The sequence below is a fragment of the Paenibacillus sp. CF095 genome (assembly GCF_900101225.1).
Taxonomy (GTDB): Bacteria; Bacillota; Bacilli; order Paenibacillales; family Paenibacillaceae; genus Paenibacillus.
In genome coordinates this window covers 2537546-2652888 of record NZ_FMZN01000001.1, presented here as the reverse complement: position 1 = coordinate 2652888, position 115343 = coordinate 2537546, and the positions used below count along the sequence as shown (strand labels likewise).

Genomic DNA, 115343 nt, shown 5'->3' with positions numbered 1-115343 from the left:
GCATTCCTGAACAGTGTGAGACATGAGGCGATTGATAATGTGAAACGTCTGCGCAACCATCCAAGTATTGCACTCTGGTGTGGGAACAACGAGATTGATTCGGCTTGGGCTCACTATGTTGAGAATGGTGGCTGGGGTTGGAAAAAGGAATTTACTGCCGAGCAGCGTGAAAGCATCTGGGCCGATTACGAAGCCATCTTCCATGATCTGCTGCCAGAAGTCGTTGAAGCGTATGCTCCAGGTGTGGATTACTGGCCTTCCTCACCACTGGTATCACTGACAGGGGATGAGACGCAGCATGCGCACCCATCCACAGCTGAAGGGGATATCCACTACTGGGGCGTGTGGCACAATGTAGAACCATTCGAGAACTATAACGTGCATGTGGGTCGTTTCATGAGTGAATACGGATTCCAGTCTTTCCCGGAGTACAAGTCAGTACGCACTTACGCGGAAGAAGAGGATCTTGCTCTGGAATCGGAAGTCATGCTGGCTCATCAAAAGAATGGGGCAGGCAATCGTCTGATCAAACAGTACATGGATATGTACATGCATGAATCGAAGGACTTCCCATCGTTCCTGTATATGAGCCAGGTGCTTCAGGCGGAAGCGATGAAGACAGCCATTGAAGCGCACCGTCGCCGCAAACCATTCTGCATGGGCACACTTTACTGGCAAATGAATGATTGCTGGCCGGTAGCTTCATGGGCAGGTATGGACTACCTTGGTCGCTGGAAAGCATTGCAATATTATGCGAAACGCAGCTTCAGCGATGTGTTGGTATCGGTAGATGGAACAAAAGAAGATACAACAGATATATATATCATCTCGGATCAATTACAACCTGTGAAAGGGCAGTTACAGATTCGTTTGCTCGGGTTCGATGGAACGGTGCATCGTGATGAAACACATGACGTGACCCTGGCACCTAATACAGGTGAACGAGTGCTGTCATTACGTAACGCGGAGTGGCTTGAAGGTCATGATACAGCTAACACGCTGCTGCGCCTGGATCTGAAACAGGAAGGTGCGGCGAATATCGTACAGGAACACTATTTTGTACCGTCCAAAGACCTTGCTCTGCAGCCTGCAAACATCAATGTAAGCGGGGGAGCGGATGAGAACGGCGTTCATCTGGTACTGGAAAGTGACGTGCTTGCTAAACAGGTATGGCTATCTTCGGATGTGGAGGGTGTCTTCTCGGATAACTTCTTCGACTTGATTCCTGGCATTCCGGTGAAGGTGCAGTTCACTTCCAGAGAGGGATTGCAGTCTAATGATGTGATATCAAATCCGGGACCGATCGAGGTTCGATCCATGATTGATTTTATTCGTTTGACCTAGAAGACACGGTTGGAGTCTCTCGTAAGAGAGATTTCAACCGTTTTTTTATTGAGACCTGACCTCATTTATATATCGTAATGGTTTCGTAATACTTCGCTTAGAGAATCGTAAGCAATCTTGCTTATTGTAATCCATGTAAGTAATAAACGAATGGAGAGTGATAAGAATGATGAAAACAAATAAGAGCAAAAAAGCGATGGTAGCAGCGGTATTGATGATGTCTATGGCCTTTTCTGGATTGGCAAGTGCTGCAGATATGAAAACAATTAAAAAGGATGGCATGGAGCTTGTTCAATTGAGACAGGCAGCCAAAATGTATGATTACAGCATTATGTGGGACAGCAAGGACAGATCTGTAACTCTGATGTATATGGGCAAAATGGACGACAAGATGATGAAAGACGACAACATGATGGAAGATAGCATGAAGATGAAAGATGACAAAATGATGGAAGATGACATGATGATGAAAGACGATAAGATGATGAAAGACGACATGATGATGGAAGAAACGATGATGCCTGCGGGGAAAACGATTAAGTTGTGGATTGGATCGAAAAAAATCATGGTAGACGGTATGCAAGTTAACTTGAAATCGATGCCTGTCATCCATGAAGGGAATTCTTATGCGGCTGAATCTGTAATTAAACAGTACATGATGCCAGCCATGGGAATGAAGTAATTTAAGGGCTAAGCATCGCCATCACCATATGATATGATTGGCTCAAATGTATTTTCTGGAATATGGGGTGGGTTTGTTTGAATGAATGTGTACTGGTTGCTGATGATGATACAAATATTACCGACGTTTGTCGCAGGTATCTGGAACGGGAAGGTTATCTCGTCGTGACGGCGAAGGATGGTCTGGAGGCTATAGAGCTGTGGCACAGCCAAACGCCAAGCTTGATTGTGCTCGACCTGATGATGCCGCATAAGAATGGCTGGGAAGTTTGCAACGAGATTCGGCAAACTGAGGATGTGCCCATTGTAATGCTGACGGCCCGGGGTGAGGAACAGGATCGTCTGATGGGACTGACGATGGGGGCCGATGATTATCTGACCAAACCTTTTAGTCCGAGAGAACTTGTCTTACGTGTAAAGGCAATCCTGCGGAGAATGCGAACTGCGCAGGCATCACCTGTTACAACATCTGAATATACGATCAATTATGAAGGGCTTACCATTGATTTTACCAAGCGTGAAGTGCACATCAGCGGGCAGGCCATTGAATTGACAGTTACAGAGTTTGAGATGTTGTATTTGCTGGCAAGTCACCCGGGTCAGGTGTTCTCCCGTAACCAGATGTTAAGCAAGATTTGGGATTTTAGCTATGAGGGAGATACAACAACGGTGACTGTACATGTTCGGAGATTACGAGAGAAGATCGAACAGAATCCTTCTGATCCAAAATATATTAAAACAGTTTGGGGTATAGGCTACAAGTTTGCGGGTGGCAGTTCATGAAACTTCGCACATACTTGGTGTTGTCCAGTCTCACAGGCATTGGCGTATTATTAATTTGTTTGTTCATCAGTTATTCCAAAATGCTGCTTACGATCGAACAATTGTATTGGTTATCGGCTATAACGGCAGGGGTAGGCTTACTTTCGTTTATTCTTCAATATCTGCTGACTAAGCCATTAGAGAAATCAATTGCGCGAATTACACAGCAGACGATACGAATTTCCGAAGGGGATTTCCATACGGAAGTCCCTCTCATCGGTACGCAGGAATTTAAGCTCCTGGCACAGCAATTTAATGAAATGAGTTCCAAGCTGAAGGAAAGCTTTGATCATCTGCATCACTCAGAAACCGCAAGACGAGAGTTGATCGCTAATGTCTCCCATGATTTACGGACTCCCTTGGCATCCATTCAGTCATTCGTCGAAGCGTTGGAGGATGATGTCATTCAGGATAAAGAAACCTTTCAACGTTACCTGAACACGATACGACTTGAGACGAAGCGTTTGGGAGGGCTTATTCAAGATTTGTTCGAATTATCCAGCCTGGAAGCGCAAGGGGAGGTATTTGACCCTCAGCCTTGTCACGTCGATGAGTTGCTGCTCAGTACGTTGGAGAGTTTTTCGTTTCATCTCGCCGAGAAAACGCTGAACGTTGAAATCGATTTGCCCGATAAATTACCAGCCGCGGTCATGATGCCTGCACAAATGAAGCGGGTCCTTTCCAATTTGCTGCAAAATGCCATTCAATACTCTCCTGTTGATGGAAAAATCATTCTGGCTGCCGAAGAAAAGGGGCCGTTTATACAAATTTCAGTTACGGATGAAGGGGAAGGCATTGAAGCGGAGGAAACTTCGCGTATATTTGAACGTTTTTATCGAATTGACAAATCACGTAGCAAGAGCAATGGGGGGGCCGGGCTTGGCCTTGCCATCGCTCAATCGATTGTGGAACTCCATGGTGGCGAGATCGGGGTTCAGAGTACAAAAGGAGAAGGAAGCTGCTTCTGGTTCACGCTTCCGATCTACGTCAGTCGTTAACCTTGGTTAATCAAACGTAGTATTTATTCAGGTGGTGAATGACTTGACCAGTGATTTAGTATTCCTTTTCGGCGTTTTTGGTGCAGGATTGTTATCGTTTTTTGCGCCATGTATTCTGCCGCTGATCCCGGTATACATGTCTTATCTGTCCGGAAGCATGGTCAACGGTACGAATCAGCAGCAGTCCGACAACAATTCGGTTCAGTTGCGGTCTACACTTGTTTTGCGGACATTTTTATTTGTTCTTGGGCTGTCCCTGGTATTTGTATTACTCGGTTTTGGTTCCGGCATCGTTGGGAATATGATCTCAAGTCCTGTGTTTATTGCCATCTGCGGAGCCATCGTGGTGCTTTTCGGGATTTATCAAACCGGGTTGATTCGACTATCCTGGCTGGAACGGGAGAGAAAGTTGTCAAGCGATCATGCCAGACGGGGAGGGTATGTCGGAGCGTTCCTGCTGGGTCTGACGTTTAGTTTCGGCTGGACGCCTTGTATTGGGCCCGTGCTGGCGGCCATTCTTGGTATCGCCGCAGGTGAAGGCTCTCCACTGTATGGTGGGTTTCTCATGTTCCTGTATACCCTTGGGTTAGCGATTCCTTTCCTGATTCTGTCCATTTTTTCGGAATATGTTATGAAGCGGATACGTCGTTTATACAGGTACATGGGTGTTATCAAAATAACTTCCGGCTGTATTCTTATTGTCATGGGACTATTGTTAATGACAGACCGACTAAACAGCTTGGTGACCTGGTTTCAATAATCATTGGAGGAATTCGGTATGAAGATTGCACGGAGATGGGTGGTATCTGTAATCGTATTTGCTGGAGTCCTGTTGATCTTGAGCGGATGTGGATCACAGCAAACTGAATCAAAACAAACGGGGTCATCATCAGCCCCAGCATCAACATCCGATATGAGTTCGTCAACCATGATGAACAAGGGAGAGACGGCTCCTGAATTTTCATTGCTTGATCTGAAAGGAAACACGGTTGGACTTTCTGATGTTCAAGGCAAGAAAGTGTATGTGAAATACTGGGCTTCCTGGTGTTCCATTTGTCTTGCGGGTTTGGAAGACCTGAACAATCTGGCGGGTCAAAACAATGATTTTCAAGTCATTACGATTGTGACGCCAGACTACAAAGGAGAGAAATCCTCCCAAGCGTTTACCGAATGGTTTGACCAACAGCCATATGATAACATAACTGTTCTTTTGGATGAGAAAGGTGTATGGGCCAAGGAATTTGGTGTAAGAGCGTATCCTAGTTCTTTTTATATTGGCTCTGATGGTATTTTAACGAAATCGCAGCCAGGGCATGCATCCAATGAACAGATCATGGAATCATTACAAGAGATTTTGTGAGAAGGGAGGAAGTGTCATGAAAAGGACGCTGCTCGGCTTGTGCCTCCTTGTTATAGCGATAGTTGTGTCTGCTTGTGGAAACAGGGTTGAGAGCCATTCAGCTTCATCTTCGATATCCACTCAACCTGTCAAGGCATCGAGTGTCTCCGGGGAAAACCTGAGTAACCTGTACTTGGCAGGAGGCTGTTTCTGGGGTGTGGAGGCATATATGGCTCGTATTCCGGGGGTCCAGGATGTGACTTCCGGTTATGCCAACGGTGAAGGAGAGAATCCAACCTATGAGGAGGTTATTCGCGGGGACCAGGGGTTTGCGGAGACCGTTCATGTAAAATATGATCCGCAGCAAGTATCTTTGAAGAAATTGCTTGAATCTTATTTTCGAGTTATTGATCCTACCAGCTTGAATAAGCAGGGCAATGATCGTGGCATTCAGTATCGGACAGGAATATATTATACGTTGCCTGAAGATGCCAAAATCATTGAGCAAGCTGTAGAGGCAGAGCAAGAAAAATATGACCAACCCATCGTAACGGAAGTAATGCCTCTGCAGAATTATTATTTGGCGGAGGAGTACCATCAGGATTATTTGGAAAAAAATCCGAACGGATATTGTCACATTGATATGACTGTCCTGGATGACCTGGAGATTGGAATTGATCCCGCTCAATATCCACGTCCAACAGATGAACAATTAAAGGAACGATTAACAGACGAACAGTATGCGGTTGCGGTAAACAATGATACGGAGCATGCGTTCAGTAACGAATATTGGGATAATGAGGAGCCCGGTCTGTATGTGGATATTGCAACGGGAGAGCCGTTATTCACCAGCCGGGATAAGTATGATTCCGGTTGCGGGTGGCCGAGTTTTACAAAACCGATTGTACCTGAGGTTGTTACCTATACAACGGATACGAGCTTTGGTATGGATCGCACGGAGGTACGAAGCCGGGCAGGTGACATCCACCTCGGTCATGTGTTCGATGATGGTCCCGAAGATCGCGGCGGCAAACGTCACTGTATTAACAGTGCATCGATCCGGTTTATTCCGTTAGACAAGATGGAGGAAGAAAGATACGGGTATTTACTGTCATTTATCGAGTAGAGAAGGGCAGCTGACTTTATCAAAACATAGTAAGGCCATAATTTTAGAACGGTTGAGATCTCTCTATGAGGGATTTCGACCGTTTTTTATTCTGCGGCATCTAACAAAAACGAAGGTAGGCTTCAAAGATGGTTCCATCATTGTTATAATTGATAATCATTATCAATTATAGGTGGGTTTTTAGTCACAATGCCAGGGTATTGTGCATGTTTGAGCGCTTAGGAGAGGGAGTTTATATGGGAATTCAGAATGACATCAAGCTGTGGGATCAGGTACAGGTTCGCGTGCTTGATGTGCGTCTTATATCACTCGCAACACACGAGTTCATACGCAATTATGTGTTACCAACCAGTGCATTTGTGTATGTTCAAGGCAGGGGGCAGGTCTGGCTGGATGAAGAGGTATGGACTACAAACCAGTTCTTGCTGCTCCATGGGGGAAAAGGAAGACGTCTGACACTTGAAGCGACAGGGGCTATGGAGGTACATCTGATTTTGTACAAATCAACCTTGCCCTCCAACGTGCTTGTGGAGTACCGAATGATGTTGAACCAGCGTAATCCGTTTGAAGAGTCCTGGGCGACAGTGCCAGATCATACACTTGAGTTGCGTGAGCTTGTGCGGAATATACATGAATGCTGGTCAGGGCAGGAGCGAGTGGGCAAAATTCAGGTCAAAGTGTATTTCTTTCAACTGGTACAGCTTGTCTTGTTACAGCGGAGTCGCATGTTTAACGAAGTTCAACAGCCTTCGCTTACCGATCAGGTTTTGCGATATATCAAAGATCATTACCGGGAATCGATCTCACTTGATTCGCTTCCCCAGTCCCTGAGTTACAGTCCGCAATATTTATCACGCAAATTCAAGGAACAGACGGGATGTACACCGACAGAATATGTGATTCGGTTACGAATGGGTGAGGCAAGGAGTCTGCTTGCGTCCACAGAAGCTTCATTACAGGAGATTGCCGCGTATGTGGGTTATATGGACCCGTTTTATTTCAATCGTATATTCAAAAAAGAGACCGGTATCACACCGGGGCAATATCGGTTGAAGCAGCAGGAAAACTCGAAATCAGTTTCAAAAAGTACATTAAATGAAACAAATGAATCCATTGTAACAGGAGGGGATGAACGTTATCCTTTAATTGATGATGATAATCATTATCAATATACGGGAGATGAGGAAATCAACATGTTTAACCATTTTAAATCAGCGATCATGTCGCTTGCGCTTGTACTCACATTGAGTGCTTGTGGAACAGCCCAGCAGGGGGCTGAAACATCCGAAGTTGCGGCTGAACCCGAACAACCGGCAGTAGTGGAAACGCAAATGGTAAATACGACTTTTGGTGAGGTAGAAATTCCTGCACATCCGGAGCGAGTTGCTGCCATTGATTATCTGGGAACGGTGCTTGCTCTTGGTGTCAAACCGATTGGTGGAGGCCAATTTCTAATGAACAGTCCTTACCTGGAAGGTCACATGGATGGTCTTGAAACGATAGGGGATTCCGTTGAACAATTGATGGAGCTGGAACCTGATCTCATTATTACATTGAATCCGGACAAGGCGGCTTATGAGAAATACAGCAAGATTGCTCCAACCGTTTCGATCGCATCCATCACTTTTCCAACACTCAAGGACGAAGTAAATTATTTCGGTAAAGTCCTTGGCAAAGAAGCGGAAGCAGAGAAGTGGCTGGCTGATTTTGATGAGGAGATTGCCAAAATCAAGCAGGAGGTGCAGAGCGTTGTTCCAGCTGACTCTACATTCTCCGTTATGCAGGAATATGATCGCCAAGTCTTCATATTTGGCAATCAGTCGGGTCGGGGAGGGCGTAACATCTACGAATTGCTTGGTTTGCAAGCACCAAAGAACATTCCATCCGAGTTGATGCAGGGCGCCTATCATGAATTCTCCATAGAACTGCTCTCCAAATACGCTGGAGATTACATTGTGCTGACCAGCAAGTCTCAGTTGAAAGACCTTCAGGCAGATCCGATCTGGGGTTCATTACCTGCAATCAAAAATGGAAATGTGTACATTTGGACGGAAGAACAATCCTGGTTCCGTGACCCTATCGCCTTGTTGAAACAGACACAGGATCTGGCTGAATGGATTATTGGACTTAATACACCGTCTAAGTAAGATACTCCAAAAAAACCGTGCTACCCAGTTTGCTGAGCAGCACGGTTTTCATATTTCTATGTAGGACTGAACAGTAGAAGGGGATTAGCTGCCTGTAGGGAGATGAAGTAGCAGTGTGATTACCGTATAAGAGTTTATTCGCTCTTTTGTTCGTTCTGAATTTCTTGCAGATCCTCCAGTTGCAGTGTGAGGTCATTCTCGGGATTTGCACTCACAATGACTTCTGACGGTGATTGTTGCTGACCCGGCTGGTTCGACTTGGCGGCAGGTTTGATCACGTAGAGACTCTGAACGGAGTTGAGCAGGCTGGCAGGGGTGTCTTCATACGTTTCCAGGAAGAGTACATAGTCTTTGGTAGGAATCAGCTTGAGGTTGTCATCATTAATAATTTCGGTGTTGCCTAGTTGTCCGCCAAGTTGCTTCACTTCAAGTTTTTCCCCGGCAGTGTAACCGCCTTTATAGGATTCAGCGACCTGAATCGTATGGATCGTATAGATTTTGTCAAAAGAAGATGGCTCTCCGCCCGGATTGGACGCGGGGTTTAACTCGTTTTCATTAGCAGCATCAGTAACTTGTACGATATCGTTTAAAGCTTCCACACGAGTCTCAATAACACTGCCTTTCACAATTGTATTTGCTCTCTCGGACAGGTCGCCAATGCTGGCATAACTCGGGTAATCTTCAGAAGCAATAATGGTCATGGGTGCATCGGATGTGGACGCGGTAGGTGTAACAGAAGAACATCCAACAGCAGATAAAATGAAAATGGAAGAGAGAAGCAGCGTTAATACTCGATTTTTGTTCATGGATAGGGATCCTCCTTGGATTTTTGGGATAAGTTCGTAACGGATTAGTACTTGGATCTTACGTTATTGATATCAAAAGTTTGGGGTTGGGTCATGGAATTGCGGTTGCGGGAGTAAGACATAATGGAAGGACTGCTTGTTGTTGGGTTGTCACCGAGCCAGATGGAGTGACCGAGTTCGTGGACAAATACGCTTTGAATGAAGTTGGATAAGTTGGTTGCGTCAGGGGTGATTGTGGATGCATTGAGTTCGATGCGGAAGCTTACGACTTGACTGCCGGATACGGAGGCGTAGTTGACACCATATGCTGTATTATTGAAGTTTCCTGCGGTGATGGTGTTTGGGGAGTTACTTGTTTTGGTGAATTTAACTTTGGCACCTGCATTGTTCCAGTTGGTAAGGGAAGCGTCCATGGGAGTCTGCCATGAGGAGGCGTAATTATACGTACGAATGGGAATGGTGGTGCTGGGATAACCGTAGGTCAGAAAGGTTGCCGCATAGATGGTACTGCCAAACATCGCAATCGCTGAGAACAACATGATGCTCATCAAAAACTTCCTTTTCATACTTAAAACCTCCAATAAATGTATTTTATTCTCTATTATAGTAACAAGTAATATTTGAGTTGAAATGAGTCCGAGGTCGTTGTTTTTGTCGTGAAAAACATGAAATATATCTAGATCAGACCCTAATGGTGTCAAAATAAGTCATTTTCTGTTCGATATGCATGCATAATTTCCCTGAAATAACAAACAATACGTACAACTTCTCACAGGGAAAGGTAGTGCTTGAGCATGTGCAACCGTTTTTCATTGGCAGCCGATTTGGACGAAGTCAGAGATCATTTCAAAATTCAGCGAGTGATGTATTATTACAAAAACCGATACAATATCAGCCCAACCCAGCATACGCCGATTATTTTGCATCAGGATGGTGAGCGTGTATTGGATGAGTTCCGGTGGGGGTTCATTCCATTCTGGGGTCGTGATGCCGTTAACGCAAATCTTATGACGGTGCATGAGAATCCTTCCTATTACAAACTGGTAGAGACCAAGCGCTGCGTCATTCCCTGCAATGGATTATATTACTGGCGGCAAGAGGGCAAAAAAAGTTATGCAGTTCGTGTTGTCATGCCGGATCGTGGTCTCTTCGGTATTGCTGGGTTATACGAGGTGTGGAGAGATACACGGAAAGAGCCGCTTCGTACCTGCACGATGCTTATGACAGGAGCGAATATGGTTACACGCGAGTTTGGCAGTAAAATGCCAGCGATCCTCTCTGAGGAAGAGATCAACACCTGGCTTGATCCGGCTAATACACGGGTGACTCAGTTGCTACCGTTATTAAAATCGTATAACAGTACAGAGATGAATCTGTATCCAGTCACCCCAATGGTCGCCAACGATGAACACGATTGTTACGAATGCGTGGAAGAGATGGATCAGAAGCTGGCTTACGTTCGGAGTTTCTGAATATCCTTTGGATGATGTGAAGAAGATGAAGAGGGCTGAGAGTCTGGAGACACTCTGCTCTTTTTTTTCCTTTCAGAAAATGAAAAGTTGCAATTGCAGTGAAACGTAACTATAATCATTACAGTAAGTGAACGCACATATCCATATATCTATTAAAAGAGATATTTATAATCAGGAGGGAACCACGAATGAATCCAAAGTTTAACCAGATGTTTGAACAAGTTTCACTGCCGACTGGTATTACACTGAAAAACCGTATCGTGCTCGCTCCCATGACTCATATGTCCTCGAATGCTGATGGTACCATATCCGATGCTGAACTTGCTTATTATGCACGTCGCACTGGTGGTGCTGGCATGTCGCTTACGGCTGTAGGCCATGTAACAGAGCATGGCATTGGTTTCCCAGCTCAGTTTGGCGTATATGATGATCGCTTCATTCCTGGGCTGAAACGATTGGCTGACACCATGAAACAACAGGGATCCGTTGCCGTGTTGCAAATTTTCCATGCGGGCCGTCTGACACCTGAACAAGCTGTACCTGCGGGTCAAGTGGTTGCTCCTAGTGCGGTTGCGAGTGAGCGTCCAGGATCACCTGAACCAAGAGAGTTGACGGATGCCGAGATTACTTCCATTATCAAAGACTTTGGTGAAGCGACACGTCGTGCAATCGAAGCCGGATTTGATGGTGTTGAGATTCACGGTGCTAATGGTTATCTGATCCAGCAATTCTTCTCCCCGCATTCCAACCGACGTGAAGATCGTTGGGGCGGAAGTGTAGAGAAACGTCTGACATTCCCGCTTGCTGTAGTGGATGAGATTCAGAAAGTGGTTGCCGAACATACCAAACTGCCGTTCATCATTGGTTACCGTTTCTCCCCGGAAGAACCGGAAACACCGGGACTCACAATGGAAGACACGTATGCACTGGTGGATGCATTGAAAGATAAAAATCTGGATTACCTGCACGTTTCCCTGAACGAATTCTGGTCCAAGCCAAGACGTGGCGAAGCAGATACACGTTCTAGAATGGAATTCATCCTGGATCGTGTGAACGGCAAATTGCCTGTAATTGGCGTAGGTTCAATTCATACGGCTGATCAGGCTGCTGAGGCGCTTCAAACGGGAGTACCACTACTTGCCATTGGACGTGAGTTGATTATTGAACCGGATTGGGTTGAGAAAATCGAGAGCGGACGCGAAGAAGATATCGAGACAATTCTGACCAAATCCGATCAGGAACGTCTGGTTATCCCTGACGGATTGTGGAATGCAATTATCCACACACCGGGCTGGTTCCCTATGGCAGAAGATAAATAACATACACTTCAGAACTGGAATGGAGGGGGCGAAAGCTCCCTCTTTTTGCACATGGTCCAGATTCTTCTTGTCATCGCTCTGTGGTATGATGGATGAACAGGATCAACTGGATAATCAACGGTTTGGAGTGAAGGAATATGCTCGTAGCTGAACGGTATGAGAAAATAGTGGAATGGGTGGATACGCAAGGTAGCATGCGTGTGACCGAACTTAGTGAGCGCTGCGGGGTGACGGAAGAAACGATTCGTCGTGATCTGGACAAGCTCGAACAGGCGGGCAGGCTCAGACGGTCCCATGGCGGGGCGGTCAGCGTAAAATACAAGGATGAGTTACAGTCGGAGATTCCGTATCCGGAACGGGCTGTAGCCCACGCCGAAGAGAAGCGCAGAATTGCAAGCGAAGCGGTGAAAATGGTGGAATCCGGCGACCGGATCGCCTTGGATGCAAGTACAACGGCGTGGTATATGGCGGCAGGATTGCCGAACATTCCACTGACGGTATTAACCAACTCGATTAAGGTCGCCGCTGAGCTGAGTAACAAAGAGCAGATTCGTGTGATTGCCACAGGTGGGCAATTGGCTTCGAAGTCACTGTCTTTTGTAGGACCGCTGGCCGAACGTTCGCTGGATGCTTATCATGTGGACAAAGTGTTTCTGTCTTGCAAAGGAGTACATCTGACCAAAGGCATCAGTGAATCCAATGAATTACAGGCCTTGGTGAAGCAGAAAATGATCCATATTGCAGATGAGGTCATTCTACTTGCAGATTCCAGCAAATTTAACATACAGGCGTTTACCAGAGTTGCTGAGATGAGCAGTGTGGGCAAAGTGATTACAGATCAGGGCGTAGATGAAGAGCACGTTAGCGCATTGATTGAGCAGAATATTACGTGTATACGTGTGTAAACAAGAAGGGAATGAATGTCATGAAACATCCTTTTCATCTGAAAGCGGTATGGAATGGTGGGCGTAACAGTGAGGGGACAATCGAGGCAGGTGGGTTAAAAACGGTCATATCGATTCCGCAGGAGATGGGCGGACCCGGTACGGGAACTAACCCGGACGAGATGCTGCTGGGTGCAGCCTCCACTTGTTACCTGATCACGCTGGCAGCGATGCTGGAGCGTTCGGATATTACGCCGGATGAATTGACGCTTGAATCGGAAGCAACGGTAGATGTTACAAATAACGTATTTACGTACGAACGAATCGTACATAGACCCCGGATTGTACTCAGCCAAGATGCTTCAGAGGCGGACCTGACCAAGGCTGAGCGCCTGGCGCATAAGGCTGAATCCTCCTGTATGATCTCCCGAGCGGTGGCAGGTAATGTCCAGATGGAGACACAGCCGGTCATTGTTACTACAGGAGCTAACGCGGTGTGATATACTGAAGAATAGACAATTCAAGTTGTCATTTGTGTAAAATAAGGAGTAATTCGGTATGAACACACAGAAGCGCAAGACTAACCGCTGGGTACGTTTAACACGTGCTATGAAGCTGAATTTTCTCAAATTGTTACGTGCTCCCGGAGGTGCCCATAAAGTATCTACCGGATTTGCTATAGGGTTCGGACTGGAACTGATCGTGATCTCGACCGCTTCCCTGATATATCTCGTATTTTATCCGATTGTGCGACTGTCTGGGGGTTCGGTGCCAGCAGCGATTGTTGGTAATGTGATCGGGAAACTTACGTTTTTACCTATTATTCTGATGCCACTCGCCAAACAAATTGGCTCATGGATATTGCCTGCTCACAGCATGGGACAGGGACTGGTACATGAGAGTGCATTCATGGAGCTGTTTCGCGGAAACTGGTCGGCCGTGAGTGAATTGTTGCTTGGTGGATTGGATATTCTGGCAGGCATGTCCGTATTTGGTGTCATTCTGGGTGTGATTTCGTACTTTGTCGTAAAATTCTTCTACGTCAGAGCGCTCAACCGGCGTTATGAACGCCGGCTGGAGAAACGCCGACAAGCGGATAGCGCTTCGGTATCACCTCCGGTATTAATCAGGAAGCCATCACAATCATAATGGGCAGCATCAACATGGATGCAGCTGTGGTCCACAGAATGCAGCGGGATACAAACTGCGGAGAAGCATTGAACTGTTCAGCCAAAATAACGGCGTTCACTGCGGTCGGCATCGATGCGAGGATCAGCAGCACACTGAACAACGTACCTTCGACCTGAAGCGCGGTCAGTATCAGCCAGGACAGGATCGGCGCAGCTGCGAGACGGACTACAAGCCCGGTCCAGAAAGCTCGGCGTACATTGGGCAGCCAAGGTGCCGTTGTACCTTTTGGTCTGAGCATCTGTGCTCCCAGAATGGCGAGAACGACAGGAGAGTAGCCCGCAGCCAGCATGGAAATCCCTCCATCCAGCGCTTCAGGCAGGCTCAGATTGGACGCACGCAGCGCAATGGCGATGCCAGCAGCATAGATGGATGGCATGCGGAAAACGGACAGAATCGCATCTTTCACCGTGAATTCGGATCGTGCGGCAAAAAAGATACCTACCGTATTAACAATGATCATCTGTCCAATGACGTAGACGGAAGCCTTGTCCAGTCCAAGCTGACCAAAGGCAAGCAGTACAAGCGGGAGCCCGTAATTCACGCAGTTCGTAAACGTGGAGACGAGGGTTAGGCCCGCTTTTTCGCTTGCACCCAGACGGAAAACCCGGCTTAACAGCTCGGCGAGTGCCCACAGAGCAATCAGATTAATAATAGAGAACCAGAACGTGCTGGTGACGTCCGTCCAGGTAATCTCTGCATGCAGCAATGTATTGAAGATGAGTGCAGGGCTCAAAATATAAAGAGAAAAGGTCGAGAGCGACCGGGTATCCCAATTTTTGAAGCGTTTTAACAGAATACCTCCAATCACGGGAAGTGATATCGGCAGGAACACATGGTATAAGGTGAGTAAAAATGAGTGAAGCAATGCAATTCAGTCCCTTCTGGATGAAAAACCTATCTTATCATAGCAGAAGATGCACCTCATATGAATGGATTTCAGTATGATCATGTGTAGTAATCGCCTTGCTTAACTAAGGATTTCCCTGATGTGCAGCGACAGCGGATTGCTATTTTGATATGGCAGATTTATTATAGAAGAGGTGCAACAAGATTACATACACATAGAGGAGGAAACTGTAATGAGTGAATCAAAACGCTTGCTCGTACTTGCTGGCTCTTACGCCGAAGCGGAAAATGAGGGCATTTATGCATATGAATTGAATGAGGATACAGGCAGCTTGTCCAAGCTTGACGGCATCGCGGGCGTGAAAAACCCAACGTTTGTCAACGTGGATGCTGAAGGAAACAAACTGTATGCGATTGGTGAAACAGCGTCAGCTGAAGGCAACAAAATGTCTGAAGCTGTAGCTCTGAGCATTGATCCTTCTACAGGAAAATTAACGTTGCTGAACCGGAATGACTCCATTTCAGCACCACCATGTCATATCCAGCGTGATCCTTCCGGCAAATACTTGATTCTCTCCAGCTACCACGGTGGTCTGGTAGGTCTGCAAGCCTTGACGGATAACGGTGAAATTGGAGCGCTTCTGGACGAGAAAAAACATGAAGGACAAGGTGCGCATCCTGAGCGTCAGGACAAGCCACATGTTCACTCCGCATTCTTCAGCCCGGATGGTAAATACATGATGGTACAGGATCTGGGCGCAGATAACATCGCGATCTATTCCATTGATGCAGACAAAAATGAACTTGTGCTGCACAGTGAAACCAAAACGCATCCGGGAGCTGGCCCACGTCACTTGGCGTTCCACCCGAATGGTCAATTCGCATATGTCATCAATGAAGTGGATTCTTCCATTACTTCGTTCAAATATGATGCAGCAGCGGGCACGTTGACTGAATTGTCTACAGTATCTACACTGCCTGATGGATATGATGGCAAAGAGAATACAACAGCTGAAATCACTGTTTCCAATGATGGACGTTATGTATATGGTTCTAACCGTGGACATGACAGCATCGTTGTATTTGCAGTAGATGCAGACAAAGGTCACCTGACACTGGTTGAGCATGTATCTGCTGAAGGTGAGCACCCGCGTCACTTTGCTCTGACACCTAACGGCAAATTGCTGATCGCAGCTAACCGCGATACAAACAACCTCGTGACATTCACGGTAGATCAGGAGAGCGGACGTTTGAAATACACAGGTCACAGCACAGGTGTATCCAAGCCGGTATGCGTGAAACCAGTATATCTGTAAAATGATAAATTTCTAAACCAGCCCTGGCTGGATTGAAAATGATAACGATAACGACCCTGCCATGTGGCGGGGTCTTTTTATATTGAATATCTAATTGGATGATTAGGCTGCTGCTCGGCTGTAAGCGGGCGGATTGGAATAGAGGATTAATTCTATATTTGATTCACCTAACAACCAATAATTATCAGTAGTATCGCCCAAGTAACTACCCCACTTCAAAGTGCGTACTTCCTGAATGGATAGTCAGGGTCTACAATGAGTGAGTAGCCAAAACAAACACTGCATGCATCTGAACAGACAAATTGGTGCAGGCTAAATATCTGATTATTATTTTTACAGGAACGAATCATACTTGAACAACAAAGGAGAAATAAATGATGAAATTGCAATTGGCGCTTGACTTGGTAAATATCCCTGAAGGTATCGCACTGGTTAAAGAGGTTGAACAATATATTGATATCGTTGAGATTGGTACTCCAATCGTTATTAATGAAGGTTTGCACGCGGTAAAAGCGATGAAAGAAGCATTCCCTAATCTGCAAGTTCTTGCAGACCTTAAAATCATGGACGCTGGTGGTTATGAAATCATGAAAGCAGCTGAGGCTGGTGCGGATCTGATCACTGTGCTTGGGGCAACCAATGACAGTACGATCAAAGGTGCAGTAGCAGAAGCGAAGAAACAAAACAAACAAGTTCTTGTGGACATGATCAACGTGCCTAACCTTGAACAACGTGCACGTGAGATTGATGCGCTTGGCGTAGATTACATCTGTGTACACACAGGTTATGACCTGCAAGCTGAAGGACAAAGCCCGTTCGAAGATCTGCAAGCGATCAAAGCTGCTGTGAAAAATGCTAAAACTGCTGTTGCTGGTGGAATCAAGCTGGAAACATTGCCAGAAGTAATCAAAGCACAACCGGATCTGGTTATTGTAGGCGGCGGTATCACAGGACAAGCAGACAAAGCGGCAGTTGCAGCTGAAATGCAACGTCTCGTTAAACAAGGGTAAGCAGATGAGCAAAACGCAATACGCAGCTGACATCTTGAAGGAGCTGGAACGTACGTTAAGCCAGATCGACGATGCAGAGATGCAAGCGATGGCTGAACATATTCTGGCTGCGGAACAGATTTTTGTAGCAGGAGCAGGCCGGTCAGGACTTATGGGAAAGGCTTTTGCCATGAGACTGATGCAGATGGGGCTTCGTGTATATGTGGTGGGCGAGACCGTAACACCTGGGATCAGCTCGAAGGATTTCCTCTTGCTGTGCTCTGGCTCAGGAGAGACAGGCAGTCTGGTAGCCATGGCTCAAAAGGCTAGTCAAGCTGGTGCACCTGTAGGTCTCATTACGATTAAGCCAGAGTCCACGATTGGGAAATTGGCGACTACGGTAGTGCGTCTCCCGGCTTCAGCCAAAGAGGACACAGCAACTTCCGGAGCGGCAGTAACCATTCAGCCGATGGGCTCGTTGTTTGAACAAGGACTGTTAATCGGTATGGATGCTCTCATCCTTACGATGATGGAAATGAAGGGGATGACCGGAGCGGATATGTTTGGTCGCCACGCGAACCTGGAATAGTGAATAGATGAAAGACCGGAATCCTTTGATTATGAGGGTTCTGGTCTTTTCTGCGATATATAGTTATTCATCTGTATAGGTTTTATACGTGGTTTACAGTTAAACTTTGCATCCCGACCAGGCTGTAGTAGAATTAATAGATAGCTGTATCGAATGAATGTACTTATTACATCATGCATGGAGCGGAAAGCTTACCTCGTGTGAAGTGTCCCCGTGATATGTGTAATATACGCGATATAAGATTGAAGATGAGGGGGCTCGGAGCCATGGCAGCCGAAGTCAAGGAACGGATTAATCTGAAAGAAATCAACTGTGAGAAGGAATTGACCCTTGCGGTGATCGGTGGCAAATGGAAACTGATTATTTTGTGGCATTTGGGTCTGGAAGGTACCAAACGTTTCAGTGAGCTGAAACGCCTAATCCCTCATATTACCCAGAAGATGCTGACCAACCAGTTACGTGAGCTGGAGGAAGACAAGTTGATTGAGCGCAAGGTGTATGCAGAGGTACCTCCTCGGGTGGAGTATACGTTGACAGATCACGGTCAAAGCCTGATGCCTGTCCTGCACGCGATGTATAACTGGGGTAAAAATTACGGTGAAAATGTAATCTGGAAAGAAAGCTAAATAATTTATATTCAGAATGACCGCTAGGTAAATGGATTCTTCCATAAACCAGCGGTTTTTTAGTTGCTTTCAAACCATGGTCACATGAGCAAAAGTTTATACGAAACGGAGAGGACAGAAACAGCTTGAAGAAGCGAAGCGTTCGCATTTATCCCCGGATGTTCCCTTTGGAAAAGGGATCAAAAAAATCTGGGGATAACGGCGATCAGAAGGCTATTCTGTCATTGGAGTGATACGGATCAACTAATTTGTCATCTGGACCATAGGTCTCATTTTAGGAGATGTCATGTATATATGAGCGGAATATGATACGATGAGAGATATTGGAAATGCAAGGAGGATGACATATACAGATGGAAAAAATACGTACACGTGCTGAGGTAAACCCAGAAACCACTTGGGATCTGAGAGACTTGTTTGTAAACGATGTAGAGTGGGAGCAGGAGCTTCGATCACTTCCTCAGGCTGCTGCCCAGATCGCAACGTTCAAAGGACGTCTTGGCGAAGGCGCTGAACAATTGCTGGCTTGTCTGGATGCGCGCGAAGCTTTGCAGGAGCGGATCGGCAAGACGGCTTCTTATGCCCGCTTGAAGCAGTCAGAGGACAGCACCAATCCGGTGAATATTGAGAATTCAGCTAAAGCAGGAGATATCCTATCAAATCTGTCGTCGTCCTTGTCTTTTGTCAATTCGGAGATCGTTGATCTGCCGGAGGGAACCGTTGAACGGTACCTTGAAGAACTTCCGGGATTGGAGCCGTATGCGCGCAGTTTGGAGCGTTTGATTCGAGAAAAAGAACATCGGCTCACGCCAGAGACCGAGAAGGTACTTGCCTCACTTGGAGAGGTGCTGGATTCGCCATACCGTATCTATCTGCGCGGTAAACTGGCAGACATGACGTTTGACGATGCTCTTGATGGAGAGGACAATAATCGTCCACTGTCCTGGTCATTCTATGAAAATAATTATGAGATGTCATCTGATACCAAGCTGCGCCGTTCTGCTTATGCTGCATTCAGCTCGACATTAAATGATTACAAAAATACGTTCGCAGAAGGTTATGCAACTGAAGTGAAGAAACAGGTTGTATTATCCAGGCTGCGTGGTTACGACGATGTTACAGATATGCTTCTCAGCCCACAGCAAGTGAGCAAAGAGATGTACAATAATATTCTGGATATTATCCAGCAGGAACTCGCACCTCATATGCGCAGACTGGCGGCTCTCAAGAAACGTGAGCTGGGTCTGGACAAACTGATGTTTTGTGATCTGAAGGCGCCGCTTGATCCTGAATTTAGCCCTGCCATTACATATGATGAGGCGTGCACACTCATTCGAGAAGCACTTGATGTGCTTGGGCCGGAGTACGGCGAGATCGTAGAGCGCGCATTTCGTGATCGCTGGGTGGATTACGCAGATAATGCAGGCAAATCCACAGGGGCATTTTGCTCCTCTATATATGGTTCACACTCCTATATCTTAATTTCATGGGCAAACAATATGCGTGGAGCATTTACACTTGCCCATGAAGTGGGGCATGCAGGCCACTTCATGCTTGCGGGACGTTACCAACGGCTCACGAATACACGGCCATCTCTTTATTTCATTGAGGCACCATCGACCATGAATGAAATGCTGCTGGCAGATCATCTATTGAAACGTTCCGATAATCCGAGAATGCGTCGCTGGGTCATTTTGCAACTGTTGAATACGTATTACCATAACTTTGTTACACATCTGCTGGAAGGTGAATTACAGCGCAGGGTCTATGCACGCGCAACCAAAGATGAGCCCATTACGGCGAAGACGTTAAGTCAGCTCAAAGGAGACATCCTTTCCGAATTCTGGGGACCTGAGCTGGTAATTGATGAAGGGGCCAAACTCACATGGATGAGACAACCTCATTATTATATGGGACTATATCCATATACCTATGCGGCAGGCTTGACGGCTTCTACCGCGGCAGCACAGCAGATTCGGGAAGAAGGACAGCCTGCGGTAGATCGCTGGCTTGATGCACTCAAAGCTGGTGGAAGTCTCACACCACAGGAGTTAATGAAGCTTGCGGGTGTGGATATGTCCGGACCTGAGCCGATTCGCTCCGCGGTTGCTTATGTCGGCAGTCTGGTCGACGAACTTGAACGTCTGTATTCCTGATCTGGTTCATATAGTATACGGACAAGGCAGAACGGGTTGTCTGCATGCACCGCCTTCCTTGCGTGGGGGCGGTGCATCTTATTTTTGCAAGGGGAAAGGAACGATGATGAATGGCGTTAACGAGCGTGTCCTCATCGATGGGCCGATTAAGCGTAGACGGCTTTGGTGTGTTTGACGACATGAATGGAGTACCAGGTTTTGAAGGAAATCAGGGTGGTTTTTTTTCGGGATTCAATGAGTTTGCTACAATGAATGCATTTGCTTCGATTTTCATTGGCGGCATATTTCTCATCATTGCGGGAGTTATTGTTTTTGTAATTATTTCAGGGGTACGCACGTGGTCATCGAATAACGCAGCGGCCTTATTAACCCTGCACTCAAAGGTGGTGGCCAAACGAACCGAAGTCTCAGGTGGAGGCGGCGATAGCAGTGCGACTACCCGGTATTATGTTACATTTGAATTCGACAATGGGGAGCGCACTGAACTGATTGTTGGCGGAAACCATTATGGCATGATGGTGGAAAATGATCGAGGAATGCTGACGTATCAGGGGACACGCTTCAAGCATTTTGGGAGAGATGTACAGCCTCAGTCGGGGGTAAGCAAAGGTCAATTTTATACGTAAAAAAAGAAATGCGGCTCCTCCCAGGTGGGAGAGAGTCGTTTTTGGTATACCCAAAAGAAAGAAAAAGCGAAGGGTATTCAAACGCTTACAATGGTGATATACTCGTAAAATAAAGTAAAACAGTATTAAACAAAAACAAACAAACAATAAATACAGAATAAAGTACAGGGTTACGGACTGAATTCAAGAGATGCCGTTTGGAAAATAGGATGGGTTCGAAAGGTTGGTGAAGCGCGGTGAGTGTGCTGGCTTATGATTTGGGCGCTGGGAGCGGGAGAGCGTTACTGGGACATCTAAATGATCGTGGGATCGAAACAAGCGAAATTCATCGGTTCAAGAATGAACCGGTGAAGGTTGGCGAGCGGATGCACTGGGATATTCTGCGATTGCATCATGAATTGTTGCAAGGGCTTACACTTGTGAAACAGCAGGGAGAAAAGCCGGAGAGCTTGGGGATCGATTCCTGGGGCGTTGATTTTGGTTTGCTTGGCAGTAATGGTGAGTTGCTGGGTAACCCGTATCATTACCGTGATACACAGTTTAACGGCATGATGGATCAGGTACGCCAAGAGCTGAGCTCTCAGCGAATCTTCGAACGTACAGGGATTCAGTTTCTTAGCTTTAATACCTTGTATCAATTGGCAACGCTTCAACGCAGCGGTTCCCCGTTACTTCATGAAGCAGAGCGTTTTCTCATGATTCCGGATTTGCTACGTTATTTCCTGACAGGGGAAGCGGTGAATGAGTTCACCAATGCAACCACAACACAATTATACAATCCATCAGCGGGGCAGTGGGATAGTGAGTTGCTGGCGCATATTCGTATTTCGGAGAAACTGTTTGGTGAAGCCGTGCTGCCAGGCACCCGTGTTGGACAATTGCGAAGCAGTATCTGTAACGATCTGGGATTGTCTCCGATTCCCGTGATCGCTGTTGCGGAGCATGATACGGGTTCAGCCGTTGTGGCTGTTCCTGCAACGGAACGTTCTTTTGCTTATCTGAGCTGTGGAACCTGGTCCCTGATGGGTACGGAGATAGATCATCCTGCGATTAGTACCGAGAGTCTGGCCTTGAACTTCACGAATGAAGGCGGGGCGGGCGGAACATTCCGTCTGCTGAAGAACATTATGGGCTTATGGATTTTGCAGGAAAGTATGCGGGAGTGGGACCGCCAAGGGCAGGGAATTAGCTATGATGCGTTATTAGCAAAGGCGGAACAGGCACCTCCATTTGCCAGTTTGTTTGATCCGGATGATGAACTGTTCATGCCAGCAGGAGATATGACGACCCGAATACGTCAGTATTGCCGTGATACAGGGCAAGTGGTACCAGAGGATCAGGGGGCTATTGCCCGGGCAATTCTGGAGAGCCTGGCATTGAAGTATAGGAGAGTCCTGGAATGGACGGAACAATTATCGGGACAGACGTTCAACGGATTGCATATGGTCGGTGGAGGTATCCAGAACCGACTGTTATGTCAGTGGACTGCAAATTCCATTGGCAAGTCGGTATGGGCAGGTCCGGCAGAGGGAAGTGCCATCGGGAATATGGCTGTGCAATGGATGGCGAGCGGAGCTTTTAAAGATATCTGGGAGGCACGTAAGGCCATTCGTGATTCATTTTCGGTAACTGCATATGAGCCGCAGGACAGGTCAATCTGGGAAGATGCTTACGGCAGATTTCTGCGTGTGACGGCTTCATCTAATTCACAAGCGGGGAGTGAGGTGTAACATGCTGGCAGCCGAGCGGTATGACCGGATTGTGGAGATGGTGAACGTAAAGGGCAGTATGCGTGTATCCGAGCTTAGTGAGCGCTGCCGGGTGACGGAGGAAACCATCCGGCGGGATCTGGATCGGCTGGAACAGGCAGGACGACTGCGCCGATCTCACGGTGGTGCAGTGAGTGTGAAGGAAGATCAACCGGAGATCCCTTACCGGATCAGGGAGACAACCCATGCGGAAGAGAAAAAGCGCATTGCACAAGCGGCTCTGGCGATGATTCATCCGGGTGATCGCATTCTGTTGGATGCGAGCACAACGGCAGGTTATATGGCAGCGAATATGCCGGATTTCCCGCTGACGGTTTTAACCAACTCGATCCAAATCGCCACTGAACTCAGCAACCGTGACAAGGTTGAAGTCATCTCAACAGGGGGCCAGCTGGCATCTCGCTCGTTGTCTTTTGTTGGGCCGCTCGCGGAGCGTTCTCTGGAAACGTATCACGTGGATAAAATGTTCATGTCGTGCAAAGGTGTACATCTCGAAGGTGGCGGAATCAGTGAATCCAATGAACTCCAGGCAAGGCTGAAGCAGAAGATGGTTGGCATATCCGATCAAGTCATCTTACTTGCAGATGCCAGTAAATTTGGTGTCCGTGCTTTTGCCCGAGTATCCGGGTTAAATGCAGTCCATACGATCATTACCAATCAGCCATTGGAGGCTGAACAGACTGACCGTTTGAGTGGATACGACATAGGGATTATTACGGTTTAAGCTTTTAAATTTTATCTATATAAATTGAACTAAACATTTACACGAAACGGAGTGTTTAGTGCAAATATTCTTAGTCAATTCATCTACTAATCAGTTAATAGGAGCGTGTAATTATGAAGGTCTCCTTATTCATTACCTGCCTCAGCGATGCCATCTATCCCCGAGTGGGGGAAGCCATGGTCAGATTGCTCGCCGCTCATGGCGTTCGGCTGGATTTTCCGCCGATTCAGACCTGCTGCGGTCAGCCTTCCTACAATAGCGGGTACTGGGATGAGACTCGGGTAGCGGCCAAGACGATTCTTGAAGCGTTTGACGACAGTGATTTTGTAGTCTGTCCATCCGGATCGTGTACGTATATGATTCATCATTATCCGGAACTGTTCGCGGATGAACCGGTGTGGCTGGAAAAGGCAAAACGATTGGAAGCCAAAGCCTATGAGTTTACTCAATTCCTTGTTCAGGTACTCGGGATAACCGATCTGGGCGCACATTTTCCGCACAAAGTAACCTATCATCCATCCTGCCACGGCAGCCGTCTGCTTGGTGTAAAGGATGAGCCGATGGCGCTGCTCTCTCAAGTAAAAGGTCTGGAATTGGTTCCACTTCCATTCGCTGAGGATTGCTGCGGGTTCGGGGGTACGTTTGCCATCAAAATGTCCGATATTTCAGGAGCGATGGTGACGGAGAAAGTTGATCATGTCAAAGAGACACAAGCTGAAGTGCTGGTTGGTCTGGACATGGCCTGTCTGATGAATATCGCAGGTAATCTGCGTTATCGGAATGAACCGGTGCGTGTGATGCATCTGGCGGAACTACTGTATGAGGGGGTGCGAACAGGATGAGCCAACCGGGAGTTATGGATACTACGGTCAAAGAACGTGCCGGACTGGCCTTGAATGATGATTTTCTGCGTAAAGCGGTCAAATTCACGACAGAACGATTGCGTAACGGGAAGAAATCTGCCTCAGAAGAACATGGAAACTGGGATGAATGGCGGGAGCGTGGCCGTCAGATTCGTCTGCATACGATTGCGCATCTGGATTATTATCTGAATGAATTTGTGAATAACGCCCGTGCGAACGGGGTTCATATTCATTTTGCAGATACATCGGTGGAAGCAGCGGCGATTGCGCTGGATATTGCGGCGCACAAGCAGGCTTCTACGGTGGTGAAGTCCAAATCGATGGTGTCGGAGGAAGTACATCTAAATCATGTGTTGGAGTCGGCGGGGATTGAAGCCATCGAGACTGACCTGGGTGAATATATCATTCAGTTGGCAGGCGAAGCCCCTTCTCATATTGTCATTCCAGCCATCCATAAAAACCGCTATCAGATTGCAGAGTTGTTGTCGAAGGAAGCGGGTGAAATTCTGGAGCCGGATACGACGGTACTTGCCGGATTTGTTCGCAAAAAGCTGCGCGAGAAATTCCTGGAAGCGGATATTGGCATGACCGGCTGCAATTTTGCGATTGCAGAGACGGGTTCCATGGTTTTGTTCGAAAATGAAGGCAATGCCCGTATGGTATCCACTGTTCCAAAAACGCAGATTACACTGATGGGGATGGAGCGGATTATCCCGTCGTGGACGGATCTGGAGGTCATGGCAACCTTGTTGCCGCGCTCCGCAACAGGTCAGAAACTAACGATGTACATGTCAGGCATCACAGGTCCGCGTCGTACAGCGGATGCTGATGGGCCGGATGAAATGCATATTATTATCGTGGACAACGGTCGATCTTTACAGCTCGGTGATCCTGAATTCCAGGAGTTGCTGAATTGTATTCGCTGTGGTGCTTGTCTGAATGCTTGCCCGGTATATCGTCATATTGGAGGTCATGCCTACGGCGGAACATACAGTGGTCCGATTGGCGCGGTACTGACACCTGCACTCAATGGCAACATTGATGAATGGAACGATATTGCGGGTGCTTCAAGTCTGTGCGGAGCCTGTTATGAAGCATGTCCAGTTAAAATTCCATTGCATGATATGCTCGTTTATCTACGCAGGCGTAAAGTGGAAGACGGCCATGGTAACAAAATGGAAAGCATGGGCATGAAGGGATTTGCCGCTGTTGTATCCAATTCCAAACGTTTCAGTGCGGCCATACGCCTGGGACAGATCGGGCAGAAGGCAGTTGTACGCAACAACGGCATTTCTCTCAAGTTGGGTCCTCTCAAAGGTTGGAACAATTATCGGGTTGCCCCAAGTCTCGCCAAGAAATCCTTCCGGCAACAATGGAACAAGCTGGATCAGGAACTGAACCAGGAGCAACCCGCCATGGATTCTTCCGTTCGCAGCCGTATGGAGCAGATTATTCGTGAACGAGAAGAAGGGGAGGGTACTAAGCATGGTAACTGAACATCAGCAATGGCTCGCGCAATTGGAGAAGAAGTCCATGGAGAAACAGGAGCAGTTCATGAATGACATTGCTTCGAAATTGAGAAGACCAAGGCAACGACATGCGCCGACCCAACCCTTTCGGGGAGCACCCGACTTTTGGACTGGGCTGGAATGGGATGAAGAGAAGCGTATTCAAGCATTTACAGATAACTTTGTTAGTGTAGGCGCACACATTGCCCGGGTTCAAAACCTGGAAGAAGTGTCCCGATTTATTGCCACCAAATCTCATGAGCTGAGTGCCAAATATATCATTCGCCAGAATGAACAGGCGTTACAAGATCTCGGATTGGAAGAGCAGCTTCCGGATGTGCAGATCTCAGTGTGGAATAGTCAGGCGGATGAGAACTGGAAGGCTCGGGCAGCTGAGGCGGATATCGGTGTGGTCATGGCAGATTATGCGACAGCATACACAGGCTCGGTCACTGTACTTTCTTCACCGGAAAAAGGTCGTTCAGTGAGTCTGTTGCCTACGGTACTCATCATCATTATTCCAGTAGATCGACTGTACACCAGACTGGGTGAGACGCTGGATCGATTTGACGAAGCGGGAAGAGAAAACCTTCCAGCAGGCATCCACTTTATTTCAGGGCCAAGCCGATCTTCCGATATTGAAAATGATTTAACCATTGGGGTACACGGACCAGGCATTGTATATGGTTTAATTATGGGTTAACGGTGTGTTGAACGTGATGGCGCATCATGATTTTGATAACTGTCCTAGGTGCAGAATTCGTCTGCTGAGGGCAGTTTTTTATTTTGTCTACTATAGTCAGAAACTATTAATATTATATTAATTATATATTTAACCTATTAACAATAGAGGTGTATAATTCATCTCAAGAGAGAATTGACATGAGATACAAAAGAGAAAGAGGAGGAGAATTACAGATGAGTATATTTTCTTACCAAGTTCCGTTTATGGATGGACACGAGAGTAATTTTTCTGCTTTTAAAGGGAAAGTTCTGCTCATTGTGAATACAGCAAGTCGGTGTAGCTACTCCCGCCAGTTCAGTGAACTTCAGCAGATGTATGAGAAATATGGTGAACAGGGGCTGGAGATTCTGGCGTTTCCATGCAACCAGTTTAACGAGAAAGAACCTGGCAGTAGCGCTGAGGTAGCCGAGTATTGCAGGAGTCAGTTTCAGATATCTTTTCCGATCCTCGAGAAGGTTGAGGTCGTTGGGCAATCGATGCATCCTTTGTTCCGTTATCTGATTGAAGAAGCGCCGTTTAAAGGTTATGATCTGGACACGAAGGAAGGACAGTGGATGGACACTTTTGTGAAGGAGAAGCATCCAGAATTGTACCAAGGAGACGGGATCAAATGGAATTTCACCAAATTCCTGATTGACCGCAATGGGAACGTCCATGGCCGTTATGAAACGACAGTTGCTCCATCAGAGATGGAGTCGGCTATTCAAATTCTGTTAAAGAAATTATAAGTATACCTTAATCCCTGTCCTGAGGTCCTATGACTTTGGGACTGTTGAAGATTAGAACTGGAAATGTTAGGGTAAAAGAAGATAACGAAGTCCTCCATTTTTTTTAATCAAAAATGACCAATATACCATTTCGGTCAGTTAGTTCTTTGATGGTTTTATCGTTATCTGGATGAAATATGAAAAACTGCAAAAAATAACTTGAATCTGTTGATCTGAAGAGTAAGTGTAATCGCGTCTGTAAATCAAGTCATTATTTTTAGTTGTAGAACTCTTAACTTGGAAAGAAGGAGTGAGTGTCATGCCACCAATTTCAGTGCCTCAACCGAAAACATTTGGCCCACTGGGCAATTTGCCGCAATTGAACTTTGAAGAGCCCGTACAATCTTTGGTGAAACTTGCTGAGGAATATGGACCGATCTTTCGAATGGAGTACCCTGGGCGAAGTGAATTGTATATTTCCGGTCACGAACTGGTCGCCGAGGTAACGGATGAATCCAAATTCGACAAACGTGTGTGGGCACCCCTTGCGAAGGTTCGTGCTTTTGCAGGAGATGGACTGTTTACGAGTTGGACCGAAGAACCGAATTGGAAAAAAGCCCATAACGTACTGCTGCCAAGTTTCAGTCAACGTGCCATGCAGGGATATCACAACAAAATGATTGATCTGGCTGTGCAGTTGGTTCAGAAATGGTCACGATTGAACCCGGATGAGACGGTTAACGTTCCGGATGATATGACACGTCTTACGCTCGACACGATTGGCCTGTGTGGGTTCAACTATCGGTTTAACAGCTTCTACCGGGAAGAACCACATCCATTCATTACGAGCATGGTTCGGGCGTTGGATGAATCCATGAGTTCATTGCAGCGACTGCGTCTGCAAGACAAGCTGATGATCACCAAAAAGAAACAGTTTGAACAGGATATCCGTTCCATGTTCTCGTTGGTGGATCACATTATTGCCGAGCGCAAAGAGAAACCGCAGGAAGGGGCAGATGATCTGTTGTCCCACATGCTCAGCGGCAAGGACCCGGAAACGGGAGAAACACTGGATGATGAGAACATCCGTTATCAGATTATTACATTCCTGATTGCTGGACATGAGACCACAAGTGGGCTGTTATCCTTCGCCGTTTATTATCTGATGAAGAATCCGGATACGCTGGCTAAGGCCCAAGCAGAAGTGGATCAGATTCTGAAAGATCCGGTTCCCACGTACAACCAGGTTCGCAATCTGAAGTACGTTCGCATGGTTTTGAATGAAGCATTGCGGTTATGGCCAACGGCCCCGGCATTTTCTCTGTATGCAAAAGAGGACACGGTACTTGCGGGTCAATATCCTTTGCAAAAAGGAGACAGCGTCAGTGTGCTTATTCCCAAGCTGCATCGCGACCGCCAAGCGTGGGGAGATGACGTAGAGGAATTCCGCCCGGAACGGTTCGAAGATCCGAGCAAAGTGCCGCATGATGCCTATAAACCTTTTGGTAATGGTCAACGGGCCTGCATTGGTCAGCAGTTTGCACTTCAGGAAGCAACGCTGGTACTGGGCATGGTGTTGAAGCATTTTGACTTCATAGATCATTCGGATTATCAATTAAAGGTGAAAGAAACGCTGACGCTTAAACCGGATAACTTCACAATTCGTGTACGTGCGCGTGGGGGGCAGCCAGTCATGGCCGTTCCGGGTGTAGCGGTCGAAGAACCAAAGCCGGTTGCCAAAAGAACGGAGCCGGATGCAGCAAATGCACACCACACACCGATGCTTGTTCTGTACGGTTCCAATCTGGGTACAGCTGAAGGCATTGCACGTGAAATTGCGGATACCGCCAGATATCAGGGTTTCCGGAGTGAGGTCGCTGCGCTGGATGATCGTGTTGGCAAACTGCCAAAGGAGGGTGCCGTCATTATTGTCAGTGCATCCTATAACGGTCAGCCGCCAAGTAATGCCAAGATGTTTGTCGAGTGGATCGAACATGCGGATGCCAATGAATTCAAAGGTGTGCGTTTCGCTGTTCTTGGATGCGGTGACCACAACTGGGCCAGCACCTATCAGCGTATTCCGCGTTTAATAGATGAACAGTTATCTTCCAGAGGAGCAGAGCGGTTATCACCGCTGGGTGAGTCAGATGCTAGCGGAGATTTCGAGAAACAGGTGGGGGATTGGACAGAGCAATTATGGCCGGATCTCGCACGAACGATGGGACTGAAGCTAAACACAAGCTCCAATAGCGAACGCAGCTCACTATCTGTACAGTTTGTCAGTGGGCTCGCCGTAACACCGCTTGCGGATACGTATGATGCCCATGTGGCAAAAGTACTCGAGAACAGGGAGCTTCACGACGCGGGCAGTGAACGCAGCACACGTCACCTGGAGATCCAATTGCCTGAAGGCATAACCTACAAGGAAGGGGATCATCTGGGCATTCTGCCGCAGAACCCACCGGAACTGGTGGAACGTGTATTGCGTCGATATGGATTTACCGGAACGGAGCATCTCGTTCTGGATGCATCCGGTCGCAGTGCCGCGCATCTGCCGCTGCATCAACCGGTGAACCTGTATGATCTGCTCAGTCATAGCGTTGAGCTTCAGGAAGCGGCAACTCGTGCACAGTTGAGAGAAATGGCAGCATACACGGTATGTCCACCGCATAAGAAGGAACTTGAAGCGCTGCTTGATGAATCGGTGTATATGGATCAAGTTCGGAACAAACGGATCTCCATGCTGGATTATCTGGTGAAATATGAGGCATGTGAACTGCCGTTTGAGCGTTTCCTGGAATTACTGCCTTCATTAAAAGCCAGATATTATTCGATCTCCAGTTCACCGCGTGTTCAGCCTGACCAGGCAAGTATTACGGTGAGTGTGGTGCGTGCCCCGGCATGGAGTGGGCAGGGAGAATACAAAGGCATTGCGTCCAACTATCTGGCTAACCTGAAAGCGGGTGACGAGATCGTCATGTTCACGCGGACACCGGAATCGGGTTTCCAACTGCCGGAGGATCCACAGGTTCCCGTCATTATGGTAGGGCCGGGTACGGGTGTTGCTCCATTCCGAGGTTTCTTGCAGGCAAGGCATGTATTGAAGGAACAAGGTCAAGAGGTTGGCGAAGCCCACCTGTACTTTGGATGCCGGAAGCCCGAGCATGATTATCTGTACAAAAATGAACTGGAAGCAGCCCAGCAAGAAGGGCTTGTGAAGCTTCATACGGCCTTCTCCCGTGTAGACGGGGAGGAGAAATGTTATGTACAGCATCTGATGAGAGACGATGCCCGTCACCTGATTCCTTTGTTTGAAGAGGGTGCGCATCTGTATATCTGCGGTGATGGCAGCAAGATGGCACCTGATGTGGAAGCTACACTCCAGCAGGCATACGCTGATATTCATGGCAAGTCCGCGAAAGAAGCAGAAGAGTGGCTTAATCAGCTTCAGCAGGAAGGTCGTTATGCCAAGGATGTATGGACAGGCATCTGATATACACATGTGAAGGGTCAGCTTGATCCGTAACTGGCTGAGCGGTGAGATACAGAAGCAGTTCTGTTCTCACCGCTTTTTGACATAAAATGATTCTTCAGCAGATAAGTGGTTGCATGGGTTATAATTATATATTGGAAGGGAGCACCCGTATGCAGACATTCGGGAACCATTGTATGGCTTGCGAAAAGAACCAGCTTTACTTCCGCCTACAAGGCCGTTTCAGGTTTTTTCTTCCGATGGTTGGCCGATAGATCGACTCGACGCTGGAGAGAGGAAATAATATACGGGAAGGGACTCTGCCTTTTCCCTGGAGTTCAAGATAATCTAGTCCCACGCCCACAAGTCTGATATTGTTAAATGCATTCTTGGAAGGGAAAGTCGTGCGGATTCCCACTCTGACGCCTCGCCGTGTTCGAGGAATATCAAATACTCGAATGGAATTCAGACTGAGAGGAATGAATAACTGACGGTTTACTTTGATAAACTGCCTTGGATAGACACGACGAATACGTCCCGGTTCCAACCCGGAGAGTGGAGTATTCAGTTCTGCCAGGTGCCCCTGGAGTTCTGCCAGGCGCTGCTGAAGTGTTTTTCCAGTATGGAGATGCTGCCAGCTCATAAGTATTCCTCCGTTCGCCATTTATACCTAGTATATGAAGGAACGGGGTAGGAAGGTGTACGTTTGATAGCCCATGTTCGTTACGGCTAACGGGGTTTCTTTTATAATAGAGGAGTGATTCAAATGATCGTAGAAATGTATAAAGACCTCATTAAGGATGAGCGTGGCAATTATTATCTGGCAGTACAGATGGATGGCAATGAGCTTACGCTCGTTAATGCATTCGTTGAAGCGGCATTCACGCCTGAACTGATCTACAATGAAGAGTTCCGTGCCAAGCATAAGGAGATGGAAGGCGGGTTTGTAGGCAAAATTGCGATGGACCTGCTAAGGCACGATGTGGTCATGGGGATGAAGCAAATCGACCGCAAACTGTTGAACTTGTCGGATGTGGAACAGCAGTTCACGGTAAATTATATTGATACGATTGAATTTTATCGTCACCCGGCGTGGAACCGGAAGGTCTAAAAGGAAAGACAATTCCTCTGTAACCAGAGGGAGGGTTCTTCTCCAATCAAATTGGCCATGATCTTACTTATATCAGCAACAGAATATATTGAGATGTAAAAGCGCAAGTGCAGGGCAGTAAGCCTTCGCAACTTGCGCTTTTTGGCGTATATGGTAACGACGTGTGAGACTTAGAAACGAACCAGATTATTGACGTTGACAGGCAAGCCCGTCGCGATGGCGCGATTGGCAGCAATACCCGTCAGAATGGATCTGGCACCGTCCACGTGGTTAGCAGCGCGATGATACGGATCTTCAACAGGCTCTCCAAACAGATCATTCAGCAGAACCGGGTCACCTCCGCCATGTCCACCTGCTTTCTCTTCCACTTCAACCTCATATGGCGCATCAAACATTGGAAGAACCCGCAATGTTTTACCGATCAATGCACCTTCCTTACTTTTATCACCCAATGAATTGACATAGGATTGCTCCACAATGTTCATCTCAATCCGACCTTTGGTGCCATTAATGGCAATGCGGTAACCTTCCCATGGCTGGTAGGCGACGAGGGAGTACGTCAGAATCGCTTTGTTCCGATACTTCACAAGAACACCCATTGTATCCTCAATGTTGATGCCATCCCCAAATACGCTCTGATCCCGCTGATAACCATCTTCTGATTCGGCATCCAGATACATGGACTTCATATGAGCATCCGAATCCAAATGCAGTGCAAAAGGGTCATCCTTTGCGATCGGATTGCCGGTTGCCCGATTGTAGAACTGCGTTACACCGCGTTCTTCTGCATTTTCTCTGCCGTAATACATCAGATCACCAAATGCAAACACGGTATCTGGCTGTGAGCCAATCCAGAAATTCACCAAGTCGAAGTGATGGGTGGATTTGTGCACAAGCAGTCCGCCGCTATTACGCTTGTCCCGATGCCAGCGGCGGAAATAATCTGCCCCATGGCGGGTATTCAGCAGCCATTCGAAGTGAACGGAAGTAACTTTCCCGATGGTATCATTCAGAATAAGTTCCCGAATCTTAGTATGGTGCGGTGCATAACGGTAGTTAAAGGTTACTCTGACGTTCTGGCCAGTCCGCTTGACGGCATCCAAAATCTCCTGACATTTCTCCTCATCGATGGTCATCGGTTTTTCGGTGACAACGTCACAACCCAGTTCCATCGCACGAATGATGTACTTGTGATGGGTGCGGTCAACGCTGGTTACGATGACATAGTCAGGCTTCTCGTTTTCAATCATCTGATCAAATTGATCTGCAGTATAGGTGGGTACCTCGGGATAATTGTACTTTTCCTTTAACAGTTGATTAGCGTAGTTCATACGGACTTGATTTATATCGCAAAAGCCGACAAGCTCGGATGTATCCCTGTAATCCCGGGTCAAAGCACCATAAAAAAATTCAGCGCGGCCGCCGGTTCCGACTAATACATAACGTTTCTTGTTACTCATGTCTATCGCCTCCTTGAATATAGCTCTAGACTATAACAAGGGAGTACTTCTTTCGCCGCATTTTATGCGTAACCGCTTTCAAATGCCGCATATTTTGCTATAATTTATGGAAAGGAGAGAGGCCGACATGACAGAACCTTTCAGTGCAGATTTTCATGATCCCACGGATTTACTACATATCGAATATGATCGTCGCATTGGATACTTCTCGATGACGGATGACCACCTGCATGATCATTATGAGTTGTATTACCTGTTGTCTGGCGAGCGTATCTATTTTATTAAGGACCGGACCTACCGGGTAAAGGCTGGTGATCTGGTGTTTGTTGACCGAAATACGGTTCATAAAACATTGGAGAGTGGCATGCCTGACCATGAGCGGATGGTGCTGTATTTGAAGCCTGAGCTTTTTGCAGCCATAGCTATTTCCGCGGAGTTAGTTGAAGGCTTGAAGGAACCCTTCTGCTGGGAGATTCCTATTGTAAGGTTTCCTTCACAGGTCACGGAGGTTCTAAAACGGATGGTTAGCGAAATGGTGGATGAAATGCTTTGTCCTCAACCTGGAAGCAACCTGTTGCTCCGTCACCGGGCTATTGAATTATTGCTGCATGCCTATCGGAATCAACACTTGGGCAGGTTAAGCTCCGATGATCGTGAGCCGGTTCTTCATCCCAAGACACAGGCAGTTGTTCGTTACTTGAATGAGAACTATCAGAAGCCACTGACATTACCGGAGGTGGCGGGCATGTTTCGCATTAGTCCGCATTACCTGAGTCGATTGTTCAAACAAACGACGGGCTTTACCTTCAGTGATTATCTGAATCTGTTACGGGTGAAGGAAGCACAGCATTTACTGCGAGAAAGTGAAGAATCCATCACGGACATCGCCTGGCTTGCGGGGTTCAGTAACTTCTCTCATTTTGGCAAGATGTTCAAACGTACCGTTCAGGTATCACCAAGAGTCTACCGACAGGAATACAAGGAATCGGGTTCCGTGAGGACCATAAAAGAGGGAGAGAATATAAAATGATTGAAGCAAGATTAAATGAACTGGGGATCATTTTACCACAGGCCAGCGCGCCCGCAGCAAAATATGCCAATGCCGTTATTGTCAATGGAATCATGTATGTATCCGGGAAAGGACCGGATACCTCTGAACGCGGCAAACTGGGATCAGACTTCACAACAGAACAGGGATATGAATTTGCCCGAAACGCCGGACTGGAGGTGCTCGCTGTCGTTCGAGATGTGCTGGGTTCACTGGATCGGGTGAAGAGAGTGGTTAAAGTGCAGGGCTTTATCAATGCGTCCGCTTCATATCAGGAGCATCATAAGGTTCTGAATGGGTTCTCGGATCTGATGATGGAGGTATTCGGGGAACAGGGAATACACGCCCGTTCAGTATTCGGTGCAGTTTCTGTGAGGGACAACTTGCCGCTGATCATAGATTCCATATTTCAAGTGGAGGAGTAGGTATAACGATGGCAGAGTCGTCTTCATTTAATCCGATCATGTTAACGATACCCGAGAGCTTCCATACGGAACGCCTCACGATTCGAGCACCGCAGTGGGGGGATGGCGCAGCCGTTAATGAAGCGGTCCGTGAGAGTGCGGAGCAGCTGCGGTTGTGGTTACCTTTTGCCGAGAAAATCCCTTCATTGGAAGAGTCTGAAGTGACTGTTCGCAAAGCAAGGCTGAAATATCTGGAACGTACCGACATGATGTTACATTTGCGTGATAGACATACGGATGATTTCGTAGGTAGCAGCGGGCTACATCGTATTGACTGGAATGCACGCTGTTTTGAGATCGGTTACTGGATTCGATCATCGCGAACTGGTGAGGGTTTGATGACAGAAGCGGTAAAAGGCATTGAGCAATTTGCCATTACTCATCTGGAGGCGAACCGGCTGGAGATTCGCTGTGATGCCGGCAATGTGCGAAGTGCCAAAGTAGCCAAACGAGCGGGTTATACGCTGGAAGGTATATTGCGCAAGATGCGGCGTGACAGTACAGGTACGCTGGTCGATTGTATGGTTTTCTCCAAAGTCAGAGGCAGTGAGTTTGGGTAAAGGGAGGACAGGTATGGAGCGAATCGGTCAGGGAAGAACTGCGGAGATCTATACGTATTCGAACGAGTACATTATGAAGTTATATCGAATGGATTTTCCTCACGAAGCCGTCCAGAATGAATTCAGAATAAGTGAGTTGGCATACAAAAAAGGACTCCCCGTCCCACAGGCAGTATCCTTGATAGAACATACTACGTCGCGTGCTGGCATTGTTTTTGAGCGGATCCAGGGGATTACCCTGTTATCACTTATCATTCAGCAACCGGAGTTACTGGAGCAGCTGGCGTTTAAAATGGCTGACTGCCATTACAGACTTCATTGCGAGCGAGATGATGAAGGGACGCTCCCCTTACAGAAGCAGATTTTATCGGGAGCGATTCGCAATGTTCGATTATTGTCGGAGGACGATCAAGCGCGAGTCCTTTCTTACTTAACAACATTGCCTGATCAACAGCAGATCTGTCATGGCGATTTTCACCCTGATAATGTTATGCTCAGTGAGGCTGGCGATCAATACTGGGTCATCGATTGGATGACTGGTATGTCCGGTGATCCTGCGGGTGATGTGGCTCGAAGCTGGGTAATATTAATGAGCGGCACATTACCGGAAGATACAGATCCTGCTATACGAATGGGTTTTGAAACGGCTCGTGAATCGCTGGTCGAATATTACATCCATCATTATATGCAACTTTCCGGGATTACACGTGAAGTAATAGAGTCCTGGATGCTGCCAGTTGCTGCCGCGCGTCTTGACGAGGATTTGCCTGCTCAAGAGGTGGAACAGCTGCTCAAGTTTGTTCAGGAACGTATTCGTCGGTTAGACGAATCTAACTATATTATATAAAAAGGGTAGAGAAAGAGAGGGGACATATTCATGCTGCATTCATTAAAGGCCATACAATCATACAAGTCAGGTAACACGCCGGAAGCCCAGCAGCAATGGCTGCAACTGCTGGCAGCAGCGGAGAAGCCCCATATTAACCTCGAACGCATTCATTCCATTGCCGAACTTGAGGGAACAAATCCGGTACTGGATTACACCGAGCGTACACTTCACGTACTGGAGGAGCTTCAGGTTTCTTTTTGGGTGCGAGAAATTCTGGAGGACGTATTAATCTGGTCAGAGACGGCGAAGGCCGGATCTCGGGAGCAGCGGCGGGTATGGCAAAAACAGGGCGTTAACCTGTTTGTACATAATGTGGGGTCCGCTCAGTTATATGATCTATACGCAGGGGCAGAGCACCTGGATAATGACATCGGTAAGACCAAGGAGACGAGTATATATCAACCTGCTTCTCCGAGTGGTGCTCAAAGTAACAATGCGGATATAAGCGAGCATGATGCGCTGAATACACATACTCCAAGGCATGAGATTATACGTACTCTAGTTGCTACACATGGACTTATTGGTCAATACATACGCGGTGAGATTCCATTTGCCGAGAATGCTCCGCTTCACGCCTTGATCGTCAAAGGATGGCTTACTACAGATGAACTGCACACCATACTGATGGCATTAAATGAATGCATTATTGCAGGCGTTGATCCAGCGTTATGGGTTCAGGTTCAGGCTGAGGTACAGCGAATTGTAGGCTGGATTATCGCTGGACCGGATCATGAGGACTGGAGCGTGAAGGAACGGTTATCCCGCTTAAGAAGTTCATCCATTCGGCAGGGAGAAGCTATGGATACTGCTTACGCCAAGCTCCAAACGGAACTGGATCTAGAACAGACGCTGGCTCCACTGGCTCATCGCACATTATGGTATGTGGAGTCGGCCATGCAGGATTTTTCGTTGCAGGAGATGGTGAAGGTGTTCCTGTTGGCGCTTCGCAGCGAAAGTATGAATCCAACATTTATGGAGAGTCGATCTGAAATCGTTCGCCATATTAGCTTCGAACCATTGATGAATACGATGTATTACGACTACAAGGGTGTCAAGAAGCTCAATATTTACAAGAAACGAATGATTGAAAAATATTTGGAACAGTATACATGGGAACAGATTACGGCAGGGGAGCAGATCGTCTATCCCCATCTAACACATCGCATTGAGCGTCATGCGGATCTGCCCGATACACTGTTTGTGACCTTCGAATTTTCCCCAGCGGCTGAGAAGCTGATTGCATTCTGTATCGAAGCGGAAAAGTCACCATTATACGAGAAAGCTGTATTGCTGTTATTTGACCTGTTCGGATTACGCCGGGATGCCTATGACCGTTTCCACAACGAAGAGACGTATTTATCCGATATGAACAGCTCCGGTGATTACAAAAAAGTACTGCTTGACTATATCGTTGGTAAACGGGTACTGGATATTGGTCCAGGTGGAGGAATTCTGCTGGATCTGATTGAGCAGGAAAAACCTGAAGTGGAGCCGATAGGTATCGATATCTCAGCCAATGTCATTGAAGCGTTGGAACGCAAAAAACAGCGTGAGGGACATCGCTGGCAAGTGATGAAGGGCGATGCCCTGCAACTGGAGCAATATGTGCAGCCGGGCACTGTGGATACGGTTATTTTTTCATCCATTCTGCATGAACTATATTCATATATTGAACTGGACGGTAGAAGATTTAATTCTGATACGGTTGTGGCAGCGTTGAGAAGTTCATTCCGTGTGCTGTCACCTGGAGGAAGAATTCTGATTCGGGATGGCATCATGAGTGAACCGGAGGCACAGAAGCGCCGGATTCGTTTTCTGGAACCGGATGGGATGCGCTGGCTGGAGCGGTATGCAGAGGATTTTCAGGGACGTGCAATTCAATATGAGCGGGTCTCAGACAATGAGGTCGTATTGCCGATCAACGATGCGATGGAATTTCTCTATACCTATACGTGGGGGGAAGAGGCATACGTCCATGAAATTCAGGAGCAGTTCGGTATATTCACGCCAACAGCCTATGAGAACTGTATTCGAGAAGCGCTGGGTGAACAAGCCGACATTATTACGTTACGACATTTCCTTCAGGAGGGTTACACGGAGGCACTAGGTGAACGAATTATCTTTATGAGGGAAGATGGAGAACCTGCGCCTTTGCCAGACAGTACCTGCCTGATTGTCATTGAGAAGAAGAAAGGATTGGCGGATGGATGATGAGCGAGGCCAGCACGGTTTTGTATTTTGTTAGACATGCGGAGTCACGGTATGTTGAAGGACAGGAACGCGAGCGTGGACTAACAGAGCAAGGTCATCAAGATGCGGGAACGGTTGCCAGTTTGCTCCATGGGGAGCAGATTCAACTGTTCTATTCTAGCCCTTACAGGCGAGCGGTGGATACGATTCAGATTCTGGCAGATCGGTCAGGTGGAATTGTGGTGACAGAGGAAGATCTGCGTGAACGCCAGTTATCGAGTTCGGATGTGAGGCATGATAATTTTCGTGAAGCCAAGCAACGATTGTACCGTGATCCTACGTATGCGTATCCTGGAGGAGAGTCTGGTGAACAGGCTCGCTTAAGAGCAGTAACGGCGATCGAGAAAATTTTGGATAAACATGTGGGTCACAAGGTAGTCATCGGAACCCATGGAGATGTCATGACGCTTATTTTACAACACTATGATTCTTCCTACGGTTATGATTTCTGGGAAAGTACTACGATGCCGGATATCTATAAGTTGCGGTTTGATGGAACGCGCAAGTTGGTCCAGGTCACCCGATTGTGGGAGTGACAGAGTTATATATGAGAAATGTATTAACCAGAATGATAGTGGAGAGGAGTGAGTTGGACGGATGAAAATTACGCTTTTGCCTGATACATACTTTATTGAAAATCTAAGCGTATCTTCATTACAGGATAGAATGTACTGCATATTTGATCTCGAAGGGACAGGCATTAATCCTGTGGTGGAGAGTGTGACTCAATTTGGTGCGATGCATTACCAGAGAGGTCAACAATGTAATACAACATTTTCTTCACTTGCACGTGCGAACAAACCTATACCAGAACCTGTGGCCAAGTTAACAGGCATTTCGAATGAGGATATGTTGGAAGCTCCTTCGTTTGTAGAAGCATTTCAGACCTTTCAGGAATTCATAGGGGATAACGTCCTGGTGACACAAGCCGGATATGAGTATGACCTGCCCATCTTGAAGCGGCATTGTGATGAGTATGGCCTCCCGATGTTGACCAACCCGGTGCTAGATACAAAAGCGATGTTTACCTATATTCATCCTGAGATTACCGAGGTCGTCTCAACGGATTTTCTGATTGGGTATTATGATCTGAATACAGATGGAATTCACAGGCACAATGCTTTGGCAGATTGTAGTGTGATCGCTGATATCTTTGAATGTATTCTTAGCGAATATGAGAAACTTCAATTGAATCATTTTACTGCCGATCCCAAGCAGATGATGAAACGTTTCGTTATACCAGAGATGTATCTGACATGATAAGGAACTGGAGGAGAGATCAATGAGCAGAACGGATGTGGAGAAGCTACTGTTGGATCTTAACGAGGGACGGATTCTGACCCAGCAGACATTCGAAGGACTGGATGTGGAAGTTTACCTGGACGAAAGGGATGCCTCTGTATTTGCTGACGAGTGGATACAAGCTTTTGAACGATGGGCTCGAGTTACAGCGGTGGCTGAAGAAGAGGTGCTGCGCGCATGCAGGGAACAGGCGTTTAAACAGACCTTGGCTCTTACCGGCGAACCTGAGTTAGCGGGGGATGTGAGTGATGATATTGGTTTAATTGGTGCTGCATTGTTACAGGGTACGGTGAACGATTCCTTTGTGGATCAGCTGTTGGAAAGTTATGGTCAAGGCAGGTTGCCCCTGCGATAAGCGGGGGAGGACCAACAGGGCTGTTTTCGTTTGTATAAAAAAACAGCATCAAATGTACATTGTGGGTCGGCTGAGGCATAAGGTACAATTCACCTAAGCAATCGATGAGAATGATAATCATTATATGTGAAACATTCTCACGGTTACATCAACAGATCACATAGGGGTGAAGGGTAACATGGTAGGTTTAGTTAAAGGTTTCAAAGGGTGGACAATTACATTACTGCTCATGGGTCTGGTTATTTCAGGGTGTAGTACAAATACCGCTACGAATGCGGAACAGACTCCTGCAACTGAAACTGAAAGTGCAGCTTCTGGAGAAAATACTTCTGGAAACGAGACAGAGCCTGCGACACGAGTTGTACAGGATGAATTTGGAGATGTGACGATTCCGGTTCAGCCACAGCGGATTGCTGGAATATATGTGGAAGATTATCTGAAGGCGCTCGATATTACACCTGTAGTGCAGTGGTATAATCCGATGTGGGGCGTGCAGGATTATTTAGAACTGGATGTTCCGAAATTTGATACTACAGGGAGTATTGAGGCTTTATTGGAATATAATCCGGATCTTATTATTGTAGATGGTGGAGCGGATGCGGAGAAATATGAGATGTATTCCAAGGTGGCACCGACGTATCGTCTGCCTGAGAGCGTACTGCAGGATTCGAATCAAGTTTTGAAAACTATTGCCGATGTTGTAGGGAAACCGGAAAAGGGTGAAGAAGTTGCAGCGGCATTTGAGGCCAAGATTGCAGATGCTAAGGCGAAGTTGCAGGAAGCGGTTGGAGACGAGACTGTCGCAGTTGTCCGGCTGAATGTTAACGATGACACACTGGCGTTGTTCGGTGTGAAGAATCGATTTACCGGATTTATTTATTCCGAGCTTGGTCTAACACCACATCCTCTGGTTAGCAAGATGGAAGAATATCAGGAAATTCTGTCTGAGGAGGCCGTGCCGCAACTTGATGCAGATCATCTTATTATTTTCCCTTCCAATGGAGAATGGTCTTCTCCTGAGAACAAGGAAGCCTTGAAGGTACTTGACAGCAAATTGTGGAAATCTCTTCCGGCCGTTAAGAACAATCAGGTGTACATCATGGAAAGATCACATTGGCAATCAGGTGCGATTACAGCGAATTCCATGAAAATAGATGATATTTTGGAAAAAATGACTCCATAATAATAATCTCATAAGAAAGAAAGTTCTTCAGCCAGGGTTGAAGAGCTTTCTTTTTTCGTATACACTATTTTAAATGATAATAATTCTCAGTTAAGGACGATGAACATGTGCCACACCATAATACAACTGATCCCCAAGCCCTGGCTATGCTCACTTCAGCATATGGAATACGTAGATCACCATCAATCTCATATCGATAAACGTTTGTTATACAGAATGTCGACTTCACACTCCATATTTGTTGTAACGTCTGGGAAAGGTTCAATAGTTTGCTCAGATCGGGAATCTCATCTGGAAAAAGGAATGATTATGTTTGTTCCGGCTGGAACATCCGTTAAAATAGTAGGTTCGCCTTGGACAGAAAGTGAATTGCAGTACTATAAGCTTGATCTGATGGTGGCTGAGTTAAGCGAAGAGACTTCGAACGCTTTGTATAGAAGAAACACGGAGGAGCAGCAGGAAATTTCCCAAAGTCCAGATTCTCCGACATTATTACCGCTTATGCAACTCAGCTACAGTCCGTGGAGTTCCTGTCTGGAAGCCTTGGAACAAATACTGCGTCAACAGGTCACTGACGATTGGCTGGAGCAATGGGAGGTAGAACTTCGTTTCCAGGAGTGGTTCCGTGCCTTGCTTCGCCAGAGTGTCCCCGAAACAGAAGTACCCGATGACCGTGCCCGTCTTCAAAGTTCAATTCGTTATATTGGCGATCACTATGATCAGACCATAACCGTGGATGAGCTCGCAGCAGATATTGGTCTAACAAGAGCCAGCTACACTCGGCAATTCAAAAAAATGACGGGTAAGCTCCCGCTTGAATATGTAAATGCGGTTCGGCTTGAACGCTCGAAGCAACTATTGCAGCTGACGGATGATCGCATCCATGAAATTGCTCAAAATGTGGGATTTAGCAGCGAGTATTATTTTGGTCGCCGTTTCAAGCAATATGCTGGTATTTCACCTGGGTTATACCGCCGTCATCACCGTCAAGAGGTTCGTGTCTTTGCTCCGTATCTGGAGGACTTCGTTTTGGCTCTTGGCGTAAAACCTGTACTGCAATGCTCCCATCATTCTTGGGGTAGACAGCATTATTTGGGATTGGATGATGTACCCGAATTCGATGTGAGCCAGCAGGATGCCCAATTTAATGTGGGCAATATACCGGACTTTATCATGTTGAACAAGGGACATGATCGATGGAATCTGGACCGATTTGAGCAGGTAGCACCTACGTTTTACGTGGAACACCTGGGAGAAGATTGGCGCTCCATTTTGAGATCGACAGCCGATGTATTGGGAAAGGTGAATCGGGTTCAAGATGTAATTGGTGCTTATGAGGACAAGGCATCAGAGGCTAAGAGTCGGTTATCGCGTTATATGCGTGGAAAAACCGTAGCTTTTTTGCGTATATCCGCGTCGGATATTACTCTCTATGGGGATCAGTTGGGCTACGTTGGACCTGTAATTTATCAGGATCTTGGACTGACTCCGCACTCCCGTGTACAGCAATGGACAAGACACGAGCGGAGGATTTTCATTGGATTGGAGCAGTTAAGTCAACTTAATGCGGATCACTTGTTGATTACATTTGACACTGGAAATTCTGCCAAACCTGGAGATGAGCGCGAACTGCTCGACAGGGACGAATGGAAACGTCTGCCTGCGGTGAAGAGTGGCAATGTGTACGAAGTGGATTTCATGAGTTGGATGAACTATGGTGTGATCTCTCATGGGAAGAAAATTGAGGATGTATTGCGGTTCATGGCTTGAGGGATGGGAGCTAAAACTACAAACAAGCTGGTTCAATAATTAAATTAAACTCGAAGCAAAATCAAAAAAATGTTCCACTAATCTGATTTATTGTATGATATAGGAAAAATAGAGATTCAAGAAAGGAACTTCCTATGCGGAAAAAAATCTGGGCCTCAATTTTAGTAGTAGCTGTTATTGGGATGATTCCTGTTACAGCAATATCGACGACTGCGGTCGCCGAATCGCATGAAATTTTGGGTGAAGATCTTCCTGAAAGCTTAAGATATGATTCTAACCATCCAGATGTAATTTATGTGAAGGATTGTGGGATCTTCGAAAAAGTTGATTCGAGTTTAGTAGATTACGGCGAAGAAGAAGTTGTTTTCGATGATGTACAAAAGGTAACAGATAAAACGAATGTAATTGTTGCTTATGATGCAACTTACGTCAAAAAAGGTGAATGGGAATAGCAAATTCATCACTTTACAATTTAGGAGCGCAAGAAGATGTTTTTTCTTCTTGGGCTCTTTTTATATCCAACAAAAAAATAAAATTTCAAGAATTCGACCTAAGCATGAAAGAAGTAAATGATTTCATCGACTGGTATGAAGCCAAGCAAGCTGGAAGCGGAAAAGCTTCGTATGCGATCGATAAACACGACAATAACAAAGGACCTTTTAAGAGTCGGAAGGATTATATCCTGTTTGATCGGGTGCTGACGTTTGAGGTAAGTGAATATTAAAAAATGTGAAGTTCCTTCAGCTTAGGCTAAAGGGGCTTCTTTTTGCTTCACAGTGATGTGCAACTACCCGAAAGGCTTGTTTCATCTTATTTTAGTGTAGCGTTTACAAAAAAACTGGATAACGAGCACAAAATGCAAAAGCGGATGTCCTTGACTGAACGATTGTGACATACCATTAGAATGAAGGCTGATCTGTAACGCAGAGTTTGAAGTCTTCAAGCATAGCCATGAATGGCGGATGGGAGAGCTGTAATGACAAAACGGGTAATTCTGTTGGAAGAAGGTACGGCAGAGATGAAAGGGCTAATGGGCAGTAAAGGGGCTGATCTTGCAGAACTTATCCATGCAGGGTGGTCTGTCCCAGCCGGATTTGTGGTCACAACGGAATGCTGTCGCGAGTTCTGTACCCGTCTTGGACATCTTTCCGGTGAAGGAGAGGAAGAGATTATTAACGCGATCCGGCATCTGGAACAGCAAACCGGGAAGTTCTTCGGACATTCGGAGAACCCGCTACTACTCGCGGTATGTACGGACCAAGATCGAGCATCAGCAACTGCGACACGATCACTGCTCAATGTTGGTCTGAATGATGTTACTGTGGAAGGACTCGCACGTCAAACCGGTGATCGGTTGTATGCACTCCAATGTTATCTAGATTATTTAAAGGAATATGGACAATTGGTGTATGCAATTCCGTCTGAATTTTTCACAGAAATATCGAGTCATGTCAAGGGTCGGGATGAAACGGAACTTGAATTAACCATTACACAATTTAAATATTTAATCGAAGGGGAGGGGCGGAACCCTTTTCCTCAAGATGTTCAAATTCAATTCAAAGAAGCAGTACGTGCGGTATATCATTCACAGCGTAGTAAAGCATCCAGATCTCAGGACGAGATCATGCGTAAATCATATTACATCTCTTCGGAGCAAAGCGCTCCTGTTCTTATACAGACGATGATGCATGGAAAATGTGGAGAATCAAGCGGTACCGGAACAATGTATACGCGCAGTCCACTTACAGGAGAAAGGGGAATCAATGGACAATACGTCCCAACTGGGAACGCGAGCCAAACAGATCATGGTCTGGGGCGTTTACGGAATGACGAACCTGAGCTGTACACAAGTTTGCAGGAGATTGGAGACCAGTTGGAGACGCGTAATGGAGAAGTGCAGGAAATCACGTTTGTGATTGAAGCCGGCGCGATGTATGTTGTGCAGACCCAGCCCGCACGATTATCCTCCACAGCCACACTGAGGAGTACCGTGGATTTTGTCCATGAAGGATTCATCACCAAGGAGGATGCACTTCTTCGCATCCAACCTGCGCATATAACGGAAGTGCAGAAGCTTTACACAAATCCTAGTTCTATCAACGAAGCGAGCACTGGAAATTTTCCAGTAACTAATGATGAATGTCCAGCTTATAACAACTCAGATTCACTTTTATCAGCAGATCTGCAACTACTGCTCGATTGGGCTGATGAAGTGAAAGAGCTGAAGGTAATGGCCAATGCTGATCGACCACAAGATGCCATAACAGCACGGATACTGGGGGCTGAGGGAATAGGTCTGTGCAGGACGGAGAACATGCTGTTATCACCTGCGCGGTTACCATTTGTACAAAAAATGATCTTGGCAGACAGTGAATCCGAACGCAGGCGTGGTTTGGAGCGTCTGTTGCCGATGCAGCAGTCTGATTTTGAACAGATATTCGAAGCGATGGATGGATACCCGGTAACGATACGTTTGCTCGATTCGCCGTTGCATGAACTGTTACCGGATCTGGGAGTGTTGGAGAAACGACGTGAGTGGTTACAAGCAGAGGAGTGGCAGGAGCAAAAAGACCATCAGATTGAACTGGAGGAACTGGAGCGTGTAATTCGCAGAGTCAGTGAATTGCATGAACATCATCCGACATTGGGGCAACAGGCTTGTCGGCTGAGTACGGTGTTCCCGGAGATCGTTGATATGCAGCTTGAAGCGATTTTCCGCGCAGCGGTGAAAGGCATCCGGCAAGGCTGGTGGGTACGTCCCGAGATTATGATCCCGCAGATCGGTCATGTGCATGAACTTCAGGTGATGAGAGATCTGGTGGATCATGTGGCTGACCAAGTGCTTGGTGACGAGAAGCGGCATTGTCTCTATAGAGTGGGGGCGATGATCGAAGCTCCGAGAGCGGCGCTGACGGCGACTCACATTGCTCGCCAGGCTGACTTTTTCTCGTTTGGCACGGATGAGCTGACAGAGATGACATTTGGATATAGTCGCCATGAATCCGAGAAGCGATTCATTCAACTGGATACGGACTCTCGTACGGCAATGAATAATCCATTTCATGTGCTGGACATTGAGGGAGTCGGACAACTGATTGAGATGGCGGTAGTCCAAGGTCGAATTCGAAAACCTCATCTGAAGACAGGGATCTGCGGAGAAAATGTTGTGGATCTAGAGTCCATAACCTTCTGTCACCGCATTGGTATGGATTACGTAAGTTGTTTGCCTGAACAGATCGCATATGCACGAATTGCTGCTGCACAAGCAGCCATTAAGGCACAGAGAGAGGGAGCAGACACGCAGAAAACGGATATATCTACAATTGCGTAACGCTCACCCTGTCCTACACGGAACTTCCATGGAATAGCAACCGGAAAACTGTTATACTGAAATATGCGTTTTGTAAAATGAACGTAAAATTTCAGGGTAAGGGTTGAAAGCGACCATGTATAATTCCAAAAATGAACGAACTTCATCACGGACCTTATTCGCCGTGTTATTCATTCTTATGCTGCTGAAGCTGTCACTGCTGCGGTATTTCTTTTTCCAGGGTCTGTCCGGCATCGGTCTGTTAACTGACGCATTAGGCGCACTAACTGTGGTATGCCTGCTGGATCTGATCGTGCCCAAAGGCTGGAAGCGAGCAGTATACGGAGGATTCAATGTTCTGTTTTCTCTGGTGCTGTTCGCGGCTACGCTGTATAACGTTCATTTCAGTTCGGTACCCACCTATACCGCGCTAAGTGAGTTGGGGCAAGTTGCCCAAGTACGGGGAAGTATCGGACCACTGGTACGACCGGAGCACTTTCTGTTTTTTGCAGACATCGTACTGGCATTGCCAATATGGTTGATTATGCGTAGACGTGCTGGCGGGCGTAACCATAGCAGTTACCGCGATAGCGGTTTGACGTTTGGTAGAATTCGCAAACGTTACTGGGGCAAGCTCGGCGTTGCGCTTACCGCTGCGTTCTGCATCGTGCTGTCTGGCAGTTTTATTGTCAAAGGTGAAACGATTGATAACGAACTGGTTCGGGCGGAGAATCTCGGTTTCCTGAACTATCAGGTATCGTCTGCCATTCTGACGAGCAAAGAGAATGAGGCCATTGCGAATGGTAACATTAACGAAACAATTGCTAAGATCAATGAGCTGGTTAGCAAATATCCGTATCAGGATAAACCAAGTAACGGCTCAGCCGTGAAAGCCAAATATTTTGGTCAGGCCAAAGGCAGCAATCTGATTGTACTGCAACTGGAGTCCTTTCAGAATTTCCCGATTAATGCTTCATTAGACGGTCAGGAGTTAACACCGGTACTGAATGATCTGGCCAAAGAAAGCTATTATTTCTCTCATTTTTTCCAACAGATCGGACAGGGAAACACATCAGACGCGGAGTTCATGTCGAACACGTCTATCTATCCAACCGGAGTTGTTCCCATGTCAGCAGGGTATAGTGACCGCGAACTGCCGAGTCTTCCCAAGTTATTGGGGAAAGAAGGATATGAGTCCGAGACGTACCACGTCAATGACGTTACCTTCTGGAACCGGAACAAGATGTATCCGGCACTCGGATTCACTCGTTACTTCGACAAGCCCAGCTTCGAGAATGACAGATTCAATGACTTTGGACCATCGGATGAAGAGTTGTACCGTGTAGGTGTGGAAAAAATGACTGCGCATCAGGCTGCGAATCAGCCGTTCTATGCTCAGTTCATTACGGCATCGAGCCACTCGCCGTTTACGGTTCCCGCTGATCGTGCACGAATTACGATTCCTGCGACCATCACGAACAAATTGCTTCACGATTATCTGCAAGCAATCAACTATACGGACTATGCCATCGGTCAACTCATTAATGAGTTGAAGGCGAACGGATTATGGGATAATACTACTTTAGTGCTCTACGGAGACCACTTTGGTCTGCCTGCTGACGAAGAGATTACACAGCAGATTCAGGCCAATCTGGGCGTCCCGTATGACGGTAAAGTAAGTCGATTTAACATCCCGTTCATGATTCACACGCCGAAACAGACCAAAGGGCAATTGATTGAGCAGCCAGGCGGTCAGTTGGATATGTTGCCAACGATTATGAATCTGATGGGAGTTTCGCTCCAGGATGAGAAATTCACTGCCTTCGGACATGATCTGCTCAACATGGACCATAATGCCTTCGGTATCCGGTATTACTTGCCAACGGGTTCATTTGTCAACAATGACATCATGTTTATCCCGGGTGCGGGCTTTGACGATGGAACAGCCTATTCGCTGAAGACTTATGAACCGGTAACGGATTTGGAACCCTATCGTGCCGACTATGAACATGTGCTCAGCCTGATGAAACTGTCTGACGAGTATGTGAAATTGTTACCGAAACGTGCGCCATAAATCAATTTTTCTGCAATAGGTCAGATCAAAAACGTCACCAGTTCAAAAGCTGGTGGCGTTTTTTTGCATGTTTCTTGCACAAGTGTGGTAATAAAGAGAATAACTAAAGTTTGAAACTGTAATAATTAATGTTACAATGTAATGAGCAAGAATGAAGTGAGCAAGAGCGCGTAATATTCGCAGAACTCATATTCACAGTACTTAGTGAACCTAACAGACGAGAGGATTGAATATATATGAAACTGAGTGTACTCGAACATGGACATATCAATGAAGGACGAAGTGTACAGGATACGCTGCAGGAAACGGTGAAACTCGCACAACATGCGGATCAATTGGGGTACTCCCGTTTCTGGATGTCGGAGCATCACGGTAGTGGTGCGCTGTCTTTCTCCAGTCCTGAAGTTATGATTGCACATGTGGCTGCACATACGGATCGGATTCGCGTAGGTTCCGGTGGCGTTATGCTGCCTCATTATAGTGCCTATAAGGTTGCGGAGAATTTCCGTCTGCTGGAAGCTTTGCATCCGGGGCGGATTGACCTAGGGATTGGCAGAGCACCAGGCGGCATGCCGATTGCAAGCAGAGCTCTGAATGAAGGGAAATCATCGAATGTACAATTCTTTCCTCAACAGATCGCGGATCTGGGCGGATATTTCCACGAGCAGTTGCCCGAGGATCATCGGTTTGCATCTCTGGTAGCCGGACCATCGGTTCCAACGGTACCAGAAGTGTGGTTGCTGGGTTCCAGCTCTGAAGGTGCAAGAATTGCTGCGGCACAAGGGACATCGTATGCGTTTGCCCAATTCTTCGGAACACCAGGCGGCGAAGAAGCGATGAAACATTACCGCAGACATTTCAAGCCGTCCATCCTGAATGACAAACCACATTCAATGATTGCTGTCTCGGCATTCTGCGCGGAGACAGAGGAGGAAGCCACTGAACTGGCGCGCAGCAATGAACTTTTCTTCCTGCGCCTCGGACGAGGTCTTGAACAAAGTTCCTTCCCATCCCTGGAGACGGTGAACAACTATCCATTCACAGCGATGGAGATGGAACAGATCCGTCAACGTCGTTCTTTTTCCATCGTGGGAACACCAGATCAGGTGAAAGACAAAATTACCGCAATGGCAGAACGCCATGAAGCAGATGAAGTCATTATTGCATCAGCGGTTCATTCGTTTGAAGCACGTCTGCGCTCATTTGGCTTGATTGCAGAAGCCTTTGGACTCAAGCAGGACTAATGGTAAGCAAGCGGGAATAACTACTCTAAACAGACTGGAATCTTGCGCATGCAAGGTTCCGGTTATACTCTTGCGTGATCAGGGAGAGGAGAGATTCACATGCGCAGATGTGTCATTAGTGATATTCATGGCTGTTACGATGAATTTAATGCACTGCTTAAGCTTGCAGATTATAATCCGCAGCAGGATGAATTGATTTTACTTGGTGATTATGTGGATCGCGGTCCAAGTAGCAGACAGGTCATCGAACAGATTATGCAGCTTCAGCAACAGCACCATATTATTGTGATTAAAGGCAATCACGATGCCATGATGGTCAAGGCGTTAACTCAGGATGTTGAGCAATATGATCAACACTGGATTCGTAACGGCGGACTACAGACGATGGCAAGTTATCTGGATTTGGAGCTTACTTATGATGAGCAACAGATAGATTGGGAAGCTTATGCTGAGGCCAAAAAGTGGATACGTACACACTATGAACATCATCTTCGTTTCCTGGAACAGCTTCCGCTGGTGTACGAAATTCCGGGTTATATTTTTGTGCATGCCGGGATCAATCCGGATATCGAGGATTGGAGAAGCCAGTCCGAGCGGGACTTTATTTGGATTCGTGAATCATTCTATTCCAGACCAACGACGATTAGAGAGACGGTCGTATTTGGACACACCCCCGTGAAGCATTTGCATGATGAGACAGGCATTTGGTTTGACCCGAGCGGAGACAAAATTGGCATTGATGGTGGTTGTGCCTACGGAGCGCAATTGAACCTGCTGGAGATTAGCGAAGACGGCAGTCTACAGACCTTTTTTGTACGGCAAGGGCAGAGCGCGAAAGAGCCTGAGATTTAATGTTTTCGTTGCGTATCAGAGTTTCGTATGCTAATTTATAAGGTTGTACGATGGAATAAATACGATACATATCATATCGACTTGAGGGGAATGAACCAAGTTTGGCTATTTTCCAAAATGACTTACCTGAGAATGATTTGCAATCAATTCGCTGTAAAAGGATTGGAATTAAGCCTTATTAGCGCTATAATTAGTAGGGTATGATTAAAATATGACATGTATTATTCTAAATGAGAATTGACGGAGGGCTATAAATATGGAGAAAGCGTTAATCTTCGGTCACAAAAATCCCGACACGGATACGATCTGTTCGGCAATCGCCTATGCGGATCTGAAAACAAAGTTGGGTCAGGACGTTGAAGCTGTGCGTCTCGGCGAAGTCAATGGTGAAACCCAGTTCGCACTGGATCAATTCAAAATCGCAGCACCGCGTCTGATTAAAACAGCTGCAAATGAAGTAAATAAAGTCATTCTGGTTGACCACAACGAGCGTCAGCAAAGTGTAAGCGATATTGAGGAAGTGACTGTCGTTGAAGTTATTGACCATCACCGTATTGCTAACTTTGAGACAAGCGGACCTCTGTATTTCCGTGCAGAGCCTGTAGGTTGTACAGCAACTATTTTGAATAAAATGTACAAAGAAAATGATATCGAAGTGAGTGCGCCGATTGCTGGTCTGATGCTGTCTGCCATTATCTCCGATTCCCTGTTGTTCAAATCCCCGACTTGCACAGAGCAAGACGTAGCCGCTGCGCGTGAACTGGCTGTTATTGCTGGTGTAGATGCAGACAGCTATGGTCTGGACATGCTGAAAGCCGGCGCGGATCTGAGCCAAAAAACAATTGCTGAACTAATTTCCCTGGATGCAAAAGAATTTGTAATGGGTCAATCCAAAGTGGAAATTGCACAGGTTAATGCCGTTGACGTGAATGATGTTCTCGTGAAGCAACCTGAGCTTGAAGCCGCTATTGATGCAATCATTTCCAGCAAAGGTCTCGACCTGTTTGTATTTGTCGTAACAGACATTCTGAACAACGATTCTGTAGCTTTGGCATATGGTACATCCACTAAAGCCGTGGAGAAAGCCTACAATGTGACGCTGTCTGATAGCAGAGCTATCTTGAAAGGCGTAGTATCACGCAAATCACAAATTGTACCGGTTCTGACGGAAGCATTCAACACGCTGTAAATCAAACCGATTGGCATATTCATACGCTGATATGTATTACAAATAAGTAGCAACACCATCCTAGCCTGCTCTGATCCGTAAATGGTCAGGACAGGCTTTTGATGTAGAGGAGGAAGAATCATGATTAAAAATGAAAAGATCAAAGCGGCCGAAGTGCAGCTCACCGGCCTAAATGGTGAAGATCTGGGTGTGATGTCAACGCAGGAAGCACTTCTACTTGCGAAGCAACATAAAGTAGATCTGGTGTGCTTGTCCTTGATGACAAGTCCACCGCCATGCAAGCTGATTGGAGCTGGAGCGGCCAAAGCAGAAGCGCAGCAGGCGAAGAAAAAAGCGAGTAAATCCCCCGATAAACGTAAAGTAAAGGAAATTCGCTTGAACCTTGCGATGGAGGATCACGACCGGGATACGAAGCAATCTCAGGCGGAGCGCATTCTGAAGAAGGGTGATTCGGTAAAACTCGTCATCCAGGTGCATGGAGCCAAAGAAGGAGTTGCAGGCAAGGAGTGGGCTGAGCAACTGAGCAAATCGCTGGCTGAATTCGGTAGCAAAACGACAGGTGTTCAGGTAAGTGGTAAACAGGTTGTTGTGCAACTGGACCCTAATGCGTAAACTGCCTGGAGCGATCCTCGGTGTAGCACAAAGGTAACGAATGTCGATACAGTAATGATTTTTTGGATGTAAAGAAAGCCCAATGAGGTGGCAGGTTAACTGCTGCTGTATTGGGCTTGTTTGTCATCACTTGGATTGAGGTGTCGTCCAATTTAATGCAAAAGCCGTTTCTGTTCCAGTAGTTCAGCTGCGTAAATAACGGCTGCCACCAAGACGTACATATAACTGCCCAGGTAATACAGGCGTGGAACCAGCGGCCATATTATTCTGGCTGTTTTTGGCGAATCGGGATAAATAAAAGAAGTCCGGATAGATCACCATATCCATTAAGTAGGCGGAGACCCGGCTACCTGGAACGCGGAACTGGTTCAGGGTACGTATAATTTCTTCGCCGCGTGCAATACCAATGCCATGACCATAATACCAGTTCTCACGCAGCATGAACGTATTCTCTCCCTGCCACTCGGGGGTTTCCGGAGAAACATCCGGATTTTTGAAATACAGCACATCTCCTGGAAGGGCGGTTTCACTACCGTTTTTTTCGGTTAATCGCAGGTCACTGTCATAATGCCAGTCGAAGAGTAACAGATTTCGAAACAGGGAATTAAAGGCGTCTTCGCGAATGCTTCCCAGCACGCCACCATACAGCACAATAACGGTAGCTGTTGCACATTCAAAGGCATATAAGTGTCCATTCCTCCAGATATCTCGGATACCGTCGGCGGGTGTCACGTTTGATCTTAGCTCGAACCCACCTTCCGCATTACGATCCCAGTAGGCAGGATTACATCTGGATTTCTCAAAGGATGCAAAACTCACACCGCTTCGATCCAATTCTTCCGCTGCATCCACGAGAGAGCCCCTCAAGTCCCACTCAAAACGAAGATGATCCATGGATTGGTACACATACCTTGTAGGCCGATTCTGGAGTTGCTGTAACCAATGCCATTCAAAAGCAGACCATTCCGAGCGGTTCAGCTGGGCGGGTTGATTAGCAACAATGATCATGATCCATAACCTCCGTTCCTATTCGAATATTCAACATTGTATAATCGGGAGAGCACGGGTATTGTGTAGTATATGACGTGATGTGTTCGAATTGGTATGTACACAATGAAAGTTGTCAGCATTCAAAATTAAAAATGTCGCTTCATGCAGGGATTTTGTCCGATCTCGTTTATCAATCATGGCATTTGGGGTAGTACTCTATAGATGAAGTTATGTTCAGGTCGATCTATTCATACGGAATACATTCGAATTCTCATAAAGGAGGACATGTAATGTCGAAATCCATTACAGAGAGCCGATCTCTGTTCGAACAATTGTATACGCACGCACCAATCGGCATTGCTGTCGCATCGCATGTAAATGGACGGTGGTTGCAGCTTAATCCTGCATTTTGCGAGATGCTTGCATACAGTGAAGATGAACTGATCGATACTTCGGTCATACATATGATCTACGAAGAAGATCTGCATATGGAGGAATTCCGCAGCAAGTTTTGGGAAATGACCCATGAAACAAGTCCGATGTACGAGACGGAGGTTCGTCTGAAACGAAAGGACGGTTCGTTATTATGGTCAACCCTTAGAGCTTGCATTGTTAGGGATGAAACGAATGGTGAGCCCTTGTATTTGCTGGTACAAGCTGCTGATATTACGAAACAAAAAGATGCAGAGGAAATACTCATCGTGCAACGTAAGCAATTGGAAGAGAGCAGTCGTATCTCTCGCCTGCTGGCGGAGTCTTCATTAGATCTGATTGCAATACATGATGCCGATTCTAGTCGTACATTTAAATATGTATCGAATGCATGTAAGAGCATGTTGGGCTATGAGCCAGAAGAAATTATAGGTAAGCCGGGAACATTTGTTATCTATCCGGAGGATGTGCCTATGGTTGAAGCGTACGTGGAAGAGCAGAGAAAGGGTCTGGCTCCCAAACGGATCAATTATCGTCTTTTACATAAGGATGGATCTACGGTGTGGGCAGATACCATTACACATTATGTTTATGACAGTGCAGGTGAACTGATAGAGCTCGTCGCTGTAACCCGGGATATCACTGCCAGCCAGCAACAACAGTTAAGCATGCAGGAGTACAGATCGTTATTTGACTGTAATCCCCTAGGTGTGGCTTCTCTTGATCTGGAAGGCAATCTGCTGAAAGCCAATATGGGTCAGGAACAGTTGACAGGACACACCAAGGAGGAGCTGCTGAGTCGGCCTTTTGATCACCTCATTGATCCTGTGGATCTGGAGAAGACTCGATATCATTTTGAGGAAACGGTGAAGGGCAATGCACAGAGCTACGAGATAGGCTTAATTCACAAAAATGGGCAGCGAATTGAAACAAATGTGATTAATGTTCCTATTATACTTGAGGACAAAGTTGTCGGGGTCTACGGGATTACCAGTGACATTACAGAGTCCAAACGTTACGTCGAGGAAATCGAGAATCTTAGTTATGAACGGGCATTGATTTTGAATGGCATGTCTGAGGGTGTTATCGGACTGGACCTGGATGGGAATCTGAACTTTGCCAATCCAGCCGCTGCGGAGATCATGAACTTCTGTCCAAGTGAAATGAATGGCAAGCCCCTTGACCAGATGATGATCCAAATGCAGAGCGAAGGCATCCCCTACCCATCCAAGGATACACCAATTCTACAGGCTGTTCGTGAGGGACGAGGTCTGCCGCGTACCGAATCCGTATTCTGGAGACAGGATGGATCCAGTTTCCTGGCGGAGTTCCAATTGAAGCCGATTATGGATCAGGGTAGAACCCGCGGGGCAGTGTTGGTTTTCCGTGATATGACATCTGTTAAGGACATCATACGTGCCAAGGAAGCAGCAGAGCATGCAGACCGGGCAAAGTCTGAGTTTCTCGCCATCATGAGTCATGAGCTTCGTACGCCATTAAACGGCATCATGGGCATGGCCCATCTGTTAATGGAAACCGAGCTGGATGATGAACAGAAAGGTTTTGCGGAAATCATGATTGATAGCGGCGAATCCCTTTTGTACATTTTGAACGAAATTTTGGATTTCAGCAAAATCGAAGCAGGCAAAATGGATCTTGAGCGCGCACCTGTAGATATTAAGGCGATGTTGGGTGGGGTGATCGAGCTGTTTGCACTGAAGGCATCAGAGAAAAATATTGAACTCTATTATGAAGTGTCGGATCACATTCCTGAACGGATTAGAGGGGATGAGACACGAATCCGGCAGATTTTGATTAATCTAGTGGGTAATGCCGTTAAATTCACAGAGCAGGGCCGCATTATGGTAAGCGTAGGTGCTGATTTCTCAGATGAGCATGGTCAGGATAACCTGATGTTGACCTTTAAGGTGAGAGATACAGGGATCGGCATTCCAATAGAAAAGCAGCATCAATTGTTCCAATCCTTCTCACAGCTTGATCCGGCCATCAATCGTAAGTTTGGCGGGACAGGTCTAGGCCTTGCGATCAGCAAAAAACTGGTGGAGTTAATGGGCGGAGCGATTGGCGTACAGAGTGAGATCGGTGAGGGGGCAGAATTCCAGTTCACCCTCGTAGTGGAGCGGTGGTTAGAGGAAAGTAATGACCCGATCGATATCACCACGAATGATGAATTGCAATTGGATCGAGCTAGTCTTGCCCATGACATCAAAATTTTGATTGCTGAGGATCAAGCGGTCAACAGTCATCTGTTGGAGGAGATGCTGCGCAAGTTTGGCGGAGTGTGTGATATCGTTGAGAATGGGGCACAGGCCGTCGATTCATTGAACAAGGTTCAATATGACCTGGTGTTTATGGATATTCAAATGCCAGTTATGGATGGGATTGAAGCGACCTGCCACATCAGACAGAGCCACCCAGACATACCGGTTATTGCAGCGATTACAGCTTTTGCAGGCGCCGGTGACCGTGAGGAGTGTCTGAAATGCGGGATGCAGGACTTTATCAGCAAACCGTTTCATTCCACGGAGATTAGCCGCGTACTGAATACATGGGTTCCATATATTCGCTCTCAAAGGGTAATGTAACGAAAAAATAACCTGCGCCTTGAAATTCAAGGTACAGGTTATTCTGTCATTTACTCAAATTAGTTGGCACCGACAACAAAAATCAGGACCAGCCTCCGATTAAACCGGAGAGAGTCACACATTCGTCATCTTCCAAATCTGCAATCAGAGTGAGTTCTTCGTTGTCTTGTGGATCAACGGAGAATAATTCACGGCGTCCGTCCTCATGCACAATAATGACTAACTGATGGCCGCCCTTTGTATCAAACTGGTACTTAACTCCGATACCAGGTAGTGGGCATTCGCGGATATTCATGAAACCTGTCACCTCTTTAGCTTTGCTTAATAAAAAATTAACCGTTCACACAGTACGGATGTATTCTACTATCCATAACACCGTTTGGCAAGTCACAAATAAAATTGGTGTGAAGAATTAATTTTTTCAACGATGTGATCTTGCACTTTGGCGCTGTCTGGCCCGTCTGCGACGAACAAAAAACCAAATGAGCAGAGCAGCGATAAATAATAGACCAATGACTGCAATTATGATGATATTCCGGATATTGGGAACCTGTACAGTCAGATCCAGTTTATTCATCTGGAGGGGTGAAACGTGCCAAATGAGCGTTTTTCCGCCATCCTCCACCTGATCTGCATTGGAGTCGGCTGCCTTGATGGGTAAAGACAACTTAAAGTCAAAGTTAACATCTTTTAACAAGAGGTTTTTAAGAAAGCTAGGCACCTTGTTAATTTGATTTTTGATCTCACCATCGGGCATGGACTCCATGAGATCGGCTTCTGCTGTAATGTGCATCTTGGAAGTGAAGAAGCCGGGTGAAGTTGATTGTTCAACCTTGATCCCTTGTGGTAACTTGGACGTATCAAAGCTGGTTTTATTGCTTTTTTCATAATGGGTGGTCGCTGTGAGCTGCTTCTGATCTCCCTGTTCCGAAACCTCTGCCTGGAAGTTATTTCGATTCAATGCATCTGCGATCAGAGGCATAAGATTGTCTTGTCCAATTTTTCCAAGAGCGGAGTTCTTTACGTTGAGATTGAGATCCAGATCCGTTGATCCATCCATATTCACCGTAAGATGGGCTTCTCCATCAGCACAGGCGGATAAAATACATAACATAAGGGCTAATAAAACAGTAAGAAATAACTGACGTAAGGGGATGCGAGTTGACATGTCTTTCAACCTTTCTGCGTAAAAATCCAAATTCCATTTCATAGAAGTATAGTATACACCGTAAGCATGGCGGATGAAACTTTGAACCGTGCAATGAGGTACGTATGATTTAGTGTGATCGGGGAATAATCCATTTATTAAAATTAAAGATTTCGTATTTTTGTCAATGTTCGGTCAATTCAAACAGCGCTTCACCGTGTACACTAGTAGTAGTGTGATGAATATACGGAAGCAGGGAGGTTACATTCATGACATATATCATTATTATGGCCGTTATTATGGTCGTGGGCATGGTCGGAATGGGCTGGTTCTATCAGATTATGGATAAAGACCAAAGCTAGTAATCTTTAAATGTGAAAAGAAGAGAGACAACCTATAAGCTGGCTTCGCTAACGCGAGGCGGGCTTATTTGTGTGGGGAAAAATTTTGATGCACTGACCTTACATAAGTAAGTAATATTTGTAACCATTCATGTTGCACAATTTGACCGATGGACAAATATTTTTCGTAAAGCTGGGATTTTTTAGCTGCTCTTTTGTATAATAGGGGGTAGTTTAACTCGGGATCCTCCCGAAATTCTGCCAAACAGGAAAGGGTGTACATAAATGAAATTTAGTGAGTATACGTATACACGTCCGAATCTGGAACACATCAAGACATCTTTCCGTGAGCTGTTGAGCGGTTTTGAAGCTGCGGCAACGGTTGAAGAACAGAGTGGGTTCATGGATCAGATTAACGCGCTGCGCAGTGATTTTGAGACACAAGCCCAATTGGTCTACATCCGTCATTCCATTGATACCAATGATGAGTTTTACAAAGCGGAGAACGAATTTCTGGATGAGAATGCACCCATTGTGCAAGAATATATTACGGATTTTTACCGTGCACTGGTTAACTCGAAATTCCGCAATGAGTTGGAACAAAAATGGGGTTCACAGCTGTTCCAGCTGGCGGATCTTTCATTAAAAACATTCAGCCCGGAAATTATTGAAGAACTCCAGAAGGAGAACAAACTTTCCACAGAATACAATCAGTTGATCGCATCCGCCAAAATTCCGTTCGAAGGTGAAGAGCGCACATTGCCACAGCTTCATCCATTTGAACTGTCCACGGATCGCTCCATGCGGGAGCGTGCTTCGGAGGCCAGATACACTTTCATGGCTGAACATGAAGCTGAATTCGATCGCATTTATGATGAACTGGTTAAAGTACGTACACAGATTGCGAAGAAACTGGGTTATCCAAGCTATGTGGAACTCGGCTATGATCGCATGAACCGCACGGATTACAACGCAGAGATGGTTGCCAACTTCCGTGCACAAGTTCGTGATTATATCGTACCTGTGGCGACCAAGCTCAGAGAGCGTCAGCGTAATCGGATTGATGTGGATACGCTGTATTATTACGATCAGGGCTTCAGCTTCAAGACGGGTAACCCGACACCTAAAGGTGACGCGGACTGGATTATTGAACATGGTAAAAAAATGTACGCTGAATTATCACCAGAGACGGATGCCTTTTTCCAAATGATGACCGAAAATGAGCTAATGGATCTGGTAAGCAAAAAAGGTAAACAGGGCGGCGGATATTGTACGTTCCTGAACGATTACAAAGTGCCGTTTATCTTCTCCAACTTCAACGGTACATCCGGTGATATTGATGTATTGACGCATGAAGCAGGTCATGCTTTCCAAGTGTATGAGAGCCGTGATTTTGCAGTGCCTGAGTACAACTGGCCGACATATGAATCGGCTGAAATTCATTCCATGAGTATGGAGTTTTTCACATGGCCGTGGATGCAGTTGTTCTTCAAGGAAGATACGGACAAGTACAAGTTTGATCACCTGTCTTCCGGTCTGTTGTTTATTCCGTATGGTGTAGCCGTGGATGAATTCCAGCATTTTGTGTATGCGAACCCGGATGCAACACCAACGGAGCGTAAGCAGGCATGGCGCAACATTGAGAAGACCTATCTGCCACATATCAATTACAAAGATAATGCGTATCTGGAGCAGGGTGGTTTCTGGCATAAGCAAGGTCACATTTTCTCATCGCCGTTCTACTACATTGACTACACGTTGGCACAAATCTGTGCATTCCAGTTCTGGAAACGCAGCAATGAGGACATGAAGTCCGCATGGGCTGACTATCTGACGTTGTGCAAAGCGGGAGGAAGCCTGTCCTTCACCGGATTGGTCGAACTGGCTGGATTGAACTCTCCATTCGAGGATGGCTGTGTATCCTCCGTAATTGGCGATATTGAGGCATGGCTTGACGGCGTGAACGATAAGGCGCTGTAAGCCTTCGTAAGGATGCTTTTAGTGAAAGTACCTTCGGTAAGGTATAAGCAGTGGATAAAGCTTTAAGATAGATACGTAAGACGGCTTGGAGACCTTCGGGTGTCTGGGTCGTCTTTTTCATTATGGGTAAAAATCAACCTCAAGTGTAACATTTATCGGACTCATTGTGATTTATTTCACTATATCTGAAAACGGATTCAGTTACAATGGAGATAGTAAATCAGGGGTTACAGGAGGCTGGATCAAATGGCAACACATGCATATTATGTTCCGCCCGTGAACTTGATGGGTAGAGGATGTTTACAGGAAGCAGGCCAGATGATTGAACAGATGGGTATCCTCAAAGCGCTCGTTGTAAGTGATCGTCAGTTGATTACTTCAGGCGTTGCAGAGCAGGTACTGTCTATATTAAGAAAATCAGGGTTAGACTATGTCGTATATGATGAGGTTCAGCCTAATCCAACATGTCAGAATGTACATGATGGACTTCAAGTATTCCAGGATCATGGCTGTGACGCCATTATATCAATAGGTGGAGGTTCACCGCAGGATGCTGCCAAAGGCATTGGCATTGTAGCTACCAACGGTGGGCATATTCGTGAATATGAAGGATTGCATCAATCAAAACATAAGTCCGTGCCACTGGTGGCTTTTAACACAACGGCTGGCACATCGAGTGAGGTGACCATGAACTACGTGATTACAGATGAGGAACGTAAAGTGAAGATGGTGATGGTGGACCGCAACAGTCTGGTCTCCCTGTCGGTTAATGATCCGGAGCTGATGCTCAGCAAACCTGCAAGTCTCACAGCGGCCACAGGAATGGATGCGTTGACACATGCCGTAGAAGCGATGGTGACACCTGGAGGGTTCACGGTGACGAGTGCAACAGCGGCGGCTGCCGTGGAGCTGATCTTTGAATATTTGCCAAGAGCTGTGAGAGACAGCAGTGATATGGAAGCGCGGGAACATATGACATACGCGTGTTTCCTTGGTGGAATTGCTTTTAATAATGCAGGATTAGGTTATGTTCATGCCATGGCACATCAACTGGGTGGCGTATATGATCTGCCGCACGGTGTGTGCAACGCCATGTTACTCCCTTATGTGGAGGAGTTAAACGCCAAGCATGTACCCGGTAAATTCCGTCATATTGCCAAGGCCATTGGTATGAATGTGAAGGGTAGAAGTGATGAGGAATGTTCCGATTACGTCATTGAGGCCATCCGTCAGCTATCGAAGGAAGTAGGCATTCCTGAGAAACTGTCTGAACTAGGTGTAAAAGATCCCGATGTGGAACTGCTTGCCGATAACGCGATGAAAGATGCTTGTGCACCAGGCAATCCCTATCAACCGTCCAAGGATGAAGTGATGGAGCTGTTCCGCAAAATTATATAGACTGATTCAGAAACGGATACACCAAAGTACGATCCTGTTGAAGCTAGAGCATCATGGACCAAGCAGGGGCCAAAAAATAACAGACAAAATGAGCCGGGATCGAAAGTCGGCTTTTTTGTCATGTGAACTCATGATTTTTACTTATTTTTCCACTTAATGATTACACAAAAACTAAAGGATTTTGCTTCTCTATTATCGAATACAATATGAACAACAACGGCACGAGAAAGGGTAATCTGACCCACAACTTGATGTCGATGTTTTCCAGTAAGATTCCCCAGTCCGTTTCGTGTTTAATGTTAAATAGGAGTAGTCTATTTCATTGTTCACGAGCTACACCTTAAGTTCTGCATTTAACATTCACCTCTGTAAGACAGTCAAGCAATTCTACACCAGCATCATCTCTATTTCAGGCTTTACAATTCAGTAAGTTCAACTGCAATAAGATTCATCCAGTTACACATCTGTACAGCATGCTCCTAATCAAGACAACAGTGTCCACACAACAGAATATCGATTATGGGCTCTGAAATGAATCAGAACGAATGCACGTGGAGGAGGCTGTAATGATGGCGAAAAAAGAAGTTGTAGCGATGCTACTTGCCGGAGGGCAAGGTAAGAGGTTAAAAGGATTGACCAAATCACTGGCTAAGCCGGCTGTATATTTTGGCGGCACCTACCGAATCATTGATTTTCCGCTGAGTAACTGCTCTAATTCTGGTATTGATACAGTGGGTGTATTGACCCAATATGAACCACTTGTCTTACATTCCTATATTGGCATTGGCAGTGACTGGGATCTGGATCGGAAAAACGGCGGGGTATATGTACTTCCTCCACATGAACGTGAAGACGGAAGCAACTGGTACCGGGGTACAGCGGATGCGATCTTCCGCAACCTGAACTTTATTGAACAATTCGATCCCGAGCATGTGCTCATTCTGTCAGGGGATCATATCTATAAGATGGACTACGAAAAAATGCTCCAGTATCACAAAGAAAAAGATGCGGATTGCACCATATCGGTCATTGATGTCTCATTGGAAGAAGCCAGCCGGTTCGGGGTGCTGAACACCAACGATGACTATAGCATCTATGAATTTGAAGAAAAACCTCCTGAGCCCAAGAGCACACTGGCTTCCATGGGTATCTATCTCTTCAAGTGGGATGTACTGAAACGTTTCCTGATCCAGGATGAACAACAGGCATCCACCTCCTATGATTTTGGTAAAGACATTATTCCTTTGTTGCTTGAAAACGAAAAATCCTTATATGCATATCCATTCGAAGGTTATTGGAAAGACGTTGGTACCATTCGCAGTCTGTGGGAATCCAATATGGACCTGTTGGACGAAGACACACCATTTAATCTCAATGATCCGGACTGGCGTATTTTCACACGCAATCCGAACCAACCTGCACAATATATCTCACCTTCGGGCAAGGTACGGAATTGTATTATTAGTGAAGGCACTGTAGTGCATGGTGAGGTCAACCATTCTGTTCTGTTCTACGGAATTGAAGTTGGTGAGAACAGTGCTGTCATCGATTCGGTGATCATGCCAAAAGTGAAAATCGGGCAAAATGTGCGCATTTACCGAGCTATTATCGCAGAAGGATTGGTTATTCCTGATGGAACACAGATTTCGCCTGCACCGGGAGATGAGAGTGATATATTGCTCGTGGATCAGGAAGAATTGGAACGTCAGCTTCGCCAAGGAATAACCAGCAAGGCCTAATTGAAGTCAAAAGGACGGTGCATGCGATGAAACCATTGATCGGAGTTATTAACCTTGACCATGAACTTGAAGAATTGAAGGAATTGACGTATTTTCGCTGCGGAGCCGCGGTACCTTATGCCGGGCGTTACCGTCTGATCGATTTTGTTCTATCCAATATGATGAATGCAGGCATTGAGAGTATTGGTGTATTTGTACGGCGAAAATATCGCTCGTTGATGGACCATCTTGGTGATGGTAAGCCTTGGGATTTGGATCGCAAACATGGGGGTATGTTTATTTTGCCACCAGACTGGAATGATCCAACAGATACGTCACAAGGGGACTTGCAGCATTTCCATAACAATTTGGACTTTTTCCACAGAGGGGCAGGGCAATATGTTGTGCATGCGGGCAGTCGCCATGTGACCAAAGCAGACCTCCAGGATGTCTACAGGTATCACATCAGTAAAGGAGCGGACGTTACACTGGTCTGCAAAAAGGTAGATCAGCTGCTGCCTGAGCATGACGCCTGTGTCAAAGTTGACCATGACGGGGACGGTAACGTGGTGGACATTCACCAAAGCGCTAATCACCCGAATATATATACAGAAATTTTCATTATGGAAAAAGAATTGTTCTTGCGCCAGGTGCAACGCTGCATTGATCATGGCGAGAGTCATTTCTTCCGAGATGTGATTCAAAAAAATCCGGATGGATTGAATATCGCTGCGTATGCATATGATGGCTATCACGCAGTCATCAATTCCATTGACAGTTATTATCGCAACAGTATGGATCTGCTGAACACAGGGCAATATGAACAACTGTTCAAGGAAGATCCGATCCAGACCAAAATTAAATACGAAGCGCCTGCCAAATACCTGGATACCGCCGATGTTAAACATTCACTTCTCGCGAATGGCTGCATTGTTGGTGGAGAGGTGGAGGACAGCATTCTGTTCCGTGGTGTACAGGTGGCCAAGGGTGCCAAAATAAAAGGTTCCATCATCATGCAGAAATGTTACATTGGTGAGGGGACGGTCCTTGAGAATGTCATTCTCGATAAAGACGTGAGGCTGACCGGAGGACAGACACTGATCGGTGACCCGTCGAATCCATACATTTTAGCGAAAAGTACTATTATCTAATGCCCACACGTAACCGATATCTTCTATAAATATATATAAAATAAAAATCCTGTAGGATGGATTTAAGGTTCATACACATTCGATGCAAGAATTGCATCTTCGAAAGTTCTCACTAACATGCAAACGTAGTGGAGGGGACGAAATCGATTCTGAAGGAGCATAGACTGTCTCCAAATTTCAACCTTGTACTATATAAATTCAACTTAAACATTTACACAAAACGGAGAGGACAGAAAGAACCTGAAGAAGTGCAGCGTGCGCCTTTATCCCCGGATTTTCCCTATTGAAAAAGGAATCAAAAAATCTGGGGATAACAGCGATCGGAAGGTTATTCTGTCATCGGAGTGGCCAGTGTAAATACGGTTTAGTTCAATGTATATAGGTAATTGAGAAAATTTGGAGACAACAGCGATCAGAAGAACGATTCGTGACCGGAACGGCCACTTTGCAGAGTGCTGAGGAACTGAGTGTGTGAACCACCACCGTCCTGCAGGATTTCCCCGGGAGGAACCTACTTTTGTTTGACAACAAGGAAACGTTCAAGAGTATATTTACACGGAATCTGGTCAGCAAATTGGGCAAACCGATTGAAGAAGCAACACAGGAAGACGTGTACCACGTACTGGGAAGCATGATTCGTGAATATGCAGGCCAGGATTGGGCAGCGTCGAATCAGGGGTTCAAGCAGCGCCAGGATAAACAGGTCTATTACTTCTCGCTGGAATTCCTGATTGGACGTCTGCTCGGCAACAATCTGCTGAATGTAAATGAATTGGAATTGGTGCGTGACAGTCTGGCTGATCTGGGTTTCTCCTTGGAAGAGGTGGAAGAACAGGAGGCGGATGCAGGACTCGGTAACGGAGGTCTGGGACGACTCGCTGCCTGTTTCCTGGATTCACTGGCATCACTCCGATATGCAGGACATGGTTGCGGGATTCGTTATAAATACGGTTTGTTTGAGCAAAAAATCATCAATGGTAATCAGGTAGAGTTACCCGACAATTGGCTGGATAAGGGCAATGAATGGGAAGTCCGCCGTCCAGACAAAAAGGTGGAAGTACAGTTCTGGGGCCGGGTAGAAGCTCATGAGCAGGATGGAGAATATCAGTTTGTTACAAAAGATGCCGAATCGGTTGTCGCCATTCCCTATGACGTGCCTGTCATTGGTTATGGTCAAACCCATGTAAATACATTGCGACTCTGGAGTGCCGAGCCAAAGCGCGAGACTTCACTCGACACCCCTTCGAACTACTACGGTTATCTGGATTATAGTCGTTCGGTTGAATCAATCTCGGAATTCCTGTATCCGGATGATTCCCAGTACGAAGGAAAGCTGCTGCGATTGAAGCAGCAGTACTTCATGTGTTCAGCAGGTGTACAGAGCGCCTTGCGTACGTTCAACAAGCTGGAGCTACCGTATGATCGTTTGCCTGATAAAGTGGCTTTCCACATTAATGACACGCATCCAACCTTGGTTATTCCAGAACTGATGCGCATCCTGATTGATGTGAAGGGATATGGCTGGGATGAAGCATGGGATATCACAACGCGTACTGTATCGTACACCAATCATACAACGCTTAGTGAGGCGCTTGAGAAATGGCCTGTATCCATGATCAGCAGGCTGCTGCCACGGATCTACATGATCATTGAAGAGATCAACAAACGCTTTTGTGGCATGCTGCTGGATCGGTATCCGGGAGATCAGGATCGCATAGGGCATCTGGCGATTGTTGCGAACGATCAGGTACGGATGGCGCATCTGGCGATTGTGGGCAGTCACAGCGTGAATGGTGTTGCTGCATTGCATACCGAGATTTTGAAAGAGCGCGAGATGGCTCCGTTCTATGCGCTGTATCCAGAGCGTTTCAATAACAAAACGAATGGTATTACACATCGCCGCTGGTTGATGCATGCCAATCCGAAACTTTCGGATCTGATTACGGATACAATCGGTAACGAATGGATAACAGAGCCGGGCAAGCTGGACCAGTTGGCTGGTTTTGCGGATAATACATCATTCCAGGAGCAGTTCCGTTTAATTAAGCGGGATAACAAAGAGCGGCTTGCTGCGTATATTCTGGATCATACCGGGACAGCAGTGAATCCGGATTCCATCTTTGATGTACAGGTGAAGAGGCTGCACGGGTATAAACGTCAGCTGTTGAACATTCTGCATGTCATGCATCTGTATAACCGGCTTAAGAATGATGCTTCGTTTGATATGGTGCCACGTACCTTCATCTTTGGTGCCAAGGCAGCGCCGAGTTATTATTTTGCCAAGAAAATTATTAAGCTGATCAACACCGTGGCTGACACAGTGAATCGGGATGCGGCCGTAAATGACCGCTTGAAGGTATTTTTCCTCGAAAACTATTCCGTCTCTCTTGCAGAGAAGATCATTCCCGCTGCGGATGTTAGTGAACAGATCTCAACCGCAGGCAAGGAAGCTTCCGGTACGGGCAACATGAAATTTATGATGAACGGTGCTTTAACGATTGGCACGATGGATGGAGCCAACGTGGAGATGGCGGAGCAGGTCGGAGAAGAAAATATGTTCATTTATGGTCTGCGTGCAGACGAAGTGCTTGAGTACTATCGTTCGGGCAGCTATCGTCCGAATGAGATTGTGCAGCACGATGAACGCATTCGCGAGGTCGTGGAGCAATTAGTGCATCCAGGTGCATTCTGTTATCGTGACGGGGAGTTCTGGGATATTTATGACTCCTTGCTGGCCCATGGTGACGAATACTTTGTCTTGCGTGATTTTGCTGCTTATGCAGATGCGCATGCTGCGATTGACCAAGCGTATCGGGATATTCCGGGCTGGACTCGGAAAGCGATATTAAACACGGCACATTCCGGCATATTCTCCAGTGATCGTACCATTAGTGAGTATGCGACAGATATCTGGGGTATTCATCCCGTGTCCGGGAACTGGAAAGGTTAAGAATAGATTGTTAGACTAACAAGTCCCCTTGTTCACAAGAGACATCTCTGCTGGTAAATCAACCAGAGTAGAGAGTATCTCCTTGTAGAACAAGGGGATTTTGGCATACAGTGTATCATAGTGTCATTCAACTTGAAGATAAGCGAAACTCGCGTATTTTTCATCATACAAGTTCGCACAAAAAATCAAAAAAATGATCTGGATCTCAGTCATACTACATAAGAAATCGTTTGATATTTCGAATTAGATAGGGGACTCGGCGCTATGGATCATTACACACGAATTCAGCTTGCTATTGAGTATCTGGAACAGCATTTGCAAGATGAGTTTAATATCAGAGAGACGTCTGCTGCTGCGAGCTTTTCGGCGTTTCATTTTCAGCGTTTATTCCAGGCGATCACCGGATTAACGGTACTGGAATATGTGCGCAGACGCAGATTAACGGAAGCTGCAGGGATGCTGCGGGACACGTCGGAAGGCATATTGGACATTGCGATGAGCTTCGGCTATCAATCTCAGGAGGCATTTACCCGTGCATTTTCAGCCTACTTTGGAATGACACCCGCGAAGCTGCGCAAGCTGGAAGTGGATCAGTTGTCTCTTCTGAAGATGCAACAGAGCATTGATTTTAACGATTATCGAACTTCGCTTGGTGGAACATTTCACATGAACACACCCCGTCTGGTCACATTGGCACCAAACTGGATTGTCGGCTATGAATATAAGACCAACCTGAATGACAATCAACATTATGCTGAAATCCCCGGATTTTATCATGATTTTGGCATGGAACAGAGATTCATGGCGATCCCGGAGAGGACACGCCCTGATATGGCTTACGGTGTGGCCTGTCATTTTGAAGAGGATGGAGCATTTTCTTTTATTGTGGGTGAAGAAAGCAGTGGAGCATCACAGGCACTTGAACCCGGTTTTACTTCGATTGAAATTCCGGGCGGCTTGTATGCAGAGTTCACCGTGGAAGGCTCCGGGCAGGATATTCGGAAAATGATCTATGGCAGCTGGCTGCCGCAGTCCAACTATGAACGGAGGGAAGGGCCGGACTTTGAAGTGACGGATGTCTGGAAATCGACCCCTGAACAATTGGACATGAAGATCTATATCCCGTTAAAATAGACCTTACCGCTTCGCGGAAAACAAGGTCGGAGGATAGATGGAATGAACGAAAAGTCGTGGCTCCACTCCAAGTGGATGCTGACCATTGTTGCTTGCATGGCAGTGCTTTACCTACTGATTATGGGCATTTTACTGTTTGTCAGTGGACGAACACCTAGCATGTATTATCAATATAATCTCGTACCCTTCGAGACGATTCGTCCACTTCTGTTGGAGAGGGAGAGGTACAATACAGATACCTGGGTCAAAAACCTGTTTGGCAATATCGTATTGTTCATTCCGCTGGGCATCTGGATCCCATGGTTGTTTCGGAGGTGTCGTTCGTTCCTGACCTTTACATCTACAGTTGTTTTGCTTCTGCTGGGTGTTGAGGTCACACAATTGATTACACGTGTAGGTTCGTTTGATGTGGATGACATTATTCTGAACACGATCGGTGCCTGGATAGGTTACGCCGGATTTAAGTTAATCTTATGTTCACGAAGAAGGACTCGGAATTGACCCGCAGATCGTGGTCATGACCGGGTCTTTTTGCATAAGATACCTTTCAAATGTTTACAAGGGAATCATTTCGGATAAAACATATTAACGGCTTAATACAGTGAGCAGAGATTATATATATAAATTGAACTAAACATTTACACGAAACGGAGAGGACAGAAATAACCTGAGGAAGCGAAAGCGTTCGCCTAAAAGCTTTCTGAAAGAAAGCTGCATCGGAAGCATAAGCTATCCCCGGATTTTCCCCTTATAATGGGGATTCATAAAATCTGGGGATAACAGCGATCGGAAGGTTATTCTTTCATCGGAGTGTCCAGTGTAAATATTATTTAGTTCAATTTATATATTGGACAATGATGAGAGTGAGGTGGGCGATATCGTTTGGTGGAAAGAGAGTGTGGTATACCAGATTTATCCGAGCAGCTTTAAAGATTCGGACGGGGATGGATATGGCGACTTGCAGGGAATCTATGAGAAGCTCGATTATTTGGAGAATTTAGGCGTAGATGTGATCTGGCTCTGTCCCATTTACGATTCACCAGGACATGATAACGGATATGATATCCGGGATTACTACGGCATTTTACGTAAGTATGGGACGATGGAGGATTTTGATCGATTATTGGCAGAGGCACACAAGCGTGGTCTCAAGATCATGATGGACCTGGTACTGAATCATACGTCGGATGAACATGCGTGGTTTGCTGAATCGCGTTCATCAAAGATAAATCCGAAACGGGATTATTATATTTGGCGTTCAGGCAAAAATGGTCAGGTGCCGAATAACTGGGAGTCCTATTTTGGAGGTTCGGTGTGGAAGCATGATCCCGAGACAAATGAGTATTATCTGCATCTGTATTCGGAACAGCAACCGGATCTCAACTGGAACAATGCACAGATGGCAGAAGAGATGTATGAGATGGTGCATTGGTGGCTGGAAAAAGGGGTCGACGGATTCCGTTTCGATGCAGTAGCGCATATCGCCAAGGCAGAGGGTCTGCCAAGTGCCCACAATCCGGATAATCTGCCGGTGGTTCCAGCGTATCAGCTCTTTTCCAACCTGGAACAGGTACACTCGATTTTGAAGAAACTGAATAACGTGATCCTGAAACCTTACGGACCCATGACGGTTGGCGAGACTTCCGGACTTGGGCCTGAGCAGGCCTTGGCTTATGTGGGGACGGATCGTGATGAACTTAATATGGTATTCCAGTTTGAGCATATGTTTATCGATGCCAAATCCTCCGGAATTGGTAAATGGAACTATAAGGAATGGAAATTGACAGATCTCAAAGAAATCATGAGCCGGTGGCAAACAGTTTTACATGGTAGAGGCTGGAACGCCAATTATATGGGCAACCATGATCAGCCACGTCCGGTTTCCCGTTTTGGTGATGACGGTAAATATCGGGTGCGTTCTGCTCAAATGCTGGCGACATGGATGCTTACACTCGAAGGGACCCCCTACATCTATCAAGGAGAAGAGATCGGCATGACCAATGTCGCTTTTCAGGATATCGAACAATACCGGGACATTGAGACCAAAAATTATTACAATCATTACATTGGTCAAGGTAAGTCGAAGCACGAAGTCATGCAGGCGATCTGGCTGAAGAGCCGCGATAATGCCCGCACGCCGATGCAATGGAATGAGACGGAACACGCAGGGTTTACCCAGGGGCAGCCGTGGATTCAGGTGAATGATAATTATCCTGAGATTAATGTGGCTGATGCCGAAAGTGATCCGCAATCCATTTTGCATTATTACCGTAAGTTAATTGCGCTTCGCAAACAACATAAAGTGCTTATCTATGGCGCATATGAGCTGTTACTGCCGGATGATCCGGATATCTATGCCTATACCCGAACGCTGGAAGATGAGCAGATGCTGGTCATTCTGAATTTCCGTGGCCATGAACCTGAGATGCACTGGCCGGAAGGCTGGGATTCCGAGCATGCCAAACTGATCATTAGCAACGTAAGCAGACGTTATTCTACCGATGAAGGTGCCATTCAGCTTCAGCCGTATGAGGCAAGGGTATATCGTAAGCAGCGGTGACACGGAGGCTAGCGTAATTTTGCGTTGGTGAAGAGCTATGATTTATAATGAATAGTGGTTTCAAAATAATCAAAACATATGTCGGGAGGAATCCAAGTTGTTGAATATTACGTTCCACGGTCACTCCAGTGTACAGCTGGGCACAGAAGAGAAGTCTCTGATCATTGATCCCTTCCTGCGTGGCAACGAGCTTGCTGTCACGAAGCCTGAAGATATTAAGACCGATGTTGTGTTGCTGACACATGCACATATGGATCACATCCTCGATGCTGAACCTATTGCCAAAGCGAATAACGCCAAAGTTGTCGCTATTGTGGAATTGGCTACATATATGTCCTGGAAAGGTCTGGACACGCTCGGCATGAACATGGGCGGAACGGTGGATCTTGGCTTTGCTCAAGCTAAAATGATCCAGGCGTTCCATACTTCCGGGATTGTGCTGGAAGAAGAACAACGGATCATGTATGCAGGTTTGCCTGCTGGATATATCATTACTATTGGTGGCAAAACGATTTTGCATGCCGGAGACACAAGTCTCTTCGGGGATATGAAAATGATTGGTGATCGCCATAATATTGATGTAGCTTTCTTGCCGATCGGTGGACATTTCACTATGGGACCTGAGGATGCGCTACAGGCGGCGGAATGGTTCAATGCCAAACTGACGATTCCGGTCCATTATGATACATTCCCGGTGATTCGTCAGGATGCAGAACACTTCGTGCAACAACTGGCTGCAAAAGGGTTGGAAGGCCGTGTGCTGGCCCCGGGAGAATCTATTACCCTGTGATGCACATTTAACCCTTGTTCAATAATAAATGGATTGATGGATAAAGACGAATATCACGTCAAGATAACTGACGCGATATTCGTTTTTTTCGGTTTTAGGTTCAATTTTCACCAATAGAGTTGGTACAAATGACAAAAACATTGAAATTCCATTGTTGAACTCCCTTTTAGAATGATATAAAAAGTTACACGGAAACCAAACGGAAATCCGAATTGACCGCAAACAGGGGGAGCGTTCATGTCATTTATGAAATCATTATTTTTTCAAATTATTGTAGCGGTAATCATCGGGATTGGTGTAGGCATCCTGTGGCCGGATCTGGGTAGCTTGCTGCAACCGCTCGGAACAGGTTTCATCAAATTGATCAAGATGATCATCGCACCACTGATATTCATGGTGATTGTCACAGGCATTGCCAAGATCGGTGATCTGAAGTCGGTAGGTCGCATCGGGCTGAAAGCCATCGTGTGGTTCGAGATTGCAACTACAGTGGCGCTGGTACTTGGATTAGGGACAGCCAATCTGCTTCGCCCAGGTGCCGGAATGAATGTGGACCCTTCAACCATAGATGCAAGTGGCATTGAAGCAAAAACCAATGGTTCCGAGTTGCCACATACGGTAGATTTTATCATGAATATTATTCCGACGAGTGTTGTGGATGCTTTTGCACAGAATGCGCTACTGCAAGTACTGCTCGTAGCCTGTCTGTTCGGGGTTGCACTGGCAGCAACAGAGAGTAAAGCGAAAGAAAATGTACTGACGCTGATTGAGAACCTGCTCGGAATTGTGTTCCGCATCATCGGTTATATCATGAAACTCGCGCCAATTGGTGCATTTGGAGCCATGGCTTACACGGTAGGTGCCTATGGGGCTTCCACATTATCGTCCTTTGGCCTGCTAATTCTGGCCTGTTACGGCGCAGCGCTGCTGTTTCTTGTCATGCTGGCATTGGCTGCCTGGTGGATTACCGGGCTAAATTTCCTGCAATTTGTGAAATATACCCGTTCTGAAGTGATGCTGGCAATTGGAACCGGATCATCAGAAGTGGTGATGCCACGCATGATGGACAAACTAACCAAGGCGGGTTGTGATCGTGCGGTTGTGGGGCTTGTGGTACCGACGGGGTACTCGTTTAATCTGGATGGCGCTTCAATCTATTTATCGTTGGCCACGGTTTTTGTTGCTCAGGCCGTAGGCATTGAACTGACATTGATGCAGCAAATTACGATTTTGCTGGTGTTGATGTTAAGTTCCAAAGGCATGGCAGGAGTACCTGGCTCCGCATTCCTGGCCCTGTCCGCAACGGCAGTGGCTGTCAATGCTTTTCCGGTAGCAGCGGTTGCTCTGCTGCTTGGTGCAGATCGATTCATGGATACAATGCGTGTATTCACAAACCTGATGGGCAACTGTGTCGCAGCATTTGTGGTTGCAAAATGGGAAGGTCTGCTGGATCAGAAGCGAATGCGTGCCGTACTCTCTGGTGAGATCAGTGCTGCTGAACTGGAAAGGGAAGAACAGGCTGCACTATCTTTATTGAAGTTAAACATGCAGGAAAAACAAGGGAAAGCCGTAGTTTCACCGGAGATGTCGTAAGAGGCGTGTCTCCGCTGTGGTGATTAAGTGAAGTGACAGCAACTTAAAAATAACAATCCATTACAACAGTAAAAAGACAGTAAAATACATTTAAAATGTTCAACCAAGTTCAACCAAATTAGACCGTCTGTTGCCCACTCCGATCGTGGGAAGAACAGACGGTTTCTTGTTGTCCCAATACAGATATCATTGGGTTCACGAACGCAGGTTCCAAAATAAATGTTACAGAGGAAAGATTTATGGGGAATGTGTAGAAGAGGCGAAGAATATACATATTATAGTTTCAACTTGTATATACATGTTTACTTATGTAATATAGATATGAAGTTAACCGAGAACATCACATGAGAGCATTACAATTTATTGGAGGCGTTAACATGAGTTCTAAAAACACCACTCCGTCATCTTGGTGGAAGACATCAACGGTGTATCAGGTATATCCGAAGAGTTTTAATGATACAACGGGATCGGGTACTGGAGATATTCGTGGATTAACCGAGAAGCTTGATTATTTGCAGCATCTGGGTATCGATATTGTGTGGTTGCAGCCGGTATATGTATCCCCGCAGCATGATAATGGATATGACGTAGCGGACTATTACCGAATTAATCCGGATTATGGGACGATGGAGGATTTTGACGAACTGCTGAAAGGTCTGAAGGCTCGTGATATGAAACTGATGATTGATATCGTGGTGAATCACTCCTCGACCGATCATGAGTGGTTCCAGCAATCCCGTTCTTCCAAGGATAATCCGTATCGGGATTATTATATTTGGAAAGATCCTGCCCCGGATGGCGGTGTGCCAAACAACTGGCAATCGAAGTTCGGTGGACCCGCTTGGCAGTATGATGAACAAACGGGACAATATTTCCTGACTTTATTTGATAAAACGCAGGCAGATCTGAATTGGGAGAATGAAGAAGTACGCAAAGCTGTACGGGATATGATCAAGTTCTGGGCGGATAAGGGTGTGGACGGTTTCCGTATGGACGTGATTAACCTGATCTCCAAAGACCAGCGGTTCCCTGATGATGATGGAAGCGTGTCACCGGGTGATGGACGCAAATACTACACGGATGGACCACGTGTGCATGAGTACATCACCGAGATGTACGATGAAGTATTTGGGCCTTACAACATGGTGACGGTAGGCGAGATGTCCTCGACAACACTGGAACATTGTATCCAATATTCGAACCCGGCTTCCCGGGAGTTTTCGATGACGTTTAACTTCCATCACCTGAAAGTGGATTATCCGAATGGTCAGAAGTGGGAACTGATGCCGTATGATTTTGAAGCGATGAAGCAGCTCTTCAGTGAGTGGCAGACAGGCATGCAGGCCGGTGGAGGTTGGAACGCGCTGTTCCTTAATAACCATGATCAGCCGCGGGCGCTATCCCGATTCGCCGATGATGGTGATTATCGTGCCGAGAGTGCGAAGATGCTTGCAACAACGATACACGGAATGCAAGGTACACCTTATGTCTACCAGGGTGAAGAGATCGGAATGCCCAATCCAGTCTGGAATGACGTTAGTGAGTTCCGCGATATTGAATCAACGAACATGTACCGCCTGCTTCAGGAAGAACGAGGTAAATCCGCTGAAGAAGCTTTCAACATTGTAAAAGAGCGTTCCCGGGACAACTCCCGAACACCGATGCAGTGGAATGGAAGTAAGAACGCCGGATTTACTACCGGAACACCTTGGCTGAAGGTGGATGAGCGGTATCCTTCCATTCACGTGGAACAGCAGCTGGCTGATCCAGATTCGATCTACTACCACTACCGCAAATTGATTGCCCTGCGTAAACAGGTTAACGTGCTGATCAACGGTCTGTATGAACGATTGGACGATGCACACCCGGATGTATTCGCGTACGCACGGACCAATGGAAATGAAACCCTGATTGTTGTATCCAACTTCAGTAAACGAGACGTCACGTTCTCGCTTCCGGAAGCGGTCTGGAATGATCACATTGCAGGCAAATCAGCAGAGTTACTCATAGGAAATACGGAGGCAGCCCCTGCGCTGACGCAGGAAATCTCTCTCAGTCCTTATGCATCCTATATGTGGCTTGTGCCACAACAGGACTAATCACATTTTATAAATAGGAAGTGACACTATGGCAATCGATAAAAAACAGGTTGAGGAGATCGTCCGGGCAGTCGGTGGCAAAGAGAATATTGAAGCTGCAACACACTGTGTTACACGACTCCGGTTTGCCTTGTACGATGAGAGTAAAGTGGATACTGAAAGTCTGGATCAGAATGATCTGGTCAAAGGACAGTTCTCTTCCCAAGGACAATTCCAGGTCGTTATTGGGCCTGGTCTGGTGGATAAAGTCTATGATGAGATGATTCAGATTACCGGGGGAGATCGTTCTTCCAAAGATGATGTGAAGGCGGTTGCTGGTAAAAAGCAAAATCCAATTCAGCGAGCGATCAAAACACTCTCGGATATTTTCATTCCGATCTTGCCTGCAATCATTACGGCAGGTCTTTTGCTCGGAATTAACAATATTCTGACAGGTCCAGGCATTTTCTTTGATGGAAAATCACTGGTAGATGTCTATCCAGCCTGGAAGGATCTTGCGTCCATTATTAATACGATCGCAAGTACAGCCTTCACGTTCCTGCCGGCTCTAATTGGTTGGGCAGCTGTAAAAAGGTTCGGCGGCAGTCCGCTGCTCGGGATCGTGCTGGGTCTCATTCTGGTACATCCCGATCTGCTGAGTGCATATGGTTACGCTGATGCTGTGAATAATGGCACGGTGCCAACATGGAATCTGTTCGGTTGGGAGATTGAGAAGATCGGTTATCAAGGGCAGGTTCTGCCAGTACTGGTATCGGCCTATCTGCTTGCGAAGATGGAAATTTTCCTGAATAAAAGGGTACATGATTCGATCAAACTGCTGGTCGTTGCACCAGTTACGTTGCTGATTACCGGATTCCTGGCATTTACGATTATTGGACCGGTTACATTTGCTATTGCAAATGCAATTACATCCGGCTTGATCTATGTATACGATTCATACGCGGCGCTGGGTGGTTTGATCTACGGTGGTCTGTACGCTTTGCTCGTTATCACCGGTATGCATCACACGTTCCTCGCGGTGGATGTTCAGCTCATTGGTAGTCAGGGCGGTACGTTCCTGTGGCCGATGCTGGCATTGTCCAATATCGCACAGGGTTCGGCTGCACTTGCGATGATGCTTGTCCTGCGTGAGAAGAAAATGAGAGGACTTGCGGCAACGTCCTCGGTATCGGCCTTCCTCGGGGTAACTGAGCCGGCGATCTTCGGAGTGAATATCCGTTACCGTTATCCGTTTATCTTTGGTATGGTCGGTTCCGCAATTGGTGGTGTGCTGCTGACGATGAATAATGTTCAGGCAACCTCCATCGGTGTAGGTGGCGTACCGGGATTCCTGTCGATTTTCCCTAACAAATGGGGCGTCTTCTTCATCGGCATGGCGATTGTCCTTGTTGTACCATTTGTACTGACCGTCCTTTTTGGCAGAGCCAAACTGAGAAAAGAAGATCGTAGTGCAAGCAATGAAACCATTAATGAGCCTAAAGCGGCTACATCGCAGTCTGCTTCGGGCGTTACCTCTTCAACTGCTCCAAACCAGCGCACACGTAGTGCAGCTCAAGTAGGGCACGAAGCAGTGAATACACTTGAAATCATGGCGCCATTAACAGGTCAGGCTGTGTCACTGGAGCAAGTACCTGATCCGGCTTTTGCCGAGAAACAGATGGGTGAAGGTGTAGCGATTGAACCTTCCGGCAACCTGGTTGTTGCCCCGTTTGATGCTCAGGTAGCTCATGTGATCAAAAGTAAACATGCGGTGATTCTTGAACACGCAAGTGGATTACAAGTTCTGATCCATGTCGGTATTAATACGGTATCCCTCAAAGGTGAAGGCTTCAACATGTATGTGGAAGCTGGCGAGCATGTAAAGGCTGGACAAAAACTGTTGGAGTTTGATCGTAAGGTAATTGAAGATGCGGGATACCCGCTGATTACACCGATTATCATTCCAGATGGTCAGGATATGGTTGAACGGGTGGAAGTCACCACAGGTGATGTTACATCTAATCAAAATGGTGTGTTGAAGGTTCATCTGAAAGGTTAATTGAATACAACAACAAGAAGGGGCTGCATGATGCGCAGCTCCTTTTTGTTGTATGATCGTTATTTTCATGATGATCATGGTAAACTGTATATAAATTGGAAGAATCACATTTTTAAAATAATGGTGGTTGGAAAGGTTCTTCTGACAAAGCAAGCTTCAGGCATGTTCGAGTCGTGGCGTTCATATGGTGGAGAAAGAGATCCTAGTCAATCGATGAGGAGGAGAGCCATGACACGTATTGCGGTGATGGTCATTCATGGGCTGGGTATGCGGAAGGATGGGTACGCGGACAGGCTGATTGCTTGTTTGCATAAGGAATTGGACAAGGTGATGGTCTTGCCTGGAGCCTCCAAACAGATGCTGGATATCGAACCTGTATATTGGGCGGATGTATTTGAGGAGCGGGAAGAGGCGCTCTTTCAACAGCTCGTCAGCTCTCCGGGATTGAACTTTCAGGGGTTGCGCCGATTTGTCATCCATTACCTGGCTGATGCGGTTGCTTATCAACCGGTGGAAAATCAAGGCCATAACTATGATGCCGTACATCGAACGTTGAATCAGGCGATGCATACCCTTGCACAGCGTAATGGATTGGAAGCTCCACTCTGTGTGGTTGCTCATAGTTTGGGTGCCGTAATCGCCAGTAACTTCTTCTACGATCTGCAATATCCGTCCAGTCGTGTTCCTGAAGTTGTGGATGTGAACTCGGCTTTGGAGCGGGGTGACACCCTGACCAATTTTTACTCGTTTGGTACAACCCTGCCCTTATGGAGTTTGCGTTATCATGACTTTAGTTGCCCAATTCAGGTGCCCTCTTCCCATGTGAATCAGTATTATGCCGGGCTGGAAGGGGAGTGGGTGAACTTCTACGATCGGGATGATATTCTGGGTTATCCGTTACGCCCCATTGATCCTGCTTATGAGAAAGCGGTCAAAGAAGACATTGAAGTGAACTCTGGCGGCGTGGCTATGAGTTGGAATCCGCTAAGTCATGGGGGGTATTTTTCCAATCGAAGCATGAATCGGAGAATTGCTCAGGGGCTTGCTCGAACCTGGACCTGGATAAATCGATCATAATATCAGAGGTAGTTCAAAAAGTCCGCTTTTGATTACGAAGGATGCCTAATGGCATCATCAGCATCGAATATGGAATTCAGCCGAAATGTCCGTTGCTCACGTAGCTCTATCTACGCTCCGCTACTCCATTTCTAGCTTCATCCCATCTTCTTGGTACTGAAAACCGGTCTTTTTGAACACATATTGTAAGTTTTATAATTAGGAGGGACTATGTATGGAATGCAGGACAGGCTGTGCCGCATGTTGTATCGCGATTTCCATATCATCACCGATACCGGGCATGGCCCATGGCAAGCCGGCAGGTGTACGTTGTGTGCAGCTTACGGATGATAATCGCTGCGGAATTTTTGGTCAAAAAGATCGTCCTGCGGTATGCAGCGGATTGCAAGCTGAGGAAGAGATGTGTGGTAGCACCGATCAGGAAGCATTTGATATTCTAACCTGGTTGGAGCAAGAAACTGCACCGAAGGTAATATGAGTAGGTTGTTTTAATGAATTGGGATAATTATACTTAATATGGAAGAAGGTTGATCAGAGAGAGGAGACGCGAATACAATGGGGCTTGTTAAACGTTTTGTATTGGTAGTTGTGAATATGATCGGAGAGTTATGGATGGGATTTTACCGACGTAACTCGGATTATTATGACCATCAGACTTCGGAGTCCAAAAGTAAGATTGGCTATTATGCATTTATTATTGGGGCAACAGTGGTTACGGTGGGCATTGTAGGCTGGATGTACAACCGAATTTATTCATAAGTAGTCATTATGCTTAAAATTGAATGAGGCCAAATGTTGAAGATGAGTGTGTACAAATAAAAGAGAGTATCCGCAGGATGTGACATCAAATGGATACTCTCTTTGGCATGGGATCAGGTAGGAATATGATCATTGAGGATAGGGCTTAGCTTTCTTTTCTTTCAACATATGTACAAGAATCATCTTCAGTACGGAAGAGACGATGAAGAAAATAAATAGAATCCGAAACAATTGATACCCGGATACAACCGAAAGATCGGCATTCACTTCATGTGCCATGATACTCATCTGATCCATCCCGCCAGGGGCCATACTGAGTAGTGAGGTTGCCGCAGAGAGGGAGAACACATTCATTAACAGATAACTCAATCCAAGCGCACCAACAATGAGCAGTACACTACTCATCACCGCTAGCGTGACTGTCTGTGTCTTGCGTTGCAACTGTTCCGGCTTGAGCATCAGTCCAACGTGACTGCCAATCATCAATTGCGATACGTTTAAGAGGGAGGTTGGCAGACTGGGTGTGTGCAGCGCTGTGCTTAATTGAACGACACACATAACAATCATGGGACCCAACATAAAGGCCGTCGGAAATCGGAGTTTGCGTGCAACCCATGCACCCGCTACACAGAGCGGAGCATAGAGAAGAATCTCAGGGAAAAGGGTACCCCATGTTGCTACGTCAATGAAAGGCTGATCTGTTCCACCACCTACAGTACCTCCAATCCAAGGACTAAATAGCAGGAACGGAACACAGAAGACAATCATGATCAGCCGAGTCACCTGCAAAAAAGTAACCAGCGTCAGATTGATGGATTTCATCTCTTCTGCAAGGGACACCATCTGGGACAGCCCTCCTGGAATACTGCCAACCAGCAGGGAGGGAAAATCAAAATCGGTTACCTTTGAAGCGATGTAGGCTGTAATTACACACAATGCAATTAACAGCAAGGTCATCAGCAGCATCATGGGAAGTTGTTGCAGGATGCCTTGCAGTGCCTCTTCTGTTAAGGTGAGACCAATTGAATAACCAACAATGAGAATGCCATAGTCCCGTATGGAGGCAGGCCACATGAGCGGCCATTTGGCAACTTGGGAACCAAGCAGCATGAATACCATTGGCCCGAGCAACCACGGGATCGGTGTACGAATGACTGTGAACAGCAATCCGCCAAGAACAGAGACACCCAGACTAAGAAAAAACCGAAAGACAACGTTGGAACCGAGCTTATGCATCAGTTCCATCCGTTTAGCCTACCGGTTGAATGAGGTGGTATGAGATTCAGGTATACATTCAGGTGTAATGAAAGATTCATGTTCATGTGTGATCACTCCTGATGATGAGATACGTTGCGTTATCTGCGGAACAACCAGGCTACTTCTGTTCAACTCATTAAGATCCTGCGATAGCCGTAGCGGAAGGTTTAGGTTCTCTGAACATTACAAAGTACATCAGTGATGAAATAACGTATAGACAGCCTGTGATGCTGAATGTGATTGCATAACCCCAATACGTTCCGTACGTGGTGACCAGATAGGATTGGACAGGTCCCATGGTAGCCCAACCGATCATGAACGAGGTCTGCATCAGTGAATTGGCAATGCCGCGGCGTTTGTCAGAGATCCGATCCACCAGTATGGCTGAATGAATGGGATTGGCTGCGTTCATCAATGCTTGTCTGAACAAGAAACTGAGCGAAGCGATGAACAACAGATTGGTGAAGCCTGTTAATAGAAGGAAGGGCAACGACATGACCTGGAAAATGACAACGGCTCTTACGCTTCCGACCTTTGCCGCGAGGGTAGGACCAATCAGCATGGATACAATCGTCATAATCTGACCAAGTGCAATTAGTAAGCTCATTCCGCTCAGAGAAACCGAGAACCGATTGGTGAAATACAGATTCAGATACGGTACAACCAGTCCGGAACCTAATCCAATTAACAACTGAGTCACTATAAACTGACCAATCAGTCGGGAATCTTTTTTCTTCGTGATCGAATCGTCCGTGCTTGACGTATTCGTTGAACTTTCTTTTAGATCCGAATCGGGTTGAAGAACGGGTTGCCCCGGAATTGTTGTCTGCGGAGCGGCCTTGCCTTCGGTTACAAATAACAGTGGAATAAATGCAGCCAGTGTTGCTGCACCGCCGACAAACAAAACGGTTTGCAATCCGGTCACTTTGGCGAGTCCTGCCGTATGTAACAAATCTGCGAATACACCGCCGCCCAGGCTACCAAGCACCTGGGAAGCGAGCACAAGGGATGAATAATAACTGAACATTTTCAGCCGCTGGCTTTTCTTGACGTTTTCCGCCAGATAAGGAATGGCCAGTACTTGGAATACCCCAGCGAAAAGGCCAGAAAATACCGCGAACCAAATCAGTCCTGTAGCCGAATAATCGAAGGAGCGTCCGATCAGAAAGATTCCGCTGAATAACGCCCCGGTAATGAGTAATCGCTTGCGGCTGAACAGATCACCGCATAGACCGATAGGAACAAACATAATGGCTGTTGCGAGTGATTGAATACTTACAATCTGGCCGTTCATTGTATCATTATAGCCCAGCCCCTGAATGTACAGATTGTACAAGACAGAGAACATGCCATTTCCGATCTGATACAGAATGCTAGCCAGGAAAAACAGTTGAATATTGCGGGACCAGCCGCGAATTTCATCATGAATATGTTGTAAAACTCTCAAGTGGTTCCCCCCAGTCTGCCTGTGCAGTGATTCCAGTTTAACAGGAAAGGGGAATTTGCGGAAGAATTGACCACTGTTTATTTTGGTTCAGGGGCATCAATCACACGAGCAATGACGAATCCATCGTAACCTTTGCTACCAACCGTTTGCAATGCTGTAGCTTCAAGCCGAGGGTGATCCGCGATCAACTGCAGGAATGATCGAACGCCTTGAACTCTAGGGTCTGTGCTGTCTGTGCGGATCACTTCACCGTCCCTGACGATATTATCACCAATTATAAGACTCCCCGGCCGAGTCAGTCGCAGGGCCCATCTCAGATAATCGGGATTACTCGGTTTGTCAGCATCGATGAAGATCATATCAAATGGTTCCCTGTATTCTTCCTGAACATCGGGAAGGGTGGTTAGGGCAGGACCAACTCTCAGGTCAACCTTGTGCATCAGTCCTGCTCGTGTGAGATTGGCTCGGGCCAAGTCTGCATGATGTGATTCCGATTCCAGTGAGACGATGCGTCCGTGTTCAGGCAGTGCTCTTGCCATCCAGATGGTACTGTACCCACCCAATGTGCCGATTTCAAGTACACGGGATGCACCTTGGATTTGCAGCAGGAGCTGAAGTAACTTTCCTTGATTTGGTGTTACGTCATGAGCAGGGAGTCCAGCTTCGGCATTGCTTTGCAGTGTATGTTCCAGCAGGGAATCTGATGGAATCAGCAGATCATTCATGTAATCGTCGACTTGAGTCCAGGTATGCTGTAGGTTGGTCGTATTTATATTTTTCATCTTCACATGTTCCTTTCCTTGTTTCATGTATTGGATTTCATATTTCAACTATAGATGGAGTAGATATATAAATAAAATATATATTATGTATGTTAATATAAATTTAGATTATGTAATTGACGTGGAAGAGGTGTAAACATGAATCTGCATGGATTACGATTATTTCATGCCATCGTGAGATATGGCGGGGTCACTCGTGCCGCAGAGGAACTGAATATTAGTCAGCCTGCGGTATCTTCTCAGGTGAAGAAGTTTGAACGTGAATTAGGAATCCAGCTTTTTGTTTCGGAGGGAAGAAGACTGGTGCTTACGGATGCGGGGTTACAGTTAACAGGATATGCGGAACGTCTGTTCATGCTGGAGCAGGATGTCGAGAATTTTGTGCAGGATTTTCGGGAGGGCAAGAAAGGACTAATCCGTCTTACGGCAACCTACTTGCCTTCGAATTTTCTGTTGCCTGGCTGGATTGCGCGGTTTAAGCAAATGCACGAGGATGTGGAGATTGTTGTGAGCACAACCAACACCCGGATGGCTTTTGACCAGTTGCTTCGTTATGAGGCAGAGATTGCAGTGTATGGTGGAAGTGGCATTACACATGCAGGTGTGCAATGGGATGAATTGTTTGACGATGAGATGTGGTTTGTTGTGCACCCTGACCATCCGTATGCGGGAAAAGAAATCGAGCTGCATGAGATGATGGCAGAGCCGTTCATCATGCGCGAAGAAGGCAGTGCCACACGTGAGCGACTCGTTTCCCTTTGCACTACAAATAACCTGGCCGCTCCCCGCATTGCGCTTCAGTTCAACGGGCTGAACGAAACGATCAGTGCGGTGAAGGCAGGTTATGGGGCCAACTTTATATCTTCTTTGGTTGTGAACGAAGATGTGCAGCAAGGCAGGCTGGCACGTGTGTTTGTTCGAGGTGTACAGCTGAGAAATACGGTTGCCGTATGTACACGAGCCGGGGAGGTATTATCGCCTGCTGCACAGCATCTGGTCAAGCTTATCCGCCAAGAAGCTGCTTTGATGAAATAAATAGCGTGGTTGTACTTAAAACAACTTAAAATACGTGTTCAAAAAGACCAGTTTTCAGTACCCTAAAGCGGATTTTTGAACATCCTCTTGAAAATGAATAGGTTCTTTTTAACTATTAACTTTCGCTTTGTTGTGAAGTTCCCCATGCATGTAATCGGGCGTATAGGGTTACGCCGCCAATGATCAGGACAGGAATCCAGACTGCAATCAAGGGCACACGGTGGAATAACAATGCGGCTGCAATGACGCCGATCAAATAGATGACAACAGCACCTGCACGAAGGTAGGAGTCTGTGGACAAGGCTTTGGCTAACGATCGGATATTGGCATGTCGCAGCTTTTTGAGGATGCTTACGGTATCTTCAACCACAGCGGCCAAATTATTGGTGAGTACGGTTGTTGAGATGCCAGCAATTCCAATGCGGCGTGCCGCAGTTGTTTGCATCCCCATTGCAACGGCTAGGATGACAATTAACAGATAAGACAGTTGTTCTGAAAATGGACTAATCATAGCGATCGCGAACAGCAGGAGCAATATGCTTTCAACAGTAAATACAGCTGTGACCTTGGAAGACCAGCCATTTTTGGTCTGCACATGTCCGACCATATGTGCTGCAATGGCATTGCCAGCAATAAAACCAATGAGAGCAAGCAATGACCGCAGCACAACAAATTCCTGAGCACGGGCAATGGCAATACCGAGCAGTACAATATTTCCCGTCATATTGGCTGTGAGCACATGCCCCAGTCCCAGATATCCGATCAGATCTACCATTCCGGCAGACATGCAGAGAAGCAGCATGGCGTATTTTTGGAGGGTACTTTGATTCATCCTATCCGTCCTTTCAAAAAAAACGTAGCCCCTCTAGTATACAGCCATAACCCATGCTTCTTCAAAATGAATTCATAGCGCAAGACTTAAGGTGCAGCGAGCCAATCAAACATATTGTTCACTGCTGACTCATGTATTTTCTCGTGAAAATGATGATCCTGCCCGCCATAAGCGTGAAATGTGACGTCTGCACCTCGGCGCTTAAGCCAGTGATACATTCGGGTTCCGTGACTGTAATTCACCTGTGTATCTGATGTACCATGCATGATTAACACGGGACAAGATAGTTTGTTTGCTTTTGACAAGGGAGAACGGGCGAGATAAGCTTCCGGAACTGCGCGTGGGGAGCCACCCAGCACACGTTTCAATGTGCGCCTCAGGTCGGTTCGCTCATGGTAAGTGCGTTCCACATCGGCGACACCGCTCCAAAGAACTAACTTATGTACTTTGTCCGGTCCCTCATTATAGGTAGTTGCGGTATGTACAGCATTAATGGCTCCACGGGAGAACCCCATTAACGATATCCGAGTCGGGTCGACAAAAGGTAAACGCTGGATCAACCGATAAGCGGCATGCACATCTTCGGCATCTCTTCCGCCATACTCGTCACGACCCTCACCGCCTTCGTTGCCACGATAGGATGGGGCGAACACGATATAACCTTTATGTACAAATTGCTCAAGCCAAACAGTATTTACCCCGCCATAGCTGCCAAGTCCGCCGCGACAATAGATCAGCACAGGCCACTGTTCCTGTGTGTGAGCGATATCATGCATTTTTGCAGCAGGGTAATGGCTGGCGAGTGGTTGCAAATGTAGAGATGTATGTATGGAAGCGAATTCCGGAAAGGCAGAGGAGACAGAGCTGGGATGAGAAGTTTCATATGTTGTGATATCAGTTAATGAACAACCTTGTGGCAGGTATAAATAAGCTTTAACTCGAAGTGTATCGGATGAATATGTCACTTGATAGAGCAGTAAAATCCACCTCTTTTATTAATAATTGCGGGCCAAATAACAGGCATGCTTCTATAGGATGCGCGTAAAATAAGTTCCCATACCTTCCAGGCTGAATCGCCAGCCCGAATGTAAGAAATTCGTTTATTGGCTCCATATGATTTATAATGGTTCAGGAGGCATATGCATTGACCGCTGTCCTCATTTTTATAAAACTAATTTTAGTGTGCAGAAAGAAAGGGAGAAAGCTATGATGAACGCTCCACATCCAATTGATCAATTCAAGAAATTCAAATATGAAATTACCAGATTTATGATGATCTATAAATTTGCTCTGGATCAAATGGAGACCAAGATTGAAGTCCTGAAGGAAGAATTCCAGTCTTTGCATGATTACAGTCCAATTGAGCATACAAAGTCCAGACTGAAATCACCTGAGAGCATTATGAACAAGATGTTCCGCAAAAATCATGAGTTAACATTTGAGAGCATCAAGCAAAATATCAAGGATATCGCCGGGGTACGGATTACATGTTCCTTTATCTCGGATATCTATCGCATTAAGGATATGCTGTGCAACCAGAGTGATCTGCGTGTACTGGAGGTCAAAGACTACATCGAGAATCCAAAGCCAAACGGCTACCAAAGCCTTCACCTTCTGGTGGAAGTGCCTGTGTACATGTCCAATGGTGAAGAACGAGCATGTGTGGAGATCCAGATCCGTACAATCGCGATGGATTTCTGGGCGAGTCTGGAGCATAAGATTTTTTATAAATACAATAAGGATGTTCCCGAGCATTTGACGAGAGAGTTAAAGAGTGCGGCAGATTCGGCAAATGCACTGGATCAACAGATGGAACGACTTCACCGTGAAATTCAGGAGATCAAGGACGCCGAGAACGAGCGGGATGAAGAAGAACTGCGCCGTATTATTATTAACAATCAACAGTTCACACTGCCGTCCAACCTGCTCAAGCTGCTGGGTAGCGGGGAGTAGTATTTGATGAAAAGTACAACAGCTTCATTGAACACAAACTCCACATCTCGTGTACGGATGGCTTTAATTCTGGGGACACTGTCGGCCTTTGGGCCGTTGTCCCTGGATATGTATTTACCCGCATTGCCCACGCTGGCTGATGAGTTTGGTTCATCTACATCGTATGCCCAACTCAGTCTGACGGCGTGTATGATTGGACTTGCGGTTGGACAGTTGCTTGCCGGACCTCTAAGTGATGTACGTGGTCGGCGAACACCGCTCATTGCAGGGCTTGTGCTCTATACTATCGCCTCCATACTTTGCCTGGTCAGCCCTACGATGGGCTCTTTTGTTGTGCTGCGATTCATTCAGGGTGTAGCTGGAGCGGCAGGGATTGTCATCTCGCGCGCGATCGTCAGAGACGTATATTCGGGCCCGGAACTGACACGGTTCTTCTCTCTGTTAATGCTGATTAACGGCGTAGCCCCGATTGCTGCACCAATCATTGGTGGACAATTGTTGACGTATACGTCGTGGCGCGGCGTATTTATTTTGCTTAGCCTCATCGGAATACTGACGCTGTTGGCTGTCATTTTCGGTCTTGGAGAGACATTACCTTCCAATCGCAGATCAAGCGGGGGATTGAAGCAGACATTAATTACGTTTCGCCAAATCGCAGGGGATCGTCAGTTTATGGGTTATGCGTTGACCCAGGGTTTTGTAGCTGCTGGCATGTTTGCCTACATATCCGGTTCACCTTTTGTGCTTCAGAAATTATACGGGGTATCTCCGCAAATGTTCAGTGTTTGCTTTGCCATAAACGGACTTGGCATTATTCTGGCCAGTCAGGTTGCTGGAAGACTTGCAGGTAAGGTATCTGAAACCCGGCTGTTAATCGCGGGCCTGCTAACCGCGGCGCTCGGAGGAACTTCACTGCTCATCGCCATTCTGGCTGGAGGTAATCTAATCTCTGTACTGATTCCGTTATTTCTGGTGGTATCCAGTGTTGGGTTGGTCAATACCGCGTCCTTTGCCTTGGCGATGGCCAATCAGGAGAAGTCGGCAGGCAGTGCGTCTGCGCTTATTGGTGTGATGACGTTCCTGTTCGGTGGTATTGTCGCTCCCCTCGTAGGTCTCGGGGGAGAAGGCACAGCTGTGCCAATGGGAATCGTTATCGGGTGTGCTGATCTCGGTGCCTTGGTGATTTACTTCCTAATGGTCAGTAGAGGCAGGAAGCGCCAGAACGAACAAGTGTTGAGTTAAATGTACTGATTCTGCACACCTTGCATTTGTGGAGTCTTAATAATGTAAAAGTACATCTGGATAAAAGAACGAACAAGAGCCTCACTTGGAAGGAATCATGCTTCCAAGTGGGGCTCTTGCTGTAGGTAAGGACGGGTTTAGCAGAGTGCAAACAAAATCTGTGTATTGGACAGTATACTTGGCGTGAGGAATGGATAAAAGTACCCCACCACAAAACCAAACAGATTAATCGCAGGCCACATCAGGTAGACATCATTGTATGTGAAGACAAGGGACCATCGGTTGTAGCAAAAGTAGGGCAGCGCACGTTCTTCGTTATCTCGTGGTGCCGCTGTACCAGTCTGTGCAAATTGCACAGCTTGAGTGAGGTTTTGCGGCTGTTGCTGGAGGAAGAGCGGAAGCAGACCCGGGCTGCTTTTGATCAGGTTATATAGAAAAAGCATTTCTGCCGGAGGCTGACCTACCGGACGAGGATAGGCACTAAGCAGGGTGGGCAGATTGCCTTGAGTCAGCTGCGCAGGTACGCCCGGTGCTGTACCCGGGATTGTACCTGGAATGCCTCCGGGGATATATGGACCGGGTCCTCCGCCTGGAATGTATGGAGGATAGGAGCCTTGACCGCCAGGTATACCAGGAAACGTCGGACCACCCGGTGTGCCGCCACCCCCACCTCCTGGGAACAGTGGAGGCAATTGAAATGAACGGTCTTCTCCATAACCTAGATAAGGGTTATATTCGTAATACATGTACAGAACATCCTTCCTGTCGTCGTATTCTGCATTCAGCATATGGCGGCATCCGCCTATATGTGAGTGCCGCCAAGAAGATTGTATATGATCGCCTCGCCACATAATCGAATTGACAACTGAACTGATAACAATTATCATTGTCAATGGAATCGGACAAATGTACATACGGATATTATATGTATCAATAATAGTTTCAATATTTTTGAACGTTGATATCTGTCCCAATACAGCCAATAAGGTTTCCATATTGAAAGGGGATAATAAATTGTTTAAGAGAAATAAAAAGATGATCCTACTTCTGATTACGGTAATGGTCATGTCCATCTGGGTGGCCGCGTGTGGAGCGAAGCCTGCAGAGAACGGAGCAGCAGGAGAGAACGATACAACAACGGAGACAGAGACACAAACAGAAGTCCCGACAGAGCGCACACTAACAGATGCTATGGGACATGAAGTAACCATCCCGGCTAATCCTGAGCGTGTCATCGCGTCTTATCTGGAAGACCATCTCGTTACACTCGGTGTTAAGCCAGCAGCACAGTGGTCCATCAACAACGGCAGTGGTTTGCAGGATTATCTGCAAAACGATCTGAATGGCATACCTGGTATTGCAAGTGACCTACCTTTTGAAGCCATGGCCAGTTTCTCACCAGACCTGATTATTATGGGTTCTGAAAGTACAGTTGAAGGGGAGAAATACGAACAATACAATAAAATTGCCCCTACGTATGTACTCGGAGATGAGGTCAACAAGGATTGGCGTCAGGCTCTGCTCAAGATCGGCGAGCTTCTGAACAAATCGGATGTAGCGCAGAAGGCGCTTGACGATTATGATGCCAAAGCAAAGGATGTCAAAGAAAAAGTAACTGCTGTTACTGGAGGAACAAAATCGGCCGCAGCGTTGTGGTTGTTCAATAACAAGTTTTATGTTGTAAGCAACAATGTTTCCAGTGGTGAAGTGATGTACAACGAACTTGGACTTGCAGAGCCTAATGTTGTGAAGGAAGCATCCGCAAAGGCAACGGGTAACTGGTCTGAGATTTCATTGGAGAAGATCGCGGAAATGGACGCAGACTATCTTTTCCTGGTGAACAGTGACAAGGGAGCAGGCTCAGAAGCGCTGAAAGATGCCGTATGGCAGAGCATCCCTGCTGTAAAGACAGGTAATGTGTTTGAATTTGAAAGCACAAGCAGCTGGTTGTACAGTGGCGTTCAAGCAAATACGCAAATTCTGCAAGATATTCAAAGCAGTATTGTGAAGTAACAACCAAACATATGCGAAACAGTCATTTGAACGCTTTGATGCCATGAGCATCAAGGCGTTTTTTGTTTTTTGAACAGATATGGATATATAATAACGAGGAAGTAACGTAAGTGAACCACGATTAACGTAACATGAGCATGGAAGGGGATATTTACATATGTATACATTGGATCCACGTGAAATAACGGGAAGAGACAATTATAAACTGATGAGTGGTTCGGTGGTACCACGTCCAATCGCTTTTGTGACGACACTTTCAGATGAGAATGGTGTAATTAATGCAGCGCCTTTTAGTTTCTTTAATGTGGTTAGTTCGGACCCACCGCTGTTATCCATATCCATTGCACGTAAAGACGGTACCATGAAAGATACTGCACGTAATGTGCTTGCTCATCAAGAACTGGTCGTGCATATCTGTGATGAAGCAATCATAACAGAAGTGAATGAGACAGCAGCCATACTGGAACCCCACGAAAGTGAGCTAGAGCGGACAAAACTTACTACAGTGCCAAGTACCAAGGTTGCTGTGCCAGGAATTCAGGAAGCACTCATTCGGATGGAGTGTGAGCTGTATCAGCACATTCCCATCACGAATGATGAGGGCAAACCCACGAGCGACTTGCTGCTGGTACGTATTGTACAGTATCATTTCAGCGAACAAGTCTACAATCCGGACAAGGGCTATATCCTGATGGATCATTTGAAACCAGTCAGCCGACTGGCGGGTAATGATTATGCCAAGCTTGGGGAGAGATTCACGGTGATTCGACCTGAATAGTTCTGACAGATCGAATATGTAATAAGGAATGGGTTTAATCCGGTAGCAAAGGCGGACAGCACGTGCGAAACTCGCATATGTTGTCCGCCTTTGCTTGTTAATATGAACATAAACAGGACAGGTAGTGAATAGACTTGTACTATATCCTGCACACATGTCATATGAACCTATTTTATATATAGGTTGTTTAAAAAGCCTACTTTTGAACACGTACGATATAGGAGGTTAAGCCGATGAACCAGCTTGAGGCAACAACTGGGGCAAGTATTATGGGAATAGGAACGGCGTGGCCTGCCCACCGTATTGAGCAAAAGGATGTGTCCGCCCGTCTCGCACAGGCGCTGGAACATGAGCCGGATGCAAGAAGATGGGCGAAGCGAATCTTTAATCAGTGCGGTGTGGAGACTCGTTATACATGTGAACCGAATCTGCTTGAGCCTGTGGAGGCTTGCCGATATTTACCCTTTACTTCTGTGGAGGAAGTCCCGACTACAGCCGAGCGTATGGCAAAATACAAAGCTGCTGCTGTTCCACTTGGTCTGGAAGCGGCCGGACAGGCCCTTCAGGATGCAGACATATCCTCCTCGGAACTTACACATCTCATTACGGTGAGTTGCACGGGGCAATTCCTGCCCGGACTTGATGTTCGGCTGATCCAGCAGCTTGAACTTTCACCGCAGATCAACCGGATTCCACTGGTGTTTCAAGGATGTGCAGCCGGTCTAAAGGCGATCCAACTGGCGAATTCTATTGTAACGACAGATCAGAAGGCTACAGTTCTCATCGTGTGTGTGGAACTATGCACACTTCACTTTCAGCCATCTGCCAAACGGGACGACCTGTATGCCGCATCGTTTTTCGGAGACGGTGCCTCTGCCTGTGTTATTGGTGCGTCCGGAACAGACCGCAATGAATGTTTTCGATTAGGTCGTGGGCAATCAACGCTGCTCCCGGATTGTGCAGAAGAAATGATCTGGGAAGTGGGCAATACAGGTTTTGATCTCTACCTGTCACCACAGATTCCGAAGCTGCTTGGTTTGCATCTCGGTCCAGAGGTAGAGCGGTTGCTGGAGGGTAGCAGTTTACCGGAAATATGGGCGATCCATCCGGGAGGCAGAGGCATCGTGGATGCCGTTCAGAAGCTATATCAGTTGACAGATGAGCAGGTCTCCTACAGCAGAAACATCCTGCGGGATTATGGCAACCTGTCGTCCGTGACGATTTTTTTTGTTCTTCAAGCCATCCGCGAGGATTACAGACAGAAGGAAGAGCATTCCAGTGGGATAGCGCTGGCCTTTGGCCCGGGATTAACAGCAGAGTTACTTCCTTTTACATACATCCCTGCCCCCATAGCGAACAGAACACCTGTGAATCATGGTATCCAATAGTTCGCGAACCCGAGTGAAGGAGACATACACCGCAAGTGTATGAATGTGCTTATGATCTTACCGATGAACATAATCGAATGACTAATCTGATCGCAGAGGAGCTTAGGTATGGGTTATCGCAGACTTGCTGCCTTCATCAGCCGATATCCGCGGTTCATTATTCTCTGCTGGGTATTTATCATCGGGATGTCAGCGGTCTGGGCATATAAGTTACCTGATATTGTTCAAGATCACGGATTAAAACGGGTTCACGGCGATGCTCAAGCAGTTGAAGCTGTTCTGGAGGACGAATTCGGTTCTCCTGCTGATCCGGTTATTCTGGTTTTTGAGAAAAAGGAAAATACCTCGCCTTTACAGTTCCGGCAGTGGATCAAGGATCGTTTGACACAGGTTCAAGTGTTGCCTGAGGTAACATCTATCACGTCCCCTTTGGATGCTGGAGAAAGGGTGACGTTTCAAGACCATAGGGCATATGCCCTTGTGAAAATGGATGTGCCCCCGCATCAGATGGGTCCCCCACTGGAGCAGTTGCGCGCCGTGCTGGCAACAGACGGTCCAGGTACGGTGCAATTGACGGGAAAGGTAGTCGTCCAGCAGGATGTCAATCATCTGAGCTTTCGTGATCTGGAACGGGCAGAGATGGTGGGACTGCCGATTGCCCTGATCGTTTTGTGTTTTGCATTCAGGGGGCTATATGCCGCGTTGATTGCTGTCATGATGGGGATCAGTGCTGTGATTACCGCTATGGGAGTCACGTCACTCCTTGGTTATCATCTGGAATTGTCCAACTTTATCATTAATGTGATTCCCATGGTGGGCATGGCACTGAGCACAGACTTTGCCCTGATCATCCTGAGCAGGTACAGGGAAGAACTTCAGCGGGTGTATGAAGATGAAGGCAAAGCTAACGTTACGGGCAGCAGCCTGGATATGCAGAGCGAGGTTTTGCGGAGCGAGATTCTTCAGCGAACATTACGTACAGCAGGCAGAGCGGTGTTGTTCTCGGCAGCTTGCGTGCTCCTTGGGCTGCTGGGTCTGCTCTGGATCAGACTGCCGATGTTTCTGAGTGTCTCCTTGGGGGCTATTATTGTTCTGCTCCTATCGCTACTGTTAAATGTTACGCTGCTGCCAGCTCTGCTGTCACTGTCTGCGGATCGGGTCTTCAGGCGAAAGTTAGTCCATTTGTTACCCAGAAGCTCGGTCTGGCATAGATGGTCAGCAATGGTCATGAAACGACCAGTCAGTATGGCCATTGGAGGTACCGTTGTGCTGCTTCTGTGCGTCTATCCAGTGACCCGGTTGGAACTGTCTGTCCCGGATGCTTCTTCACTGCCAGAGAGAATGGAGTCCCGCCAGGCAGCAGAGCAGTTGCAATATGATCTGGGGCAAAAGGACACCTCCGCTATCGAGATTCTGATTGGCGGACAGCAGGAACGGTTGACTGCCTCACACTGGCAGATGGCCCACAACAAAGCCCGTCAACTACTGCAGGACTCAGACGTATTGAGCATTGTTTCACCATGGGGCCTATTACAGCCGAATCAAACTGGGTCGCAAAGTCTTTTTCGGATCCCACCTTCGTCGCTCATTCCTTTCATAGAAGGCAAACAGTCAACCAGGACGGCATGGCTGCGTTCAACGGTCTCTGATCATTCCATACGATTGATAGCCACCGTGCACGGGGGGCCTGGTTCGGAACAGGTTGCAGACTGGCTTGAACGAATGAGGAATAGCGATCATGCACCAGGTTCCAACAACGTAAAACTACGTTATGGTGGGGAAGCTGCCAAGCAGTATGAAATAATGCAGGAAGTCACAAGTCAACTGCCCAAAGTGCTGGTATTTGTAGTGGTCACCAATTATCTTGTGTTACTGGCGGCATTCCGATCGATGCTCATTCCAATCAAGGCAATTGTGATGAATCTGCTCAGCTTAGCCGCTTCATTTGGCATATTGGTGTGGGTGTTCAATGAAGGACATCTGGGTATGGAGTCGTCAGCCATTGCCATTATGATTCCTGTATTCATTGCAGGATTGGTGTTTGGCATATCCATGGATTATGGTGTGTTTATGCTGAGCCGTATTCAGGAAGTGTATAGACGAACCGGAGACAGTGATGTGGCTGTCCAACAGGGATTGGCTTCTACAGGCCGTTTGGTTACCTCCGCAGCGGCAATTCTGCTTGCGGTGACCGTGCCGTTTGCTTTTGCTGAAGTCGCAGGTGTGAGGCAGTTAGGGATCGGAATCACGGCAGCGGTGTTGATTGATGTTACGTTGATTCGTCTAATACTGGTACCTGCGCTGATGAAATTAATGGGCAGGTGGAACTGGTGGCTGCCAGGTCAGATAAAATGAAGGGTATTTCCGTAACCTGTCTTCAGGTTGGAGATATCCTTTTTGGCTAGAAATCGTGTGATTCCATTCAAAACAGGCAAACATGTTCAATTCATGGCTGACCTAGATGTTCTATAATGGATGGGATTAATTCCATATGATAGTATTCCATCTACGTTAACCTATGAAAAACAGGAGGGACACAGGCCCATGTCGGATATTGAAGCCTATCTACAACAACAAACGAATCTCCGTGGTCGTTCCGCGTATCATGCAGATCAACCTCTGGAATTATGGCGCAGTCAGTTACGTACCCACGTGAAAGAGCGGCTGGGCGGTTTTCCAACAATGGGTGCAGCACTGAATCCTGTCTTGCTGGAGCGGATTACTTGTGACGGATATATTCGGGAGCGGATTGAAATCACAACCTATGCAGGACTTCGCATGCCTGTGTATGTATTAATTCCAGGTGAGGGTAACGTTACCGATACTAAGAGACCTGCTATCATTGCTTGTCATGGACATGGCTACGGTAGCCGAGAGATAACGGGTATGGAACCGGATGGGTCACCGCGGACAGGAGAGCCCGGATTGCACAAGGACTTTGCAGTAGCTCTTGTGAAGCGTGGATATGTGGTTGCGGCTCCAGAGCTGCTCGGGTTTGGTGATCGAAGACTAGAAGAAGACCGCGATGCGCCACCGGGGGTAAGTTCCTGTACAAAGATTGCCGCGCATCTGCTCATGGTGGGGAAAACGCTCGCCGGGCATCGGGTATATGAAACAACACGAGTACTGGATTATATATCAACACGACCTGAAGTGGATTCAGAGCGAATTGGAAGCATGGGTATCTCGGGCGGCGGTCTGGTGACCGCATTTACAGCCGCATTGGATGAACGGTTCCGTGCAGCTGTAGTAAGTGGTTATGCAAATACATTCCAGGGCAGCATACTGGACCGGAACCATTGTCTCGACAACTATGTGCCAGGTATCCTGCGTGAAGCGGAGTTGCCGGATCTCATTGGCCTGATTGTGCCTAGACCACTCTTTATTGAAGCCGGAAGTGATGACCAGGTGTTCCCGATCCATGCAGCGAGAGAGGCGTATGCGCGTTTGACACACATATATGAGCAGGCGGGAGCATCAGAATCATTGGATGCGGATTTCTTTACAGGTGGACATGAGATTAGCGGAGCGAAGGCCTATGACTGGCTTGATCAAGTTCTGTGAAGTTGTGGATCGTGCACCGAGTTAATTCTGATTCGAGAGGAGAATCCAGTGATGAAATGGTCAACATCGGTAAAGTTTCTGCTCTGTTTTGTTCTGTTTGCGAGTACCATGGGAATCGGTTTGGGAAGCAGTGGAGGGCAAGTCGCCGAAGCGGCAACGGACAACTACAGATTTGATTTTGGTTCGGGTGCTGTTGAGAGCGGTTACACAGGTGTGTCCGCAGGAGATGCCTATACTGCGACCAAAGGATATGGGTTCAATACACCTGCCAATATGCGAAATGTGTCTGCCTCCGGAAGCGGAGTGATGAGTGACGCTGTCCAGTTTCTGACTTACGGCACTAAGAGCACCAATACCTTCAATGTGAATCTGTCCAATGGACTATATGAAGTTAAAGTGGTCCTGGGCAATACAGCCAGAGCGAGTGTAGCGGCAGAAGGTGTATACCAGATCATCAATATGACGGGTAACGGGGCGACGGATAAATTTCAAATTCCGATAACAGACGGGCAATTAAATTTGCTCATTACGGAAGGAAAGACAGGCACCGCCTTCACACTTAGTGCACTCGAAATCCGAAAGTTATCCAATCAGACCGTTACCAACCGCACAATCTACATTGGTGGTGATTCAACAGTTTGTAATTACTATCCGCTGGGTAGCAGTGTACAAGGAGGTTGGGGACAGCTGTTTCCGTCTTATGTGAACAATGCTACCTTCCAGGTTCGAAATATGGCGTCAAGTGGTCAATTTGCGAGAGGTTTCCGCGATGATGGTCAGATGGAAGCGATTCTGAAGTATATCAAGCCGGGAGATTATTTTATTTTGCAATTCGGAATTAACGATACTAATGCCAAGAACAATACAACGGAGGCGCAGTTCAAGGAGATTATGCGGGATATGGTACGTCAGGCGAAGAACAAAGGAGCAACGGTTATCCTCTCCACGCCTCAGGGCCGGGCAACAGACTTTAATACAGCCAATGTACATCAAGCGGAGAACCGCTGGTACAATCAATCCACACGTGCACTCGCTCAGGAAGAGGGGGTTACCCTTGTTGAACTGAACAAGCTGAGTTCTGCCTATTTCACGTCTATTGGTCCAGCGGCAACACTTGGTCTGTATATGACAGGGGATAGTCTGCATCCGAATCGTCAAGGGGCTGCGGAGCTTGCACGTATTGTGGCTGCGGATCTGAGAAGACAGGGACTGAATGGATTCTGACTTTACTACTTAATCTGTCTGCATAATCAGTGCTTGATATGATCCGTGTATGAAAAATAACAAATACCCCCGGGAACATACCGCGAAACGGGCGGCTGATCCTCGGGGGTATTCGTTATGCCTAGGCTGGGGATTACTCCATCATATCCTTGGCTTCATGGTTCACTTTTTTCCCTTTTAACAAGGGTTCCAGTTCATCTTGCACGCTCTGCTCCCACAGTGGTACATCTGTGCGATAGGCGGCCCGTCCGTTCAGATGTCCGGCGACCGGAGCCGTGATGAATACAAACAGGATACCTAACAACAAGCGGGCACTGATATAGTTATCGAAATACCAGAAGTAGAAAAATGTAGCGCTTAATACACAGAACACACCAAGTGTCATACTTTTGGTTGCGGCATGGGCACGTAGATATACATCAGGCAGACGAATAAGTCCGAATGCACTGAGTGCACTGAGTAGTGCACCGAGCAGTACGAGTAGACCTATAGCGGTTTCAGCGGCTACTTTAACGATCTCCATCATTTTTGAATACCGCCCCCCGTTCAATATAACGTGCAAATGCCACTGTACTTAGAAAAGCCAAAATGCCAATCAGTAAGATAATATCCAGATAGGCCTGGGTTTGCAGCATCATCGACAGAACGGCAACGATGGCAATCACATTGATACCGATGGTATCCAGTGCCGTGATCCGATCAGCCATGGATGGTCCCCGAAGCACCCTGTACAAGCAACCGAGAATGGCTAAGGAGAGAATGAGCAATGAGATGAACAACAGTGAGGATAACATTAACGCGTCACCTCCATAATTGCTTTTTCAAATGTATTTTGGATATCATCTCTCATTTTCTGTTCATCCTTGATATCCAGTGCGTGAATAAACAGTTTGCGTTGATTACCCGAGATCTCAAGCGGAAGAGAACCTGGTGTCAATGAGATGAGTAAGCAGAGCAGAGTAACCTCCCAATCCGAGGACAATTGAGTTTTATACGTAAAAATACCGGGCCTTATATCTAGCTTGGGCTTGATAATCTGGCGTATAACCTCAATGCTGGCTCGCACCAGTTCCTTGAACAGCAGTGTAATCAGTTTGAAGATGGCCCAGACTCGCACAATATAAAAGCGCTGGGGGAAGAATCTGCGCATCCCCCCGATGAGAAGCAGTCCGAGCAGGTAACCTATGAGAAAACCAACACCATTCCAGGCGTTGTTCAGAAACATCCATACAAAAGCAATGATAAGATTCAGTACAATCTGAAAGGCCATAGACATCTACTCCTTCAATACGGCATCAATATAAATATTGGGATGCAGTAGAATATCGCCTGCGCGGGAGGTCAATTGGAACATGCCTTCAGCCCCCACACCCATTACGATGATGAATACAAACAGAATTCCGGCAGGAATCAGCAGGCCGTTCACCGCGTAAGGGCGTCTTGTAACCCCGGCAGGCGGTTCGCCCCAGAACGCTTGTATGAAGATACGCAGTACCGAATATAACATCAACAAGCTCGAAAGCACCGCAATGCCGGTAAGACCATACAAGCCTGCCTGCAAGCCGCCTTCAAAGAGAAGCAACTTCCCTGGAAATCCACTAAATGGCGGCAAACCTGCCAAGGCAAGTGCGCTGATGAAGAACATCCAGCCGAGCAGCGGATAGCGATGGATCAGCCCGCCCATGTTATCGAGTTTGGATGTTCCGGCAACAGCGATCAAAGCACCCCCGAGCAGGAAGAGCAAAGTTTTGATTAACATATCATGCAGCATATAGAAGAGCAGACCTTCCAGTGCAGGGCGACTGGCCGCGGCCATACCAAAAGCTACAAACCCCACACCTGCGACCACGTTGTAGATGAGAATCTTGTTTACATCGCGGTATGAGATCGCACCGATGACACCAAGGACCATCGTTGCACCAGCCATCCATCCGATCAGTGCATGGAAGAAATCCGGATCATGATAGAAGATCAGTGTGAATGTTCGCACAATCGCGTACAAGCCAACCTTGGTGAGTAATCCTGCGAACAATGCAGTGACGACAGCAGGTGGTGCCGCATAAGAGCCCGAAAGCCAGAAGAACAGGAACAGCCCGGCCTTGATGCTAAATACGATCAGAAAGAGAACAGCAATTAAGGTAATGACTCCGCTCTGTCCCACCTCAGCAATTTTGACGGACAAATCTGCCATGTTCAGTGTGCCAGTTATGGAGTAGAGGAAGCCGATGGAAGCGACAAAAAGAGCTGAAGAAACGATGTTAATCAAGACATATTTGATCGTTTCCCGAAGCTGTCTTTCCGTGCCTCCCAATACGATTAGTGCATAGGAAGAGATGAGCATCAGTTCAAAGCTGACAAACAAATTGAACAAATCTCCGGTTAGGAATGAACCGTTAACGCCCGCGATCAGAAAATGAAAGAACGGATAGAAGTGGTGCTCTTCCCGCTCCTTGTTCACACTGCGGAACGCATACAGCAAACACGCCAGTGCAATGATGGAAGCGGCAACGACAAGTAGCGCCGATACCATGTCCGCAACAAGCACAATACCATAGGGAGGTGCCCATCCACCCATATTAAGTGTTAGAACTCCAGTCTGAGCTACCCGCGTAATGAGTATCGTTGAGACCGCTGCTGTAAACAAAAGTCCAATGACACTAATGATCCGCTGGATATTTGTTTTCCGGAAAAAGAGCAGAGCCAGAACACCTGTAATCAAAGGCAAAAGAATGGGCAGAACGACGAGATTATTCATATGGGCGCCCCCTTACTTCTTCCATATCGTCTGTTCTCAGCTTCAGATAAGAACGATAGGAGAGAACAAAGAAGAACGCAGTGAGTCCGAAATTAATAACAATCGAAGTTAGTATCAAAGCCTGAGGAAGAGGATCGACATAACGTTCAGCCATCTCCCCAAGCAGTGGTGGTGCCCCGGTTTTGAGACGTGACATAGTGATCAAGAGCAGATGCACGCCATGGGTTAGTATGGACATGCCAAGTACGATACGGAGCAGGCTCCGCGACAAGATTAAAAAGACGGCAACCGCAAACAGAATGCCAACGGCTACACACATCAATATTTCCATATCAGCGATCCTCCCCGATCTGTAGAATGATGGTCATGGTGACACCTAGGACAGCGAGATACACGCCAAGATCAAACAGCATGGCTGTGGCGAGTTCTGTCTCTCCCAGCAAAGGAAGTTCGAAATAACCGAAGGTTTGGCTGAGGAACGGGACTCCGAATATAAATGAACCCGCACCCGTAAGTAAGGCTATACCTAATCCGATTCCTGTTAGAATACGGAAGTCAACCGGTAACGCTTTGCGTATCGTATCTGTACTGAATGCCAGGGCAATCAATACGAGCGCTGCCGCTGTTACCAAGCCGCCGATGAAACCTCCGCCCGGATTGTGGTGACCTGCAAAGAAGAGGTGCATGGCAAACGTCAGTATGATGAACACAACGACCTTGGTAGTCGTTTGCAGCAATACATCATTACTCTGCAAGGGGACGGTATCCCACGAGGATGAGCTGCGTTCCCGGTTACCATACTTTTTCGTATTGTCCGCTTCATCATCCAGAGCAGGTTCGGAATCATGACTCTCGTCCTTCTTACGGAACTTCAAGCGGGCTCCGAGATCTTTTGCTTCAAGGTTCAGATTAATCATGGAGTAGATGGATAACGAAGCAACGCCAAGCACCATAATCTCCAATAACGTATCGAAGCCACGGAAATCTACCAACAACACGTTCACGACATTTTTACCACCAGCCGAGTCATACGCTTCCTGAAGGAAAAAGGTAGAAATGCTGTCCAGTGAGGCTGTTCCGCTTGCGGCCAATGCAACAAAAGTCATCACAATTCCGACTGCAATCGCTACGATCATATTCACCGTGAGATAACTGCGGCTTGATTTGCCACGTTGAAGCTCAGGCAGATGGTAGAAGCAGAGCAGGAACAGTGCAACGGATACCGTCTCAACAATCATCTGTGTCAACGCCAGATCCGGCGCCCGGAAGAGTACAAACAGCAGAGTTACAAGGTAACCAACTGCTCCGGTCATAATGACTGCTGACAGTCTGTTCTTGGCAAAAGGAATCGAAACTGCAGCACCGATGAGCGTGACTAGCAGTACGACCTCGTAGAATGAGTAAGGTGCATTGCCCTGCAGATTCCAGGTGATATTTTCTCCTGAACGGAAGAAGGCATAGACCAGCAACGCGACCGTGAATGAGAAAATGTAAACGAGATAATTACGAACCGAGCCATTCATATAGGCTTCCGTCCATTTGCGTGCATAATGCTGAAGATTATCCAGCACGACGTGGTACATATTGTTAATTGTTAATCCTTGTGGATAATGCTCATAAATATTCCTCCATCGTGGCAACAGCTTGTAGAGAGTGATTCCGAGAATCACGACTCCGATCGTCATAATCAGTTCCGGAGTCCATCCATGCCACAGGGAGAAATGTACATCGAAGCGCTCATTCCCATTCAAGAGGGATGGAAGCACAGCGGCCATTGCCGGTTCAATCAGTGATCCGGCCAGCAGATTCGGGAAGAGTCCGAATACAATGACAAGAACACCTAGAACAACAGGCGGAATGAGCATGCCAGCGGGCGCTTCGTGCAGCTTCTCGGCAGGGATTTCGCTTTGGCTACGACCGAGGAATGTTTTGAACACAATAATAAGCGCATAGATCAGGGTAAACACACTTGCAAGCCAAGCGAATACCGGCAATAGAACACTCCAGGACCCAAGTCCAAAGATTCGCAGATTCGTGACTTCCACCATCGCCTGGAAAAATAACTCCTTGCTCAGGAATCCGTTGAACGGCGGAATACCCGCCATGGCAAGTGAACCGATCAATGCCACGGTGAATGTAATTGGCATGAATGAAGCAAGTCCACCGAGCTTCCGAATGTCACGTGTACCCGTTTCATGATCAACAATTCCTACGACCATGAACAGAGCGGCCTTGAAGGTCGCATGATTAAACAGGTGAAGCAGCGCAGCGGTTATTGCCACAGTGTACATCGCAGAGGATTCGCCATATCCGAAGTAGAGAGCAGCAGATCCAACCCCTAAGAGGGACATGATCAGACCAAGTTGAGAGATGGTCGAATAGGCAAGAATCGCTTTGAGATCGTTTTTTTTCACCGCCAGGAATGACCCATAACACAAAGTCAGAAGACCAACGCCAGTAACGAGCCAGAACCAGAGTCCCTGTCCACCGAAGATCGGTGTAAAGCGGGCTACAACGTACAGTCCGGCCTTAACCATGGTGGCTGAGTGAAGATAGGCACTGACAGGTGTAGGAGCTTCCATGGCATCCGGCAACCAGATATGGAACGGGAACTGAGCTGACTTGGTGAAAGCTCCAATCAGGATCAAGATAAGTGCGGGTAGGAATAGTGCGCTTTCCTGAAACTGACCCAATCCTGTGATGGTTGCACGAATACTGAACGTTCCGGTAATGAGATACATCATCATGAATCCGGTAAGCATGGCGAAACCGCCAAATACCGTAATCAGGAATGATTTTTGTGCTCCTGAAGTCGAGGCTTTACGTTTGTAATGGAATGCAATCAACAGGAATGACGTAATACTGGTCAATTCCCAGAATCCGTAGAGCACGATCATATTATCAGACAGCACCACGCCCAACATGGCTCCCATGAACATCAACAGATACAGGTAGAAACGGTTCAGCGCTTCTTTCATATCCATGTAGAAGATGGAGTAGAGAACAACGAGGACACCGATTCCGGTGATTAGCAGTGTCAACATGAGGCTCAAACCGTCCAGATACAGGTTAAATCCAATGTCCAGTGAAGGAATCCATGGGATATTTCCGGATACGGTATTGCGCTGTGACACAGCGGGTATTAGACTCGCAAAGTATACAAATAATAGTGCCGGGACAAGGAGAACCGGCCATCCCAAATGTAATTTACGGAAGAAACGATGCAGCATGGCAAGAAGAATGCCAGCGGCAAAAGGCAGAATAACAGCAACATGAAGCAGGCTCAACATTACACCCCCAATGTTTAGTATTTCGATTACTCTCTCTGTGACATACAGGCGCATGATCCTTTGAAGGATATGCTTGCTCTCTATATTCATAACCCAAGTATGTATATACAGAATCGTGTCTATTCTTTGAATGGAAGAAACACGGTGAAGATTTCAGTATAATATTGTATGGGCATGTATAATAAAAAAACACACAAGTTCCGATAAATATGAAAACGATTAGGTGACATTCCGTGTACTCTTTGCAGCATAGTTATGTTGAAAAGCAAGATGGTTTCACCGTGTAATGGAGGAAGTAATGTCATTCAAAATTAGAACTGTGCTTACAGTCATCTTTGCTGTGTTATCCTTGCTGGTTACCCTGACGATTGGGTCTATTTTTAGCCAAAAGTCATTTGTTGCTGTAGAGACTGAGATTGGTCACTCGCTTACAGGAACGGCATCACAGGCATCGGACAAGCTGGATCGATTCATGTCCGCTCGCGCGGGTGAACTGGACCTGCTGGGCCAAATGGCTTCGTTGGAAGATGAATTCCAACCTGATGAGATTCAGATGCTGCTGGATCAGTTACAAGATAGCTTTCCCTCATTCTCATGGGTTGGATTCATGGACCCCAAAGGAAAAGTGTTAGCTGCTACGGATGGTATCTTGCTTGGGGAAAATTTATCAGAGCGACCTGTGTATCAGGAGGGAATCAAGGGTAAATTCATTGGAGATGTGCATAATGCAGTACTTCTTGCCAAGCTGCTTCCGAATCCAACGGGAGAGCCGTTGCAATTTGTCGATATCAGTTTTCCGCTGAAGGATAGCAAAGGAATGATTCAAGGTGTGCTCGCTGCACATTTAAGCTGGGAATGGGCGAAGGAAGTCGAGGAATCCGTGCTCGCCCCATTGAAAAGGGAAGAAAAAGACATTGAGTTCTTTATCGTGAGCAAAAAGGAACATACAGTACTGCTCGGGCCGAAGGAATGGATCGGTAAACCGTTGGTATTGCCCGGCATTAAAGAGGCCCAGCGCAACAAAAGCAGTTGGTCCATAGAAAAGTGGCCTGACGGTAATGAATATGTGACAGGGTTTGCCTACAGCCAGGGTCATCTGGATTATCCCGGATTAGGCTGGACTGTAGTCATTCGTCAAGTCAAGTCGACTGCTTTTGCTTCTGTGTTTGACCTGATGTGGTTTAATGTGTGGGCGGGACTTGCCGTTACCGTGCTATTTGCATTGATTGGCTGGTTTGTCTCACGTCTGATCTCTGCCCCACTTGTGCGTCTTACCAGAGTAGCCAATCGACTGCGTGCAGGGGAAGAGCTTGAGATTCCTGCGATTAAGGGGATTAAGGAGATTGAAGTGTTGTCCCGTTCGCTTCGGGATATGCTGACCTCTCTTATGAATAAAAACTCAGAGCTGGTCGTGATGCAGAATCTGGCGCATTTTGATCAGTTGACTAGACTGCCGAATCGCACTGCTCTTGAAGTGTATCTGGAGGAGTCTCTGGAGACCGAAAGTGAAAATCACACGCTGACTTTTCTCTATCTGGATCTCGATGGATTCAAACGGGTCAACGATACACTTGGGCATCAGACTGGAGATGTGCTGCTACAGAAAGTGGCCCAGCGATTGTCTGCTCTTGGTCAGGTGAAGGGTATAACAGTCCGATTGGGCGGGGATGAATTCCTGATTGTACTTCAATCTGTTGGAAATCATCCGAGGGAAGAAGCCATGGCTTATGCAGAAGCCATCATTCAAAGTCTGAACAAGCCGTTTATTATCGAATACGAGCGCATTCGAATTGGATGTAGCATTGGAGGAGCTGAATATCCAACCAACAGCGACAACCCAAGTGAGATAATCCGGATGGCGGACGAAGCTTTGTATGAGTCCAAACGTGCAGGGAAGAACAGAATGACATTTTATTCCGAGTTGAAGCAGGATCGTTAGCGTATAATAACATTAGCTGGGTTATCCCAATCACCTTTGTGCGAATGCGCGTATAAACAAGGAGGGGTGAAATGTCTGGAAAATATACAACTGTACCTTATGGTTATGAGCCACCTGCGGCCAGCCGCAAGGGCACACTGACTTTTTATGACTCGTTTGAACATGTGACGGATGAGCAACTCGAGCGCGCCGCTGCAACGGTAGATACCCGTTCATTCATACAGCTTGTGCTGTATCCGTTACACGAGAGCACGTTTAAACGAATGAGCAAGGATTCGATACAGGCATATTACAAAAGAGAAGACCGCCTGCATGAATGGCGGCGGGAACATCCAACTTCACGTATACGTGTGGAGGGGCTTGAGGGCAAGAGAAAGAAATATACACCTGTGGATAGCGCGCTGCGCCATATCACTGCGGAATATCCAGCCCCTCACTTTCTTTATTTGACGATAGAGATGGCGAATATGTTTGCTTCATTTGATTCCTTCAAGGATTGGATCAAAGAGCTTCGTCTCATCATTGACGGGCCATCAGGTGATCTTCATCCCAGGCTGGAGCAAAATCGTCATCGCTGGGAATGGGCGGAATGAAAACATGGACATATGAAGAAGATCGGCCTGCTGATCGTATTCAGACCCAAAAAAAGTTGTGTTGTACACCGGAATTCCGGTGTACAGCACAACTTTTTTATTTATATTTTCTCTGCCAAGGACGAAGTCAGATCAAGTGATGTTACGGTTTTATTTTTACCTGTTCGTTTGGCGGCATACAGACAGGCATCCACTTCCTCGAACAATTTGTCTTTGGTTAGATTAGGACTGTAGCTTTTGAGACCGATACTCACCGTGATGGAAGCTCCTTCAAGTTCCAGATGGCCCATCAGGGCAATCTTCTGACGAATCTGTTCCACCAAGGCATAGGCCTGCTTGAAAGATTGCTCAAACATCAATAAGGCGAACTCTTCGCCCCCGTACCGTGCTGCAATATCACTTGAGGTAATGGTTTCCTGAATGATCAGGGACACTTTCTCCAGAATGATGTCTCCAACCCGATGACCATACGTATCATTAATGGATTTGAAGTCATCAATATCGATCAGGGCCAGATGCAGACTCATGCCACTGTTGGCATACTCAAATGCTTTTTCATAATAATCCTTGAAGGAGCTTTGATTATAAAGGTTGGTTAAACCGTCTGTTTTGGACTGTTTGGACATAATGGCATTCCGCACAATAAGGTCCTGCTTGGCAAGCATGCTGGCTTGAAGATCATCGAGCACCTCAACGCCGCTAGTTACGATAACCTGTGCTACATATGTACCTAAGATTAGAAAAGCAGGAATGGATACCATGTCAAATGAAGACAGGTACAACCGGTAGGCCGGATCGAACAAAACCAGAAGGTAACCAGCCATCTGCATCAGAAAGACAATCCAGACTCTCTTTTTACTGAAGAACAGCACCGAAGCAAAGATGGGCAACAGGCAGATCGCTAATATAATCCGAATGTCATAATTGACATGAATAATCGTCCAGGCGATAACCGTGCTGGCTATAGACATGGTGTAAAAGGAATATGAACTGAAGCGCCGATCAACCCAACTTGCGAACAAAATGCATGAACTGCTGACGGCCGTAGGCCAGAACAGGACATTCATCAAGAAATCTGTAGGTGTGCGATCATAATCCAGAAACAGGAAACAGCCAATCTGAATGGCGAAATGTGCAATGATGACTATCCAGTAGGCATGGAGCATTTTTTGAATCCATTTGGAATGTTTGAACTCGTATTCTGTTGGAATGTGACTATTTTGCGTATGGAAACCTTTCATATATCACCGCTGACTGCATCATAATGGTACGACAGAATTACTCTCGTATATGATGATTATAAATGACAATGAACAAAACGCAAATGTATTTAACTGTTATATGAGAACAAGACTCACAGAAGTTTCGAGTTGTCACAAACTTTTTGTGGAGGACAAACAAAACTCAACGATACACTCATAGACTATATACATGGCTCCGTTCCATATGTAGGAAATCATTGATGAAGGGGAGGTGATCTTCATTCCTCTTGTCGTTCGTTCAACCGTTAATGCTACGGGAGCAATTACATTTACAGGAAATACGCTTGGACTGAGTCGTTCGGAAACAGCGGGGATACCTGGAACACAGGACAGTATTGGAGGTTTTATCACAACCAACACCAGCCTCCAGTACGGCACCTATCCACTGGGAACTACAAGCCTGTATCAGAGCAACAGTTCAGCAGCCATTCTTACACTACCTGCTGGAAGTACCGTTCTGTATGCAGAATTGATCTGGGGCGGCAGTTACATCAATGGTACAGTCAATCTGAGTGCTGCCATCAACAATCCGGTTACGTTTATTACACCCGCAGGGACTTCCAGTGTCACCCCAGATCCACTTACCTACAATCAATTCGATCTTGGGGGCGGTGCTGCTGGCTATGTACGTTCCGCCAATGTGACGACACTTGTACAAAATGGGGGAGCAGGTACATATATCACCGGAGCAGTGGTAGGAACTATTGTTATTACAAATGATTCCACGGCCAATCATGCGGGATGGACACTTGGGGTCATTTATCAGAATCCCAATCTGCCTTTTCGCAACATGTCTTTGCGTGCAGGGGGCGTACTCGTTCAATCTACTTCACCCCCTGTCGTTACCACACTGACTGGATTTGCAACGCCCCTTTCCGGTGTATTGGGAGGAAGAATACTGTTCAGTGCGCAGGAGGGCGACGCGAACCGGACCGGTGACCAGGCATTATTCGGGCCAACCTCAGCTACATCGGTTGCTTTGTCCGGGCCCAATAATCTAGCTGCGAACTTTTTTGCTTCTCAGATTAACGGAGATACCGGAGCGCTTAATACAACCGGAACGTTTGGGACACGAAATCAGATCAACGGAGCTCCAGGTACCAATATTATCGGTGGACGTCAAGGCTGGGATATTACCAATGTGGATGTTTCAGCAAGACTGATCAATAACCAGTCATCTGCGGTGTTGACATTAACGACCTCGGGGGATGCCTACATTGTCAACGCCAATGCAATTCAAGTTGATATTAATGCACCCAAGATCACATTGGCTAAGGCAACGGTCGCCGCCGGTGCAGTTGCCGGGGATAGTATTCTATATTCGGTTACCGTTACCAATGCAGGCACTGCGAGTGCGGCCAGTGTTGTTTTATCCGATTCACTTCCTGCAGGGCTTACCTTTATTCCAGGCAGTGTCACGGTTGCAGGTGTACCTCGTCCAACACTTGATGTGACGGCAGGCATTCCTCTGGGTTCGTTAACTTTATCCAGCAGTGTCGTTGTAACCTATCGAGCACTCATCGGTCAGGATGCAGGCATCCTGCAACTAGTGAATTCGGCCAATGCAGCCTTTACATTTCAAAGTGTAGCAGGGGGGCCGGTCATTACCGGAGTTATTCCGTCCAATAACTCCACCCTTCCCGTTTATTCGCCAAACCTGTCCATTGTGAAATCGGCGAGTACTACCAATGCCACGGTGGGTGACCTTGTAACCTATACACTCCAAGTGAACAACGGAGGGAATGTTGCTGCCAACGTTACATTGAGGGATAACATTCCAAGTGGTAGCTCATATGTAGCAGGAAGCTTTCGTCTGAATGGAAATGTGATTGCTGGCGCCAATCCGGTTACCGGCGTTAATCTGGGGAGCCTCGCGGCAGGAAGTGCCAATACCGTGACCTTTCAGGTACTTGTAACAAGCTTGCCGACACCTCCGACTCTTGTGGATCAGGCTACGGCTTCTTATTCCTTCAATTCACCTGATGGTCGGACGATCACGGGAAACATCGCCTCGAATACCTTAACAATCCCGGTAACATTGCCCAATGTGAACACGGTAAAATCAGCATCCGTTACCGATGTTGCTGTCGGGGAGACTTTCACGTACACCATAGTTACTACCAACAGCGGTATTCAGGTGATTAACAATGTGGTACTTACAGATGCGCTCCCTGCTGGAACAACATTTGTTTCCGGTAGTGCAACCGTAAGGGGAACTGTCGTACCGTCTGCGAATCCGAGCAGTGGAATCTCTATTGGGACATTGGCGGCCGGAAGTTCTGCAACGGTGACGTTTCAGGTGAATGTGCAGTCCCAGCCTGCTTCGGGTTCATTAGTCAACCGAGCGGTAGTATCGTATAGCTCAGGTGCGTTCACGGGTATTTCCAACTCCAATTCCATTACAACCCCTGTATACCAAGCTGTTGTCGGAATCAACAAGTCGGCAAGCCAAACCAATGCGACACTGGGGGATCAGATTGCATACACACTTGTGGTCACGAACAATGGGAACATAGCGACTCAAGTGAATGTGACCGATACGATTCCAGCGGGGCTGACGTTTGTCCCGAATTCGGTAACCGTGAATGGTACTGCACGTCCTGGAACCAGCCCATTAACCGGAATAACACTGGGCAGCCTCCTGCCGGGAGTTACGGCTACGGTGGTGTTTCGCGCTACACTCACCACACTTCCGACTCCCCCGACACTGGAGAATCAAGGGACTGCAAGTTATACGTACCAGCTTCCAAGTGGACGGAATCTCTCAGGCAGCAGCTTATCCAATATCGTTCGTATATCTGCATCGGCTCCGAATATTTCTATTAGTAAAACAGTAAATACACCGGATGCGACAGTAGGAGATGTACTTACGTATACCGTTGTTGCAACAAACGCAGGAATTAGTGCAGTACAAAATCTGGTGATTTCGGATGCACCATCCGGCTCTGAATTTGTCCCGGGTAGTGTCACGATTAATGGATCTGCTGTTACCAGCGCAAGCCCCGTTGCGGGAATCGCAGTGGGTACATTGAATAGCTCAAGTAGTGTAACTGTGACCTATCAGACCAGAGTGAATTCTGTTCCATCCACAGGTTTGGTTAGTAACCGGGCCAATGCAGCATTTACATCAGGCAGTTTTAATGGTGTTTCTTCTTCCGTATCAGTAAATACCCCCATATTTCTGCCAGTGATTCAAGTGGTGAAATCAGCAAGTACAACAAGTTTGACGGTAGGCGATACGTTTAATTACACCATCCAGATAAACAATACAGGTAATATAGCTGCATCGGTTACCTTGACAGATCCCATTCCAGCAGGAGCAGTATTCAGCACAAATAGTGTCATTATTAATGGCGTACCTACACCTGGGCTCAGCCCGGAAATAGGAATCAGTCTAGGAGAGATTGCTGCGGGCTCAGGTGCAACGGTCACCTTTGTTGCGACGGTTACCAGTTTGCCAGATGCAAGACAGTTAATTAATCAGGCGGTTGCTTCGTTTGCCTACACGCTTCCAAGTGGTAGAACGATTGCCGGTCTCTCGTCATCAAACACCATCACTATTCCAGTGTCTCTACCCAATGTTACGATTGTTAACAGTGACAATGTAGAGTACGGCGTAGTCGGGGATGTCATTCGATACACATCTGTTATTCGTAATAACGGCACAGTAGCCGTTAATAATGTGGTATATGTCAATCCTCTTCCTTCAAATACCCCATTTGTACCCGGAAGTGTCATTGTGAACGGGACTTCGTTCCCGCTCTCCAATCCGACAGCCGGCATTCCAATCGGTACGTTGGCTCCAGGAGCCGAGGTTACCGTAACTTTTGAGGTGACGATTACCATGCCGATTCCTTCGCAGATTAACAATCAGTCGACGGTCAGCTTCACATCCGGTTCATTTTCAGGGTCATCATCGTCCAATACCACTCAGACTCCGGTCATACAACCGCAGATTTCACTTGTCAAAACGGCAAACACCATAAATGCGACCGTAGGTGATACGGTTGTATACACGGTAACGGTCAGCAACACAGGCAATCTGGAGGCAAATGTTACCGTGACAGATACCATTCCTGCTGCGACTACTTTAGTACCCAACAGTGTGGTTGTATCCGGTGTGCCACAGCCTGGAGCGACGCCAGCAGCAGGCATTCCGGTAGGCATTGTAGCAGCGGGGGCGACGGCTGTTGTCACGTTTGCCGTTGTTGTGGATTCACTTCCATCTCCGCAGCAGCTTAGCAATTTTGCTACATCATCCTTTACATTTACACCTCCAGATGGGCGAACATTGACTGGCTCAGCCACTTCGAATACGCTCACGTTTCCAGTCTCGTCACCAAACGTCGCTGTTGTCAAAAGCACAGCTTCCACTGCGGCTACGGTAGGCGATACGGTGACCTATTCCATTCTGGTGACCAACAGCGGAATTGCACCGGTGAACAATATTCAGTTTTCGGACCCGATTCCAGCTGGAGCCTCCTTTGTAACAGGGAGTGTCACAGTGAATGGGGTTGCGCAACCTGGAGCCAATCCAGCAGGTGGGGTATCCCTTGGGACATTGGGGCCCGGAACGTCCGCAACGGTCACGTTCAGTATCCGTGTCGACGTGATCCCGCCAAGCAATCAGTTGAGCAATCGCTCTACGGTCAGTTTTACCTCAGGTACATTCTCAAGCACAACCTTCTCTAATACCGTGGTCACTCCGGTGTACCAGCCTATTCTTTCAGCACAAAAAACAGCCAGTACACAAAACGCTACCGTTGGGGATACGGTCAGCTACACGATAACCGTGAGCAATCAGGGAAACTATGGATCCCAGATTAACCTGACAGATAACCTTCCAGCCGGAACCATCCTTGTTCCAAATAGCGTTATTGTGAACGGTCAACCACTGCCAGCAGGAAATCCAGCAACGGGCATCCCCGCAGGCAATGTGGCTCCTGGAGCTACGACCACCATTACCTTTTCAGTAGTTGTTGATACGCTGCCAAGTCCGCAACAACTGGTGAATCAGGCTACGGTAGCTCTATCATATACATTGCCGGATGGGCGGAACATCACGGAGTCCGTTCTATCCAATGTGCTGACCATTACCGTATCGGCACCGGATGTCGATGTCGTCAAATCCACAACTTCAACGGCGGTATCTGTTGGTGATGTCGTAACGTATAGCATCGCTGTAACCAATAACGGAATTGCAACGGTGAACAATGTGGTTTTCACGGATGCAGTGCCGACAAGTACCGTTCTTGCGCCAACCGGCGTATTTGTCGATGGTGTTCTGCGCCCTGGTGCCAATCCTTCTACGGGAATAACACTTGGTTCCATCGCACCTGGTGTTACGGTAACCGTTGTATTTAGTGTGCAGGTTACGGCGCTCCCGGCAAGTGCAGTGTTAAACAATCAGTCCACGGTCAGCTTTACATCAGGTGTTTTCTCAGCGACCACATTCTCCAATACGGTTACAACTCCGGTCTATCAACCTATTCTGTCGGCAGTCAAAACGGGAGATCAGACGATAGCAACGGTAGGGGATACAGTTGTGTACAGCATCGCCATCTCCAATGCCGGGAACTATGGGGCATCCGTCACGTTGACCGATACCATTCCAGCAGGAACAGAGCTTGTTCCAAATAGCGTTATTATTAACGGGGCTTCTGCACCAGGTGCAGATCCGGCTTCGGGTATTCCGCTTGGTGTCGTTTCCACAACAACTCTAGTTACCTTCTCCGTTGTGATTGTGACGTTACCTTTGAGCCAGTCCATCACCAATCAGGCTTCTGCTACATTTTCGTATACATTGCCTGATGGAAGAACACTTGGAGGCACGATTACGTCCAACGCACTCAACATTCAGGTATCTGCTCCGAATGTCAGCGTTGTGAAGACTACTCCGGTGATTGATGCTGTGGTGGGCGATACGATTGTATACGAGATGGTTGTGACCAATGAAGGAATTGACCCGGTAAACAACATTGTGATCACCGATCCGATTAACCCAGCCACCACATTTGTTACAGGCAGTGTTCTGGTGGACGGCGTCCCACGTGCCTTGGCCAACCCTGCGCTGGGCATAGCTCTTGGTAGTTTGGCGCCTGGAGCATCGATAGCGGTATCGTATGCAGTGCGGGTCAATACGCTTCCAACACCACCACAAGTGAGCAGTCAGTCTTCCGTAAGTTTCACATCGGGTGTCTTCTCGGGAGCAGCGTATTCCAATACGGTTGTAACACCAATCTATCAGCCGATTATTGCCGTAACCAAAACGGGGAGCACTTCCAATGCAACGATTGGTGACACCATCACCTATTCTTTTGCCATTAACAATAGCGGGAATCTTGATGCAATTTTGACATTAACGGACAATATACCGAATGGAGCCGTACTGCTTCCCAACAGTGTTCTGATTGATGGTGTTCCACAGCCAGGTGCCAATCCGGAGACGGGTATCGCTGTGGGTGCCATACCGTCCGGAGGTACGGTTATTGTAACGGTTACCCTCGAAGTGACTGTAGATACGTTGCCGCAGGATCAGCAACTGGTTAACCAGGCGGTGGCCAACTATACATTTAGTCCACCCGATGGCCGTCTGTTGACGGGGACCGTATCTTCGAATGTTCTGGTTATCCCGGTATCCGCACCAAATGTTGTTGTTGCCAAAAGCACAAGTGCCATTGATGCTGTTGTTGGTGATGTAATCACCTATACGGTTGTAGTAACCAATAGCGGCATTGAAGTGGTGAATAATGTGGTCATGGTTGACCCGGTACCTGTCGGTACAGTATTTGTGCCAGGAAGTGTTACGGTGGATGGTGTGCCAAGACCAACAGGGAATCCGAATACAGGCATCACGCTTGGTTCGATTGCTGCGGGTGCTTCCGTTACGGTTACATTCAGAGTAGAGGTTGTGGTGATATGAGCCAATCTTCCGGTCCGTTGTCCCACTGGCTAAAGAATCAGTCCCTGGTTCGATTCAGCTCGGGTGCGACTGAACTGGAACAGGTATCCTATTCGAATACGGTTGTAACACCGTGGATCGGCCCCAGGCTTGAAGTCAGAAAAGTGTGCAATGTCACAGAGGCTGCCTTGGGGCAGTCTCTTATCTACCGTGTTGAAATTGTTAACACCGGAAATCTTACGGCCCTAGTGCACCTATTGGATCAGCTATCTGCAGAGACGGCACTGCTTCCCAACAGTGTATTGCGTGATGGTATTCCGTTACCGGGAGCATCACCGGAGAGAGGATTGCCTCCAGCTGAAATCGCGCCCGGAGCCATGTTGCGGTACCACTTCCAAGTTGTAATCTTACGTTTACCTGAGACACTGAAGCTGCTGAATCAGGCACAGGTTAACTATGAGTTTTTGACACCGGAAGGCAGAACGGTTACGGGTGTGGAACAATCCAATATCGTGGAGGTCAATATGGTCTCATCCCGGCTGGAGATCTCCTTTCAGGCGGATCACATCTATACCTTCTCAGGGGATATTGTCATGTACACCGTCATCGTGAGCAATCCGGGTTTTATTACAGCCACGAATGCCCAAGTAACGATTTCTTTGCCACAAGGTATTGTTTTTATACCTGCGAGTGTCATCGTAGATGAAATGTTTGCGCCACAAGTAACGCCTGATACGGGCATACAACTTGGAGAGATTTTGCCCGGAAGCTCAATGAGGATACAATATCGGGTTCAGGTTATGGGGGGAAGCGATGCGAACGGAATATCAAGTGTAGCTGTACTGGCGTATATCTCGGCAGGACAGCAGGAGACGGTCTACTCCAATCAGGTTACCCTGGAAGTTATACAGCCCCAGGTCTCTGTGCTGAAAAGTGTGCTCCCGGTAACGGCCACATTGGGTGATGCCGTCCAATATAATATTACCGTCTCCAATGCAAGCAGTTATGCGGTGGATGGAATTCTCTTGGATGTACTGCCAACAGGTTTGACGTTTGTTGAAGGCAGTTTGGGCTGGAATGGGGTTAAACGTCCCGGAACCAATCTAGCTAGAGGGCTTAATCTGGGGACGTTGACAGCCCGGTCGGTTCTGAATATTCAGTTTGAAGCGAAACTTCCAGATCGAGATGATTCGATGCCTGATGATTACAGGTATGTGAATCATGCTAGCCTGATGTATACATTTCGATTGCCGGATTCACGGTCAGTGCAGCGGATGATTACATCCAATGAAGCTGTGGTCGAATTAAAAGCGCCGATAATTCAGGCTTATGTTCAAGTGACACCCACATTGGTCGAGCAGGGAGGTACCGTCACTTTTCAGGTACGTGTGGAGAATACGGGCAATTTGCCGGCACGTGTACAACTTGGTAGCATTTTACCTGAGGGTGCCAGATGGCTTGGGCAAGCTACGGGTGAGATCCAATTGAGCTTACCAGAGTATTCCACACCACGGGTTCTGCATGTGGGTGTGATTGAGCCTGGAACGGAAAAGAACATCTCCTATGTAGCGAAGTTAGCTTCTGAGA

At 46.9% G+C, this 115343-nt stretch carries 94 protein-coding genes and 1 pseudogene (2 of these 95 running past the window's edge); 74 read left to right on the top strand and 21 right to left on the bottom strand.

Annotated features, from left to right (window positions below):
- The 8 genes from BLS69_RS11310 to BLS69_RS11275 form a co-directional block, all read left to right on the top strand.
- Positions 1 to 1344, top strand: the 3' portion of a protein-coding gene (locus BLS69_RS11310) for a beta-mannosidase (protein ID WP_091031517.1). Its footprint begins 1206 nt before the window's first position; only the last 1344 of its 2550 coding nucleotides appear in the window; its start codon lies beyond the left edge, outside the window; the stop codon is at positions 1342 to 1344.
- A gap of 166 nt (positions 1345 to 1510) precedes the next feature.
- Positions 1511 to 2026, top strand: coding sequence for a hypothetical protein (locus tag BLS69_RS11305; RefSeq protein ID WP_091031515.1), 516 nt, complete (start codon positions 1511 to 1513; stop codon positions 2024 to 2026).
- A 77-nt stretch (positions 2027 to 2103) separates the two neighbouring features.
- On the top strand, positions 2104 to 2808 hold the full coding sequence (locus tag BLS69_RS11300; RefSeq protein ID WP_074094715.1) for a response regulator transcription factor: 705 nt from the start codon (positions 2104 to 2106) through the stop codon (positions 2806 to 2808).
- Positions 2805 to 3845 (top strand): sensor histidine kinase, encoded by a 1041-nt coding sequence (locus tag BLS69_RS11295; RefSeq protein WP_091031512.1) that lies wholly within the window; start codon positions 2805 to 2807, stop codon positions 3843 to 3845. The genes BLS69_RS11300 and BLS69_RS11295 overlap by 4 nt, the downstream gene beginning before the upstream one ends.
- A gap of 34 nt (positions 3846 to 3879) precedes the next feature.
- Positions 3880 to 4605 (top strand): cytochrome c biogenesis CcdA family protein, encoded by a 726-nt coding sequence (locus tag BLS69_RS11290; RefSeq protein WP_371129072.1) that lies wholly within the window; start codon positions 3880 to 3882, stop codon positions 4603 to 4605.
- 18 nt (positions 4606 to 4623) lie between these two features.
- Complete coding sequence (locus tag BLS69_RS11285) at positions 4624 to 5205, top strand: redoxin family protein (protein ID WP_091031508.1); 582 nt, start codon at positions 4624 to 4626, stop codon at positions 5203 to 5205.
- Between the two features lie 16 nt (positions 5206 to 5221).
- Entirely contained in the window at positions 5222 to 6310 is a 1089-nt protein-coding gene (gene msrB / locus BLS69_RS11280; protein ID WP_091031506.1) for a peptide-methionine (R)-S-oxide reductase MsrB, read from the top strand.
- Positions 6311 to 6546: 236 nt separating this feature from the next.
- Entirely contained in the window at positions 6547 to 8457 is a 1911-nt protein-coding gene (locus tag BLS69_RS11275) for an AraC family transcriptional regulator (protein WP_176872679.1), read from the top strand.
- 134 nt (positions 8458 to 8591) lie between these two features.
- Here the strand turns inward: BLS69_RS11275 and BLS69_RS11270 are convergent, their stop codons facing one another.
- Both BLS69_RS11270 and BLS69_RS11265 read right to left on the bottom strand, forming a co-directional pair.
- Positions 8592 to 9263 carry a hypothetical protein gene (locus BLS69_RS11270; protein ID WP_091031502.1) on the bottom strand — a complete coding sequence of 224 codons (672 nt, stop codon included), beginning with the start codon at positions 9261 to 9263 and terminating at the stop codon, positions 8592 to 8594.
- A 44-nt stretch (positions 9264 to 9307) separates the two neighbouring features.
- Complete coding sequence (locus BLS69_RS11265) at positions 9308 to 9829, bottom strand: zinc metalloprotease (RefSeq protein WP_051449705.1); 522 nt, start codon at positions 9827 to 9829, stop codon at positions 9308 to 9310.
- A 228-nt stretch (positions 9830 to 10057) separates the two neighbouring features.
- On the opposite strand from BLS69_RS11265, the gene BLS69_RS11260 reads away from it, so the two are divergent.
- From BLS69_RS11260 to BLS69_RS11240, 5 genes are all read left to right on the top strand, one after another.
- Positions 10058 to 10735, top strand: coding sequence for an SOS response-associated peptidase (locus BLS69_RS11260; protein ID WP_091016984.1), 678 nt, complete (start codon positions 10058 to 10060; stop codon positions 10733 to 10735).
- A 188-nt stretch (positions 10736 to 10923) separates the two neighbouring features.
- On the top strand, positions 10924 to 12054 hold the full coding sequence (locus BLS69_RS11255) for an NADH-dependent flavin oxidoreductase (RefSeq protein ID WP_091031500.1): 1131 nt from the start codon (positions 10924 to 10926) through the stop codon (positions 12052 to 12054).
- Between the two features lie 137 nt (positions 12055 to 12191).
- Positions 12192 to 12959, top strand: coding sequence for a DeoR/GlpR family DNA-binding transcription regulator (locus BLS69_RS11250; protein ID WP_036608860.1), 768 nt, complete (start codon positions 12192 to 12194; stop codon positions 12957 to 12959).
- A 20-nt stretch (positions 12960 to 12979) separates the two neighbouring features.
- A complete protein-coding gene (locus BLS69_RS11245; protein WP_091031497.1) occupies positions 12980 to 13438 on the top strand; it encodes an OsmC family protein in 459 nt (152 codons plus the stop codon).
- A 58-nt stretch (positions 13439 to 13496) separates the two neighbouring features.
- A complete protein-coding gene (locus BLS69_RS11240; protein WP_091031495.1) occupies positions 13497 to 14087 on the top strand; it encodes a DUF2062 domain-containing protein in 591 nt (196 codons plus the stop codon).
- Here BLS69_RS11240 and BLS69_RS11235 read toward each other — a convergent pair.
- Positions 14065 to 14994, bottom strand: a complete 930-nt coding sequence (locus BLS69_RS11235; protein ID WP_091031492.1) for an AEC family transporter — start codon at positions 14992 to 14994, stop codon at positions 14065 to 14067. The two genes, BLS69_RS11240 and BLS69_RS11235, sit on opposite strands and share 23 nt — an antisense overlap.
- Positions 14995 to 15208: 214 nt before the next feature.
- On the opposite strand from BLS69_RS11235, the gene BLS69_RS11230 reads away from it, so the two are divergent.
- From BLS69_RS11230 to BLS69_RS11170, 13 genes are all read left to right on the top strand, one after another.
- A complete protein-coding gene (locus BLS69_RS11230) occupies positions 15209 to 16291 on the top strand; it encodes a lactonase family protein (RefSeq protein WP_091031489.1) in 1083 nt (360 codons plus the stop codon).
- Positions 16292 to 16668: 377 nt separating this feature from the next.
- Positions 16669 to 17301, top strand: coding sequence for a 3-hexulose-6-phosphate synthase (hxlA, locus tag BLS69_RS11225; RefSeq protein ID WP_091031487.1), 633 nt, complete (start codon positions 16669 to 16671; stop codon positions 17299 to 17301).
- A gap of 4 nt (positions 17302 to 17305) precedes the next feature.
- Positions 17306 to 17869, top strand: coding sequence for a 6-phospho-3-hexuloisomerase (gene hxlB, locus BLS69_RS11220; protein ID WP_047842632.1), 564 nt, complete (start codon positions 17306 to 17308; stop codon positions 17867 to 17869).
- Positions 17870 to 18135: 266 nt separating this feature from the next.
- Positions 18136 to 18495 carry a winged helix-turn-helix transcriptional regulator gene (locus BLS69_RS11215; protein ID WP_062833989.1) on the top strand — a complete coding sequence of 120 codons (360 nt, stop codon included), beginning with the start codon at positions 18136 to 18138 and terminating at the stop codon, positions 18493 to 18495.
- Between the two features lie 353 nt (positions 18496 to 18848).
- Positions 18849 to 20651, top strand: coding sequence for an oligoendopeptidase F (pepF, locus tag BLS69_RS11210; RefSeq protein ID WP_091031485.1), 1803 nt, complete (start codon positions 18849 to 18851; stop codon positions 20649 to 20651).
- Positions 20652 to 20761: 110 nt separating this feature from the next.
- A complete protein-coding gene (locus tag BLS69_RS11205) occupies positions 20762 to 21277 on the top strand; it encodes a DUF2500 domain-containing protein (protein ID WP_256332278.1) in 516 nt (171 codons plus the stop codon).
- 236 nt (positions 21278 to 21513) lie between these two features.
- Complete coding sequence (locus tag BLS69_RS11200) at positions 21514 to 23007, top strand: rhamnulokinase (RefSeq protein ID WP_091031482.1); 1494 nt, start codon at positions 21514 to 21516, stop codon at positions 23005 to 23007.
- A gap of 1 nt (position 23008) precedes the next feature.
- Positions 23009 to 23770, top strand: a complete 762-nt coding sequence (locus BLS69_RS11195) for a DeoR/GlpR family DNA-binding transcription regulator (RefSeq protein ID WP_091031480.1) — start codon at positions 23009 to 23011, stop codon at positions 23768 to 23770.
- Positions 23771 to 23883: 113 nt separating this feature from the next.
- A complete protein-coding gene (locus BLS69_RS11190; RefSeq protein ID WP_091031478.1) occupies positions 23884 to 24612 on the top strand; it encodes a (Fe-S)-binding protein in 729 nt (242 codons plus the stop codon).
- Positions 24609 to 26129 carry a LutB/LldF family L-lactate oxidation iron-sulfur protein gene (locus tag BLS69_RS11185; RefSeq protein WP_091031475.1) on the top strand — a complete coding sequence of 507 codons (1521 nt, stop codon included), beginning with the start codon at positions 24609 to 24611 and terminating at the stop codon, positions 26127 to 26129. The genes BLS69_RS11190 and BLS69_RS11185 overlap by 4 nt, the downstream gene beginning before the upstream one ends.
- On the top strand, positions 26119 to 26844 hold the full coding sequence (locus BLS69_RS11180; RefSeq protein WP_091031473.1) for a LutC/YkgG family protein: 726 nt from the start codon (positions 26119 to 26121) through the stop codon (positions 26842 to 26844). The genes BLS69_RS11185 and BLS69_RS11180 overlap by 11 nt, the downstream gene beginning before the upstream one ends.
- Before the next feature lie 215 nt (positions 26845 to 27059).
- On the top strand, positions 27060 to 27614 hold the full coding sequence (locus BLS69_RS11175; RefSeq protein WP_091031471.1) for a glutathione peroxidase: 555 nt from the start codon (positions 27060 to 27062) through the stop codon (positions 27612 to 27614).
- Between the two features lie 298 nt (positions 27615 to 27912).
- Positions 27913 to 31086 carry a bifunctional cytochrome P450/NADPH--P450 reductase gene (locus tag BLS69_RS11170; RefSeq protein ID WP_091031469.1) on the top strand — a complete coding sequence of 1058 codons (3174 nt, stop codon included), beginning with the start codon at positions 27913 to 27915 and terminating at the stop codon, positions 31084 to 31086.
- 199 nt (positions 31087 to 31285) lie between these two features.
- On the opposite strand, the gene BLS69_RS11165 is transcribed toward BLS69_RS11170, so the two are convergent.
- Positions 31286 to 31708 carry a hypothetical protein gene (locus BLS69_RS11165; protein WP_091031466.1) on the bottom strand — a complete coding sequence of 141 codons (423 nt, stop codon included), beginning with the start codon at positions 31706 to 31708 and terminating at the stop codon, positions 31286 to 31288.
- Between the two features lie 123 nt (positions 31709 to 31831).
- On the opposite strand from BLS69_RS11165, the gene BLS69_RS11160 reads away from it, so the two are divergent.
- A complete protein-coding gene (locus BLS69_RS11160) occupies positions 31832 to 32176 on the top strand; it encodes a hypothetical protein (RefSeq protein WP_091031464.1) in 345 nt (114 codons plus the stop codon).
- Between the two features lie 170 nt (positions 32177 to 32346).
- Here the strand turns inward: BLS69_RS11160 and BLS69_RS11155 are convergent, their stop codons facing one another.
- A complete protein-coding gene (locus tag BLS69_RS11155) occupies positions 32347 to 33636 on the bottom strand; it encodes a Gfo/Idh/MocA family oxidoreductase (protein WP_091031462.1) in 1290 nt (429 codons plus the stop codon).
- 127 nt (positions 33637 to 33763) lie between these two features.
- Between BLS69_RS11155 and BLS69_RS11150 the strand changes: the two genes are divergently transcribed.
- The 18 genes and pseudogenes from BLS69_RS11150 (at position 33764) to infC (ending at position 52738) form a co-directional block, all read left to right on the top strand.
- On the top strand, positions 33764 to 34666 hold the full coding sequence (locus BLS69_RS11150) for an AraC family transcriptional regulator (RefSeq protein ID WP_091031459.1): 903 nt from the start codon (positions 33764 to 33766) through the stop codon (positions 34664 to 34666).
- Positions 34663 to 35109, top strand: coding sequence for a RidA family protein (locus BLS69_RS11145; RefSeq protein ID WP_091031457.1), 447 nt, complete (start codon positions 34663 to 34665; stop codon positions 35107 to 35109). Before BLS69_RS11150 ends, BLS69_RS11145 begins: the two co-directional genes overlap by 4 nt.
- An 8-nt stretch (positions 35110 to 35117) precedes the next feature.
- Positions 35118 to 35708 (top strand): GNAT family N-acetyltransferase, encoded by a 591-nt coding sequence (locus BLS69_RS11140; RefSeq protein ID WP_091031454.1) that lies wholly within the window; start codon positions 35118 to 35120, stop codon positions 35706 to 35708.
- Between the two features lie 13 nt (positions 35709 to 35721).
- Positions 35722 to 36555, top strand: coding sequence for an aminoglycoside phosphotransferase family protein (locus tag BLS69_RS11135; protein WP_091031452.1), 834 nt, complete (start codon positions 35722 to 35724; stop codon positions 36553 to 36555).
- Between the two features lie 30 nt (positions 36556 to 36585).
- Positions 36586 to 38808, top strand: a complete 2223-nt coding sequence (locus BLS69_RS11130; RefSeq protein ID WP_091031449.1) for a class I SAM-dependent methyltransferase — start codon at positions 36586 to 36588, stop codon at positions 38806 to 38808.
- Positions 38805 to 39383: a histidine phosphatase family protein gene (locus tag BLS69_RS11125; protein ID WP_349654648.1), complete on the top strand. Its 579-nt coding sequence runs from the start codon at positions 38805 to 38807 to the stop codon at positions 39381 to 39383. The genes BLS69_RS11130 and BLS69_RS11125 overlap by 4 nt, the downstream gene beginning before the upstream one ends.
- A gap of 61 nt (positions 39384 to 39444) precedes the next feature.
- Positions 39445 to 40107, top strand: coding sequence for a 3'-5' exonuclease (locus tag BLS69_RS11120; protein WP_091031447.1), 663 nt, complete (start codon positions 39445 to 39447; stop codon positions 40105 to 40107).
- 22 nt (positions 40108 to 40129) lie between these two features.
- Entirely contained in the window at positions 40130 to 40504 is a 375-nt protein-coding gene (locus BLS69_RS11115) for a hypothetical protein (protein WP_091031445.1), read from the top strand.
- Between the two features lie 178 nt (positions 40505 to 40682).
- On the top strand, positions 40683 to 41687 hold the full coding sequence (locus BLS69_RS11110) for an ABC transporter substrate-binding protein (RefSeq protein ID WP_091031442.1): 1005 nt from the start codon (positions 40683 to 40685) through the stop codon (positions 41685 to 41687).
- A gap of 303 nt (positions 41688 to 41990) precedes the next feature.
- Complete coding sequence (locus tag BLS69_RS11105; protein ID WP_256332277.1) at positions 41991 to 43457, top strand: AraC family transcriptional regulator; 1467 nt, start codon at positions 41991 to 41993, stop codon at positions 43455 to 43457.
- Positions 43458 to 43591: 134 nt separating this feature from the next.
- Positions 43592 to 43909 (top strand): hypothetical protein, encoded by a 318-nt coding sequence (locus BLS69_RS11100; RefSeq protein WP_091031441.1) that lies wholly within the window; start codon positions 43592 to 43594, stop codon positions 43907 to 43909.
- 86 nt (positions 43910 to 43995) lie between these two features.
- Positions 43996 to 44181: pseudogene (locus BLS69_RS11095) on the top strand (hypothetical protein); the annotation flags it as partial.
- Between the two features lie 252 nt (positions 44182 to 44433).
- Positions 44434 to 46788, top strand: coding sequence for a putative PEP-binding protein (locus tag BLS69_RS11090; protein ID WP_176872677.1), 2355 nt, complete (start codon positions 44434 to 44436; stop codon positions 46786 to 46788).
- A gap of 115 nt (positions 46789 to 46903) precedes the next feature.
- Complete coding sequence (locus tag BLS69_RS11085) at positions 46904 to 48841, top strand: LTA synthase family protein (RefSeq protein ID WP_091031435.1); 1938 nt, start codon at positions 46904 to 46906, stop codon at positions 48839 to 48841.
- 236 nt (positions 48842 to 49077) lie between these two features.
- Positions 49078 to 50085 carry an LLM class flavin-dependent oxidoreductase gene (locus tag BLS69_RS11080; protein ID WP_091031432.1) on the top strand — a complete coding sequence of 336 codons (1008 nt, stop codon included), beginning with the start codon at positions 49078 to 49080 and terminating at the stop codon, positions 50083 to 50085.
- Between the two features lie 99 nt (positions 50086 to 50184).
- Positions 50185 to 50937: a metallophosphoesterase family protein gene (locus BLS69_RS11075; protein WP_091031430.1), complete on the top strand. Its 753-nt coding sequence runs from the start codon at positions 50185 to 50187 to the stop codon at positions 50935 to 50937.
- Positions 50938 to 51193: 256 nt separating this feature from the next.
- A complete protein-coding gene (locus BLS69_RS11070) occupies positions 51194 to 52126 on the top strand; it encodes a manganese-dependent inorganic pyrophosphatase (protein WP_091031428.1) in 933 nt (310 codons plus the stop codon).
- A 120-nt stretch (positions 52127 to 52246) separates the two neighbouring features.
- Complete coding sequence (infC, locus tag BLS69_RS11065; RefSeq protein WP_091031425.1) at positions 52247 to 52738, top strand: translation initiation factor IF-3; 492 nt, start codon at positions 52247 to 52249, stop codon at positions 52736 to 52738.
- A gap of 183 nt (positions 52739 to 52921) precedes the next feature.
- On the opposite strand, the gene BLS69_RS11060 is transcribed toward infC, so the two are convergent.
- On the bottom strand, positions 52922 to 53746 hold the full coding sequence (locus tag BLS69_RS11060; RefSeq protein WP_091031423.1) for a protein-glutamine gamma-glutamyltransferase: 825 nt from the start codon (positions 53744 to 53746) through the stop codon (positions 52922 to 52924).
- 272 nt (positions 53747 to 54018) lie between these two features.
- Between BLS69_RS11060 and BLS69_RS11055 the strand changes: the two genes are divergently transcribed.
- Positions 54019 to 56766 carry a PAS domain-containing hybrid sensor histidine kinase/response regulator gene (locus tag BLS69_RS11055; protein WP_165980151.1) on the top strand — a complete coding sequence of 916 codons (2748 nt, stop codon included), beginning with the start codon at positions 54019 to 54021 and terminating at the stop codon, positions 56764 to 56766.
- 82 nt (positions 56767 to 56848) lie between these two features.
- On the opposite strand, the gene BLS69_RS11050 is transcribed toward BLS69_RS11055, so the two are convergent.
- Entirely contained in the window at positions 56849 to 57061 is a 213-nt protein-coding gene (locus BLS69_RS11050; protein ID WP_017688899.1) for a cation:proton antiporter regulatory subunit, read from the bottom strand.
- A gap of 126 nt (positions 57062 to 57187) precedes the next feature.
- Positions 57188 to 57934 carry a DUF3153 domain-containing protein gene (locus tag BLS69_RS11045; protein WP_143023570.1) on the bottom strand — a complete coding sequence of 249 codons (747 nt, stop codon included), beginning with the start codon at positions 57932 to 57934 and terminating at the stop codon, positions 57188 to 57190.
- Positions 57935 to 58539: 605 nt separating this feature from the next.
- On the opposite strand from BLS69_RS11045, the gene BLS69_RS11040 reads away from it, so the two are divergent.
- The 15 genes from BLS69_RS11040 to BLS69_RS10970 all read left to right on the top strand — a co-directional run bounded on the left by BLS69_RS11040 (position 58540) and on the right by BLS69_RS10970 (position 79501).
- Positions 58540 to 60234, top strand: a complete 1695-nt coding sequence (locus tag BLS69_RS11040) for a M3 family oligoendopeptidase (protein ID WP_091031416.1) — start codon at positions 58540 to 58542, stop codon at positions 60232 to 60234.
- Between the two features lie 246 nt (positions 60235 to 60480).
- Positions 60481 to 61632, top strand: a complete 1152-nt coding sequence (locus BLS69_RS11035) for an iron-containing alcohol dehydrogenase (RefSeq protein WP_091031413.1) — start codon at positions 60481 to 60483, stop codon at positions 61630 to 61632.
- A gap of 569 nt (positions 61633 to 62201) precedes the next feature.
- The gene (locus BLS69_RS11030) at positions 62202 to 63371 is read left to right on the top strand and encodes a glucose-1-phosphate adenylyltransferase (protein WP_091031411.1); all 1170 of its coding nucleotides are present in this window, start codon (positions 62202 to 62204) and stop codon (positions 63369 to 63371) included.
- Positions 63372 to 63397: 26 nt separating this feature from the next.
- Complete coding sequence (gene glgD / locus BLS69_RS11025) at positions 63398 to 64501, top strand: glucose-1-phosphate adenylyltransferase subunit GlgD (RefSeq protein ID WP_091031408.1); 1104 nt, start codon at positions 63398 to 63400, stop codon at positions 64499 to 64501.
- A gap of 517 nt (positions 64502 to 65018) precedes the next feature.
- Entirely contained in the window at positions 65019 to 67451 is a 2433-nt protein-coding gene (locus BLS69_RS11020; RefSeq protein ID WP_091031406.1) for a glycogen/starch/alpha-glucan phosphorylase, read from the top strand.
- A 264-nt stretch (positions 67452 to 67715) separates the two neighbouring features.
- Positions 67716 to 68585, top strand: a complete 870-nt coding sequence (locus tag BLS69_RS11015; protein WP_091031404.1) for an AraC family transcriptional regulator — start codon at positions 67716 to 67718, stop codon at positions 68583 to 68585.
- Positions 68586 to 68627: 42 nt separating this feature from the next.
- Positions 68628 to 69086 carry a VanZ family protein gene (locus BLS69_RS11010; RefSeq protein ID WP_091031398.1) on the top strand — a complete coding sequence of 153 codons (459 nt, stop codon included), beginning with the start codon at positions 68628 to 68630 and terminating at the stop codon, positions 69084 to 69086.
- 367 nt (positions 69087 to 69453) lie between these two features.
- Positions 69454 to 71145 carry a glycoside hydrolase family 13 protein gene (locus tag BLS69_RS11005; RefSeq protein WP_091031396.1) on the top strand — a complete coding sequence of 564 codons (1692 nt, stop codon included), beginning with the start codon at positions 69454 to 69456 and terminating at the stop codon, positions 71143 to 71145.
- Positions 71146 to 71242: 97 nt separating this feature from the next.
- A complete protein-coding gene (locus BLS69_RS11000; RefSeq protein ID WP_091031394.1) occupies positions 71243 to 71935 on the top strand; it encodes a metal-dependent hydrolase in 693 nt (230 codons plus the stop codon).
- A 237-nt stretch (positions 71936 to 72172) separates the two neighbouring features.
- On the top strand, positions 72173 to 73528 hold the full coding sequence (gene dctA, locus BLS69_RS10995) for a C4-dicarboxylate transporter DctA (RefSeq protein WP_036670619.1): 1356 nt from the start codon (positions 72173 to 72175) through the stop codon (positions 73526 to 73528).
- Positions 73529 to 73905: 377 nt separating this feature from the next.
- Positions 73906 to 75627: an alpha,alpha-phosphotrehalase gene (gene treC / locus BLS69_RS10990; protein WP_091031392.1), complete on the top strand. Its 1722-nt coding sequence runs from the start codon at positions 73906 to 73908 to the stop codon at positions 75625 to 75627.
- A gap of 28 nt (positions 75628 to 75655) precedes the next feature.
- Positions 75656 to 77665, top strand: coding sequence for a PTS system trehalose-specific EIIBC component (gene treP / locus BLS69_RS10985; RefSeq protein ID WP_091031390.1), 2010 nt, complete (start codon positions 75656 to 75658; stop codon positions 77663 to 77665).
- Positions 77666 to 77893: 228 nt separating this feature from the next.
- A complete protein-coding gene (locus BLS69_RS10980; protein WP_091034949.1) occupies positions 77894 to 78742 on the top strand; it encodes a chemotaxis protein in 849 nt (282 codons plus the stop codon).
- Positions 78743 to 78956: 214 nt separating this feature from the next.
- Positions 78957 to 79220, top strand: coding sequence for a YkgJ family cysteine cluster protein (locus BLS69_RS10975; protein WP_017688873.1), 264 nt, complete (start codon positions 78957 to 78959; stop codon positions 79218 to 79220).
- A gap of 77 nt (positions 79221 to 79297) precedes the next feature.
- Positions 79298 to 79501, top strand: a complete 204-nt coding sequence (locus BLS69_RS10970) for a hypothetical protein (protein WP_017688872.1) — start codon at positions 79298 to 79300, stop codon at positions 79499 to 79501.
- 129 nt (positions 79502 to 79630) lie between these two features.
- Here BLS69_RS10970 and BLS69_RS10965 read toward each other — a convergent pair whose 3' ends face one another.
- The 3 genes from BLS69_RS10965 to BLS69_RS10955 form a co-directional block, all read right to left on the bottom strand.
- Positions 79631 to 80746, bottom strand: coding sequence for an AbrB family transcriptional regulator (locus tag BLS69_RS10965; protein WP_249910937.1), 1116 nt, complete (start codon positions 80744 to 80746; stop codon positions 79631 to 79633).
- Between the two features lie 148 nt (positions 80747 to 80894).
- Positions 80895 to 82205 (bottom strand): MFS transporter, encoded by a 1311-nt coding sequence (locus BLS69_RS10960; protein WP_091031387.1) that lies wholly within the window; start codon positions 82203 to 82205, stop codon positions 80895 to 80897.
- A gap of 77 nt (positions 82206 to 82282) precedes the next feature.
- The gene (locus BLS69_RS10955) at positions 82283 to 82987 is read right to left on the bottom strand and encodes an O-methyltransferase (RefSeq protein WP_091034944.1); all 705 of its coding nucleotides are present in this window, start codon (positions 82985 to 82987) and stop codon (positions 82283 to 82285) included.
- 138 nt (positions 82988 to 83125) lie between these two features.
- On the opposite strand from BLS69_RS10955, the gene BLS69_RS10950 reads away from it, so the two are divergent.
- Positions 83126 to 84022 (top strand): LysR family transcriptional regulator, encoded by an 897-nt coding sequence (locus BLS69_RS10950; protein WP_091031383.1) that lies wholly within the window; start codon positions 83126 to 83128, stop codon positions 84020 to 84022.
- A 115-nt stretch (positions 84023 to 84137) separates the two neighbouring features.
- On the opposite strand, the gene BLS69_RS10945 is transcribed toward BLS69_RS10950, so the two are convergent.
- Entirely contained in the window at positions 84138 to 84854 is a 717-nt protein-coding gene (locus BLS69_RS10945; RefSeq protein ID WP_091031382.1) for a YoaK family protein, read from the bottom strand.
- 86 nt (positions 84855 to 84940) lie between these two features.
- A complete protein-coding gene (locus BLS69_RS10940; protein ID WP_353959119.1) occupies positions 84941 to 85630 on the bottom strand; it encodes an alpha/beta hydrolase family protein in 690 nt (229 codons plus the stop codon).
- 433 nt (positions 85631 to 86063) lie between these two features.
- Here BLS69_RS10940 and BLS69_RS10935 point away from each other — a divergent pair, with 433 nt between their 5' ends.
- Positions 86064 to 86807, top strand: coding sequence for a GTP pyrophosphokinase (locus BLS69_RS10935; RefSeq protein ID WP_062834047.1), 744 nt, complete (start codon positions 86064 to 86066; stop codon positions 86805 to 86807).
- A gap of 6 nt (positions 86808 to 86813) precedes the next feature.
- A complete protein-coding gene (locus BLS69_RS10930) occupies positions 86814 to 88049 on the top strand; it encodes a multidrug effflux MFS transporter (RefSeq protein ID WP_091031376.1) in 1236 nt (411 codons plus the stop codon).
- Between the two features lie 137 nt (positions 88050 to 88186).
- Here BLS69_RS10930 and BLS69_RS32120 read toward each other — a convergent pair whose 3' ends face one another.
- The gene (locus tag BLS69_RS32120; RefSeq protein WP_091031374.1) at positions 88187 to 88837 is read right to left on the bottom strand and encodes a hypothetical protein; all 651 of its coding nucleotides are present in this window, start codon (positions 88835 to 88837) and stop codon (positions 88187 to 88189) included.
- 226 nt (positions 88838 to 89063) lie between these two features.
- Between BLS69_RS32120 and BLS69_RS10920 the strand changes: the two genes are divergently transcribed.
- The 6 genes from BLS69_RS10920 to BLS69_RS10895 all read left to right on the top strand — a co-directional run bounded on the left by BLS69_RS10920 (position 89064) and on the right by BLS69_RS10895 (position 97016).
- Entirely contained in the window at positions 89064 to 90062 is a 999-nt protein-coding gene (locus tag BLS69_RS10920) for an ABC transporter substrate-binding protein (RefSeq protein WP_091031372.1), read from the top strand.
- 157 nt (positions 90063 to 90219) lie between these two features.
- Positions 90220 to 90840, top strand: coding sequence for a flavin reductase family protein (locus tag BLS69_RS10915; protein ID WP_091031370.1), 621 nt, complete (start codon positions 90220 to 90222; stop codon positions 90838 to 90840).
- Positions 90841 to 91073: 233 nt separating this feature from the next.
- Positions 91074 to 92228, top strand: coding sequence for a type III polyketide synthase (locus BLS69_RS10910; RefSeq protein ID WP_091031368.1), 1155 nt, complete (start codon positions 91074 to 91076; stop codon positions 92226 to 92228).
- Between the two features lie 108 nt (positions 92229 to 92336).
- Positions 92337 to 94583 carry an MMPL family transporter gene (locus BLS69_RS10905; RefSeq protein ID WP_091031366.1) on the top strand — a complete coding sequence of 749 codons (2247 nt, stop codon included), beginning with the start codon at positions 92337 to 92339 and terminating at the stop codon, positions 94581 to 94583.
- A 189-nt stretch (positions 94584 to 94772) separates the two neighbouring features.
- Positions 94773 to 95792 carry a dienelactone hydrolase family protein gene (locus tag BLS69_RS10900; RefSeq protein ID WP_091031364.1) on the top strand — a complete coding sequence of 340 codons (1020 nt, stop codon included), beginning with the start codon at positions 94773 to 94775 and terminating at the stop codon, positions 95790 to 95792.
- A 108-nt stretch (positions 95793 to 95900) separates the two neighbouring features.
- Complete coding sequence (locus tag BLS69_RS10895; protein ID WP_249911806.1) at positions 95901 to 97016, top strand: rhamnogalacturonan acetylesterase; 1116 nt, start codon at positions 95901 to 95903, stop codon at positions 97014 to 97016.
- 133 nt (positions 97017 to 97149) lie between these two features.
- Here BLS69_RS10895 and mnhG read toward each other — a convergent pair whose 3' ends face one another.
- From mnhG to BLS69_RS10865, 6 genes are read right to left on the bottom strand one after another with little or no spacing between them, the layout of a single operon-like run.
- Positions 97150 to 97542, bottom strand: coding sequence for a monovalent cation/H(+) antiporter subunit G (mnhG, locus tag BLS69_RS10890; protein ID WP_017688856.1), 393 nt, complete (start codon positions 97540 to 97542; stop codon positions 97150 to 97152).
- Complete coding sequence (locus BLS69_RS10885; RefSeq protein WP_017688855.1) at positions 97526 to 97810, bottom strand: Na(+)/H(+) antiporter subunit F1; 285 nt, start codon at positions 97808 to 97810, stop codon at positions 97526 to 97528. The genes mnhG and BLS69_RS10885 overlap by 17 nt, the downstream gene beginning before the upstream one ends.
- A complete protein-coding gene (locus tag BLS69_RS10880) occupies positions 97810 to 98286 on the bottom strand; it encodes a Na+/H+ antiporter subunit E (RefSeq protein WP_036608718.1) in 477 nt (158 codons plus the stop codon). The genes BLS69_RS10885 and BLS69_RS10880 overlap by 1 nt, the downstream gene beginning before the upstream one ends.
- A 6-nt stretch (positions 98287 to 98292) precedes the next feature.
- Positions 98293 to 99771, bottom strand: a complete 1479-nt coding sequence (locus tag BLS69_RS10875; protein WP_036608717.1) for a Na+/H+ antiporter subunit D — start codon at positions 99769 to 99771, stop codon at positions 98293 to 98295.
- Entirely contained in the window at positions 99764 to 100102 is a 339-nt protein-coding gene (locus tag BLS69_RS10870) for a Na(+)/H(+) antiporter subunit C (protein WP_036608715.1), read from the bottom strand. The genes BLS69_RS10875 and BLS69_RS10870 overlap by 8 nt, the downstream gene beginning before the upstream one ends.
- 1 nt (position 100103) lies before the next feature.
- Positions 100104 to 103058 (bottom strand): Na+/H+ antiporter subunit A, encoded by a 2955-nt coding sequence (locus tag BLS69_RS10865; RefSeq protein ID WP_091034942.1) that lies wholly within the window; start codon positions 103056 to 103058, stop codon positions 100104 to 100106.
- 301 nt (positions 103059 to 103359) lie between these two features.
- Here BLS69_RS10865 and BLS69_RS10860 point away from each other — a divergent pair, with 301 nt between their 5' ends.
- Together BLS69_RS10860 and BLS69_RS10855 are read left to right on the top strand one after the other, a co-directional pair.
- Complete coding sequence (locus BLS69_RS10860) at positions 103360 to 105000, top strand: sensor domain-containing diguanylate cyclase (protein WP_091031360.1); 1641 nt, start codon at positions 103360 to 103362, stop codon at positions 104998 to 105000.
- Between the two features lie 71 nt (positions 105001 to 105071).
- Positions 105072 to 105593 (top strand): hypothetical protein, encoded by a 522-nt coding sequence (locus BLS69_RS10855; protein ID WP_091031357.1) that lies wholly within the window; start codon positions 105072 to 105074, stop codon positions 105591 to 105593.
- Positions 105594 to 105694: 101 nt separating this feature from the next.
- Here the strand turns inward: BLS69_RS10855 and BLS69_RS10850 are convergent, their stop codons facing one another.
- On the bottom strand, positions 105695 to 106834 hold the full coding sequence (locus BLS69_RS10850) for a GGDEF domain-containing protein (RefSeq protein WP_091031356.1): 1140 nt from the start codon (positions 106832 to 106834) through the stop codon (positions 105695 to 105697).
- Positions 106835 to 107066: 232 nt separating this feature from the next.
- Here BLS69_RS10850 and BLS69_RS10845 point away from each other — a divergent pair, with 232 nt between their 5' ends.
- A complete protein-coding gene (locus BLS69_RS10845; RefSeq protein WP_091031353.1) occupies positions 107067 to 113777 on the top strand; it encodes a DUF7507 domain-containing protein in 6711 nt (2236 codons plus the stop codon).
- Positions 113774 to 115343 carry the 5' portion of a DUF11 domain-containing protein gene (locus BLS69_RS10840; RefSeq protein ID WP_091031351.1) on the top strand. Its footprint extends 122 nt past the window's final position, so 1570 of the gene's 1692 nt are visible here — the first part of the coding sequence; its start codon is at positions 113774 to 113776; the stop codon falls past the right edge of the window. Before BLS69_RS10845 ends, BLS69_RS10840 begins: the two co-directional genes overlap by 4 nt.

Bases quoted from the DNA above. Each gene is read 5' to 3' on its own strand.
- BLS69_RS10945 (WP_091031382.1), bottom strand. From the start codon at position 84,854: ATGAATCAAAGTACCCTCCAAAAATACGCCATGCTGCTTCTCTGCATG.
- BLS69_RS11010 (WP_091031398.1), top strand. From the start codon at position 68,628: ATGAACGAAAAGTCGTGGCTCCACTCCAAGTGGATGCTGACCATTGTT.
- BLS69_RS11305 (WP_091031515.1), top strand. From the start codon at position 1,511: ATGATGAAAACAAATAAGAGCAAAAAAGCGATGGTAGCAGCGGTATTG.
- BLS69_RS10965 (WP_249910937.1), bottom strand. From the start codon at position 80,746: ATGGAACTGATGCATAAGCTCGGTTCCAACGTTGTCTTTCGGTTTTTT.
- BLS69_RS10950 (WP_091031383.1), top strand. From the start codon at position 83,126: ATGAATCTGCATGGATTACGATTATTTCATGCCATCGTGAGATATGGC.
- BLS69_RS10885 (WP_017688855.1), bottom strand. From the start codon at position 97,810: ATGTTATCCTCACTGTTGTTCATCTCATTGCTCATTCTCTCCTTAGCC.
- BLS69_RS10915 (WP_091031370.1), top strand. From the start codon at position 90,220: ATGTATACATTGGATCCACGTGAAATAACGGGAAGAGACAATTATAAA.
- BLS69_RS11260 (WP_091016984.1), top strand. From the start codon at position 10,058: ATGTGCAACCGTTTTTCATTGGCAGCCGATTTGGACGAAGTCAGAGAT.
- BLS69_RS10895 (WP_249911806.1), top strand. From the start codon at position 95,901: ATGGGAATCGGTTTGGGAAGCAGTGGAGGGCAAGTCGCCGAAGCGGCA.
- glgD (WP_091031408.1), top strand. From the start codon at position 63,398: ATGAAACCATTGATCGGAGTTATTAACCTTGACCATGAACTTGAAGAA.
- BLS69_RS11105 (WP_256332277.1), top strand. From the start codon at position 41,991: ATGATTATGTTTGTTCCGGCTGGAACATCCGTTAAAATAGTAGGTTCG.
- BLS69_RS11155 (WP_091031462.1), bottom strand. From the start codon at position 33,636: ATGAGTAACAAGAAACGTTATGTATTAGTCGGAACCGGCGGCCGCGCT.
- BLS69_RS11140 (WP_091031454.1), top strand. From the start codon at position 35,118: ATGGCAGAGTCGTCTTCATTTAATCCGATCATGTTAACGATACCCGAG.
- infC (WP_091031425.1), top strand. From the start codon at position 52,247: ATGATTAAAAATGAAAAGATCAAAGCGGCCGAAGTGCAGCTCACCGGC.
- BLS69_RS11175 (WP_091031471.1), top strand. From the start codon at position 27,060: ATGAGTATATTTTCTTACCAAGTTCCGTTTATGGATGGACACGAGAGT.
- BLS69_RS11170 (WP_091031469.1), top strand. From the start codon at position 27,913: ATGCCACCAATTTCAGTGCCTCAACCGAAAACATTTGGCCCACTGGGC.
- BLS69_RS11060 (WP_091031423.1), bottom strand. From the start codon at position 53,746: ATGATCATTGTTGCTAATCAACCCGCCCAGCTGAACCGCTCGGAATGG.
- BLS69_RS11080 (WP_091031432.1), top strand. From the start codon at position 49,078: ATGAAACTGAGTGTACTCGAACATGGACATATCAATGAAGGACGAAGT.
- BLS69_RS11165 (WP_091031466.1), bottom strand. From the start codon at position 31,708: ATGAGCTGGCAGCATCTCCATACTGGAAAAACACTTCAGCAGCGCCTG.
- BLS69_RS11205 (WP_256332278.1), top strand. From the start codon at position 20,762: ATGGCGTTAACGAGCGTGTCCTCATCGATGGGCCGATTAAGCGTAGAC.
- BLS69_RS10905 (WP_091031366.1), top strand. From the start codon at position 92,337: ATGGGTTATCGCAGACTTGCTGCCTTCATCAGCCGATATCCGCGGTTC.
- BLS69_RS11150 (WP_091031459.1), top strand. From the start codon at position 33,764: ATGACAGAACCTTTCAGTGCAGATTTTCATGATCCCACGGATTTACTA.
- BLS69_RS10855 (WP_091031357.1), top strand. From the start codon at position 105,072: ATGTCTGGAAAATATACAACTGTACCTTATGGTTATGAGCCACCTGCG.
- pepF (WP_091031485.1), top strand. From the start codon at position 18,849: ATGGAAAAAATACGTACACGTGCTGAGGTAAACCCAGAAACCACTTGG.
- BLS69_RS11265 (WP_051449705.1), bottom strand. From the start codon at position 9,829: ATGAAAAGGAAGTTTTTGATGAGCATCATGTTGTTCTCAGCGATTGCG.
- BLS69_RS11185 (WP_091031475.1), top strand. From the start codon at position 24,609: ATGAGCCAACCGGGAGTTATGGATACTACGGTCAAAGAACGTGCCGGA.
- BLS69_RS11035 (WP_091031413.1), top strand. From the start codon at position 60,481: ATGGCAACACATGCATATTATGTTCCGCCCGTGAACTTGATGGGTAGA.
- BLS69_RS10975 (WP_017688873.1), top strand. From the start codon at position 78,957: ATGGAATGCAGGACAGGCTGTGCCGCATGTTGTATCGCGATTTCCATA.
- dctA (WP_036670619.1), top strand. From the start codon at position 72,173: ATGTCATTTATGAAATCATTATTTTTTCAAATTATTGTAGCGGTAATC.
- msrB (WP_091031506.1), top strand. From the start codon at position 5,222: ATGAAAAGGACGCTGCTCGGCTTGTGCCTCCTTGTTATAGCGATAGTT.
- BLS69_RS11110 (WP_091031442.1), top strand. From the start codon at position 40,683: ATGGTAGGTTTAGTTAAAGGTTTCAAAGGGTGGACAATTACATTACTG.
- BLS69_RS11070 (WP_091031428.1), top strand. From the start codon at position 51,194: ATGGAGAAAGCGTTAATCTTCGGTCACAAAAATCCCGACACGGATACG.
- BLS69_RS11115 (WP_091031445.1), top strand. From the start codon at position 40,130: ATGAGCAGAACGGATGTGGAGAAGCTACTGTTGGATCTTAACGAGGGA.
- BLS69_RS11030 (WP_091031411.1), top strand. From the start codon at position 62,202: ATGGCGAAAAAAGAAGTTGTAGCGATGCTACTTGCCGGAGGGCAAGGT.
- BLS69_RS11015 (WP_091031404.1), top strand. From the start codon at position 67,716: ATGGATCATTACACACGAATTCAGCTTGCTATTGAGTATCTGGAACAG.
- BLS69_RS11295 (WP_091031512.1), top strand. From the start codon at position 2,805: ATGAAACTTCGCACATACTTGGTGTTGTCCAGTCTCACAGGCATTGGC.
- BLS69_RS10880 (WP_036608718.1), bottom strand. From the start codon at position 98,286: ATGGCCTTTCAGATTGTACTGAATCTTATCATTGCTTTTGTATGGATG.
- BLS69_RS11120 (WP_091031447.1), top strand. From the start codon at position 39,445: ATGAAAATTACGCTTTTGCCTGATACATACTTTATTGAAAATCTAAGC.
- BLS69_RS11180 (WP_091031473.1), top strand. From the start codon at position 26,119: ATGGTAACTGAACATCAGCAATGGCTCGCGCAATTGGAGAAGAAGTCC.
- BLS69_RS11135 (WP_091031452.1), top strand. From the start codon at position 35,722: ATGGAGCGAATCGGTCAGGGAAGAACTGCGGAGATCTATACGTATTCG.
- BLS69_RS11245 (WP_091031497.1), top strand. From the start codon at position 12,980: ATGAAACATCCTTTTCATCTGAAAGCGGTATGGAATGGTGGGCGTAAC.
- BLS69_RS11230 (WP_091031489.1), top strand. From the start codon at position 15,209: ATGAGTGAATCAAAACGCTTGCTCGTACTTGCTGGCTCTTACGCCGAA.
- BLS69_RS11145 (WP_091031457.1), top strand. From the start codon at position 34,663: ATGATTGAAGCAAGATTAAATGAACTGGGGATCATTTTACCACAGGCC.
- BLS69_RS11285 (WP_091031508.1), top strand. From the start codon at position 4,624: ATGAAGATTGCACGGAGATGGGTGGTATCTGTAATCGTATTTGCTGGA.
- BLS69_RS11085 (WP_091031435.1), top strand. From the start codon at position 46,904: ATGTATAATTCCAAAAATGAACGAACTTCATCACGGACCTTATTCGCC.
- BLS69_RS11040 (WP_091031416.1), top strand. From the start codon at position 58,540: ATGAAATTTAGTGAGTATACGTATACACGTCCGAATCTGGAACACATC.
- BLS69_RS10930 (WP_091031376.1), top strand. From the start codon at position 86,814: ATGAAAAGTACAACAGCTTCATTGAACACAAACTCCACATCTCGTGTA.
- BLS69_RS11045 (WP_143023570.1), bottom strand. From the start codon at position 57,934: ATGTCAACTCGCATCCCCTTACGTCAGTTATTTCTTACTGTTTTATTA.
- mnhG (WP_017688856.1), bottom strand. From the start codon at position 97,542: ATGATGGAGATCGTTAAAGTAGCCGCTGAAACCGCTATAGGTCTACTC.
- treP (WP_091031390.1), top strand. From the start codon at position 75,656: ATGGCAATCGATAAAAAACAGGTTGAGGAGATCGTCCGGGCAGTCGGT.
- BLS69_RS11240 (WP_091031495.1), top strand. From the start codon at position 13,497: ATGAACACACAGAAGCGCAAGACTAACCGCTGGGTACGTTTAACACGT.
- BLS69_RS11270 (WP_091031502.1), bottom strand. From the start codon at position 9,263: ATGAACAAAAATCGAGTATTAACGCTGCTTCTCTCTTCCATTTTCATT.
- BLS69_RS11050 (WP_017688899.1), bottom strand. From the start codon at position 57,061: ATGAATATCCGCGAATGCCCACTACCTGGTATCGGAGTTAAGTACCAG.
- treC (WP_091031392.1), top strand. From the start codon at position 73,906: ATGAGTTCTAAAAACACCACTCCGTCATCTTGGTGGAAGACATCAACG.
- BLS69_RS11195 (WP_091031480.1), top strand. From the start codon at position 23,009: ATGCTGGCAGCCGAGCGGTATGACCGGATTGTGGAGATGGTGAACGTA.
- BLS69_RS10900 (WP_091031364.1), top strand. From the start codon at position 94,773: ATGTCGGATATTGAAGCCTATCTACAACAACAAACGAATCTCCGTGGT.
- BLS69_RS10935 (WP_062834047.1), top strand. From the start codon at position 86,064: ATGAACGCTCCACATCCAATTGATCAATTCAAGAAATTCAAATATGAA.
- BLS69_RS11275 (WP_176872679.1), top strand. From the start codon at position 6,547: ATGGGAATTCAGAATGACATCAAGCTGTGGGATCAGGTACAGGTTCGC.
- BLS69_RS32120 (WP_091031374.1), bottom strand. From the start codon at position 88,837: ATGCTGAATGCAGAATACGACGACAGGAAGGATGTTCTGTACATGTAT.
- BLS69_RS10850 (WP_091031356.1), bottom strand. From the start codon at position 106,834: ATGAAAGGTTTCCATACGCAAAATAGTCACATTCCAACAGAATACGAG.
- BLS69_RS11130 (WP_091031449.1), top strand. From the start codon at position 36,586: ATGCTGCATTCATTAAAGGCCATACAATCATACAAGTCAGGTAACACG.
- hxlB (WP_047842632.1), top strand. From the start codon at position 17,306: ATGAGCAAAACGCAATACGCAGCTGACATCTTGAAGGAGCTGGAACGT.
- hxlA (WP_091031487.1), top strand. From the start codon at position 16,669: ATGAAATTGCAATTGGCGCTTGACTTGGTAAATATCCCTGAAGGTATC.
- BLS69_RS10940 (WP_353959119.1), bottom strand. From the start codon at position 85,630: ATGCATGATATCGCTCACACACAGGAACAGTGGCCTGTGCTGATCTAT.
- BLS69_RS10875 (WP_036608717.1), bottom strand. From the start codon at position 99,771: ATGAATAATCTCGTCGTTCTGCCCATTCTTTTGCCTTTGATTACAGGT.
- BLS69_RS10970 (WP_017688872.1), top strand. From the start codon at position 79,298: ATGGGGCTTGTTAAACGTTTTGTATTGGTAGTTGTGAATATGATCGGA.
- BLS69_RS10980 (WP_091034949.1), top strand. From the start codon at position 77,894: ATGACACGTATTGCGGTGATGGTCATTCATGGGCTGGGTATGCGGAAG.
- BLS69_RS10910 (WP_091031368.1), top strand. From the start codon at position 91,074: ATGAACCAGCTTGAGGCAACAACTGGGGCAAGTATTATGGGAATAGGA.
- BLS69_RS11075 (WP_091031430.1), top strand. From the start codon at position 50,185: ATGCGCAGATGTGTCATTAGTGATATTCATGGCTGTTACGATGAATTT.
- BLS69_RS11055 (WP_165980151.1), top strand. From the start codon at position 54,019: ATGTCGAAATCCATTACAGAGAGCCGATCTCTGTTCGAACAATTGTAT.
- BLS69_RS11090 (WP_176872677.1), top strand. From the start codon at position 44,434: ATGACAAAACGGGTAATTCTGTTGGAAGAAGGTACGGCAGAGATGAAA.
- BLS69_RS11255 (WP_091031500.1), top strand. From the start codon at position 10,924: ATGAATCCAAAGTTTAACCAGATGTTTGAACAAGTTTCACTGCCGACT.
- BLS69_RS11215 (WP_062833989.1), top strand. From the start codon at position 18,136: ATGGCAGCCGAAGTCAAGGAACGGATTAATCTGAAAGAAATCAACTGT.
- BLS69_RS11160 (WP_091031464.1), top strand. From the start codon at position 31,832: ATGATCGTAGAAATGTATAAAGACCTCATTAAGGATGAGCGTGGCAAT.
- BLS69_RS10955 (WP_091034944.1), bottom strand. From the start codon at position 82,987: ATGAAAAATATAAATACGACCAACCTACAGCATACCTGGACTCAAGTC.
- BLS69_RS11100 (WP_091031441.1), top strand. From the start codon at position 43,592: ATGCGGAAAAAAATCTGGGCCTCAATTTTAGTAGTAGCTGTTATTGGG.
- BLS69_RS11190 (WP_091031478.1), top strand. From the start codon at position 23,884: ATGAAGGTCTCCTTATTCATTACCTGCCTCAGCGATGCCATCTATCCC.
- BLS69_RS10870 (WP_036608715.1), bottom strand. From the start codon at position 100,102: ATGGAAATATTGATGTGTGTAGCCGTTGGCATTCTGTTTGCGGTTGCC.
- BLS69_RS10860 (WP_091031360.1), top strand. From the start codon at position 103,360: ATGTCATTCAAAATTAGAACTGTGCTTACAGTCATCTTTGCTGTGTTA.
- BLS69_RS11250 (WP_036608860.1), top strand. From the start codon at position 12,192: ATGCTCGTAGCTGAACGGTATGAGAAAATAGTGGAATGGGTGGATACG.
- BLS69_RS11125 (WP_349654648.1), top strand. From the start codon at position 38,805: ATGATGAGCGAGGCCAGCACGGTTTTGTATTTTGTTAGACATGCGGAG.